At 74.2% G+C, this 114,377-nt stretch carries 100 protein-coding genes, 1 tRNA gene, 1 other RNA gene, 2 pseudogenes and 2 riboswitches; of the genes and pseudogenes, 54 read left to right on the top strand and 50 right to left on the bottom strand.

Annotated features, from left to right (window positions below; all coding sequences use genetic code 11):
• The first annotated feature begins 374 nt into the window (after positions 1-374).
• From AB0N63_RS06895 to AB0N63_RS06870, 6 genes are all read left to right on the top strand, one after another.
• Positions 375-812, top strand: a complete 438-nt coding sequence (locus tag AB0N63_RS06895; protein ID WP_019982191.1) for a DUF3052 domain-containing protein — start codon at positions 375-377, stop codon at positions 810-812.
• Positions 813-938: 126 nt separating this feature from the next.
• On the top strand, positions 939-1,397 hold the full coding sequence (locus AB0N63_RS06890) for a peroxiredoxin (RefSeq protein WP_009188388.1): 459 nt from the start codon (positions 939-941) through the stop codon (positions 1,395-1,397).
• 128 nt (positions 1,398-1,525) lie between these two features.
• Positions 1,526-2,101 carry a TerD family protein gene (locus AB0N63_RS06885; RefSeq protein WP_365525146.1) on the top strand — a complete coding sequence of 192 codons (576 nt, stop codon included), beginning with the start codon at positions 1,526-1,528 and terminating at the stop codon, positions 2,099-2,101.
• A gap of 141 nt (positions 2,102-2,242) precedes the next feature.
• On the top strand, positions 2,243-2,821 hold the full coding sequence (locus AB0N63_RS06880; protein ID WP_009188386.1) for a TerD family protein: 579 nt from the start codon (positions 2,243-2,245) through the stop codon (positions 2,819-2,821).
• Positions 2,822-2,897: 76 nt separating this feature from the next.
• A complete protein-coding gene (locus AB0N63_RS06875; RefSeq protein WP_365525142.1) occupies positions 2,898-4,043 on the top strand; it encodes a DUF475 domain-containing protein in 1,146 nt (381 codons plus the stop codon).
• 133 nt (positions 4,044-4,176) lie between these two features.
• Entirely contained in the window at positions 4,177-4,911 is a 735-nt protein-coding gene (locus AB0N63_RS06870; RefSeq protein ID WP_009188384.1) for a tellurium resistance protein TerA, read from the top strand.
• A 144-nt stretch (positions 4,912-5,055) separates the two neighbouring features.
• On the opposite strand, the gene AB0N63_RS06865 is transcribed toward AB0N63_RS06870, so the two are convergent.
• Positions 5,056-5,874, bottom strand: coding sequence for a TerD family protein (locus AB0N63_RS06865; RefSeq protein WP_365525139.1), 819 nt, complete (start codon positions 5,872-5,874; stop codon positions 5,056-5,058).
• Between the two features lie 171 nt (positions 5,875-6,045).
• On the opposite strand from AB0N63_RS06865, the gene AB0N63_RS06860 reads away from it, so the two are divergent.
• From AB0N63_RS06860 to AB0N63_RS06850, 3 genes are read left to right on the top strand one after another with little or no spacing between them, the layout of a single operon-like run.
• A complete protein-coding gene (locus AB0N63_RS06860; RefSeq protein ID WP_365525137.1) occupies positions 6,046-7,212 on the top strand; it encodes an HpcH/HpaI aldolase/citrate lyase family protein in 1,167 nt (388 codons plus the stop codon).
• A gap of 55 nt (positions 7,213-7,267) precedes the next feature.
• A complete protein-coding gene (locus AB0N63_RS06855) occupies positions 7,268-9,715 on the top strand; it encodes a phosphoribosyltransferase (protein ID WP_365525134.1) in 2,448 nt (815 codons plus the stop codon).
• Positions 9,715-10,527 (top strand): HAD family hydrolase, encoded by an 813-nt coding sequence (locus AB0N63_RS06850; protein ID WP_365525132.1) that lies wholly within the window; start codon positions 9,715-9,717, stop codon positions 10,525-10,527. The genes AB0N63_RS06855 and AB0N63_RS06850 overlap by 1 nt, the downstream gene beginning before the upstream one ends.
• 333 nt (positions 10,528-10,860) lie before the next feature.
• Here the strand turns inward: AB0N63_RS06850 and AB0N63_RS06845 are convergent, their stop codons facing one another.
• Complete coding sequence (locus AB0N63_RS06845; protein WP_009188379.1) at positions 10,861-11,079, bottom strand: zinc ribbon domain-containing protein; 219 nt, start codon at positions 11,077-11,079, stop codon at positions 10,861-10,863.
• A 331-nt stretch (positions 11,080-11,410) separates the two neighbouring features.
• Here AB0N63_RS06845 and AB0N63_RS06840 point away from each other — a divergent pair, with 331 nt between their 5' ends.
• From AB0N63_RS06840 to AB0N63_RS06830, 3 genes are all read left to right on the top strand, one after another.
• Entirely contained in the window at positions 11,411-13,804 is a 2,394-nt protein-coding gene (locus tag AB0N63_RS06840; RefSeq protein WP_365525661.1) for a transglycosylase domain-containing protein, read from the top strand.
• Positions 13,805-13,862: 58 nt separating this feature from the next.
• Complete coding sequence (locus AB0N63_RS06835; RefSeq protein ID WP_365525129.1) at positions 13,863-15,149, top strand: hypothetical protein; 1,287 nt, start codon at positions 13,863-13,865, stop codon at positions 15,147-15,149.
• Positions 15,150-15,323: 174 nt separating this feature from the next.
• Positions 15,324-16,451: an amidase domain-containing protein gene (locus AB0N63_RS06830; RefSeq protein ID WP_365525658.1), complete on the top strand. Its 1,128-nt coding sequence runs from the start codon at positions 15,324-15,326 to the stop codon at positions 16,449-16,451.
• A gap of 31 nt (positions 16,452-16,482) precedes the next feature.
• Here the strand turns inward: AB0N63_RS06830 and AB0N63_RS06825 are convergent, their stop codons facing one another.
• The 4 genes from AB0N63_RS06825 to AB0N63_RS06810 form a co-directional block, all read right to left on the bottom strand.
• Positions 16,483-17,808 carry a hypothetical protein gene (locus tag AB0N63_RS06825; protein WP_365525126.1) on the bottom strand — a complete coding sequence of 442 codons (1,326 nt, stop codon included), beginning with the start codon at positions 17,806-17,808 and terminating at the stop codon, positions 16,483-16,485.
• 362 nt (positions 17,809-18,170) lie between these two features.
• Positions 18,171-18,242: transfer RNA gene (locus AB0N63_RS06820), tRNA-Val, on the bottom strand.
• Positions 18,233-18,631 carry a DUF952 domain-containing protein gene (locus tag AB0N63_RS06815; RefSeq protein ID WP_365525124.1) on the bottom strand — a complete coding sequence of 133 codons (399 nt, stop codon included), beginning with the start codon at positions 18,629-18,631 and terminating at the stop codon, positions 18,233-18,235. Before AB0N63_RS06815 ends, AB0N63_RS06820 begins: the two co-directional genes overlap by 10 nt.
• Positions 18,628-18,990: a hypothetical protein gene (locus tag AB0N63_RS06810; RefSeq protein ID WP_365525121.1), complete on the bottom strand. Its 363-nt coding sequence runs from the start codon at positions 18,988-18,990 to the stop codon at positions 18,628-18,630. The genes AB0N63_RS06815 and AB0N63_RS06810 overlap by 4 nt, the downstream gene beginning before the upstream one ends.
• A gap of 141 nt (positions 18,991-19,131) precedes the next feature.
• Between AB0N63_RS06810 and AB0N63_RS06805 the strand changes: the two genes are divergently transcribed.
• Complete coding sequence (locus AB0N63_RS06805; RefSeq protein WP_365525119.1) at positions 19,132-19,362, top strand: DUF2277 domain-containing protein; 231 nt, start codon at positions 19,132-19,134, stop codon at positions 19,360-19,362.
• 98 nt (positions 19,363-19,460) lie between these two features.
• Here the strand turns inward: AB0N63_RS06805 and AB0N63_RS06800 are convergent, their stop codons facing one another.
• From AB0N63_RS06800 to AB0N63_RS06790, 3 genes are all read right to left on the bottom strand, one after another.
• Entirely contained in the window at positions 19,461-20,096 is a 636-nt protein-coding gene (locus AB0N63_RS06800; RefSeq protein WP_365525116.1) for a VTT domain-containing protein, read from the bottom strand.
• Between the two features lie 239 nt (positions 20,097-20,335).
• Positions 20,336-20,791 (bottom strand): DoxX family protein, encoded by a 456-nt coding sequence (locus AB0N63_RS06795; protein WP_365525655.1) that lies wholly within the window; start codon positions 20,789-20,791, stop codon positions 20,336-20,338.
• A 531-nt stretch (positions 20,792-21,322) separates the two neighbouring features.
• Positions 21,323-21,976, bottom strand: coding sequence for an HNH endonuclease family protein (locus AB0N63_RS06790; RefSeq protein ID WP_365525114.1), 654 nt, complete (start codon positions 21,974-21,976; stop codon positions 21,323-21,325).
• A gap of 383 nt (positions 21,977-22,359) precedes the next feature.
• On the opposite strand from AB0N63_RS06790, the gene AB0N63_RS06785 reads away from it, so the two are divergent.
• Both AB0N63_RS06785 and AB0N63_RS06780 read left to right on the top strand, forming a co-directional pair.
• The gene (locus AB0N63_RS06785; RefSeq protein ID WP_365525111.1) at positions 22,360-22,938 is read left to right on the top strand and encodes a TMEM165/GDT1 family protein; all 579 of its coding nucleotides are present in this window, start codon (positions 22,360-22,362) and stop codon (positions 22,936-22,938) included.
• Between the two features lie 359 nt (positions 22,939-23,297).
• Positions 23,298-23,957, top strand: coding sequence for an HAD-IA family hydrolase (locus tag AB0N63_RS06780; protein ID WP_365525108.1), 660 nt, complete (start codon positions 23,298-23,300; stop codon positions 23,955-23,957).
• Positions 23,958-23,986: 29 nt separating this feature from the next.
• Here the strand turns inward: AB0N63_RS06780 and AB0N63_RS06775 are convergent, their stop codons facing one another.
• Positions 23,987-24,850: a peptidoglycan-binding domain-containing protein gene (locus AB0N63_RS06775; protein ID WP_365525106.1), complete on the bottom strand. Its 864-nt coding sequence runs from the start codon at positions 24,848-24,850 to the stop codon at positions 23,987-23,989.
• 482 nt (positions 24,851-25,332) lie between these two features.
• On the opposite strand from AB0N63_RS06775, the gene AB0N63_RS06770 reads away from it, so the two are divergent.
• Complete coding sequence (locus tag AB0N63_RS06770) at positions 25,333-27,498, top strand: MDR family MFS transporter (protein WP_365525104.1); 2,166 nt, start codon at positions 25,333-25,335, stop codon at positions 27,496-27,498.
• Positions 27,499-27,520: 22 nt separating this feature from the next.
• On the opposite strand, the gene AB0N63_RS06765 is transcribed toward AB0N63_RS06770, so the two are convergent.
• Positions 27,521-28,027, bottom strand: coding sequence for a GNAT family N-acetyltransferase (locus AB0N63_RS06765; protein WP_365525101.1), 507 nt, complete (start codon positions 28,025-28,027; stop codon positions 27,521-27,523).
• A gap of 133 nt (positions 28,028-28,160) precedes the next feature.
• On the opposite strand from AB0N63_RS06765, the gene AB0N63_RS06760 reads away from it, so the two are divergent.
• Complete coding sequence (locus AB0N63_RS06760) at positions 28,161-28,814, top strand: hypothetical protein (RefSeq protein WP_365525099.1); 654 nt, start codon at positions 28,161-28,163, stop codon at positions 28,812-28,814.
• Positions 28,815-28,844: 30 nt separating this feature from the next.
• Here the strand turns inward: AB0N63_RS06760 and AB0N63_RS06755 are convergent, their stop codons facing one another.
• A complete protein-coding gene (locus AB0N63_RS06755; protein ID WP_365525097.1) occupies positions 28,845-29,261 on the bottom strand; it encodes a DUF1992 domain-containing protein in 417 nt (138 codons plus the stop codon).
• Between the two features lie 151 nt (positions 29,262-29,412).
• On the opposite strand from AB0N63_RS06755, the gene AB0N63_RS06750 reads away from it, so the two are divergent.
• Positions 29,413-29,808 carry a hypothetical protein gene (locus tag AB0N63_RS06750; protein WP_365525095.1) on the top strand — a complete coding sequence of 132 codons (396 nt, stop codon included), beginning with the start codon at positions 29,413-29,415 and terminating at the stop codon, positions 29,806-29,808.
• Positions 29,809-29,917: 109 nt separating this feature from the next.
• Here the strand turns inward: AB0N63_RS06750 and AB0N63_RS06745 are convergent, their stop codons facing one another.
• Both AB0N63_RS06745 and proP read right to left on the bottom strand, forming a co-directional pair.
• Entirely contained in the window at positions 29,918-30,589 is a 672-nt protein-coding gene (locus AB0N63_RS06745; RefSeq protein WP_365525092.1) for an O-methyltransferase, read from the bottom strand.
• A gap of 166 nt (positions 30,590-30,755) precedes the next feature.
• On the bottom strand, positions 30,756-32,123 hold the full coding sequence (proP, locus tag AB0N63_RS06740; RefSeq protein ID WP_365525090.1) for a glycine betaine/L-proline transporter ProP: 1,368 nt from the start codon (positions 32,121-32,123) through the stop codon (positions 30,756-30,758).
• A 472-nt stretch (positions 32,124-32,595) separates the two neighbouring features.
• Between proP and AB0N63_RS06735 the strand changes: the two genes are divergently transcribed.
• On the top strand, positions 32,596-34,662 hold the full coding sequence (locus AB0N63_RS06735; RefSeq protein ID WP_365525087.1) for a bifunctional glycosyltransferase 87/phosphatase PAP2 family protein: 2,067 nt from the start codon (positions 32,596-32,598) through the stop codon (positions 34,660-34,662).
• Positions 34,663-34,672: 10 nt separating this feature from the next.
• On the opposite strand, the gene AB0N63_RS06730 is transcribed toward AB0N63_RS06735, so the two are convergent.
• Positions 34,673-36,307 (bottom strand): hypothetical protein, encoded by a 1,635-nt coding sequence (locus AB0N63_RS06730; protein WP_365525652.1) that lies wholly within the window; start codon positions 36,305-36,307, stop codon positions 34,673-34,675.
• A 224-nt stretch (positions 36,308-36,531) separates the two neighbouring features.
• Entirely contained in the window at positions 36,532-36,963 is a 432-nt protein-coding gene (locus tag AB0N63_RS06725; RefSeq protein WP_365525084.1) for an ATP-binding protein, read from the bottom strand.
• A 91-nt stretch (positions 36,964-37,054) separates the two neighbouring features.
• On the opposite strand from AB0N63_RS06725, the gene AB0N63_RS06720 reads away from it, so the two are divergent.
• From AB0N63_RS06720 to AB0N63_RS06710, 3 genes are all read left to right on the top strand, one after another.
• Entirely contained in the window at positions 37,055-37,903 is an 849-nt protein-coding gene (locus tag AB0N63_RS06720) for a helix-turn-helix transcriptional regulator (protein WP_365525082.1), read from the top strand.
• The gene (locus tag AB0N63_RS06715) at positions 37,863-38,210 is read left to right on the top strand and encodes a DUF397 domain-containing protein (RefSeq protein ID WP_365525079.1); all 348 of its coding nucleotides are present in this window, start codon (positions 37,863-37,865) and stop codon (positions 38,208-38,210) included. Before AB0N63_RS06720 ends, AB0N63_RS06715 begins: the two co-directional genes overlap by 41 nt.
• Positions 38,211-38,274: 64 nt before the next feature.
• Positions 38,275-38,841 carry an isochorismatase family protein gene (locus AB0N63_RS06710; protein ID WP_365525076.1) on the top strand — a complete coding sequence of 189 codons (567 nt, stop codon included), beginning with the start codon at positions 38,275-38,277 and terminating at the stop codon, positions 38,839-38,841.
• Positions 38,842-38,907: 66 nt separating this feature from the next.
• On the opposite strand, the gene AB0N63_RS06705 is transcribed toward AB0N63_RS06710, so the two are convergent.
• From AB0N63_RS06705 to AB0N63_RS06670, 8 genes are all read right to left on the bottom strand, one after another.
• The gene (locus AB0N63_RS06705) at positions 38,908-39,621 is read right to left on the bottom strand and encodes a YoaK family protein (protein ID WP_365525073.1); all 714 of its coding nucleotides are present in this window, start codon (positions 39,619-39,621) and stop codon (positions 38,908-38,910) included.
• 246 nt (positions 39,622-39,867) lie between these two features.
• Positions 39,868-40,287: a transglycosylase SLT domain-containing protein gene (locus tag AB0N63_RS06700; RefSeq protein WP_365525070.1), complete on the bottom strand. Its 420-nt coding sequence runs from the start codon at positions 40,285-40,287 to the stop codon at positions 39,868-39,870.
• Between the two features lie 345 nt (positions 40,288-40,632).
• Entirely contained in the window at positions 40,633-41,463 is an 831-nt protein-coding gene (locus tag AB0N63_RS06695) for an ECF transporter S component (RefSeq protein ID WP_365525067.1), read from the bottom strand.
• The gene (locus AB0N63_RS06690; RefSeq protein WP_365525064.1) at positions 41,460-43,301 is read right to left on the bottom strand and encodes an ATP-binding cassette domain-containing protein; all 1,842 of its coding nucleotides are present in this window, start codon (positions 43,299-43,301) and stop codon (positions 41,460-41,462) included. Before AB0N63_RS06690 ends, AB0N63_RS06695 begins: the two co-directional genes overlap by 4 nt.
• On the bottom strand, positions 43,298-44,437 hold the full coding sequence (locus AB0N63_RS06685; protein ID WP_365525061.1) for a CbiQ family ECF transporter T component: 1,140 nt from the start codon (positions 44,435-44,437) through the stop codon (positions 43,298-43,300). The genes AB0N63_RS06690 and AB0N63_RS06685 overlap by 4 nt, the downstream gene beginning before the upstream one ends.
• 43 nt (positions 44,438-44,480) lie before the next feature.
• Positions 44,481-45,152, bottom strand: a complete 672-nt coding sequence (locus AB0N63_RS06680) for an SCO2322 family protein (RefSeq protein WP_365525650.1) — start codon at positions 45,150-45,152, stop codon at positions 44,481-44,483.
• A gap of 44 nt (positions 45,153-45,196) precedes the next feature.
• The gene (locus AB0N63_RS06675; RefSeq protein WP_365525058.1) at positions 45,197-46,438 is read right to left on the bottom strand and encodes a prenyltransferase/squalene oxidase repeat-containing protein; all 1,242 of its coding nucleotides are present in this window, start codon (positions 46,436-46,438) and stop codon (positions 45,197-45,199) included.
• A 131-nt stretch (positions 46,439-46,569) separates the two neighbouring features.
• Positions 46,570-46,636: riboswitch (cobalamin riboswitch) on the bottom strand.
• Between the two features lie 230 nt (positions 46,637-46,866).
• A riboswitch (TPP riboswitch) is annotated at positions 46,867-47,045 on the top strand.
• Positions 47,046-47,617: 572 nt separating this feature from the next.
• Positions 47,618-48,247 carry a TetR family transcriptional regulator gene (locus AB0N63_RS06670; RefSeq protein ID WP_365525056.1) on the bottom strand — a complete coding sequence of 210 codons (630 nt, stop codon included), beginning with the start codon at positions 48,245-48,247 and terminating at the stop codon, positions 47,618-47,620.
• A gap of 209 nt (positions 48,248-48,456) precedes the next feature.
• On the opposite strand from AB0N63_RS06670, the gene AB0N63_RS06665 reads away from it, so the two are divergent.
• Genes AB0N63_RS06665 through AB0N63_RS06655 form a run of 3 tightly spaced genes read left to right on the top strand, consistent with a single transcriptional unit; the run spans position 48,457 to position 51,685 of the window.
• Positions 48,457-49,872: a glycosyltransferase family 4 protein gene (locus tag AB0N63_RS06665; protein WP_365525053.1), complete on the top strand. Its 1,416-nt coding sequence runs from the start codon at positions 48,457-48,459 to the stop codon at positions 49,870-49,872.
• Positions 49,866-50,600 (top strand): class I SAM-dependent methyltransferase, encoded by a 735-nt coding sequence (locus AB0N63_RS06660; RefSeq protein WP_365525050.1) that lies wholly within the window; start codon positions 49,866-49,868, stop codon positions 50,598-50,600. The genes AB0N63_RS06665 and AB0N63_RS06660 overlap by 7 nt, the downstream gene beginning before the upstream one ends.
• Positions 50,597-51,685 carry a prenyltransferase/squalene oxidase repeat-containing protein gene (locus AB0N63_RS06655; protein WP_365525047.1) on the top strand — a complete coding sequence of 363 codons (1,089 nt, stop codon included), beginning with the start codon at positions 50,597-50,599 and terminating at the stop codon, positions 51,683-51,685. Before AB0N63_RS06660 ends, AB0N63_RS06655 begins: the two co-directional genes overlap by 4 nt.
• Positions 51,686-51,755: 70 nt before the next feature.
• Here AB0N63_RS06655 and AB0N63_RS06650 read toward each other — a convergent pair whose 3' ends face one another.
• The gene (locus AB0N63_RS06650; protein WP_365525044.1) at positions 51,756-52,049 is read right to left on the bottom strand and encodes a hypothetical protein; all 294 of its coding nucleotides are present in this window, start codon (positions 52,047-52,049) and stop codon (positions 51,756-51,758) included.
• Between the two features lie 149 nt (positions 52,050-52,198).
• Between AB0N63_RS06650 and AB0N63_RS06645 the strand changes: the two genes are divergently transcribed.
• Complete coding sequence (locus AB0N63_RS06645) at positions 52,199-52,780, top strand: hypothetical protein (RefSeq protein ID WP_365525041.1); 582 nt, start codon at positions 52,199-52,201, stop codon at positions 52,778-52,780.
• A gap of 87 nt (positions 52,781-52,867) precedes the next feature.
• Here AB0N63_RS06645 and AB0N63_RS06640 read toward each other — a convergent pair whose 3' ends face one another.
• The 6 genes from AB0N63_RS06640 to AB0N63_RS06615 form a co-directional block, all read right to left on the bottom strand.
• Positions 52,868-53,659 carry a hypothetical protein gene (locus tag AB0N63_RS06640; protein WP_365525039.1) on the bottom strand — a complete coding sequence of 264 codons (792 nt, stop codon included), beginning with the start codon at positions 53,657-53,659 and terminating at the stop codon, positions 52,868-52,870.
• Positions 53,660-53,813: 154 nt separating this feature from the next.
• On the bottom strand, positions 53,814-54,824 hold the full coding sequence (locus AB0N63_RS06635; protein WP_365525036.1) for an N-acetylmuramoyl-L-alanine amidase: 1,011 nt from the start codon (positions 54,822-54,824) through the stop codon (positions 53,814-53,816).
• A gap of 10 nt (positions 54,825-54,834) precedes the next feature.
• Complete coding sequence (locus AB0N63_RS06630) at positions 54,835-55,587, bottom strand: class I SAM-dependent methyltransferase (protein ID WP_365525033.1); 753 nt, start codon at positions 55,585-55,587, stop codon at positions 54,835-54,837.
• A 177-nt stretch (positions 55,588-55,764) separates the two neighbouring features.
• On the bottom strand, positions 55,765-57,504 hold the full coding sequence (locus AB0N63_RS06625) for an MFS transporter (protein ID WP_365525030.1): 1,740 nt from the start codon (positions 57,502-57,504) through the stop codon (positions 55,765-55,767).
• Between the two features lie 674 nt (positions 57,505-58,178).
• Positions 58,179-58,820 carry a response regulator transcription factor gene (locus AB0N63_RS06620; RefSeq protein ID WP_365525027.1) on the bottom strand — a complete coding sequence of 214 codons (642 nt, stop codon included), beginning with the start codon at positions 58,818-58,820 and terminating at the stop codon, positions 58,179-58,181.
• Positions 58,821-58,896: 76 nt separating this feature from the next.
• Complete coding sequence (locus tag AB0N63_RS06615; RefSeq protein WP_365525025.1) at positions 58,897-60,228, bottom strand: sensor histidine kinase; 1,332 nt, start codon at positions 60,226-60,228, stop codon at positions 58,897-58,899.
• Positions 60,229-60,689: 461 nt separating this feature from the next.
• Here AB0N63_RS06615 and AB0N63_RS06610 point away from each other — a divergent pair, with 461 nt between their 5' ends.
• The gene (locus AB0N63_RS06610) at positions 60,690-61,571 is read left to right on the top strand and encodes a MaoC/PaaZ C-terminal domain-containing protein (RefSeq protein WP_365525022.1); all 882 of its coding nucleotides are present in this window, start codon (positions 60,690-60,692) and stop codon (positions 61,569-61,571) included.
• 179 nt (positions 61,572-61,750) lie between these two features.
• Here AB0N63_RS06610 and AB0N63_RS06605 read toward each other — a convergent pair whose 3' ends face one another.
• Together AB0N63_RS06605 and AB0N63_RS06600 are read right to left on the bottom strand one after the other, a co-directional pair.
• Positions 61,751-61,909 (bottom strand): hypothetical protein, encoded by a 159-nt coding sequence (locus AB0N63_RS06605; RefSeq protein WP_019982131.1) that lies wholly within the window; start codon positions 61,907-61,909, stop codon positions 61,751-61,753.
• A gap of 103 nt (positions 61,910-62,012) precedes the next feature.
• Complete coding sequence (locus AB0N63_RS06600) at positions 62,013-64,085, bottom strand: hypothetical protein (protein WP_365525019.1); 2,073 nt, start codon at positions 64,083-64,085, stop codon at positions 62,013-62,015.
• 277 nt (positions 64,086-64,362) lie between these two features.
• On the opposite strand from AB0N63_RS06600, the gene AB0N63_RS06595 reads away from it, so the two are divergent.
• Genes AB0N63_RS06595 through AB0N63_RS06585 form a run of 3 tightly spaced genes read left to right on the top strand, consistent with a single transcriptional unit; the run spans position 64,363 to position 67,370 of the window.
• Positions 64,363-65,205: a Nif3-like dinuclear metal center hexameric protein gene (locus tag AB0N63_RS06595; RefSeq protein ID WP_365525016.1), complete on the top strand. Its 843-nt coding sequence runs from the start codon at positions 64,363-64,365 to the stop codon at positions 65,203-65,205.
• A 13-nt stretch (positions 65,206-65,218) separates the two neighbouring features.
• Positions 65,219-65,962: a C4-type zinc ribbon domain-containing protein gene (locus AB0N63_RS06590; RefSeq protein WP_365525648.1), complete on the top strand. Its 744-nt coding sequence runs from the start codon at positions 65,219-65,221 to the stop codon at positions 65,960-65,962.
• 13 nt (positions 65,963-65,975) lie between these two features.
• Positions 65,976-67,370, top strand: coding sequence for a bifunctional RNase H/acid phosphatase (locus AB0N63_RS06585; RefSeq protein WP_365525013.1), 1,395 nt, complete (start codon positions 65,976-65,978; stop codon positions 67,368-67,370).
• Positions 67,371-67,420: 50 nt separating this feature from the next.
• On the opposite strand, the gene eda is transcribed toward AB0N63_RS06585, so the two are convergent.
• The 3 genes from eda to AB0N63_RS06570 all read right to left on the bottom strand — a co-directional run bounded on the left by eda (position 67,421) and on the right by AB0N63_RS06570 (position 69,674).
• Positions 67,421-68,098, bottom strand: coding sequence for a bifunctional 4-hydroxy-2-oxoglutarate aldolase/2-dehydro-3-deoxy-phosphogluconate aldolase (gene eda, locus AB0N63_RS06580; protein WP_365525010.1), 678 nt, complete (start codon positions 68,096-68,098; stop codon positions 67,421-67,423).
• A gap of 336 nt (positions 68,099-68,434) precedes the next feature.
• Entirely contained in the window at positions 68,435-69,217 is a 783-nt protein-coding gene (gene yaaA, locus AB0N63_RS06575; protein ID WP_365525008.1) for a peroxide stress protein YaaA, read from the bottom strand.
• 46 nt (positions 69,218-69,263) lie between these two features.
• The gene (locus AB0N63_RS06570) at positions 69,264-69,674 is read right to left on the bottom strand and encodes a hypothetical protein (RefSeq protein WP_365525005.1); all 411 of its coding nucleotides are present in this window, start codon (positions 69,672-69,674) and stop codon (positions 69,264-69,266) included.
• 161 nt (positions 69,675-69,835) lie between these two features.
• Between AB0N63_RS06570 and rnpB the strand changes: the two genes are divergently transcribed.
• Positions 69,836-70,238, top strand: an RNA gene (rnpB, locus tag AB0N63_RS06565) — RNase P RNA component class A.
• A 59-nt stretch (positions 70,239-70,297) separates the two neighbouring features.
• On the opposite strand, the gene AB0N63_RS06560 is transcribed toward rnpB, so the two are convergent.
• The 5 genes from AB0N63_RS06560 to AB0N63_RS06540 all read right to left on the bottom strand — a co-directional run bounded on the left by AB0N63_RS06560 (position 70,298) and on the right by AB0N63_RS06540 (position 77,458).
• Positions 70,298-72,169: a DNA/RNA non-specific endonuclease gene (locus AB0N63_RS06560; RefSeq protein ID WP_365525002.1), complete on the bottom strand. Its 1,872-nt coding sequence runs from the start codon at positions 72,167-72,169 to the stop codon at positions 70,298-70,300.
• 1,235 nt (positions 72,170-73,404) lie between these two features.
• Complete coding sequence (locus AB0N63_RS06555; protein WP_365524999.1) at positions 73,405-75,426, bottom strand: hypothetical protein; 2,022 nt, start codon at positions 75,424-75,426, stop codon at positions 73,405-73,407.
• On the bottom strand, positions 75,423-76,418 hold the full coding sequence (locus AB0N63_RS06550) for a protein phosphatase 2C domain-containing protein (RefSeq protein WP_365524997.1): 996 nt from the start codon (positions 76,416-76,418) through the stop codon (positions 75,423-75,425). The genes AB0N63_RS06555 and AB0N63_RS06550 overlap by 4 nt, the downstream gene beginning before the upstream one ends.
• The gene (locus tag AB0N63_RS06545) at positions 76,415-77,098 is read right to left on the bottom strand and encodes a hypothetical protein (protein ID WP_365524994.1); all 684 of its coding nucleotides are present in this window, start codon (positions 77,096-77,098) and stop codon (positions 76,415-76,417) included. The genes AB0N63_RS06550 and AB0N63_RS06545 overlap by 4 nt, the downstream gene beginning before the upstream one ends.
• A gap of 93 nt (positions 77,099-77,191) precedes the next feature.
• Positions 77,192-77,458 carry a hypothetical protein gene (locus AB0N63_RS06540; protein WP_365524991.1) on the bottom strand — a complete coding sequence of 89 codons (267 nt, stop codon included), beginning with the start codon at positions 77,456-77,458 and terminating at the stop codon, positions 77,192-77,194.
• 89 nt (positions 77,459-77,547) lie between these two features.
• Between AB0N63_RS06540 and AB0N63_RS06535 the strand changes: the two genes are divergently transcribed.
• From AB0N63_RS06535 to AB0N63_RS06525, 3 genes are all read left to right on the top strand, one after another.
• Positions 77,548-77,886, top strand: a complete 339-nt coding sequence (locus AB0N63_RS06535) for a hypothetical protein (RefSeq protein WP_365524988.1) — start codon at positions 77,548-77,550, stop codon at positions 77,884-77,886.
• A gap of 126 nt (positions 77,887-78,012) precedes the next feature.
• On the top strand, positions 78,013-78,636 hold the full coding sequence (locus AB0N63_RS06530; RefSeq protein ID WP_365524985.1) for a TetR family transcriptional regulator: 624 nt from the start codon (positions 78,013-78,015) through the stop codon (positions 78,634-78,636).
• A gap of 394 nt (positions 78,637-79,030) precedes the next feature.
• Positions 79,031-79,420 (top strand): hypothetical protein, encoded by a 390-nt coding sequence (locus AB0N63_RS06525; protein ID WP_365524983.1) that lies wholly within the window; start codon positions 79,031-79,033, stop codon positions 79,418-79,420.
• Here AB0N63_RS06525 and AB0N63_RS06520 read toward each other — a convergent pair.
• A complete protein-coding gene (locus AB0N63_RS06520; protein ID WP_365524980.1) occupies positions 79,409-81,094 on the bottom strand; it encodes a hypothetical protein in 1,686 nt (561 codons plus the stop codon). The two genes, AB0N63_RS06525 and AB0N63_RS06520, sit on opposite strands and share 12 nt — an antisense overlap.
• 378 nt (positions 81,095-81,472) lie before the next feature.
• On the opposite strand from AB0N63_RS06520, the gene AB0N63_RS06515 reads away from it, so the two are divergent.
• From AB0N63_RS06515 to AB0N63_RS06500, 4 genes are read left to right on the top strand one after another with little or no spacing between them, the layout of a single operon-like run.
• The gene (locus AB0N63_RS06515; protein WP_365524978.1) at positions 81,473-82,912 is read left to right on the top strand and encodes a hypothetical protein; all 1,440 of its coding nucleotides are present in this window, start codon (positions 81,473-81,475) and stop codon (positions 82,910-82,912) included.
• Positions 82,913-82,918: 6 nt separating this feature from the next.
• The gene (locus AB0N63_RS06510; protein WP_365524975.1) at positions 82,919-84,898 is read left to right on the top strand and encodes a hypothetical protein; all 1,980 of its coding nucleotides are present in this window, start codon (positions 82,919-82,921) and stop codon (positions 84,896-84,898) included.
• The gene (locus AB0N63_RS06505) at positions 84,895-86,202 is read left to right on the top strand and encodes a hypothetical protein (RefSeq protein ID WP_365524973.1); all 1,308 of its coding nucleotides are present in this window, start codon (positions 84,895-84,897) and stop codon (positions 86,200-86,202) included. The genes AB0N63_RS06510 and AB0N63_RS06505 overlap by 4 nt, the downstream gene beginning before the upstream one ends.
• Positions 86,199-88,190 (top strand): vWA domain-containing protein, encoded by a 1,992-nt coding sequence (locus tag AB0N63_RS06500; protein ID WP_365524970.1) that lies wholly within the window; start codon positions 86,199-86,201, stop codon positions 88,188-88,190. Before AB0N63_RS06505 ends, AB0N63_RS06500 begins: the two co-directional genes overlap by 4 nt.
• 26 nt (positions 88,191-88,216) lie before the next feature.
• Here AB0N63_RS06500 and AB0N63_RS06495 read toward each other — a convergent pair whose 3' ends face one another.
• The 4 genes and pseudogenes from AB0N63_RS06495 to AB0N63_RS06480 form a co-directional block, all read right to left on the bottom strand.
• Positions 88,217-89,191 carry a hypothetical protein gene (locus tag AB0N63_RS06495; RefSeq protein WP_365524967.1) on the bottom strand — a complete coding sequence of 325 codons (975 nt, stop codon included), beginning with the start codon at positions 89,189-89,191 and terminating at the stop codon, positions 88,217-88,219.
• Between the two features lie 65 nt (positions 89,192-89,256).
• Entirely contained in the window at positions 89,257-90,282 is a 1,026-nt protein-coding gene (locus AB0N63_RS06490) for an NB-ARC domain-containing protein (RefSeq protein ID WP_365525645.1), read from the bottom strand.
• A gap of 492 nt (positions 90,283-90,774) precedes the next feature.
• A pseudogene (locus tag AB0N63_RS06485) lies at positions 90,775-91,041 on the bottom strand (helix-turn-helix transcriptional regulator); the annotation flags it as partial.
• Positions 91,038-91,856, bottom strand: a complete 819-nt coding sequence (locus AB0N63_RS06480) for a GntR family transcriptional regulator (protein ID WP_365524964.1) — start codon at positions 91,854-91,856, stop codon at positions 91,038-91,040. The gene AB0N63_RS06480 and the pseudogene AB0N63_RS06485, both read right to left, overlap by 4 nt.
• A gap of 312 nt (positions 91,857-92,168) precedes the next feature.
• On the opposite strand from AB0N63_RS06480, the gene AB0N63_RS06475 reads away from it, so the two are divergent.
• From AB0N63_RS06475 to AB0N63_RS06435, 9 genes are all read left to right on the top strand, one after another.
• On the top strand, positions 92,169-93,449 hold the full coding sequence (locus AB0N63_RS06475) for an extracellular solute-binding protein (protein ID WP_365524962.1): 1,281 nt from the start codon (positions 92,169-92,171) through the stop codon (positions 93,447-93,449).
• Between the two features lie 105 nt (positions 93,450-93,554).
• Positions 93,555-94,556 carry a sugar ABC transporter permease gene (locus tag AB0N63_RS06470; RefSeq protein ID WP_365524960.1) on the top strand — a complete coding sequence of 334 codons (1,002 nt, stop codon included), beginning with the start codon at positions 93,555-93,557 and terminating at the stop codon, positions 94,554-94,556.
• Positions 94,553-95,383, top strand: coding sequence for a carbohydrate ABC transporter permease (locus AB0N63_RS06465; protein ID WP_365524958.1), 831 nt, complete (start codon positions 94,553-94,555; stop codon positions 95,381-95,383). Before AB0N63_RS06470 ends, AB0N63_RS06465 begins: the two co-directional genes overlap by 4 nt.
• 8 nt (positions 95,384-95,391) lie before the next feature.
• Positions 95,392-96,903: a glycoside hydrolase family 3 protein gene (locus AB0N63_RS06460; protein WP_365524955.1), complete on the top strand. Its 1,512-nt coding sequence runs from the start codon at positions 95,392-95,394 to the stop codon at positions 96,901-96,903.
• 272 nt (positions 96,904-97,175) lie between these two features.
• A complete protein-coding gene (locus tag AB0N63_RS06455) occupies positions 97,176-98,213 on the top strand; it encodes a phytanoyl-CoA dioxygenase family protein (RefSeq protein ID WP_365524952.1) in 1,038 nt (345 codons plus the stop codon).
• Positions 98,210-99,523, top strand: coding sequence for a DUF6271 family protein (locus AB0N63_RS06450; RefSeq protein ID WP_365524950.1), 1,314 nt, complete (start codon positions 98,210-98,212; stop codon positions 99,521-99,523). Before AB0N63_RS06455 ends, AB0N63_RS06450 begins: the two co-directional genes overlap by 4 nt.
• Entirely contained in the window at positions 99,520-100,749 is a 1,230-nt protein-coding gene (locus AB0N63_RS06445; RefSeq protein WP_365524948.1) for a type III PLP-dependent enzyme, read from the top strand. The genes AB0N63_RS06450 and AB0N63_RS06445 overlap by 4 nt, the downstream gene beginning before the upstream one ends.
• Position 100,750: 1 nt before the next feature.
• The gene (locus AB0N63_RS06440) at positions 100,751-101,281 is read left to right on the top strand and encodes a GNAT family N-acetyltransferase (protein ID WP_365524946.1); all 531 of its coding nucleotides are present in this window, start codon (positions 100,751-100,753) and stop codon (positions 101,279-101,281) included.
• On the top strand, positions 101,275-102,582 hold the full coding sequence (locus tag AB0N63_RS06435) for an MFS transporter (RefSeq protein ID WP_365524944.1): 1,308 nt from the start codon (positions 101,275-101,277) through the stop codon (positions 102,580-102,582). The genes AB0N63_RS06440 and AB0N63_RS06435 overlap by 7 nt, the downstream gene beginning before the upstream one ends.
• 97 nt (positions 102,583-102,679) lie before the next feature.
• Here the strand turns inward: AB0N63_RS06435 and AB0N63_RS06430 are convergent, their stop codons facing one another.
• Positions 102,680-103,225 (bottom strand): DoxX family membrane protein, encoded by a 546-nt coding sequence (locus AB0N63_RS06430; protein ID WP_365524942.1) that lies wholly within the window; start codon positions 103,223-103,225, stop codon positions 102,680-102,682.
• 151 nt (positions 103,226-103,376) lie between these two features.
• Between AB0N63_RS06430 and AB0N63_RS06425 the strand changes: the two are divergent.
• A pseudogene (locus AB0N63_RS06425) lies at positions 103,377-103,695 on the top strand (nuclear transport factor 2 family protein); the annotation flags it as partial.
• 250 nt (positions 103,696-103,945) lie between these two features.
• Positions 103,946-105,220 carry a D-alanyl-D-alanine carboxypeptidase gene (locus AB0N63_RS06420; RefSeq protein ID WP_365525642.1) on the top strand — a complete coding sequence of 425 codons (1,275 nt, stop codon included), beginning with the start codon at positions 103,946-103,948 and terminating at the stop codon, positions 105,218-105,220.
• Between the two features lie 81 nt (positions 105,221-105,301).
• On the opposite strand, the gene AB0N63_RS06415 is transcribed toward AB0N63_RS06420, so the two are convergent.
• Positions 105,302-106,099: an SDR family oxidoreductase gene (locus AB0N63_RS06415; RefSeq protein ID WP_365524939.1), complete on the bottom strand. Its 798-nt coding sequence runs from the start codon at positions 106,097-106,099 to the stop codon at positions 105,302-105,304.
• A 482-nt stretch (positions 106,100-106,581) separates the two neighbouring features.
• Complete coding sequence (locus AB0N63_RS06410; protein WP_365524937.1) at positions 106,582-107,706, bottom strand: Gfo/Idh/MocA family oxidoreductase; 1,125 nt, start codon at positions 107,704-107,706, stop codon at positions 106,582-106,584.
• Between the two features lie 98 nt (positions 107,707-107,804).
• Here AB0N63_RS06410 and AB0N63_RS06405 point away from each other — a divergent pair, with 98 nt between their 5' ends.
• The 3 genes from AB0N63_RS06405 to AB0N63_RS06395 all read left to right on the top strand — a co-directional run bounded on the left by AB0N63_RS06405 (position 107,805) and on the right by AB0N63_RS06395 (position 111,511).
• Positions 107,805-109,223: a multidrug effflux MFS transporter gene (locus AB0N63_RS06405; RefSeq protein ID WP_365524934.1), complete on the top strand. Its 1,419-nt coding sequence runs from the start codon at positions 107,805-107,807 to the stop codon at positions 109,221-109,223.
• Entirely contained in the window at positions 109,220-110,353 is a 1,134-nt protein-coding gene (locus AB0N63_RS06400; RefSeq protein WP_365525639.1) for a serine hydrolase domain-containing protein, read from the top strand. Before AB0N63_RS06405 ends, AB0N63_RS06400 begins: the two co-directional genes overlap by 4 nt.
• Before the next feature lie 132 nt (positions 110,354-110,485).
• Positions 110,486-111,511, top strand: coding sequence for a small ribosomal subunit Rsm22 family protein (locus tag AB0N63_RS06395; RefSeq protein ID WP_365524931.1), 1,026 nt, complete (start codon positions 110,486-110,488; stop codon positions 111,509-111,511).
• A gap of 88 nt (positions 111,512-111,599) precedes the next feature.
• Here the strand turns inward: AB0N63_RS06395 and ddaH are convergent, their stop codons facing one another.
• A complete protein-coding gene (ddaH, locus tag AB0N63_RS06390; protein WP_365524928.1) occupies positions 111,600-112,421 on the bottom strand; it encodes a dimethylargininase in 822 nt (273 codons plus the stop codon).
• Positions 112,422-112,719: 298 nt separating this feature from the next.
• Between ddaH and AB0N63_RS06385 the strand changes: the two genes are divergently transcribed.
• Positions 112,720-113,334 (top strand): TetR/AcrR family transcriptional regulator, encoded by a 615-nt coding sequence (locus tag AB0N63_RS06385; protein ID WP_365524925.1) that lies wholly within the window; start codon positions 112,720-112,722, stop codon positions 113,332-113,334.
• 133 nt (positions 113,335-113,467) lie between these two features.
• Positions 113,468-114,205: a bifunctional DNA primase/polymerase gene (locus AB0N63_RS06380; protein ID WP_365524922.1), complete on the top strand. Its 738-nt coding sequence runs from the start codon at positions 113,468-113,470 to the stop codon at positions 114,203-114,205.
• Positions 114,206-114,377 lie beyond the last annotated feature (172 nt).

The raw sequence follows: 114,377 nt of genomic DNA, 5'->3' as shown, positions 1-114,377 counted from the left end.
CTGTCAGAGGGCGACATTTCTCGGTTTGTGCTCGGGTTGTCGGGTTGTCATCCTGTGCCTGGACCATTCCCCATCGTGTACCTCGCGCAGGGCAAAGTCATCTCTACCGGGGGACAGAGCGACGCACTCGGGACCATCGGCTCTCCCCGGCGGGGTTGCCGACCGGGCGAATCGGACACAATGGTGTGGTGTGCGTCACCGAGGGCCGGGATACGGTGTCAGGAGTTGCGGCGACACAGTCGGGAACGTCACCGTTTCGGCGGTCCGAACCGCCGGGTACTTGCGCGATCCGGTCCGCCCGTGTGGACTACGGCCAACGCTTCGCGCACGCGCGAGGCCGAAGACCCAATCGCAACACCATCAGGAGGCAACCCGTGAGCGCGACCGCGGACCACGCGGAGGAGCGGACCAACCCGGCCGGCAGGCTGGGTTTCCAGCCCGGACAGGTGGTCCAGGAGATCGGCTACGACGACGACGTCGACCAGGAGCTCCGCGAGTCCATCGAGGAAGTCATCGGCAGTGAGCTCGTCGACGAGGACTACGACGACGTTGCCGACGCCGTGGTGCTGTGGTTCCGCGACGAGGACGGCGACCTGACGGACGCGCTGGTCGACACGCTGAGCTTCCTCGACGAGGGCGGAGTGATCCTGCTCCTGACGCCGAAGACCGGCCGGGACGGATACGTCGAGCCCAGCGACATCGGAGACGCGGCGACGACCGCCGGTCTGTCGCAGACCAAGAGCGTCAGTGTGGGCAAGGACTGGAACGGCACCAGGCTGCTCACGCCGAAGGCGGCCAAGTCCAAGAAGTAGTCACCGGGCGTCAGTGGCGTCCGAGCCCGGCGGGCGGGCCGATTCGTCGGCCCGCCCGCCGACCCCGTGGTGATCGCTGCGTAGGGTGGTCCCACCCGAACAGCCCCACCGGAGGGAAGCAGGACGATGGCGATCCAGGTCGGCGACAAGGCGCCCGATTTCGAGCTGAAGGACAACCACGGCCGCACCGTGCGGCTGTCCGACTTCCGCGGCGAGAAGAACGTCGTGCTGCTCTTCTACCCGTTCGCCTTCACCGGCGTGTGCACCGGCGAGCTGTGCGCCCTGCGCGACAACCTGCCGAAGTTCGTCAACGACGACACCCAGCTGCTCGCCGTCTCCAACGACTCCATCCACACCCTGCGCGTCTTCGCCGAGCAGGAGGGCCTGGAGTACCCGCTGCTCAGCGACTTCTGGCCGCACGGCGCCACCTCGCGCGACTACGGCGTCTTCGACGAGGACAAGGGCTGCGCGGTGCGCGGCACCTTCATCGTCGACAAGGACGGCGTGGTGCGCTGGACGGTCGTCAACGGCCTGCCCGACGCGCGTGACCTGAACGAGTACGTGAAGGCCCTCGACACCCTCTGACCGGCGCCCGCCGACGCGTTCGGCCGCACCGCCTGCCGGGGGCGGGAACCCGTCACTAGGATCGAGACGTTGATCCCATATCCGATGCACGACGGGGCTCCCCGCCCCCGGACACCAATGGAGGACTCGTGGGAGTCAGCCTCAGCAAGGGCGGCAACGTATCGCTGACGAAGGAGGCGCCGGGCCTGACCGCGGTCCTCGTCGGCCTGGGCTGGGACGCCCGCACGACCACCGGCACCGACTTCGACCTGGACGCCAGCGCGCTCCTGCTGAACGCGGCGGGCAAGGTCGGCAGCGACCAGAACTTCGTCTTCTTCAACAACCTCAAGAGTCCGGACGGCTCGGTCGAGCACACCGGCGACAACCTCACCGGTGAGGGCGAGGGCGACGACGAGGTCATCAAGGTCGACCTCGCCGCCGTCCCGGCCGACGTGGAGAAGATCGTCTTCCCGGTCTCGATCTACGACGCCGAGAACCGCCAGCAGTCCTTCGGCCAGGTGCGCAACGCCTACATCCGCGTCGTCAACCAGGCCGGCGGCGCGGAGATCGCCCGCTACGACCTGTCCGAGGACGCCTCCACCGAGACGGCGATGGTCTTCGGCGAGCTGTACCGGCACGGCGCGGAGTGGAAGTTCCGCGCCATCGGCCAGGGCTACGCCTCGGGCCTGCGCGGCATCGCGCAGGACTTCGGTGTGAACGTCTGAGCCACAGCCCCACCCCGCTCGGGAACGCCCGCGGGAACTCCTGAGCGGCTGAACGCCTGACCGTCCGGCGCCGCGCGTTTCCGCGCGGCGCCGGACGCGCAGGACAACCAGAGAAGCACCGTTCCGGGGAGGACCAGCATCATGGGCGTCACACTCGCCAAGGGGGGCAACGTCTCCCTGTCCAAGGCCGCACCCAATCTGACCAACGTGATGATCGGTCTGGGCTGGGACGCGCGCTCCACCACCGGAGCACCCTTCGACCTCGACGCCAGCGCGCTGCTGTGCTCCGCCGGCAACCGGGTCATGGGCGACGAGTGGTTCGTCTTCTACAACCAGCTCAAGAGTCCGGACGGCTCGGTCGAGCACACCGGCGACAACCTCACCGGTGAGGGCGAGGGCGACGACGAGTCGATCCTGGTCGACCTCGGCAAGGTGCCGCCGCAGTGCGAGAAGATCGTCTTCCCGGTCTCGATCCACATGGCCGACGAGCGCGGCCAGACCTTCGGCCAGGTCTCCAACGCCTTCATCCGTGTCGTCAACCAGGCCGACGGCCAGGAACTCGCCCGCTACGACCTCAGCGAGGACGCCTCCACCGAAACGGCCATGATCTTCGGCGAGCTCTACCGCTACCAGGGCGAATGGAAGTTCCGTGCCGTGGGACAGGGGTACGCGTCCGGACTCCGGGGCATCGCTCTAGACTTCGGAGTCAACGTTTCGTAAAAAGCCGGGTACGGCGACGGGGGAGACCCGTACGCAGGCGACGGGGGAACCCGTACACATACGGATTGGGTAGCCAGTGCTTCTGAAAACCTTCGGCTGGTCGTTCGCGATCACCGTGATCGGCTTGATCGCCGCGGTGTTCTACGGGGGATGGACCGCCTTCGGCGTGGTGGCGATCCTCGCCGTCCTGGAGATCTCGCTGTCGTTCGACAACGCGGTGGTCAACGCCGGGATCCTGAAGAAGATGAACGCCTTCTGGCAGAAGATCTTCCTCACGGTCGGCGTGCTCATCGCGGTCTTCGGCATGCGGCTGGTCTTCCCCGTCGTCATCGTCGCCATCACGGCGAAGATGGGTCCCATCGAGGCCGTCCACCTGGCCTTCAGCGACAAGGACCGCTACCAGCAGCTGGTGACCGACGCCCATCCGGCGATCGCCGCCTTCGGCGGCATGTTCCTGCTGATGATCTTCCTCGACTTCATCTTCGAGGACCGGGACATCCAGTGGCTGCGCTGGATCGAGCGGCCGCTGGCCAAGCTCGGCAAGGTCGACATGCTGTCGGTCTGCATCGCGCTGATCGTCCTGCTGATCACCTCCTTCACCTTCGCCACCCACGCCCACCAGCACGGCGGCGGCCACGTCGACAAGGCGCAGACGGTCCTGATCGCCGGCATCGCCGGTCTGATCACGTACATGGTCGTCGGCGGACTGTCCGGGTTCTTCGAGGACCGCCTCGAAGAGGAGGAGGAGCGCGAGCACGAGGAGGAGGAAGCCGCCGCCCGCGGCGGCAAGCAGAAGCCGGCGGTCGTCCTGGCCGGGCAGGCCGCGTTCTTCATGTTCCTCTACCTGGAGGTCCTGGACGCGTCGTTCTCCTTCGACGGCGTGATCGGCGCCTTCGCCATCACCAACGACATCGTGATGATGGCCCTCGGCCTCGGCATCGGCGCCATGTACGTGCGGTCGCTGACCGTCTACCTGGTCCGCCAGGGCACCCTCGACGACTACGTCTACCTGGAGCACGGCGCCCACTACGCGATCGGCGCGCTGGCCGTGATCCTCATGGTCACCATCCAGTACCAGATCAACGAGGTGATCACCGGCCTGGTCGGCGTGGTCCTCATCGCCTGGTCCTTCTGGTCCTCCGTGCGCCGCAACCGGGCGCTGGCGGCCGAGGAGGGCGCCGCGGGCGCGGGCGAGCACACCGAGGCCCATACGCGGGTGTGACAGCCCACCCCGCGGGGGAACGCTTCGAGCGGGGCGGCCGACGAGGACGACGGCGAGCGGTGCGGACCGCGTCCTCGGGCCGCCCCGCAGGCATGTGCGCGGGCGGCGAGCGTGATCAAGGTGGGGGAGGACGATGGGTTTCCTGGACGGTCTGCTGGGCGGACGCGCGGCCGAGTTCGACTCGGGCAACGCCGCGTCCAACGCGATCGAACTGACCAAACGGCACCACCAGGTGTCGCTGACCAAGCAGGGCGCGGCCACCGGCAACCTGCGCATCAACCTGACCTGGCGGATGCGCACCTCCGACTTCGGCGGCTCCACCCGCGAGAGCCTGCTGCGCCATCCGCTGCGGGCGCTCAAGCCGCCCGAGGTCATGGGGCACAGCCAGTCCATGGTCAACGTCGACCTCGACCTCGGCTGCATGTACGAGCTGGCCGACGGCACCAAGGGCGTGGTGCAGCCGCTGGGCGGCTTCCTCGGCGACGTGAACGCACCGCCGTACATCAAGCTGAGCGGCGACGACCGGTTCGGCTCGGGCTCGGGCGAGACGATCTACGTCAACCTCGACCACCGGGACGACTTCAAACGGCTGCTGGTCTTCGTCTACATCTACGACCAGACGCCGGCCTTCGACCGCACCCACGCGGTCGTCACGCTCTATCCGAGCAACGGCCCCCGCATCGAGATCGGCCTCGACGAACGCCAGCCGCAGGCCCGCTCCTGCGCGGTCGTCCTGATCGAGAACGTCAAGGGCGAGCTGGTGGTCCGCCGCGAGGTCAAGTTCGTCTACGGCTTCCAGTCGGAACTGGACCGCCTCTACGGCTGGGGCCTCCAATGGGGCAGAGGCTACAAACACGCGGACCGCTGAGCGCCCCGCCCCCCGGCAGTTGCGGACATGCGTGCCTCCTGCGGTGCCTTGGGGGCCGGGGAGGTGCCCCCGGGGCGGCACACGGGGCGGGCGCAGCGGCACCCCGCCCGGCGCGGCCACCCCGGCCGCACCGCAGGGCGCCGCTCACCGCCCGATGAACTGAGGCCCCTGCGGCGGCAGCCGGAAGTCAGGGTCGGGCGCCACCACAGGAGAGGCCGCGGCCGCCGCAGGCGGATAGCCGTACCCCGACTGCGGATAACCGTACGCGGGCCCGGCCCCCGCGGTGGCCGGCACCGCGGCCGTGGCCGCGGCCCCCGCCGTAGCCCCCACGGCCTGCGGATACCCGTACGGGGGCGCCTCCGGAGGCAGCGGCTGGGCGACGGCGGAAGCAGCCGCCCCCTCGCCCTCCCCGGCCTCCTCCGACTCGTCCACGGATATCCCGAAGTCCGTGGCCAGCCCCTTCAGCCCGTTGGAATACCCCTCGCCCAGCGCCCGGAACTTCCACCCCTCACCGCGCCGGTACAGCTCCCCGCAGATCAGCGCGGTCTCCCGCCCCGTCTCGGGCTTGATGTCGAAGACCGCCAGCGGCTCCCCGTCCGGTGCGCCGGCGTCGTACACCCGGACGCTCAGCCCCCGCACCTGGTCGAACGTGACCCCGTCCGCCGAGGCGACCAGCAGGATCCGCCCCACCGCGGCCTCGACCCCGGAGAGATCGGCCTGGACCGTGTCCGTCAGCCCGTCCGCACCCCGCCGCTTCCCCAGCCGCCACACCTTCCCGGAGGGATGCCGGGGCTGGTTGTAGAAGACGAAGTCCTCGTCGGAGCGCACACGACCGGCCGGCCCGAGGAGCAGTGCCGAGGCGTCGACGTCCGGCACCCCCTGCCCCGGAGTCCACCGCACCACCGCCCGTACCGTGGTGGCCTCCAGCGGGATGTTCGACCCTTTCGTCATCGCGTGCGTCATACGGTCATCCTGCCTGCTCGGTCGCGCTCACGACAATGCGGGTAGCGCAGCGGACATCTCGGTGTGCGCCCCCGTTACCAGAAATTCACGCCCGATGGGAACTGAACCGGGGATTTGTACGTACTATTACCGGCCACCTTTTTTCACTTTCGGTCATTACGGGGGAGCTATATGCGGCATTTCGGGCACCTCGCTCCTGAGGTGCGGCAGCGCCTCTTCCACCAGGAGCCCTGCGTGTTCACGGCCGACTCCGAGGCCCGGCTGCTCGCCGCGGCCCTGGGCGCCACGCTCTACAGCCCGGCCACCCGGCCGCGCCTCGCCGACGACATCCTCAAGCAGGCCGCCCATGGCGTGATCTCGATGGTGCTGTGCCTGGAGGACTCCATCGACGACGCCGACGTGGAGCACGGCGAGGAGAACCTCGTCCGCCACTTCGCCGATCTGGCCGCCCGCCCCGGCGCCGACCTGCCGCTGCTGTTCATCCGCGTCCGCGCCCCCGGTCAGATCCCCGATCTGGTGCGCCGCCTGGGACCCTCCGTGCGGCTGCTGTCCGGCTTCGTGCTGCCCAAGTTCACCGGCGAACGCGGCCTGCCGTTCCTGGAGGCCCTGGAGAGCGCCGAGAACGCCAGCGGCCGGCGCCTGTTCGCCATGCCGGTGCTGGAGTCGCCCGAGCTGCTGTACCGGGAGTCGCGGGTGGAGACGCTGGAGGGCATCTTCCGCGCGGTCGACAAGTACCGCGACCGGGTCCTCGCGCTGCGCCTCGGCGTCACCGACTTCTGCTCCTCCTACGGACTGCGCCGGGCCCCCGACATGACGGCCTACGACGTCCAGGTCGTCGCCTCCGTGATAGCCGACGTGGTGAACATGCTGGGCCGCGCCGACGGCACCGGGTTCACGGTCACCGGGCCGGTATGGGAGTACTTCCGGGCACCGGAGCGCATGTTCAAGCCGCAGTTGCGGCAGAGTCCCTTTCTTGAGGTGCAGGCGGTCGAGCTGCGCGAGAGACTCATCGAACACGCGATGGACGGGCTGCTGCGGGAGATCTCCCTGGACCAGGCGAACGGGCTGCTGGGCAAGACCTGCATCCACCCCTCCCACGTCCTCCCCGTGCACGCGCTGTCCGTGGTCAGCCACGAGGAGTACAGCGACGCGGCGGACATCCTGCGGCCCGAGCGCGGCGGCGGGGGCGTCATGAGGTCGGCGTACACGAACAAGATGAACGAGGTGAAGCCGCACCGCGCCTGGGCGGAGCGGACCCTGCTGCGCGCCGAGGTGTTCGGCGTCGCGAGGGAGGACGTCGGCTTCGTGGAGCTGCTCGCCGCCGGCATACCCGGCTGATCCCGCACGGTGCCCGGCTCCGCCGCGCACCGTGCCCACCGACCACAAGGAACGCATGAACAAGGCAGTGAACGACGGGGTCTGGTCCGGCGCCTGGGTCGCCGAGCGGCTCGGCGTCGAACTCGTGGGCGGCCCGGAGCTGACCGGCCTGCTAGGGCTGGCGCTGCGCCGCAACCCCAAGCGGGCCCACCTGCTCGTCTCCCACGTCCTCGGCAAGCACGTACCGCAGTCCCCGGCGGTGGTCCACGGCCACGGGCTCGACCTGGGCCGCCGGGTGCGGGAGCTGCTGGGCGAGCGGGAGGCCGCCCGGGCGGTCGTCCTCGGCTACGCGGAGACCGCGACGGGCCTCGGCCACTCGGTCGCCGACGGCCTGGGCACGGCCCCCTACCTGCACTCCACGCGCCGCCCGGTGCCCGGCGTCGCACCGGCGGGCGGCTTCGAGGAGTCCCACTCGCACGCCACCTCCCATCTGCTGCTGCCCGAGGACCCGGCACTGCTGGCGGGGGACGGCCCGCTGGTCCTCGTGGACGACGAGTTCTCCACCGGCAACACCGTCCTCAACACCATCCGCGACCTGCACGCCCGCCATCCGCGTGAGCGGTACGTCGTGGTCGCCCTGGTCGACATGCGCTCCCCGGCCGACACCGCCCGCCTCACCGCCTTCGCCGAACGGATCGGCGCCCGCGTCGACCTGGTCGCCACCGCCTCCGGCACGGTCCGCCTCCCCGAGGACGTGCTGCGCCGGGGCCGGGAACTGGTCGCCCGCCACGAACAGCCCTCCGCCCCCGCGCCGGGCGCGACAGGCCGGATCGCCCGCGTCGCCCTCGGCTGGCCCGCGGGCCTGCCCGACGGCGGCCGACACGGCTTCACGCCCGCCCACCGGCAGCGGCTGGAGCGCGCGCTGCCCGCCCTGGCCGGCCGCCTCGCCGAGGCGCTGCCCGCCGGCGCCCGGCGGGTCCTGGTGCTCGGCTGCGAGGAACTGATGTACGCGCCGCTCAGGCTGGCGCACGCGCTGGAGGCGGCCACCGACGCCGAGGTGCGCTACTCCACCACCACCCGCTCGCCCGTCCTCGCCGTGGACGACCCGGGCTACGCCATCCGCACCCGGCTGGTCTTCCCCGCGCACGACGACCCGGCCGACGGCCCCGGCGAGCGCTACGCCTACAACGTCGCCGGCGCCGGCTTCGACGCGGTCGTCGCCGTCGTCGACTCGGTCGCCGACACCCCCGCCCTGCACGCGCCCGAGGGCCTGCTCGCCCGCCTCGCCGCGCACACCCCGCACGTCCTGCTCGCGGTCGTGCCCTCCCACGTACCCGTACCCGCCCGCACCCTGGAGCGTGACGACATGCTGCCCGAGCCCCTGCGCGGCCCCGCCTTCTCCTCGTACGCGCCCGAGGAGGTCGGCTGGCTGCTCCAGGACCTCTCGGACGTGACGCTGGAGGCGCCCACGGAGGAGCGCGAGGAGGCGATCCAGAGCGGCGGCGCGCACTACGCCGAGTCGCTGCCGGTGGAGTACCAGCCGAGCGCGCGCTACCAGGAGTTGTTCCACGCCGCGCTGGAGACCTCCGCCGCGCGGATCGCCCGGGCCGTCGGCGCGGTCACCGAACTCGTCCTCGCCGAGCGGTCCCCGCGGCCGGTGCTGGTCTCGCTGGCCCGCGCCGGCACCCCCGTGGGCGTGCTGATGCGCCGCTGGGCCGCCTTCCGGCACGGCCTCGAACTGCCGCACTACGCCGTCTCCATCGTGCGCGGCCGGGGCATCGACGCCAACGCGCTGCGCTGGCTGGCCGCCCACCACGACCCCGCCGACGTGGTCTTCGTGGACGGCTGGACCGGCAAGGGCGCCATCACCCGCGAACTGGCCGAGGCCATCGAGGAGTTCGAGGCGAAGGGCGGCACCCGGGGCTTCGACGCGGAGATCGCGGTGCTGGCCGACCCGGGCGCGTGCGTGCGGACGTACGGCACCCGGGAGGACTTCCTCATACCCTCCGCCTGCCTCAACTCCACCGTCTCCGGCCTCGTCTCGCGCACCGTGCTGCGCGCCGACCTGGTCGGCCCGGACGACTACCACGGCGCGAAGTTCTACCGCGAGCTGGCCGGCGCCGACGTCTCGAACGCCTTCCTGGAGGCCGTCGCCGCCCGCTTCCCCGAGGTCACCGACGCCGTCGACACCGCTGCCAAGGAACTGCTGTCCGTCGACCGCGCCCCCACCTGGGCCGGCTGGGCGGCCGTGGAGCGGATCAGCGAGGAGTACGGCATCCACGACGTGAACCTGGTCAAGCCCGGCGTCGGCGAGACCACGCGGGTGCTGCTGCGCCGGGTGCCCTGGAAGATCCTCGCGCGCACCGGGGCGGGCGCCGACCTCGATCACGTACGCCTGCTCGCCGAGCAGAGAGGGGTGCCCGTGGAGGAGGTGGACGGCCTGCCGTACACCTGCGTGGGGCTCATCCACCCCCGCTACACGCGCGGGGCGACCGGCGCCGACGGCCGGGCGGTGGGCGCGTGATGCCGGTGCTGGTGGCCAGCGACCTCGACCGTACGCTCATCTACTCGGCCGCGGCCCTCGCGCTGACCATGCCGGACGCCCGGGCGCCGAGGCTGCTGTGCGTGGAGGTGCACGAGAGCCGTCCGCTGTCGTACATGACGGAGACGGCGGCGCAGTCGCTGTGCGACCTCGGCGACGAGGCGGTGTTCGTGCCCACCACCACCCGCACCCGCAAGCAGTACCTGCGCATCAACCTGCCGGGCCCGCCGCCCAAGTACGCCGTGTGCGCCAACGGCGGGCACCTGCTGGTGGACGGGGTGTCGGACGCCGACTGGCACCGGGGCGTGACCGAGCGGCTGGCGGGGGAGTGCGCGCCGCTGGCCGAGGTGCGCGAGCATCTGGTGCGCAGCGCCGACCCGGTGTGGGTGCGCAAGCAGCGGGTCGCCGACGACCTGTTCGCCTACCTCGTCGTGGAGCGCGAACTGCTGCCCGAGGAGTGGGTGAAGGAGCTGGCCGCCTGGGCGGAGGCCCGCGGCTGGACGGTGTCGCTCCAGGGCCGCAAGATCTACGCCGTCCCGGGGCCGCTCACCAAGAGCGCCGCCGTACGGGAAGTGGCCCGCCGCACCGGCGCGGACCTGGTGCTGGGCGCGGGGGACTCGCTGCTGGACGCGGACCTGCTGCTCGCCGTGGACCGCGGCTGGCGCCCGGGCCACGGCGAACTCGCCGAGACCGCCTGGACGGCCCCCGGTGTGACGGCCCTGCCCGAACGGGGCGTACTGGCCGGGGAGCGGATCGTCCGGGAGTTCCTCCGGACGGCCCGCGCCCCGCGCTAGTGCCGTGCCGGGCGCCGCGAGCCGGTGAACGTTCCCGGTCACAGCACTGGGCACCGACCCCACACCGGCATCGACGGCCGCACGCCGGTCAGCCGCGTCACCGACCTCTCCGGACGGCACAGCCAGGGCGGGGAGCCGGCCGCCCTCGGCGGGGGCGGGTGCGGCGCCGGGATCAGGTGATCGCCGTCGTGGGGAACCCCGGCGGGGCGGTCGTTCGTCCTCGGTGAGGGGGTGGTCGCCTCGCAGGGGCTCTCAAGGGGGCGGACGTGGGTGGCGGTGGTGCGGACGGGCCGGCAGGCACAGCCGGCCGGCCCGGTGCGGTCCGCCGGGCGGTCAGCCGCAGCAGCCGCCTCCGCAGCAGCCGCCTCCACCGCCGGAGGCGGGCCGGGCCGCGGGGGCGGAGGCCGTGCCGCCGACCGCGACCGTGGAGAGCAGTTTGACCGTGTCGTCGTGGCCCGCGGGGCAGGTCGCCGGGGCGGCGGACTGCGCCATCGGACGGTTCAGTTCGAAGGTGTCGCCGCAGCTCCGGCAGCGGTACTCGTAGCGAGGCATACGCCCAGATTAACGGGCCTGCCCCGGACCGATGGAGCTGTGCGTTTCTCGTGTGTTCGTTTCTGTCCCGTTCTCATGCGGAGAAATTGAAAAGACGGCTGATAATTTTGTATGGCCGCGAGAGCCGTGAGACGGCTGGGAGTGAGGGGGCAGGCGGCCGCGTTCGCGGCTGTGTCGACCCGCGCGAGCAACACGTAGTGCGGAGGGAGACGCAGTCGTGACCGAGGCAGGGCAGGGGGAGGACCTTCCGGAGGAGGGTCGCCGGCCCCGTGAGCGCCGCGCCGCGCCGAGGCGTTCGCCGGACGCGCGTCCGCCGCGCGCCGACGAGACGATGCAACTGAACGTGGACGCCCTGCGCAAGCGGGACGGATCGGGCGCCCCGCGCCCCGGCACCGCCCCGCCCCGCCCCGACGAGACCATGCAGCTGAAGGTCGACGCCCTGCGCGAGCAGCAGCGCCGCGCCCCGTCCCGCCCGGACGGCGAGCAGCCGGCGAGCGGGCGGCCGGAAGCGGAGCGGCCGGTCCCCGAGCAGCCGGGAGGGACACGGCCGGACGGGGAGCAGCCGGGCGGCGAGCGGCCGCAGCCGCACGAGACGATGCAACTGCGCGTCTTCCGCCCCAGGACGGCCGACCGCCCGCAGGGCCAGCGCGCCGACCGCCGCAAGGCGCAGAAGAAGCAGCGGCGCCGGACCCCGCCTCCCGCGCTCGCCGCCCTCACCGCCGCGGCCGGCCGCCGCCTCGCCCCGCTCACCCGCCGCCTCGCGCCCCTGCTCGCCGTGCTCGCGCCGTACGCGCGCAAGCTGAAACCGGTCTACCCGCGCCCCGGCCGCACCGGCTGGCGCCGCTGGATGCCGTCCTGGCGGCAGTGGGTGGGCGTCGTCCTGTCCTGCTTCGGCCTGACCAGCCTGCTCCTCGTCGTCGCCTACGCCGCCACCGACATACCGGACAACCTCAACAGCTACGCCACCCAGCAGGACAACGTCTACTTCTGGTCCGACGGCACCCCGATGGCCCGCACCGGCTGGGTGCAGCGCCAGGCGATGCCGCTCAAGGACATACCCGAGGACGTCCGCTGGGCGGTGCTCGCCGCCGAGAACGAGAGCTTCTACAGCGACCCCGGCATCTCCTTCAAGGGCATCACCCGCGCCCTGTGGCGCACCGTCGGCCAGGGCGACACCGAGGGCGGCTCGACCATCACCCAGCAGTACGTCAAGAACGTCTACCTCACCCAGAACCAGACCGTCAGCCGCAAGTTCACCGAGGCGATGATCGCCCTCAAGCTCGACAACCGGATGAGCAAGGACAAGATCCTCGAGGGCTATCTGAACACCAGTTGGTTCGGCCGCGGCACCTACGGCATCCAGCGCGCCGCGCAGGCCTACTACGGCAAGGACGTCAGCCAGCTCAACGTCAGCGAGGCCGCCTTCCTCGCCTCCCTGCTCAAGGGCGCCGGCCTGTACGACCCGACGCTGAACCCGAAGAACCACGCCCGCGCCGTGGAGCGCTGGAACTGGATCCTGGACCGCATGGTCAAGATCGGCAAGCTGTCGCCGGACGAGCGCGCCAAGTACCGGACCTTCCCCGAGCCGCTCAGGAGCAACCCGCTCGCCGACACCGGCCAGCAGAGCGACTACCTGGTCGAACTGGCCACCCAGTACGCCAAGAAGGCCGCGCACATCTCCGACAAGGACTTCGACCTCGGCGGCTACCAGATCTACACGACCTTCGACCGCAAGCGGGAGGCCACGCTCACCGACGTCGTCACCAAGGCCCGCAAGGAGGCCAAGGAGAAGGACCCGGCCGCGGCGAAGACCGCCCACTACGGCGCCGCCTCGGTGGCCACCGACGGCCGTATCGTCGCCGTCTACGGCGGCCCCGACCACCGTACGCAGGGCTACAACGAGTCCAACTCCTCCACCGTCCCGGCCGGTTCGGCCTTCCAGCCGTTCGTGTACGCGGCCGGGCTCCAGAACGGCGCCGTCAAGCGGCGTGACGAGCCGCGCGAGGCGGTCACCCCGGACAGCGTCTACGACGGCGACGACGCCGTGCCCGTGACCACGCCCGAGGGGCCGTACTGGGACCGCAGCGGACGCAAGGTCGCCGCCCACAACGACGGCGGCAAGTCCTACGGGCGCATCACCCTGCGCAAGGCGCTCGCCCAGTCCGTCAACACCCCGTTCATGCAGCTCGGCATGGACACCGGCCTGGACAAGGTCAAGCAGACCGCCGTGGCGGCCGGGCTGCTGCCCTCCAGCATGGGCCCGCAGGTGCCCGACCTGTCCCTCGGCAGCTCCACGCCGAGCGCGATCCGCATGGCGGGCGGCTACGCCACCTTCGCCGACGCCGGGGTGAGCACCGAGCCGTACTCGGTGGTCCGGATCACCCGCAACGGCGCCGGCGTGCCGCTGGACCGGCCGGCCGGCCGGCGCGCGGTCAGCCCCACCGTCGCCCGGCAGGTCAGCGACGCGCTCGGCGACGCCTTCCGCACCGCCCACGCCGCCGACGCGCCCGCGGGGGCCCAGGTGACGGGCAAGGCCGGGACCACCGACAAGGACACCGCCGCCTGGTACGTCGGCACCGCCAAGTCGGTCTCCACGGCGGTCGTCGTCTACCGCATGGATCTGGCCAAGAGTCTCGAACCCCTGCCGTTGAAGGGGCTCGCCGGAACATCGGCGGACAGTGTTCCGTACTCCATATGGGCCGGTGCCATGGCGCCGCTCGGCTGACCCCGGCGGCCCGCCCGCACCGCACCCGCCAGCAGACCCCTCGCGAAACGAGCCGCCCATGAAGTCCTCACCCGGCCGCCGCCGCAAGGCGCCCGCGCGCCGCCGCCCCACCCGCCCGCAGTTCCTGACCCTGGCGGCCCTGCTGGTCGTGGCCTCCGTGGTGGCGGGCTTCCTGGCGCTGACCCGGCCCGACTCCACGACGCCGACCGCGTCCGCCGGCAACAAGGGCGGCGACGCGGCCCCCTCGCCCACGGAGACGAAGGAACCGGAGTGGGACGGCAGGACGAAGGTGCTCGGCGACGGCTCCACCTCCTACACCGGCCCGCAGAAGGGCGAGTTGAAGCCGGTGCCGCTCAAGCCGGGCGAGAAGCCCCCGCAGTTCGTGGTGTTCTCCTGGGACGGCGCCCTGGAGGGCAGCGACCACCTGTTCTCGCACTACCGGGAGCTGGCCAAGGAGTACAACGCCCACATGACCTTCTTCCTCACGGGCATCTACCTGCTGCCCAAGGACAAGAAGTCCCAGTACCACCCGCCGATGCACAACCCGGGCGACGCGGCCATCGACTACGCCACCGACGAGCACATCCGCGACACCCTCGAACAGCTCCGCCTCGCCTACGACCAGGGCAACGAGATCGGCACCCACTTCAACGGCCACTTCTGCGGCACCAAGGGCGGCGGCGACTGGAGCGTCGAGGAGTGGAAGAGCGAGATCGACCAGTTCTTCTCGTTCGTGGAGAACTGGAAGACCAACACCGGCTTCAAGGACATCGCGCCGCTGCCCTTCGACTTCAGGAAGGAGGTCACCGGCGGCCGCGCGCCCTGCCTGGAGGGCCAGCCCAACCTGCTGAAGGCCATCAAGAGCTACGGCTGGCGCTACGACGCCTCCTCGCCCGGCGACTTCCAGATCTGGCCCACCAAGAAGAACGGCGTCTGGGACTTCCCACTGGAGATGCTGCCGTACGAGAGCGGCAAGTACCAGGGCCTGTCCATGGACTTCAACTTCCTCTACAACCAGTCCGACGGCGAGACCAAGGGCGACCCCGCCAAGTACCCGCTGTGGCAGCAGCAGACGGTCGACTCCTACATGGCCGGCTTCAACCGCGCCTACTACGGCAGCCGCGCCCCGCTGTTCGTCGGCAACCACTTCGAGGACTGGAACGGCGGCATCTACATGAAGGCCATCGACCAGGTCATCAAGAACGTCTGCACCAAGAAGGGCGTCAAGTGCGTGTCGTTCAAGGAGCTGGCGGACTGGATGGACGTGCAGAAACCGGAGACGCTGCAGGCCTTGCGGGGGCTGGACCCGGCGCAGTCCCCGGACTGGTCCTCGGTGGTCAAGTGACCCCCGTAACCGCTTGGTTCCACTTGTGCAACCCTCTTCACAACCGCCTCCAAAGTCGTGCGAAGATGCGACTTCCCGGTAGCAGTACCGGCGTAGAGGGGAACATCATTGAAGTCGAGAAAACTGAGCCGTAAGCGGCGGCGCACCGCCATAGTCACGGCCGCCGCGGCCTCGGTGGTCGCCGGCGTGGCCCTGGTGCCCAACTGGAGCGCGGGCGCGGCGGTCACCGACGACCCGACGGTGGACGCCGCCACCAAGGCCACCTTCCAGAAGCTGGCCGACGCGGTCTTCACCGACCGCACCCAGGCCCTGGTGGACGACAAGGGCGGCAAGCAGGGGAAGAAGGGGCAGCACGAGCGGCTGTCCGGCCGCTTCTCCGGCAAGGTCCGCGTCTCCGGGACGCAGTCCCGCTACGAGGACTCCGCGCTGACCCAGCTGCGCGGCCGCAAGGACCGCCTGGAGCAGCTGGGCGAGAAGTACAGCGCCGGCGCCACGAGCGTCACGCTGGACGCCACCCAGGTCAAGGGCCGCAACGCCAAGGTCGCCGTCACCGAGAACACGACGCTGACCTACGAGAAGGTCAAGGGCACCGAGCCGAAGACCACCGGCTTCCAGGCCCACCACGAGCTGACGTTCCAGGCCGACAAGCACGGCAACTGGCAGCTCACCGGCATCCGCGACACCGACGACGGCGTCGCCGTCAACCAGGTCGCCGCGCCGGCCCCGGCCGTCAAGGCCGCCGCCGACGACGACAACCCGCCGGACGCGCCCCGCGCCTCCACCGCGAAGAGCGCGCCGGCCAACAAGAAGAACCTCACTTCCGGCACGTACGACTACAAGGCCATGGCCGCGTACGCGCAGAAGTACTGGAGCAAGTACAACCCCGACTACCCCGACTACAACGGTCAGGGGGCCGGCGGCGACTGCACCAACTTCGTCAGCCAGGCGCTGAAGGCGGGCGGCTGGAAGCACGTCCCGGGCTACACGTACGACTTCCACAAGTGGTTCGGCACCGCGGACATCCAGTCGGACTCGTTCGTCGGCGTCAACGAGTTCTCCTGGTTCGCGCTGTCCTCCAAGCGCGTCACCAGCCTGCCCTACGTCTACCAGCTGGACGTCGGCGACGTGCTGCAGATGGACTTCAACCGGGACGGGTCCAAGGACCACTCGATGATCGTCACCTACCGCAGCCCGCAGGGCGTGCCGTACGTGTCGTACCACTCCACCAACACCTACAACCGGTCGGTGGCGAGCCTCATCGCGTCGTACCCGACCGCGTACTACTACGCCTACCGCACCTGATCAGGCGTCCCCTCGGGGCGGGGGCCGGGCCTCAGTGACCGGCTCCCCGTTCCTCGCGGATCTGCGCCACCACCCGGGCCACGGCCGAGCGGACCGCCTCGGTCTCCGTCAGGAAGTGCCAGTAGTCCGGGTGGCGGCCCGTGAGCGACTCCACGGCCCGCTCCAGCCGGGCCACCGCCTCGTCCAGCGGGCGGGCGTGCCGCGGGTCCGGCGTCGTACGGCCCGTCATGGCCAGCCGCTGCGCGTCCCGGATCGCGAACCGGGTCTTCTCGATCTCCCCCTGCGGGTCCTTCTGCACCGCGTTCAGCCGGGCCAGCCGGTCACCGGCGGCCGACACCGCCTCGTCAGTGGCGTTCAGCAGCGCCCGCACGGTCGCAAGCAGCGCCGTCGCGTCCGGCCAGCGCTGCGCGTCGCGCGCCGCCTGCGCGTCCTTCAGCTTCAGCTCGGCCTGGCGCACGTTCTCCCCGGCCTGCCGCGGCACCGGCTGGAGGTCCTGCCAGCAGGCGGCCGTGAAGCGGCGGCGCAACTCGCTGAGCACCGGCTCCACCTGTCCGGCCCGGGTGGTCAGCGCCTGTGCACGGGTGCGCAGCGACACCAGCCGGCGGTCGATCTCGGCGGCCCGCTCCGGCAGCCGCCCGGCCTCGGTCGCGATCGCCGACGCCTCCCGCGCCACCCGCTCGGCCCGCTCCAGCGTCGGCTGCACGCCGTGCTGTCCCGCGCCCTGGTTCAGTTTCGTCAGTTCCGGGGAGAGCGCGGCGAGCCGGGCGGCCAGATCGTCGGCCCGCAGGCCCGAGGCGCGTACGGCGTCCAGGGCGTTGCTCGCGGCCAGCAGGGCCTGCCGGGCCCGCTCCACGGCCGGCGCGAGCCGGGCCAGCTGGGTCTCCGCCTTGCCGAGCAGCGGCCCGAGTCCCGTGGCGAAACGATCCAGCTCCCGTCTGACGTTCAGCAGTTCGTCCTTGGCGGCGACCAGGTCGGTGCGCGCCCGGGCGGCGGCGGCCGCCTCCAGGTCGTCCCGGTCCAGGTCCTGCGCGTCGACGGCCGTGATGTAGCGCCCGCTCGCCTCGTCCACCCGCCGGCCCAGCGCCTCGAAGTCGGCGACCGCGCGCCGCGCCGCGGGCGAGTCGTCCACGGCGGTGATGGTCTCCATCGAGATCCGCAGATCGCGCTGGGCGGTGTCCAGTTCGTAGAACGCGGCGGCGGCCGCGTCCTTCGCCGCCTGCGCCTCGGCCCGCTGGCTCTCGGCCCGCCCGCCGAACCAGCGGCGGGTGCCGCCCCCGGCGAAGGCGGCGGGCAGCGCGAGCGCGGCCAGCAGCGGCAGCGCGGCCAGGGTGAGGACGTCCCGCGCGGCGGCGGGCAACGCGGGGGCGGTACGGGGCCGTCCGGGGTCCGCGGCCGGCCGGGGCCGCCGATCCGGCGCGTGCGGCCGCCGAGGTGTCGCCGGTGTCGCCCGTGCCGCCGGTGTGGCCCTCACATCACTCTCCCGTGGTCCGCCCTGCGTGGTGTTCATTCTCCCACCTGTACAGGACGAACACACGGGCCGATCAGTTCGCCGTACGCCCGTGCGGGACGCGACCGGGGTGCGCGCGCCCACCGTGTCCCGCGCGGCGCGGAGTTGGCGGCTGCCGGGAAGGGCGCCGGACACGACGAAGGCCCAGGTCTCCGGGCGGTGCCGGTGACCTGGGCCTGATCGTGCGCCGCGGCGCGTGGGCCGCCGATCGGTGGGCGCGGACGGTTTCGAACCGCCGACATCCTGCTTGTAAGGCAGGCGCTCTACCCCTGAGCTACGCACCCGGGACGAGTGGACAGCCTACCTTGCCGGGGGGAGTGTCCCGCAAACCCGTCGCCCGCCCCTCCGCGTCGAAGGCCACCTCCTTGACCTGGACGACGGCGGACCGGTCGATCGGCCCGTGGACGTGCGGGAACAGCGCGTCCGCGGGCGCGCCCGGCGGCGGGGCCGGATGCGCCGTCTCCCACTCCAGCCGGGCGGTGAGCCGGGCCTCGTCGATCACCAGCGCCAGCAGCGGCCGGGGCGCGCCGCGGTAGAAGGCGTTCACGACGGCGAGCGTGGTCGCCTCGTCGGGTGAACAGTGCACGAAACCCTCCTCGGCGAGGGAGGCGGGCGCGTACGGTCGCTCGGGTCCGGCCTGCCACTCGGCCGACGGCACCACGTGGTAGATCATGTGTCCGCTTCCTCTCCCGAGGGGGCCGCCGGGGCCTGGTCGCAGGCGAGTTTGAGCCGGCTGCGGGCCTCGACGCGGTCCGGGCCGGTGAACTCCGCCCAGTACCGGTGGGTGGTGACGAACACCGCGAGTTCGTGCTCGCGGCGACGGAGCTTCTCGACCTCGGCCTGCTCGTCGGCGGTCCACCCGGGGGAGGCCGGGCGCTCCACCTTGCGCCAGCCGCCGTCGTCGCTGAAGCCGTCCAGCGGCTCCACCGACCAGGGCAGACGTTTGAGCAGGGCCGACAGCTCGGCCCGGACCTGATGCAGTTCCTCCTGGCCGGCCAGGAGGTCACTCGGGAAGTCATAGGGCTTAGCCACGCCGCAATGCTACGCCTGTTCGATTTTGGGTCGCGAGTCGATGCGATGGGTTCGTGTGTTCGAGATCGCTGAGCGGTGCGGAGCGGGACGGCGGGCCGGGCGGGGCTGGTCCTGGCGGCCTCCGGTGGGGACACTTGGGGCATGTGCCGGAGCATCAGGACACTGCGCCCGCCCGCGTTGCCCGAGGAGGCGACCGAGGAGGAGATCAGGGCCGCCGCGTTGCAGTACGTCCGCAAGGTCTCGGGCTTCCGGGCCCCCGCCGCGCACAACCGCGAGGTCTTCGACCGCGCGGTCGAGGCGATCGCGGCGGCGACCGAGGACCTGCTCGCGGACCTGGAGGTACGGGGACAGGCGGCGCGCGGCGCGGGGTAGGGGGCGTACGGGGTGCGAGGCCGGGGCGACCACGCGAAGCCGGGCGTCTCACGACGCCGCGTGGCGCACCGCGCACGCGACGCGACCAGCCCGCGCCGCTACGACGCCTCGGAGCGGCGCGGCGTGCGTCGCATCAGGTACGCCGCCCCCGCGCCCGCCGCGAACAGGGCCGCCACCGACACTCCCGTCGCCAGCCAGGCGGCGCCCAGCCAGCGGGTGCCGAAGTAGCCGAGGGCGACGCTGTAGGCGGCCCAGGACAGCCCGGCCAGCGCGGACCAGGGGAGGAACTCGCGCACCCGGCGGCGGGCGGCCCCGGCGCTGAAGGAGACGACCGAGCGGCCGGCCGGTGCGAACCGGGCGATGACCACCAGCGCGCCGCCGCCCCGGGCGAGGGCCACGCCGAGTCGTTCCTGCGCGGTGCTGAGCCGGCGGGAGCGGGCGATCGCGCGGTCCAGCCGTTCCCCGCCGCGCCAGGCCACCCGGTAGGCGACGAGGTCGCCGAGCACCGAGGCGGTGGCGGCGCACAGTGTCAGCGCCAGGATGTCCGGCACGTCGTGCGGGACGTGCCCCGTGGCGGCGCCGGAACCGGCCGCGGCGGCCGTGGCCGCCGTGACGATCAGCACTCCGCTCGGCAGCACGGGCAGGAAGACGTCGAGCAGTACCGACAGGGCCACCACGGCATAGATCCATGGAGTGCCGGTGAGCGCCCCCACCCTCGCCACACTCTCCAGCACCCGAACTCCCTGTCGACTCCCCCGTGGACCGGATCGTGCCGCGACGTCGCGGGGGAGCGGCAGGGGCGGCCTGTGAACAGCCATACAGCGTACGCCGCCGGTGTGACAGGGGATGCACCGGGTGCGGTCGCGCGGTTCCGTACCGCCGGACGCGGTCGTGCCCCGCGCCGGGCGACCGGGCGCGGGGCACGGGCCACCGCCGGGCGGCCGGGTGGGTCCGGCCGCCCGGCGGACGGGACTCAGGCGGCCACCGGCGTCTGCTCGGCGGCCGACCGCTCCCGCTGCGCCGAGCGCCGCGCGAACAGCGAGTCCAGGCCGAACGCGCCCGAGCCGGTGAAGACCAGCAGCAGGAACGCCCAGCAGTAGAGCGCCGACGGCTCGCCGCCGTTCTCGATCGGCCACAGCGCCGCCTTCTGGTGCACGTCGAAGTAGGCGTACGCCATGGAGCCCGAGGCGATGAGCGCCGCGCCCCGGGTGCCCAGGCCGAGCAGCACCAGGGCGCCGCCGACCAGCTGGATCAGGGCCGCGTACCAGCCCGGCCAGCTGCCGGCCGGGAGGGTGCCGCCGTCGGTTCCTGCGGCGCCGCCGAGCACGCCGAACAGCGAGGCCGCGCCATGGCAGGCGAACAGCAGTCCGACGACGATGCGGAACAGGCCGAGAGCGTATGGCTGGGTGGTGTGAAGACGTCCGGTCAGGCCGGTCATCAGGGTGCTCCTTCGGTCAGGCCGGCCCGGAGGGGAGAAGTGGGACAGGGGTGGCCGGCGTGGGGGACGGATCCGAATGGATGACCGAGGATAGGTGACCCTAAGTTCTGCTTGCAAGTTCAACATCTGGCCATAACCGAGGTTCCGCTTGCGGGTCCGTATGCGGGGGTACGACGCGTTTGAGCGGAAGTGTGTAGAGCGCTCACCACCTGGACGAACAGTGGGAAACCGGGCCGCACCACCGGCCGGTCCGACCGCCCCGCCGCCGCCCGGACCCCGCTTCCGCTACGGCTTCGGCCGCCCCCGGCACCCCGTGCCGCCTGCGCCCGGGCCGCAGCGAAGGACGGCTGCGCCGACCGGCTGTGCGGTGGGTGTGCCGTGCACCGGTCCGCGGACCACCGGCCGCCGGTTCCGGGCCCGGCGGGCGGTGGCTCAACGCAGCCTGCCCGCCGGCCGCGCGGGGCGGCCGACGGGCAGGGGGACGGTGCGTCGGGCGTTGTACGGGGTGCCCGCGAGGTGCGGTCAGCAGCTCGCGAGGTAGTTCTGGAGCGCGCTCTTCTCGGCGGAGTCCACCGAGAGGTCGTAGTAGTACTTCACCTGCACCCAGGCGCGGACGTACGTGCACCGGTACGCCGTCCGGGACGGCATCCAGGTCGCCGGGTCCTGGTCGCCCTTGGCCTGGTTGACGTTGTCGGTGACGGCGATGAGCTGCGGGCGGGTCAGGTCGTTGGCGAAGGCCTGGCGCTGCGCGGTGGTCCACTTGCTCGCCCCGGAGTCCCAGGCCTCGGCCAGCGGCACGAGGTGGTCGATGTCCAGGTCGGAGGCGGCGGTCCAGGTCGCGCCGTCGTAGGGCGAGTACCAGCTGCCGCTCGTGGCCGCACAGGAGGAGTCGGTGGTGACGTTGGAGCCGTCCCGCTTGAGGACCGTCTCGCGGGTGTTGCAGCTGCCGCTGATGGTGATCCAGTGCGGGAACAGGTCGCGGCTGTAGCCGGTGCGGTCCTCGGCGGCCACGGTGAGCGAGGCCAGGTAGGTCCGGGCGGTGGCGGCGCTGACCGGGGTGGGCAGCGCGGCGGAGGCGGTGGGGGACTGGAGCAGGGCTATGGAGGCGGTCAGTCCGAGGAGGGCGGCGAGGGTGGCCAGTCGTCGACGCGCGTAGAACCGGGACCTGCGGAACATGTGAACTCCCTTGTGGGGTCGGGATATCGGGCGCGGGCAGGGGGAATGCTCGCGGCACCGTGTTGCGTGGCGGTGTGCGCTCGGTGAGAAGTTAGTGACGCGTCCATGACAGGACAAGGTGTACGGCTGAACTTTCCGTCCCGTACGATGGGCGGCGCAGAAGGGGAGTAGCCCCTCGCCGGACCGTCGACATACTGCTCAGCTCACCTGAGCCGGCGCCCGGAGGCAGGCCCGGATCACTGACCGGGTCGGCCGGCGAGACCTTCGGCAAGCAGTGCACGCCCGTGCGTACGGCACGGGACTGACCGTGTGCTGCCTCGCCGAGGCGTCTTCGCGCAGAGCCGCAGCACTCTCGGTGGGGCAGCCCGACCGATTGAGGAACAGTGATCAGTCTCAGCGTCCTGGCGCTCGTCTTCGGCGTCGTCTTCCTCGCCGAGCTGCCGGACAAGACGGCCCTGGCCGGGCTCGTCCTCGGCACCCGCTACCGCGCCTCGTACGTCTTCGCCGGCGTCGCCGCCGCCTTCCTGCTGCACGTGGTACTGGCCGTGGCGGCGGGCAGCGCGCTCACCCTGCTGCCGCAGCGGCTCGTGCACGCCCTGACCGGTGTGCTGTTCCTCGGCGGAGCGGCGGTGCTGCTGTTCAGGAAGGACGACGGCGAGGAGGAGATCCGGCGGCCGGAGGACCAGTCCTTCTGGAAGGTCGCCGGGACCGGGTTCATGCTCATCCTGGTCGCCGAGTTCGGCGACCTCACCCAGATCATGACCGCCAACCTCGCCGCCCGCTACGACGACCCGATCTCCGTCGGCGTCGGCGCGGTGCTGGCCCTGTGGGCGGTCGCGGGGCTGGGCATCGTGGGCGGCAAGGCACTGATGCGGAAGGTTCCGCTGGGCCTGATCACCAAGATCGCCGCCGTCCTGATGCTGGCCCTCGGCGTGTGGAGCCTCTGGGAGGCGGTCGCCTGAGGCGGGGCGGGGCAGGAGGGTCCGGGCCGGGGCGGATGGGGGCGCACCGGATCGGGCCTGGTCGGGCCGGTCGGGGGGACGGATGGCGGGTCGTGGCCCTCTCGCCGGGTCGGTACCCTGCCGACCTGCGGTTTCGTGGTGGACCGGAGCGCGGCGCGGCGCGGGGTCCCCCTTCGTTTCCGCCCGGCCGAGCTGAACAGTCGGTGAAGTGCGGGTGGGGCGGTGGCGGGATGCCCGACTTGTTTTGTACCGTGGAGGAACAAAGTGGCCTCCGCCCGTTTCCCCTGACCGGCGGGCGGAGCCACCTTGTCCCCGCGGGCCGCACCCGTGCGCCCGTCCGCCCGTCCTGGAGTCTGCCGATGACGGCCACCGCCGTGTTCACCGCCCGCGCCCTTCTGCTGGACATGGACGGCACCCTCGTCGATTCGAACGCCGTCGTCGAGCGGATCTGGCGGCGCTGGGCCGACCGGCACGGCCTCGACGGCGACGAGGTGATGAAGGTCGTCCACGGCCGCCAGGGCCACGCCTCGATGGCGCTGCTGCTGCCGCACCGGCCGGCCGAGCAGAACCACGCCGAGAACGCGCGCATGCTCGCCGAGGAGACCTCCGACATGGACGGCGTGGTGCCGGTGCCCGGCGCGCCCGAGTTCCTGGCCGCGCTGCGCGGTGTGCCGCACGCGCTCGTGACCTCGGCGGACGTCGGCCTGTCCACGGCGCGTATGGCCGCGGCGGGGCTGCCCCTGCCGGACGTGCGGGTCACCGCGGAGTCCGTCGGCGCGAGCAAGCCCGACCCCGAGGGGTTCCTCAAGGGCGCCGCCGAACTCGGCGTCGCCCCCGCCGACTGCGTGGTCTTCGAGGACTCCGGCGCGGGGATCGCGGCGGGGCGCGCCGCGGGGATGCGGGTCGTCGGCATCGGGCCGCGCGCCGCGTACCACCGCCCCGACGCGGTGGTCCCCGACCTGACCCGGGTACGGGTCGAGCCGGCCGCGGACGGCACGGTCCGGCTGCACGTGGGCTGACCGCGACGGGCGCCCCGGGGCGCCCGGCCTCAGGTCTCCGATTCCAGGCTCGCCCGGGTGGCCGGGCCGTAGACGCCGAGGCCGTCCGAGGTGGTGCCCCGGGACCACTGGTAGACGCGCACGGAGTCCTCGACCCGGCGGTCGTAGTCGCCGTTCACGGGACCCGTGTACAGGTACAGCTTTGCCAGGCGCGACTGGAGTTCGGCGACCTCCGAGCCGTGGTCGCCGCGCTGGAGGACCGGGCCGAGCTGCGCCGGGGCGGAGGGCTTCCCGGTCGTCCCGCTCGGGGTGGGCGCGGTGGGCCGCGTTCCCGTGGGGCTCGTCGACGCGGACGGTGACGGGGAGGCCGTCGCCGAGGGCGAGGCGGACCGGGACGGGCTCGGGCTGGTGGACGGCGACGGACTCGCCGAGGGGGACGCCGACGGCGCGGAGGGTGCGACGGGGGCCGCCGGGGCGGAGGAGGGCGCCGTGGACGGCGGGACGTCCGGGATGCTCTCCCGGACCTCGTGCGCCGAGGCGTCGTCCCGTGCCGGGGACTCGTAGGAGAAGAGGCCGCTCGCGTATCCGGCCGCCGCGACGACCACGACCGCGGCCGCCGAGACGGCGAGCAGGGCGGCCGGTCGCCGCCGCCGTCGGCGCGGCGCGTCCTTCGGACCGCCGTCCGCGGGCCACGGCGTCGCCGCGGTGGGCGGGCCGTCGTGCGCGGAGTCGAAGAGGCTGAGGCCGACGGGTCCCGGTTCCCCCGCCCGCGGTGCGGAGGGGGCGGCGCCTCCGGGCGGCGGCGCGGCCTCCCGCAGCGGCATCGTCAGCTCGACGGCGGGCACGGGCCGCGTCTCGGCGGCGTCGGCGGCGACGCCCGGCCGCGCGGGCGCGGGCCCCGGTACTCCGGTCACGGCGGCCCCTCCGGCCCCGACGGGTCCAGCCGCCGTCCGGTCAGTCCCGGCGGCCCCGGCCACCCCGTCCGTCCCGGCCGCCGCACCGCTCTCAGCCGCCCCGCGGGAACCCCCCGTACCCGCCCCGCCCGCCTCGCCGCCCTCGAAGTCCACGTACGGGCGTATCCGCAGGGGGCCGAAGTCCTCCGCTGCCGCCGCCTCGGCTGTACGGGTGTCGCGGAGGGCGTCGGCCGTGCGGCGGGCGCAGGCGCACGAGGGGGAGTTGTCCGCGGCCCGGGGCGCACCGCACTGCGGGCAGACGTGCCCGTTCGGCTCTTCCACGCGTCCGTCCCCTCCCGTCCGAACTCCAAGGATTATGCAGATTCTCTCCACACCGTCTCCCCGAAGCCCCCGGAATGGCGGCTTCCGGGTGGACTCGACAGGCCATAACGGGACACACCGATGACGATGGAAGTCGTCACGAGAAGCGTCGGGAGGTCTCCATGGCCGGGGATGAGGACGGCAGGGCCGGCAGGACGGGCACGACGGGCGAGCCGTTCGGGGACGGGCCCGGCGATCCGCTGAGTCCCCCGGACGGCGACGCCGCGCCCGGCGCCGGCGGTGACTCGCCCGTGCCCGGCTCCCCGTACGGCCCCGGCACCCCGGAGTCCGAGCACGTGTCCGGCAACGTGCTCGTCTCCATCGGCGCCCTGCTCCTCGGCATGCTGCTGGCCGCCCTGGACCAGACGATCGTCTCCACCGCGCTGCCCACCATCGTCAGCGACCTCGGCGGTCTGGAGCACCTGTCCTGGGTGGTCACCGCCTACCTCCTGGCGTCCACCGCCGCGACCCCGCTGTGGGGCAAGCTCGGCGACCAGTACGGCCGCAAGAAGCTCTTCCAGACCGCGATCGTGATCTTCCTGATCGGCTCGGCACTGTGCGGGATGGCGCAGGACATGCCCCAGCTGATCGCGTTCCGGGCGTTGCAGGGCCTGGGCGGCGGCGGTCTGATGGTGCTGTCGATGGCGATCGTCGGCGATGTCGTCTCGCCCCGCGAACGCGGCCGCTACCAGGGTCTGTTCGGCGCGGTGTTCGGCGCGACCAGCGTCCTCGGCCCGCTGCTCGGCGGCCTGTTCACCGAGCACCTCAGCTGGCGCTGGGTCTTCTACGTCAACCTGCCCGTCGGTGTGGTCGCGCTCGCCGTGATCGCCGCCGCCCTGCACATCCCGCGCAAGGCGCAGCACCACGTCATCGACTACCTCGGCACTCTGCTGATCGCCTCCGTCGCCACCTGCCTGGTGCTGGTCGCCTCGCTCGGCGGCACCACCTGGGGCTGGGGATCGCCGCAGATCATCGGGCTCGCGGTGCTGGGCGTGGTGCTCGCGGTGGCGTTCGTCGCGGTGGAGCGCCGGGCGGTCGAACCGGTGCTGCCGCTCAAGCTGTTCCGCATCCGCACCTTCTCGCTCTCCGCGGTCATCAGCTTCATCGTCGGCTTCGCGATGTTCGGCGCCATGACCTACCTGCCGACCTTCCTCCAGGTCGTCCACGGCATCTCGCCGACCCTGTCCGGCGTGCACATGCTGCCGATGGTGGCCGGCATGCTGCTGGCCTCCACCGGCTCCGGGCAGATCGTCAGCCGCACCGGCCGCTGGAAGGTGTTCCCGGTCGCCGGCACCGCCGTCACCACCGTCGGCCTGCTCCTGCTGCACCGCCTGGACGAGCACAGCTCCACCGCCGAGATGAGCGGCTACTTCTTCGTCTTCGGCCTCGGTCTCGGCCTGGTCATGCAGGTGCTGGTCCTCATCGTGCAGAACGCCGTCGGCTACGAGGACCTGGGCGTGGCCACCTCCGGCGCTACCTTCTTCCGGTCCATCGGCGCCTCCTTCGGCGTGGCGATCTTCGGCACGGTCTTCGCCGGCCGCCTGGCCGACAAGCTGACCGCCGCCTTCAGGGGCGCCGCGCTGCCGCCGGGCGTCTCCACGGACGCCCTGAAGTCCGATCCGCGCGGCATCGGCGCCCTGCCGTCCGCGCTGCGGCCGGCCGCCCTGCACGCGTACGCCTCCGCCATCACCGACGTCTTCCTCTACGCCGCCCCGGTCGCCCTGCTCGCCTTCCTGCTGTCCTGGTTCCTGAAGGAGGACCGGCTGCGCGGCTCGGTCACCGCGCCCGATGTGACGGAGACCTACGTCACCAACCCCGTCGAGCGATCCTCGCACGACGAGGTCGCCCGCGCCCTGTCCCTGCTGGGCACCCGCGAGGGGCGGCGCGAGGTCTACCGGCGGATCACCGCCCGGGCGGGCTACGACCTGCTGCCCGCGGCGAGCTGGCTGGTGCTGCGGATCAACAAGTACGGCTGGGTGGAACCCGCCCTGCTGGCCGAGCGGGTGCCCGTCCCGCTGCACGTCATCCTGGAGGCCGCCCGCCAGGTCGAGGAACGGCGGCTGGCCGAGCGGCACGGACTCGATCTGATCCTCACCGACCAGGGCCGCGAGGTCGCCCGGCGGCTGTCGCAGGCCCGCGAGGAGTCGCTCGCCGAACTCCTCGGCGACTGGTGGGGCCGCGAGGGCACCTCCGACCTCGTACGGCTGGTGCACGAGCTGACCGGGGAGCTGTGCGGCTCGGCGGCGGAGCACCCGCACGACGAGCGGTCGGTGACCCGGCTGCCCTGAGCGCGGCCGTCGGACGGGGCGGTCACGCCAGGGACTTGGCGAACCAGTGCTCGGCGTACCGGCTGTCGTTGTGCGGCGCGGTCTCCGCGTAACCGAGCCGGGCGTACAGGGCGCGGGCCTCGACCAGGTCGCTGCGGGTGTCCAGGACGATCCGCCGGGCGCCGAGCGTGCGGGCGGCGTCCTCGGCCGCGCCGACGAGCAGCGCCGCGCCGCCCCTGCCGCGCGCCCGCTCGGCCACGTAGACCCGGGTCAGCTCGGCGGTGGCCGCGTCCAGCAGCCGTACGCCCGCCGTGCCGGCCGGCGTGCCCCCGTACCGGCCGACCAGCAACCGGCCGGTGGGCGGGGCGAGTTCGGCGCCGGTGGCGGCGGCGATCTCCCGCTCCAGCTCGGCGGGGTCGGTACGGCGCCCCTCGTGCAGCAGGTACCAGCGGTCGCTGACCTCGGTGTAGTACGCCCGCCACAGGGCGCGGGCGACGGGCGAGTCGTACGGCTCCGGGGTCACGGACCAGGACGTGGTGAGGGAGGGCATGCGCGCATTGTCGGCGGCGGGACGGCCCGGCCCGCAACCGAATAAGCGGCCGGGGGAGCCCGTTTGTCGGCCGTTTCGCGGGCAACCCGATGGAAGAACCGGCCGGTTGGGCCGACACATCCGGAAGGCAGCCATGTCCACAGGCCTGATCATTGCTCTGATCGTGATCGTCGCGGTCGTCGCCGTGGTGGCGGCCGTCCTCGCCGCACGGGCCCGCAACCGGCCCGGCGGGCAGAACCTGAAGCGGCGTTTCGGTCCCGAGTACGACCGGACCGTGGCCCGGCACGACGGCGACACCAAGGCCGCCGAACGCGAACTCGCCGCCCGGGTGGAACGCCACGGCGACCTGCGCGTGCGGCCGCTGGAGCCGGCCGAGCGGGAGCGGTTCGAGGCGCGCTGGGCGGCCGTGCAGGAGCACTTCGTCGACTCGCCGCGCGAGGCGGTGACCGAGGCGGACGCGCTGGTGGCCGACGTGGCCGGGGCGCTCGGCTTCCCGGACGGCGGGCAGTACGAGGAGCAGCTGGCCGCGCTGTCCGTGCACCACGGGCACCACGTCCACGGCTACCGGCGTATCCACCACGCCGCGCTGACCACCGGCCAGGACGGGACCGGTGGCGACACGGAGGAGCTGCGTGCCGCCCTGCTGGAGGCCCGTGAGCTGTTCGACGAGCTGCTGGGCGCCGGGCACGGCGACAAGAACCGGCAGCGCGCCGCGGTCGGCTCCGCCCCCACGCGCGCCGACGCCGCCGCCCACGCGGACGACGGCCGCACCCGCACCGACCACTGACCCGGCAGCTGTACACAGCGGGACGCAGCGCTACTCCGCCGCCGTCCGGCCCTCCCGCCGAGCACGCCACTCGCGGACGACCTCCTCGACGTCGTACCGCTTGAGGCCGAGCGGGGGGCCGGGCGGCGGTTTGAGCATCATGTCGAGGATCTTGGTGTTGATCTCCGCGATGATCCGGCGCACGACCGGTTCCGAGGGGGCCGCGTAGGCCGCCGCGAGGGCGTCCTCGGCCTCCTTGCGCAGGGCGAGGGTCGGCGGCAGCAGGGCGGACAGGCCCTCGCGGGCCATCTTCCGCTTGACCCACCACAGTTCGTCGTACGTCGTGTCGTCCGGCAGTGGCTTGCCCGCCCCCGGCAACCGGTCGAAGTCGCCCCGTCCCTGTGCGTCGCGGATCTCCTTCTCGACCCAGGACTCGAACGGAACACCGGGTGGCTTTCGCTCGGTCATGAGTCCATTGTGCCGGACAGGCCGTGGCCGGGCGATTTATCATGCCGCGCGGTGCGCCAATCAGGCGCGCCGCAGGCGGCGTTGACGCGGCCGGACGGCCGGGCACGCGGCGGCGGCGGTCCGGGCGCGCCCCGACACACGAGGAGCGCACGTGCTCGAACTCACGATGGCCTCCGTCTCCGGGACGGAGGCGGACGCGACGGCCGGCATGCTGATGGCCGACGCGCCCAGCGAGGCGGGCGCCGTGCTGCGGGTGGGCCGGGACCGGTCCGTGTGCCGGCTGGCGACGCCCGAGGACTGGCTGTTCGTCTCCCGGGTCCACCTGGAGTTCCGGTGCGGGCCGGACGGGACGTGGCAGGTGACCTGGCTGCGCGGCTCCCAGCCGGACCCGTCCTCCGAGGTCCGGCTGGTGCTGGCCGGCGAGCCCGGCCGGGCGCTGCCCTACGGCGGCGCGGCGCCCCTGCCGAGGGGCGGCGCGGGCGAGATCGTCGTCCAGGACCGCACCAGCCCGCGCAGTGTGAACGTGGGCTTCTACCACGAGGTCTAGGGCCTCTCGTTCGGATCGTGCCGGGCTCGCGGGCCCCGGCGCCTTATCCGGCCCGATCCGAACGGAAGACGCTGGGCCCGTCGGAAGGTCCAGGGGCCCGGCGGTCGGCTCAGTCCAGTACGCGGGCCAGCGCGAAGCCGTCGTAGCCCTTGCTGTCCACGGTCTGGAGGGCGGTGCCGTCCAGCCGGGGGTGCTCGGCGATCAGCTCCAGGGCGGCCCGGGTGCCGCGGACGCCGGGGTCGGTGCTGGTCGCGTCGGTGACCTCGCCGCCGCGTACGACGTTGTCCAGGACGATCAGGCTGCCGGTGCGGGTCAGGCGCAGCGCCCACTCGACGTAGTGCGGGTTGTTGACCTTGTCGGCGTCGATGAAGACGAGGTCGAAGGGCGGCGGGTTCTCGTCGGCGAGCTTCGGCAGCGTCTCCAGCGCGGGGCCGACCAGGACCTGGACGATCCGGTCGAGTCCGGCGTGCGCGAGGTTGCGGCGGGCGACGTCGGCGTGGTGCGCGTCGTACTCCAGGGTGATCAGGCGGCCGTCCTCGGGCAGCGCGCGGGCCAGCCAGATGGTGCTGTAGCCGCCGAGCGTGCCGATCTCCAGGATGCTGCGGGCGCCCTGGAGGCGGGCGAGGAGCTGGAGGAGCTTGCCCTGGGCGGCGGTGACGCTGATGGGGGGCAGGCCCTCCGCGTCGCTGTCGCGCCGGGCGGCCCGAAGGGCCTCGTCCTCCGGGGACAGCAGGGCGGAGAAGTAGGCGTCGACGTCGTTCCAGAGCCGCGGGTCGCTCATGCATCAAGCCTTTCGGATAGCTAGTTAGAGGCGCTAACTAGTTGCGCTAACGAATACTAGCCCGACACGCGAGCACGGGGAGTGGATTCCCGCCACCGTCCCCCCGCACGACAGAGCGCCCCGACCGTCACCAGGACGGCCGGGGCGCGCATGCGCTCAGCGGGTACTACCGCTCCACGGAGGGCGCCGAGCCCGGCAGCGGGCGGCCCGCCGACTCGCTCATGAACCACACCGCCGCGCCGCCGACCAGGGAGGCGGCCATCATGTAGTAGGCGGGCATCATCATGTTGCCGGTCGCGCCGATCAGCGCCGTGACCACCAGCGGGGTGGTGCCGCCGAACAGCGAGACGGAGACGTTGAAGCCGATCGACAGGGAGCCGTAGCGCACCCGGGTCGGGAACAGGGCCGGCAGCGCGGCCGGCATCGCCGCCGTGAAGCAGACCAGCAGCAGGCCCAGCGCGGCCATGCCGAGGCCCACCGCCGCCAGGCTGCCCTGGCGGATCAGCAGCAGCGCCGGGATGGACAGGAACAGGAAGCCCGCGCAGCCGGCCGCGATCACCGGACGGCGGCCCACCCGGTCGGTCAGCGCGCCCGCGAACGGCTGGACGATCATCATCAGGGCCATCACGCCGAGGACGACCAGCAGCCCGTGCGTCTCGTCGTACTTCAGCTGGCTGGTCAGATAGCTCGGCATGTAGGAGAGCAGCATGTAGTCGGTGACGTTGAAGACCAGCACCAGGCCGACGCAGAGCAGCAGCGCCTTCCACTGGCCCGCGACCATCTCGCGCAGCGGCACCTTGGTGCGCCCGGCCTCCGCCTTCTCCACCTCGGCCGCGAACGCCGGGGTCTCCTCGAGGCGCATCCGCAGGTACAGGCCGATGATGCCCATCGGGCCGGCGACCAGGAACGGGATGCGCCAGCCCCAGGACGTCAGGTCGTCCGAGGACAGCAGCGCCGTCATCAACGTCACCAGGCCCGCGCCGCCGATGTAGCCGGCGAGCGTGCCGAACTCCAGCCAGCTGCCGAGGAAGCCGCGCCGCTTGTCGGGCGCGTACTCGGCGATGAAGGTGGACGCGCCCGCGTACTCGCCGCCGGTGGAGAAGCCCTGCACCAGCCGCGCGGCCAGCAGCAGGATGGGCGCGCCGACGCCGATGGTGCCGTACGACGGGATCAGGCCGATCGCGAAGGTGCCCGCGGCCATCATGATCATCGTGACGGCCAGGACCTTCTGCCGGCCGACCCGGTCGCCGAGCGGGCCGAAGACCAGGCCGCCCAGCGGGCGCACCAGGAAGGCCGCGGCGAAGGCCCCGAAGGTCGACAGGAGCTGCGCCGTCGGGTTGCCGGAGGGGAAGAAGACCTTGCCCAGGGTCACCGCGATGTAGCTGTAGACGCCGAAGTCGAACCACTCCATCGCGTTGCCCAGCGCGGCGGCCTTCACGGCGCGCTTGACGAGCGCCGGGTCGGTGACGGTGGGGGCGGGGCGGTTCTTGGTGAGGGACACGGACCGGGGTGCGGTGACGGTGGCAACCGACAAGGCTTCGCTCGCCTGCCTTTCGACGGGGAGAGGGACAACGGCCCACGCGGCGACGCCGTCGGCGGACCAGAACGGCCCGCACGGGGCAGGCCGAAAATCGACCATACGACCGGTTGGCCCCGTAACGTACCGTACGCAGGTCGGTGCGTAGCGCACCTAAATGCGGGATACGCAGGCACATCTGCCCGGAACCGGCCGTTCCTCACCGGTCCCGGTTGTGATCCTTGTCGCCCCCCGCGGCGGGAACCGGACAGCCGACGGTCTATGGTCGTCCGGACAAAAGGTGACTTGCCGCCCGGCCGGACCCGGGCCCCGCCTCCCCCGGGAGCGCGGTGGCGTGCCGTCCGGCCGCAGACCGGGCAGACGAGACAGGTGGAGCCGGGGGTTCCCGCGTCTTCCCGGGGGACGGCGAGCTTCACAAGGGCGGAACAGTCCCGCGCGCGGGACGTACTGGGCGGGAGGCCGACGGGGCGTGGCGGACGCGGAGCGCAGCTCGGGACCGACGGGAGCGTTCGGAGGGGCGGCGGCCACCGCCTCGCCGAGACCCGGCCTGCACGCGGCCCGCCTGGGCCTGTGGCTGATCGCCGGCGTCCTCGCGACACGGCAGGTCGCCGCCGTCCTCACCACCCCGCGCGCCGACCGGCTCACCGCCCTGGAGACCTGGGTCGGCCCGGGCGGCGTCCTGCCCGTCAAGGGCTCGCTGTACGACTCCACCCGGTTCACCGGGACCCCGTTCAGCGGCCTGGTCCTCAAACCGCTCACCAAGGCCGCCGAGGACGCCCTCGGCTGGGGCTGGATCTTCGGCACCCTGCTGCTGGTGGCCGCCCTCGGCCTGATCGCGGCCCGCGCCCTGCCCCAGCCGGTCGGCAGACGCACCTCCCTGCTCGCCGCTCCCGTCGCGATCAGCCTGCTGATGCTGTCGCTGCCCGTACGCAACGCGTTCTGGCTCGGCCAGACCAGCATCCTGCCGGTCCTGCTCGTCCTGCTCGGCTGCTTCGTCGTCCGCGGACAGCGCACCGGCGGCGCGCTCGTCGGCCTCGCCGCCGCCCTCCAGCCCACGATGCTGCTGTTCGCGCCGCTGCTGTGGTGCACCCGGCGCAGACGCGCCGCCGCCTCCACGGCCGTGACGTCCGCCGCCTGCACCGCGCTCGCCTGGGCCGCCCTCCCGCACGACTCCCACACCTACTGGGTGCACCACATGGCGGGCGTCGGCCTCGGCGGCCGCGCCGACGCCCTCGGCAACCAGTCCCTGCACGGCGCGCTGCTGCGGGCCGGCCTGACCGGCCCGCTGGAGATCGGCCTCTACCTCGCGCTCGGCGCGGCTGTCGCGGCCCTCGCCCTGCGCCGGGCCGTGCTCCACGCCCGCGACGGACAGCTCCTGCTCGCCGTCGCGATCACCGGCTGCGCGGCGATCGCCGTCTCGCCCACCGCCTGGCAGCACCAGCTCCTGTGGGTGCTGGTCGCGGTCGTCGGCCGGGTCGGCCGCCGCGCCGCCGACCGCCTGCTGTGGCCGGTCGCCGTGGTCGCCGTGATGACCCTCCCGGCGAAGATGCTGCTGCCCGACGCACCGGTCCTGAACCCGCTGCGCGACAACGTCGTCCTGCTGGCCGCGCTCGCCGCCGCCACCTGCGTGCCCTTCCTGTCCCGCACCGACGAGCACTACCGGCGCCCGATCCCGACCCGGTACGCCGACCCGGCCCCGGCCCGCTGGAAGGCCGTCCCCCTGGTCCCGGCCCTGCGCAGGGCCCTCACCCGCCCCTCCCTCCTGCTCGAACTCCTCCTCATCCGCGTCACCTACGCCGCCTACTCCCAGGTCCGCCTGGTCGCGCGCGGCGACCGCGCCACCGCCGAACGGCACGGCCACCAGATCCACTCCGTCGAGCGCGCCCTGCACCTCGACATCGAGCACTGGACCAACCACGCGGTGGTGGGCGCCCCCTGGCTGAACCACTTCCTGAGCTTCTACTACGAGACGTTCCACTTCATCGTCCCGCTGGCCGTCCTCGGCGTCCTCTACGTCCGCCGCCCGGTCGACTACCGCTGGGCGCGCACCGCCCTCGGCTTCGCCACCCTCATCGGCCTGCTCGGCTTCTGGCTCTACCCGCTGGCCCCGCCCCGCCTGATGCCCGGCCTCGGCTTCATCGACACCGTGCACGGCGTCCAGGACCTCGCCCGCCCCGACTACGGCGCGATGACCGCGGTCACCAACCAGTACGCCGCGATGCCCTCGCTGCACTTCGGGTGGGCCCTGTTCTGCGGCGTCGTCATCGCCGTCGTCGCCCCCAGGCCGTGGCTGAAGGCACTCGGCATGCTGCACCCGCTGTTCACGGTCACCGCGATCATCGGCACCGCCAACCACTGGGTACTGGACGCGGTGGGCGGGGCGACGGTGGTGGGGCTGGGCTTCGCGCTCACGTACCTGCTCCAGGGGCCCCGGGCGGTGGGGGCGCCGCGGCCGGTGGCGGAACCGGTGCCGGAGGTGGCGGCGCGCGGCGAGGACGGGGACGCTCAGCGGCTCGTCCGGCCCCCGGGCCGGTAGCCGGGGACGCTCAGCAACTCGTCCGGCTGCCGGGCCGGTAGGAGCTGGTGATGCGGTAGTCGCCGGCTTCGGGTGCGGTCAGGCGGGGCCAGGTTCCGGTGCGGGACAGGCAGCCCGCGCTGGTGCGCAGCCAGGGGGAGGGGGCGACGCGGACGGTGACCGTGCCGGGGCGGGTGGTGCGTACGACGAGGTGGGCGGCGTCCGCGCGGACCACGGTCGCGCCCGCGCCCGACACCAGCGGGACGGCGCCCTCCACCCGGTAGACCCGCCAGTGCGCGTCCCGCCACACGGGGCTCAGCCACCCGGGCTCGGCGCGGACGAGCGCCGCCTCGTCCCGTGCGGCCCAGTCCGGCTCGCCGTCGGGCAGGACGACGTAACCGACGGCCCAGCGGTCGAGCCAGGCACGGTAGGCGGTGGGGGAGAAGGAGCCGTCGTAGAAGAGGGGGCCGCGGGCCACGTCGAACTGGCGGTTCCAGCCGCGCGCGAGGAGCAGGTCCGGGCCGAGGACGGTCGTCTCGCGGTGATCGACGGCGGGCACCACCTCGACGCGGGCGCGGTCGGCCCCGAGCCGGGCGAGCGCGGCACGCACCCCGTCCGCGTCGGCCGCCCACGCCGGGACGGGCGTGGACATCCGCAGCACATGGCCGGCGTGCTGCGCCACCCACGTCACGGACAGCGCGAGGGCCAGCCCGAGGGCGACCGTCCGCGCGGCCCGCGCCGCTCGGCGCCGCGCGGCCCGCCCCGCCTGCCGTACGGTCCGCGTCTCCCGCCCGGCTCGGGCTTCCCGCCGCGCCGTCCACGCCCCGCGCTCCAGCAGCGCGGCGAGCAGCACCGGCGGGGCGAACAGCTCGGCGAGGCGTACGACGTTGGAGCCGACCGGTGAGGAGACCAGCGCGGTGAGGACGACGCCGGCCGCGTAGACGGCCGCCGCGCCGCGCAGCGCCCGCCACTGGCGCGGGGCGAGCAGCGCGAGGAGCACCCCGAAGAGCACCGGCCGCCACACGTCGCCGCCCGACATCGGCATGGTGCCGCTGAACGGGAACAGCAGCGTGGTGAGGGCGACGACCAGGGCGGGCGGCGCGCACAGCACGGCCGCCTTCCCGACCCGCAGGCCGAGCAGCCACCCGGCGCCCGCCACCGCGAGGAACAGCCCGGCCACCGGACTCGCCAGGGTCGCCAGCGTGGCGAACACCCCGGCGACGAAGAGTCCTTGACCGGCTCCCGCGAGGACGAGACACGCCACCAGGCCGAACGCCACGCCCACCGCGAAGGTGGACCGCCCCGAGGCCACATCGCACCACAGCGTCAGCACGGCGAGCAGCGCGGGCGGCAGCGGCCTGCGCACCCCGCACCGCACGAACAGGTCCGCGGCGAGCCACGAGGAGACGACCCCGGCGGCGGCGGTCACCGCCCGCACCCCGCCGAAGGCCATCAACTGTGGTGCCAACAGGCTGTAGTTGCCGACATGCACCCCGCCGTACCAGGAGAGGCTGTACGGCGCCCCGGGATACGCCCCGACGAAGTCGGCCCATGCCACCTGTGCGGCGAGATCCCCGCCCCCGGTCGCCAGCCACACCCCCCACCCGACGTACAACGGCACGGCGAGGGCGGTGGCGAGGAGGGCGACCCGGTACCGCCGCACCACGCCCCGTGCTCGTGCCGGGGCGGGGGTGTGCGGAGGCGCGGCGTCCGACTCGGCGGACACAGCTGAGGGTTGCACTGGAAGGTTCCCGTTCGCCGACTGACCGGACCTACGAGACTAAGGGCGGGTGGACCCCGGCGGCCCCGCGAGGGGAGGGGGTGTGAGTGCTCCTCCTGGTTCGGGCTCCTCGTCGACGGCCACCAACTCGTAGACCGCCGGAGTCCGGTTCATGACGCCTTGCCGTGCTCCACACACTCGAACCACACCGTCTTGCCGTCCCCGCCGTGCGACTGCACGCCCCACTTGTCCACCACCGCGTCGAGCAGCAGCAGGCCCCGGCCGCCCTCCGCGTCCGGCGACAGGTCCCGCGGCGTCGCGGGCAGTCGCGGCGACGAGTCCGTCACCTCCACCCGGACCCCCGCCGCCCGGCTCAGCAGCAGCACCGTGCACCGGCGGTCCGGGACGTGCCGCACGACGTTCGCCACCAGCTCGGTCACGGCCAGTTCCACCGTGTCCGTCAGCTCCGCCATGTCCCACTCGGCCAGGTACGAGCGCACGATACGACGGATGTGCCGCGCCGAGTGCTCGCTCACGGTGAGGCTCATGCGGTACTGCGCGGGCCGGGGTCCCGCGAGGACGGAGGGAAAGTATTCGTTCACAGGACAAGCCTGACCTGCTGTCACTACGGTGGGCTATTGCCTGAACACAACCGGTCCGCAGGTGGGCCGTCGCGTGAAAAGGGGACCGTGCGTGACCAATATCAACGTCCTCGACCCGGGGGCCTCACCACTCGACTACTACGGCTTCGAACTGCGCCGCCTGCGCGAAGCCGCCGGTCTCACCCAACGGCAACTGGGTGACATCGTCAACTACACCGCCTCGCTGGTGGGACAGATCGAGACAGCGCGAAAGCTGCCGACGCCGGAGTTCAGCCAGCGGGTGGACGCCGCCCTGAACACGGGCGGTGTGCTCTCCCGGCTCGTCATCCTCGTGATGCGCAGTCAGTTGCCTGCCTGGTTCCAGCAGGTGGCGGAGCTGGAGGTGCGGGCCGTTGAGATCTGCACCTTCCAGACACACATGATCCATGGGCTGGCGCAGACACCCGAGTACGTCCGCGCCGTCCTGGGCGCGCTCGACGAAACCGACCTGGACGACCGCACCGCCGTGCGGCTGGCCCGGCAGCGCATCTTCGAGAAAGACGAGCCGCCGATCTTGTGGATGATCATCAGCGAGGCTTCGCTGCACCAGGAGATCGGCGGCCGACAGGTTATGAGGGAGCAACTGGCCTACCTGCTGTCGTTCGAGAACAACCCTCGGATCAACGTCCAGGTGTTGCCGTTCTCGTCCGGAGCGCATGCCGGACTCACGGGCTCATTCAACCTCTACCGCTTCCGCAGCGACCCGACCATTGTCTACACCGAGGGCTACGGCAGCGGGCATCCGACCGCCAACCCGGACACCGTCAAGGACTGTTCGCTCCGTTACGATCACCTCCAAGCCGCCGCCCTGCCCCTCAAGGAATCGGCGGACTTGATCCGGCGCGTAATGGAGGAACGCTATGGAGAACAAGGCGGAGCCGACGGCGATCCAGTGGCGTAAGTCCAGCTACAGCGGCGACCAGGGCGGTTCCTGCGTCGAGTGCGCCCCGCTCGGGTCGCTGGCATGGCGCAAGTCCTCGTACAGCAGTGACCAGGGCGGCGAATGCGTCGAGTGCGCCCCGCTCGGGTCGCTGGCATGGCGCAAGTCCTCGTACAGCAGCGACCAGGGCGGCGACTGCCTGGAGGTCGCCGCAGCGCCCTGCGCCACCGTCGCCCTGCGGGACTCGAAGGTGCCCTCCGGACCGGTCCTCAACGTCCGGCCCGGCGCCTTCAGCACCTTCGTGAGCTGGGCGTCTTCCGTCTGCTGAGGCCGTTGTCAGTGGTGCGGTCTAGGGTGCAGCCGGACGGTATCGGCACGCGCTTGGGGGAACCATGACCACACTTCAAAACCGGCCCCGTACGGCCCTCCTCGTCATCGACGTCCAGCAGGACGTGGTCGAGAAGGCGTACGACCGGGACACGGTCGTCGCGAACATCGCGGCGCTGGTGGAGCGGGCCCGGCGGGAGGGGACCCCCGTCGTCTGGGTCCAGCACGCCGACGAGGACATGCCGAAGGGCAGCGACGGCTGGCGGATCGTCTCCGAGCTGTCGCCGCGCGAGGGCGAACCGCTGGTCCACAAGAACTACGGCGACTCCTTCGAGGACACCACCCTGGAGACCGTGCTGTCGGGGCTCGGGGTCGGCCGGCTCGTCGTGACCGGCGCGTCCACCGACGTGTGCGTCCGCTCCACCCTGCACGGCGCGCTCGTGCGGGGCTACGACACGCTGCTGGTCTCCGACGCGCACACCACCACGGACACCTCGGCCTGGGGCTCCCCGCCCCCGGAGCAGGTCATGGCCCACACCAACCTGTACTGGAGTCACCAGCGGGCCCCGGGCCGCACGGCCGGGACCGTCGCGGCCAAGGATGTGGACTTCGGCGGCGGCGCGGACCGGTGAGGCACGGGCCGGTGGGGCCGCTTCGGGCCTGAGACCGCTCCCGGCCCGAGGCCGCTCACGGACCGGTCACTCCCGGCCCGACGTCACCGCCGCCAGGACCCCGGCGGCCACCGCCGAGATGAGCAGTGGGGTGCCGAGGTCGCGGTGGAGGACCAGCCACGCGCCGAGCGCCGCCCCGGCGAGCATCGCGACGACCGCCGCGACACGGCGCGGGGAGCGGTGCCCGGGGCCGCCCGCCGCGCGGGAGTCGGAGGCGAGGCCGGTGAGGGTCATCGTCAGGACGGTGGTGGTCAGACCGGCGACGCCGAGTTTGCGGACCGTGGCGTTGCGCAGGCCCATCGCGAAGGCGGTGAGGGCGATCAGCGCGTACGCCGTCGCGGCGGCGCCCGGCGCGGCGTAGGCGACGACCGCCGACGCGCCGACCAGGACCGCCTCGGCGGCCAGCGTCACCCGCGCCCAGGCGCGCCGCGACACACCGCCGTAGCGGGCGGCGACGCGGCCGCCGGCCAGCGCGCCGACCAGGAAGCAGGCCAGCGAGGTGGCGGTGTGCGGGATGGAGAAGCCGGGCGCGCCCACGGCGGCGAAGCCGAGGACGACCACGTTGCCGGTCATGTTGGCGGTGAAGACATGGCCGAGGCCGAGATAGCTGACCGCGTCGATCATCCCGCTGACCACGGTCAGCCCGAGGAGCACCGCCACCAGGCGCAGACCGCGGGACTCGGGGTCGACCGCCCGGCCGTCGTCGGGCCGTGCGTCGTCCGGCTGCGCGTCCGCTGTCATGGCACCTCCGCTGTCCTGGGCACCAGGGAAGCAGAACCGCGCCCGGCCGGCGGCCGGACACGACGGGTGACCGGGCGACGGGCGGACGCGGAGGAGGGGCCTGAGGCCGGGCTCCGTGGGCGGACGCGGCGAAGGCGGCGGCCCGGGGATCGTGGGCCGCCGCCTCCACGAGTGCCGTGAGGTGGCTCGAACCGGGGTCGCCGGCGCCGTGCTCCTGAAGCGGATGGCTCGGTGACTGAGGGGGGCTCAGTACCAGCCGTTGGCCTGCCAGAAGTTCCAGGCCTTGGCGGGGCTCCCGTAGCGGGAGTTCATGTAGTCCAGACCCCACTTGATCTGGGTCTTGGGGTTGCTCTTCCAGTCGGCGCCGGCCGAGGACATCTTCGAGGCCGGCAGCGCCTGGACCAGGCCGTAGGCGCCCGAGGAGGCGTTGGTGGCGTGGATGTTCCAGCCGCTCTCGTGCTCGACGATGTGGCTGAAGGCGTTGAACTGCGCGGCGTCCGGGATCATCTGGCGCGCGATCGTCTTCGCGTCGGCGGCCGAACCCGTGGAGGTGGCCGCGTGGGCGGGGGCCGAGGAGAGCGCCATGCCGACGGTGGCGGCGGCCACGGCGGCGGTGGAGAGGGCCTTCTTCGGGGTGGCGATGCGGCGGATGAAGGAGACGGACACGGAATACCTCTTGCGTCGGGGACGGGGAATCGCGAACAGCCGGAGCCCGCGTCAGCGGGGGAGGGACTGCCTGGCGCCGCGACCCCTGAGGACCGTCGGCTCCTTGCGACGTGCTCCAGAGAAGCAGCCGGGAAAACCGGACGCAAACACCCCTTTTACTAGTTGTCGTCGCATCCCGGACGTGGGCCGATCGTGTGAGCGGCGTCTCAAAGCGCAGGTCGGCGCGGGTAAAGCTGCGTACATGTCACCCGGATGGATCTACGGCCGCGGATCGTAGGTGACCCAGGTCATGTGGGGCGCTTCACCGGGGCCGTCACGCTCGGCGGGTGAACGGTGACCGTCGGATCAGCGTTCGGGCGTGTCGAAGGTGACCGGCGTCTCGAAGGCGGCCCGCCGGGTGGCCCGCCGCAGCGCCCGGAGGACCGCCGGACCGACGACCAGGGTCAGCACCACGGTGACGACCGCCCGCCCGAGGTCCCAGCCGAGGGAGGTGGCCAGGCAGTACGCGACGAACCGGGCCAGGTTCGCGGGGACGGCCGCGTGCGGGTCGAAGGCGATGGAGGAGGCGAGGGCGCCCATGAAGGGCCAGCCCGCCAGGTTCATGATCGTGCCGTAGGCGAAGGCGGCGAGGAAGCCGTAGAGGGCGAGCAGGAGCAGTTCGGCGCGGCCGCGCAGGCGGTCCGGGCCGGGCAGCAGGCCCGCGCCCATCGTGAACCAGCCCATCGCCAGCATCTGGAACGGCAGCCACGGCCCGACCCCGCCCGTCAGCAGCGCGGACGCGAACATCGTCACCGAGCCGAGCACATAGCCGAAGCCCGGGCCGAGGACCCGGCCGCTCAGCACCATCAGGAAGAACATCGGCTCCAGGCCCGCCGTCCCCGCACCGATCGGACGCAGCGCGGCGCCCGTCGCGGCCAGCACGCCGAGCATCGCCACGGCCTTCGGACCGAGCCCGGACTCGGCGATCGTCGCCGCGACCACCGCCACGAGCAGCACCAGCAGGCCCGCGAAGAGCCACGGCGCGTCCTGCGCGTGCGCGCTGAGCGCCGAGGTGGGCGGGGCGAGGAACGGCCACAGGAAACCGGCCGCCCCCACCGCGCTGACCAGCAGCAGCGCGGCGAGGGAGCGGGGGCCCAGATGTACCGCGCGGGCCTGGGCGTCGGTCCGGGCGGTCATGCCAGGGCCTCGCGGACCTGGGCGACGGTGAGCCAGCGCTGCGGGGCGAGGATCTTGGTGACCTGGGGGGCGTAGGAGGGGGAGGACACCACCACCTCGGCGGTGGGGCCGTCGGCGATGACCTCGCCCTCGGCGAGCAGCACCACCCGGTGGGCGAGCTCCGCGGCCAGCTCCACGTCGTGCGTGGCGAGCACGATCGCGTGCCCGGCGGCGGCGAGGGCGCGCAGCTCGGCGACCAGCCGGGCCTTCGCGCCGTAGTCGAGGCCACGGGTCGGCTCGTCCAGCAGGAGCAGCGGCGGACGGGCGGTGAGGACGACGGCCAGCGCGAGCGCCAGCCGCTGGCCCTCGGACAGGTCGCGCGGGTGGGTGGCGTCGCAGACGCCCGGCAGCAGTGCGGAGACCAGGGCGCGGCAGGCGCCGGGCGCGGCCTGCGCGTCCTGGTCGGCCGCCGCGCACTCGGCGGCGACGGTGTCGGCGTAGAGGAGGTCGCGCGGCTCCTGCGGGACCAGGCCGACGCGGCGCACCAGCTCGCGGGGCGAGGTCCGGTGCGGGACCGCGCCGCTGACGCGCACCTGCCCCGCCGAGGGCTGCACCAGCCCGACCAGCGAGCCGAGCAACGTGGACTTGCCGGCGCCGTTGCGCCCCATCAGCGCGACGGTCTCGCCCGGGGCGACGGTCAGGTCCACGCGTCGCAGCGCCCGCACCCCGTCCCGCCACACACCGAGGCCGCGCACCTCGGCGACGAGGGAGGTGTCCTCGGCGGGCACGGCGCCCTGACGCCGCCGGAGGCGCAGCCACGGGCGGGAGGCGGCGCGGGGCGCGGGCACGGCTCGTGGCGGTACCGGCGGGGAAGCGGGGGCGGCTGTGGCGGGGGTGCCCGCCGAGTGCGCGGACGCGGGGGTGGCCGCGTCGCTCGCCGCGTCCGTGCCGGTCGCCGCGCTCCCGTCGCTCGCCGAGCCCGCCATGCGCGCCGTATCTGCCGGGCGCGCCGTACCCGCGCCGTTCGCCGTGCCCGGCTCGTGGGCGGCCAGGCGGGCGCGCAGGGGTGCCGCGCGGCGGCGGGCGTCGCGGACCGTCAGGGGGAGCGGGGTCCAGTCGGCCAGGCGGCCCAGGGCCACCACCGGGGGGTACACCGGCGACTCGGCCATGATGTCCGCCGGAGTGCCCAGCACCGGGGCCGCGCCCGGGACGGGGAGCAGGACGACCTGATCGGCGTACTGGACGACGCGTTCGAGGCGGTGCTCGGCCATCAGGACGGTCGTCCCGAGGTCGTGCACCAGCCGCTGGAGGACGGCGAGGACCTCCTCGGCGGCGGCCGGGTCCAGCGCCGAGGTCGGCTCGTCCAGGACCAGCACCTTCGGGTGCGGGGTGAGGACCGAGCCGATCGCGACCCGCTGCTGCTGGCCGCCCGAGAGCGTGGCGATGGGCCGGTCCCGCAGCGCGGCCAGGCCCAGCAGGTCCAGCGTCTCCTCGACGCGCCGCCGCATCACCTCGGGGGCCAGGCCCAACGACTCCATGCCGTAGGCGAGTTCGTCCTCGACGGTGTCGGTGACGAAGTGCGACAACGGGTCCTGACCGACCGTGCCGACCACGTCCGCCAGCTCGCGCGGCTTGTGCGTGCGGGTGTCCCGCCCGGCCACGGTGACCCGGCCGCGCAGGGTGCCGCCGGTGAAGTGCGGCACGAGTCCGCTGACCGCGCCGAGGATCGTGGACTTGCCGACGCCCGACGGACCCACCAGCAGCACGAGTTCACCCTCAGGTACCTCGAAGTCCACTCCGGCGACGGTGGGTTCGGCCGCGCCGTCGTAGGTCACGGAGACGTCCTCGAAGCGGATCACGACGGCTCCTTGGGTGACGTGTTCCCGGACGACGTGCGTCCGGGCGACGTGGGTCCGGGGGCGGCGAAGGCGGGGACCAGACCGAGGAGCACGGCCGCGGCGGGCCACAGCGGCAGCGCGGGCGCGACCAGCGGCACGACCCCGGGGTGCAGGGCGTCCGGATCGCGGGTCGCGGCCAGGGTGAGCAGCGCGGCGACCGCCACACCGGAGGCGGCGACCAGACAGGAACGCGGGTTCCAGGCGTCGGGGCGGTAACGGGTGCGCAGTGAGCGGCGGCCGCCGAGCCGGAGTCCGGCGAGCGCGGCGGCGAGACCGGCGAGGAGGACGGGCAGCCCGTAGCTCCCGCCCTCCGCGGTGAGCAGCCCGTACGTCCCGGCGCACACCCCGAGCAGCCCGCCGAGGGTGAGGGCGGCGGTGGTACGGCGTACGGCGGGGGCGACCTCGGCGGTACGGCCGTAGCCGCGGGCGTCCATCGCGGCGGCGAGCGCGACCGAGCGCTCCAGCGCGCCCTCCAGCACGGGCAGCCCGACGTGCAGCAGACCGCGCAGACCGCGGTCGGGACGGCCGCGCAGCCTGCGCGCGGCCCGCAGCCGGCGGCCGTCGGCGACCAGGTGCGGGGCGAAGGTGAGGGCGACGACCACGGCGACGCCCATCTCGTACAGCGCGCCGGGCAGCGACTTCAGCAGCCGGGCGGGCGCGGCGAGCGCGTTGGCGGCGCCGACGCAGACCAGCAGTGTGGCCAGTTTCAGCCCGTCGTACAGGGCGAACAGCAGTGCCTCCGCCGTGACCCGGCCGCCCAGCCGGATGCCCTGCGCCCAGTGCGGCAGCGGCACTTCGGGCAGGGTGAGAAGGACGTGCGCGCCGGGGACGGGGGAGCCGAGGACGACCGCGAAGAACAGGCGGATGACGAGCACGGCCACCCCGAGCCGGACGAAGGCGGCGTAGGAGCGGGCCGAGGGGGTGTTCGCCCCGCACGTCACCACGACGTACGCGGACACCGCGAGCAGCAGCCCCAGCAGCAGCGGGTTGCTGGTCCGGGTGGCCCCCACCCCGAGCGCCAGCGCCCACACCCACCAGGCCCCGGCGTGCACGCGGGGCGCGCGGCGCACGCCGGAGGCGGGGGAAGTGGTGCGCACCCGCGCGGCGACGAGCGTGCCCCCGCCCCCGCCGTCCGGCGTCCTACGCATTCCGGCGCCGCCGGGCCTGCCACACGGCCGCACCGGCGAGGACGACCACGACCGCGCCGCCCGCGAAGAGCCCGACCGACGGACCGCCGTCCTTCTTCCGCGACGAACCGGTCCCGGCGCCCGGGGATTCCGCGCCCGCGTCCGGCCCCTTGCCCGGCACCGTGCCCGAGACCTGCTCGCCGCAGCCCTTCGCCGGGTAGCCGGCGATGGCGCACAGCAGGGCGTTGGTGTCGTAGCGCAGGGGCTTCGCGACCGCCGCCAGCGCCTCCGCCGTCGTCGCGCCGGACGGCACCCGCGCGCAGGCGGTACGCGCGGCGGGCGGGGTCTCCCCGGCCGGGGCGTCGGCCTCCGTACCGAAGTCCAGGACGAGCGCCACCCGCTTCTGGCCGCCCCGGGCCGGCGTACTCCCGCAGATCGCGGCGAAGTCCGCCGTACCGCGCGGCCGCGCCGCGTTCCGGGAGTCCTCGCTCACCGCGAACCGCATCCCCTGCACGTCGCCGTCGGCCGGACGCGCCGTCGAGGGGCCCTCGGTGGCGTACGTCCACCGGCCGCCGTCACGGTCCCAGAAGGACCAGTAGCGGTAGCCCACCGCCTGCGCCGTGCCCGCGCCCGCCGTCACCAGCAGCAGCGCGGCGGCCACCAGCAGGACGGGCAGGGCGGACAGGGCGGGCGGAGCGGGCCGGGCGGACGGCGTGCGCGGGCGGCCGGTCACGGCTGCTGTCCCCGCTTGCCGCCGCGCCTGCTCAGCATGAAGCCGACAGCGACCACGACGACGAGGAAGACGCCCCCGGCCCACCACACCGCCGTGTGGTCGGCGCCGTCGCTCTTCGCCGGCTTCGCGGCGCCGTCGCCCGCCGTGGGCGCGTCGGTGGCCTCGGGCGCGGGTCCGGTGGCGTCGAGCGCCTTCACGAGGTCGAGGCCGCCGAAGTCGCGCGGGTCGGTGCCGGTGGCGTGGGCGGCGAAGACCAGCTGGGCGTAGGCGGCCGGGCCGCTCTGCTCGGCCCACGCCTCGGCGTGCCTCTCCAGCCACTCCAGCGGCTTCTTCGCCTGCGCGGCCCCGCCCTGCGCGGCGAGCGCGACGACCGTGTCGGCGGTGTTGCCGTAGTCGGGCTGGGCGGTGGCGCCGGGCAGTACGGAGGTCAGGTACCCGTCCTCGGCGACCTGGTGCGCGAGGTAGGCGGCGCCGTTCGCGGCGGCCTGCCGGGCGGTCGGCTTCCCGGAACCGGCGCACTTCGCCGCAGTGCCGTCCTCGCCCGCGCCCGTGGCCGCCAGACCCTGGCCGAGGGCGGCGACGACGCCCGCGGCGGTCGCGTCCGCGTTGGCGACCAGCTCGCCCTTCTTGTCCGGCTGGTAGGCGAAGGCGCCCGCGCCGTCGCCCGAGCACGGCAGGGCGAGGCCGAGCAGCGCGTCGTAGGGGGACTTGCCGTCCTTCACGACGGCGGCGGGCTTCTCGCCTACGGCGGCGAGCGCGCCCACGACGACCGCGGTGGAGTTGGTGTCGCTGGGACCGCCGGCCGTGTAACCCCAGCCGCCGTCCTTGTTCTGCACGGACTTCAGCCAGGCGACGGCCTTGCCGGTGGCGGCGTCGTGGCCGCCGAGCGCGGCGAGGGCCTGGACGGCGGCGGCCGTGCTGTTGGTGTCCACCATGACCTTGGCGTCACAGGCGCGGGCCGGGTCGGCGCGGAAGGCCGCGTACGAGCCGTCGGCGCACTGCTGCCCGGTCAGCCAGTCCACGGCCCGCGCCGCGGGCCGCACCCCGGCGGTGTGCTGCGCGAGCAGGGCGAGGGACTGGCGCCACACGCCGTCGTACTTGGGGTCGGTGCTGCCGTAGAGCCCGTCCGGCAGGGCGGGCTTCCCGCTGGGGGAGGGCGACGCGGCGAAGGCGGGGGACCCCGGTATGCCGATCACGGCGACGGCGGCCAGGGCCGCGGCGCAGCGGCGGATGTTCATGATCGGCGGATGCCTCTCCCTGTGGGGAGCCGGACAGCACGGGGCATCCCCGCGGCTCGGCTCCGTATACCTCGACGGCGCTGTGCGGCGGCGGGCGCCGGCGCACGTGAGCCGGTCACGCCGTACGGGGCGGTCCGGCTCGCCGCCTCCAGGGCGGCTCACGGTTGCGGGTCAGCGCCGGATTCGCACCGGCTTCCCCTCGTACGGCCGTGATGACGACGGCGCTACTTTACCGGCCCGTGAACGGCCCTCCGGGGCCGGTGGGGGCCGGGTACGCGGGGACGGCGGGGGACGAGTGGCGGATTCGGGCCAACCTCCGGGTCCGGGGACGGGGTTGGGGTGCCCGTCCGTGGCCCGGATCTGCTGTCCATTCCTCCCGGACAGGGGGTTGCGTCCTGGTTCGTGGGGGTTCATGCTGGAAGTGCCTACGGGACGAGTGAGGGAGTTCGACCGGAGTAGCCGACTTGGGCGTGACGCCTACGCATCCGCCGAGGCCGACGTCGACGGTCGGGCTGAGAGGCCGGAAAGCCGCAAGGACTGGGCTGATCGGCGACCCCCAGAACCTGATCCGGGCAATGCCGGCGAAGGGAACCCGTCTCGTAGGTCTTCCGTGTGCCCGGGCCGCGGGGCCCGGGCCTTGCGCTGTCCGCGCCCGCTGCTCCGGGTGCGGCCCCTGGGCCGCCGCCGCGCGCTCGGGCCGCCGCCCGCCCTCGCCCGCCCGCGTTGCTCCGCGTGCGGCCCCCGCTCCGCACCCGGCCCCTGGGCCGCGCGTCGCGCTCCCGCGTTGCTCCGCGCCCGGCCCCGGGCCTCGCGTCGCCCGGCGATTGGGCCTTTGCGCCCGGCCCCTGGGCCTCGCGCCGCGCGCTCGGGCCGGCCGCCCGCCCTCGCGGGCCCGCGTTGCTCCGCGTGCGGCTCCCGCTCCGCACCCGGCCCCTGGGCCTCGCGTCGCCCGGCGATTGGGCCTTTGCGCCCGGCCCCTGGGCCTCGCGCCGCGCGCTCGGGCCGGGCGCCCGCCCTCGCGGGCCCGCGTTGCTCCGCGTGCGGCTCCCGCTCCGCACCCGGCCCCTGGGCCGCGCGTCCGCGCTCGGGACCGGCCGCCCGGGGCCCCGGCCCCCGGCCTTCGCGCTGCGGGCGCGGGAACCGCCGGGCCGCGCGCCCAAGTCGTGCCCCGGCCCTCCGCTACCCCGTGTGCGGTCGCCGGTCCGGGGTCGTCAGGTCGATCAGGCGGCACGCCGTCGCCACGTCCGTCTCCACCTGTTCCGTGGAGGCGCGGCCCGCGAGCCAGGTGATCAGGGCCGAGTGCCAGGTGTGCTCGATGACGCGGATCGCGGAGAGCTGCTCGGCGGTGGGGTCGTCCTGGCCCATCGCCTCCAGGATGATCGCCGTCGTCTGGTGCAGGACCCGCTCCACCTCCGCCGAGACGCCGCTGTCCGCGAAGGTCAGGGCGCGCACCATCGCGTCCGCGAGCCGGGGCTCGCGCTGGAGGGCGCGGAAGGCGCGGATCAGGGTCTCCGTCACCCGCTCGGCGGCGCTCGCGCCGGCCGGCGGCTTGGCGCGCAGCGTGCCCCGCATCCGCACCAACTGGTCGTGCATGGTGGCGACCAGCAGGTGCACCTTGGACGGGAAGTACCGGTAGAGCGTGCCGAGGGCGACCTGCGAGGACTCGGCCACCTCGCGCATCTGCACCGCGTCGAAGCCGCCCCGGCAGGCCAACTGCGCGCTCGCGTGCAGGATGCGGCGCCGGCGGGCCTCCTGCCGCTCGGTCAGGGGCGGCGGGGGAGGGGGCGTGGGACGGGTCTGCGCAGGCATGGCTCCCGCTTCGTGACAGTCGGTGAGGGCGTGCGACCAGACAGCATGCCAGGGCGTCGGCCGTGGCGTGAATCACCCGTTCCACCGCCTTGCGGCGAGGCTACCTGCCGGTAGATTCGAAGCTTCCTGGACGATCAAGTCTGAAACTTGTTCTAGATCGACGACCCGGCGTAATCTCGCGGGACAGCGCAGTCAGAAGGGGGCCCAGAGTGTCCGCTGAGGCCAGTCAGGCGGGGTCCCCGACGGGCCTCGCAGCCGACGGCGAGCGACCGCTCAGGATCGCGCTCCTCACCTACAAGGGCAACCCGTTCTGCGGCGGCCAGGGCGTCTACGTCCGTCACCTCTCCCGCGAACTGGCCCGCCTCGGCCACCGGGTGGAGGTGATCGGCTCCCAGCCCTACCCCGTGCTCGACGCCCTCGACGGCCCCGCCGCCGCCCGGCTGAGCCTCACCGAGCTGCCGAGCCTCGACCTCTACCGCCAGCCGGACCCCTTCCGCACCCCGAAGCGCGACGAGTACCGCGACTGGATCGACGCGCTGGAGGTCGCCACCATGTGGACCGGCGGCTTCCCCGAGCCGCTGACCTTCTCGCTGCGCGCCCGCCGCCATCTGCGCGAGCGCCGCGGCGAGTTCGACGTCGTCCACGACAACCAGACCCTCGGCTACGGCCTCCTCGGGGACGTCGGCGCGCCCCTGGTCACCACCATCCACCACCCCATCACCGTGGACCGACGGCTGGAGCTGGAGGCGGCGAAGACCCGGCAGCGCCAGTGGTCGGTGCGCCGCTGGTACGCCTTCACCCGCATGCAGAAGCGGGTCGCGCGCCGGCTGCCGTCCGTGCTCACCGTCTCCGGCACCTCCCGCCAGGAGATCGTCGAGCACCTCGGGGTGCGCCCGGACCGCATCCACGTCGTCCACATCGGCGCCGACACCGACCTGTTCTCGCCCGACCCGTCGGTGGCGCGGGTGCCCGGCCGGATCGTCACCACCTCCAGCGCCGACGTGCCGCTCAAGGGCCTGGTCTTCCTGGTCGAGGCGCTGGCCAAGGTGCGCGCCGAACACCCCGCCGCGCACCTCGTCGTCGTCGGCAAGCGGCCCGAGGGCGGCCCCGTCGCCAAGGCGATCGAGCGGTACGGCCTGGAGGGCGCCGTCGAGTTCGTCAAGGGCATCTCCGACGCCGAGCTGGTCGACCTGGTCCGCTCCGCCGAGGCGGCCTGCGTGCCGTCGCTGTACGAGGGCTTCTCGCTGCCGGCCGCCGAGGCGATGGCCACCGGCACGCCGCTGGTCGCCACCACCGGCGGCGCCATCCCGGAGGTCGCCGGACGCGACGGCGAGACCTGCCTCGCGGTGCCGCCGGGCGAGTCCGGCGCGCTGGCCGCCGCGCTGACCCGGCTGCTCGGCGACCCCGAGCTGCGGACGCGCCTCGGCGCGGCCGGCCGTGAGCGGGTCCTCGCGCACTTCACCTGGGCGCGGGCCGCCGAGGGCACCGTCGCCCGCTACCGGGAGGCGATCTCCGCCCCGGCCGGCCCCCTCCGCCCCGTACCCCCGACCACCGGCCGCCCCGGGGCGGCCGTGACGACCACAGGCGACCACTCCGAGCACACCGAAAGCAGGGCCACGTGCTGACCGTCGACTTCTCCCGGTTCCCGCTCGCCCCGGGCGACCGCGTCCTGGACCTCGGCTGCGGCGCCGGCCGGCACGCGTTCGAGTGCTACCGGCGCGGCGCGCAGGTCGTGGCGCTGGACCAGAACGGCGAGGAGATCCGCGAGGTCGCCAAGTGGTTCGCCGCGATGAAGGAGGCCGGGGAGGCGCCCGCCGGGGCCACCGCCACCGCCATGGAGGGCGACGCCCTCGCGCTGCCGTTCCCCGACGAGTCCTTCGACGTCGTCATCATCTCCGAGGTGATGGAGCACATCCGCGACGACAAGGGCGTCCTCGCCGAGATGGTGCGTGTCCTCAAGCCCGGCGGACGTATCGCCGTCACCGTCCCGCGCTACGGCCCCGAGAAGGTCTGCTGGACCCTCTCCGACGCCTACCACGAGGTCGAGGGCGGCCACATCCGCATCTACAGGGCCGACGAACTCCTCGCCAAGATCCGCGAGGCCGGCCTGAAGCCGTACGGCACGCACCACGCGCACGCGCTGCACTCGCCCTACTGGTGGCTCAAGTGCGCCTTCGGCGTCGACAACGACAAGGCGCTGCCGGTGCGCGCTTACCACAAGCTGCTGGTCTGGGACATCATGAAGAAGCCGCTGGCCACCCGGGTCGCCGAGCAGGCGCTCAACCCGCTGATCGGCAAGAGCTTCGTGGCCTACGCGACCAAGCCCCACCTGCCCCGGGCGGCCGCGCGGTGACCACGCCCCGGACAGAACACCTCGTCCTGCCCGGGGTCCTCACCGCGGAGCAGGCCGCCGCCACCGTGCGCGGCATCCTCGCCGTCCAGCGGGAGGACGGGGCGATCCCGTGGTTCCGCGGCCACCACCTCGACCCGTGGGACCACGTCGAGGCCGCGATGGCCCTGGACGCCGCTGGCGAGCACGAGGCCGCCGAGCGGGCGTACGCCTGGCTGGCCCGGCACCAACTGCCGGACGGCTCCTGGTACGCCGCCTACACCGACGGCGCGCACGACGACGTCGCCGACCGCGGCCGGGAGACGAACTTCGTCGCCTACGTCGCCGTGGGCGTCTGGCACCACTATCTCTCCACCGGCGACGACACCTTCCTGGACCGCATGTGGCCGGTGGTGTACGCGGCGGTGGAGTTCGTGCTGCGCCTCCAGCAGCCCGGCGGGCAGATCGGCTGGAAGCGCGAGGACGACGGGGCCGCCACGGCGGACGCCCTGCTGACCGGCTCGTCCTCGGTCCACCACGCGCTGTGCTGCGCGCTCGCCATCGCCGAGCAGCGCGAAGAGCCGCAGCCGGACTGGGAGTTGGCGGTCGGCGCGCTGCGGCACGCGATCCGCCGGCACCCCGAGCGGTTCCTCGACAAGGACCGCTACTCCATGGACTGGTACTACCCGGTCCTCGGCGGGGCGCTGACCGGCGCGGACGCCAAGGCGCGCATCGACGCCGGCTGGGACCGCTTCGTGGTGCCCGGTCGCGGGGTGCGCTGCGTGGTGCCCAACCCGTGGGTGACCGGCGGCGAGTCGGCCGAACTCGCCCTGACCCTGTGGGCGGTGGGCGAGTCCGACCGCGCGCTCGACGTGCTCAAGTCCATCCAGCACCTGCGGGATCCGGAGACCGGCCTGTACTGGACGGGCTACGTCTTCGCCGACGACGCGATATGGCCGCGCGAGCTGACCACGTGGACGGCCGGTTCGCTGCTGCTCGCGGTGGCCGCGCTCGGCGGGCACGAGCCCACCTGCACGGTCTTCGCAGGCGACCGGCTGCCGCGCGGCCTGGACCCGGACTGCTGCGACGGGGACGCCCTGCGGCGGTGAGCCGCGGGCCGTCCGCGCCGCCCGGCCGGCTGCCGCGCGGCCACCGGCCGTGGGGGCAGCGGTCGTGCGGTCAGTGGCGGTGCATGCGGTTGGCGAGGGCGTGGCCGACGAACAGGTACACCACGGCCGCCAGGCCGTAGCCCGCGACCACCCGCGCCCACGCGCGGTCGAAGGTGAACAGGTCACGCGACCAGCCGGCGAGCCAGTTCGCCGCGCTGTGGACCCACTGGACCAGGTCGTTGGCCCGGTTGGCGTCCAGCAGATACATCAGTATCCACAGACCGAGGATGGCGGCCATCACGTCCGCTACCACCGCGATGACCGTACCGGCGGAGTTGGAACCCGTGCGATATCGAGGGGACATGCTCTGCGACTGCCCCGCGAGCCCGGTTGAAACCTGCACCGCGTACGGGGGGTGACGCCCGCGGCACACGCGGTGTCCTGTTTCGGGTGAGATGGGACGGTTCACACGGAGCGGCGGAGAACCCGAAGCGACTCGATTCGGAGGACACCGTGCCCGTCGTACCGATACGGCGCCTCGCCGTGGCGCTCACCCTGTGCTGCGCCCTGCTCGCCGGCTCCGCCGCGTGGGCCACGAACCAGAGCGGGGGGCAGCGCACCGGCCCCGTGGCCGCGGTGGCGGCCGCGACCCCCAGTCCGACCACGTCGGCGGAGCGGCAGAAGTTCGCCAAGACCCGCTTCGTGGCCAACGCGGGCCTCGCGGCCGGGGCGACCTACCAGTGGATCTGGAAACCTTACAAGGAGGGCCAGTTCAAGAAGGGCGCGCACGGGCGCAGGGTGACGCTCGTCAAGGCCGGCCTGGCCGGCGCGTTCGCGTACAACCGGCTCAAGGCGGCGGTGCGCAACGCGCAGGGCGACCCGACGCTCTCCAAGGCGCTCGCCCCGCTCAACAGCGCCATCGCCGGGCTCAAGGACCTGCCCGCCAAGCTCCGCAAGGGCGACGGCTCGGCCGCCCAGAGCTTCAACGACACCCTCAACAAGGTGAAGGAGGCGGGCAACGCCGCCGGGGCGCCGGTCAAGAACAAGGTGCCGTCCACCAGCGACCTCAGGCAGGGCGCCAACGCCAACCCCTGAGGCCGCGGCCCGCCGGCCGCACGGCGACGGCCCCCCGCCCGAAGGGCGAGGGGCCGCTGGGCCGTCGAGCCGGGAAGCGCAGCCCGATCAGGCGCCGCGCTGGATGTCCGAGGCGTCCTGGAGGACACCGCGGCGGCCGTCCTGCATCTCGGTCAGCAGGCCCTGGCCGCGCTGCTCCACCGCCAGGTACCAGACGCCCGGCGACAGTTCGGCGATCGGGGTGGGCGCACCGTCCTCCCCGAACAGCGGACGCGGCGCGGGCACCGCGTACCAGAACGGCGAGAAGGGCGCCGGCGACTGCGGGGCCGCCGCGTCCGTCGCCGCCTGCTGCGGCTGCGGGGCGCCGTAGGGCTGGCCCGGCTGTGCGGCCCCGTACGGCTGCTGCTGGGCGCCCGGGTAGCCGTAACCGCCGGGCGGCTGCGCACCGTAGGGCGACGGGGCGACGGGGCGCGGGGCCGGGACCAGGGCGGCCTGGAGGGCGGGGACCAGCGGGGTGGCGACGGCGCCGGCGGCCAGCACGAGCGCCGCGATGAAGCCGAGGATCAGGCCCGCGCCGGCGTCGATGCCGTCCGGGACGTCCACCAGCGACCAGAAGAAGATCCACGCGGAGAGGATCGTGAAGCCCACGCCGATCGTGCCGAGGTCGAGACCGGCCACCTTGCGCGGCTGCGGCAGGCAGCGGTTGAGGACGATCAGCGCGGCGCCGATGACGGCCCCCATGTAGATGCCGAGGCCGGTCCCGAGGGACTCCCACGCGTTCTGGCTGCTGGAGTAGCCGGACATGGAGTAGGAGTAGTAGTCCAGGAACGACGCGATGAACAGCAACACCGCTGCTCCGATCACCACGCCGTCGCCCCGAGTGAGGGAGCGGATATTCACGTCAGGTCCTTCGTAGGTCGTCTCGTCGTCGGTAGAGGCGTCGCTGTCACCATGTCGCCAACAGGCCTGGTGCGAAGCGTGGGGGTGGCCCCTCATCGTAGGAACGACACTATCGCCCGTACGGCGGGGCTGTCCGCAGAGATCGACGCGGCGGTCACGACGCGCGCAGGAAACTCACGATTCCCTCAGAGATCCCCTCCGCCGCCTTCTGCCGCCAGTCACCGCTGGTGAGACGGGCCGCGTCCGTGCCGTCGCGCATGTTGCCGCACTCGATGAAGACCTTGGGAACCGTTGACAGATTGAGACCACCCAGATCCTCGCGCGTGACGAGACCGGTGCCGCCGCCCAGGTAGTTGGAGGGCGGTTCGTCCGTGACGCGGACGAAGCTGCCCGCGATCATCGCGCCCAGTTCCTTCGACGCGGCGGCGATCGGGCGGGTGTCGGCGGAACCGGAGTGCACGGCCGCCGGGAGGATCACGTGGAAGCCGCGGTTGCCGGGCGCCGAGCCGTCGGCGTGGACGGAGATCGCGGCGTCCGCGTGCGCCTCGTTGCCGATCCGGGCGCGCTCGTCCACGCACGGGCCCCAGGCCGGCGCGCCGTTGTCGTGCGTCAACTTCACCGTCGCCCCCTGCTGTTCGAGCAGGGCGCGCAGCCGGTGCGCCACGTCCAGGGTGAACCGGGCCTCCGGGTAACCGGCGTTGGTGGACGTGCCGGTGGTGTCGCACTCCTTGCGGTCGGTGCCGATGTCCACCTGGCGGTTGATCTCGGCGGTGTGCTGGAAGTTGCCCGGGTTGTGGCCCGGGTCGATGACGACGACCTTGCCCTTGAGCGGCCCGGAGGCGGCGGGGCCGTCCGAGCCCGCGCCCTTGCCGTCACCGCCGGCCGGCCCGGAGGGCGAGGAGGCCGAGGCGGACGGGGCGGCGGACCGGGCGGAGTGCGGCGACCTCCCCGCGCCGGACGCGGACGGCGACCCGCTCGACGCGGACGCCACGGCCGCCCCGCCCGAGGGCGCGTCCGAGGAGGCCGTCGCCTCGTACACCAGCCAGCCCAGCAGCGCGCCGGACACCAGCGCGACACCGGCGACGGCCGGCCAGCGGCGCGGGCGGCCGGGGCGGCCGGAGTGCTCGGGCTGCGGAGGATCGAAGTCGGGGCCTGTGTACGACACGACAGCGACTCTAACGGCGGCCCGCGGCGGGCGCCTCGCCTGCCGGCGCGGACCCGGACGCCTCGACTGCGGGCGCGGGCGTGCGGGCTTCGGGTGCGGGGGACCCGCCGGTCGGGGCGGCGGGGGCCGTGCGGCGCAGGACGCGCAGCGAGCCCGTGACCGAGACCTCGGTGAACTCGCCGGACCGAAGGGCCCGCAGGTACACGCGGTACGGGGCCTGACCGGTGAACTCGTCCTCGGGGTCGGGGAACACGTCGTGGATGACCAGCAGGCCGCCCGGCGCCACGTGCGGGGCCCAGCCGGCGTAGTCCGCGCCGGCGTGCTCGTCGGTGTGGCCGCCGTCGACGAAGACCAGGGCGAGCGGGGTGTTCCACAGCGCGGCGATCTGCGGCGAGCGGCCGACGAGCGCCACCACGTGCTCCTCCAGGCCCGCCCGGTGCAGCGTGCGCCGGAAGGCGGGCAGCGTGTCCATCAGGCCGATCTCCGGGTCCACGGTCTGCGGGTCGTGGTACTCCCAGCCGGGCTGCTGCTCCTCGCTGCCGCGGTGGTGGTCGACGGTGAGCGCGGTGACGCCGGCCCGCCGTGCGGCGTCGGCGAGCAGGATCGTGGACCGCCCGCAGTACGTGCCGACCTCCAGCAGCGGCAGCCCGAGCCGCCCGGCCCCGACGGCCGCCGCGTACAGGGCCAGCCCCTCGTCCACGGGCATGAAGCCCTTCGCGGCCTCGAACGCGGCGAGGATCTCGGGCTGGGGCGCCGCGGTCATGCGGGGTCCTTCCGGTCGTACGTCCAATCCGGCCGCCCATGCTGCCGCACCCCCCGCCGGACGTGCGACGGGGGGTGCGGTGGTGTGCGTCTCAGCGGGCCGCGCGCCCGCTCGCGCGGCGCGCGGCACCAGCGGTGCCGGACCCGCGCGGCGCGCGGCCGACTGCGGAGCGCGCGCTCACGCGGTGACGGTCTCGCCCGGCAGGGACAGGTCCAGGTCGACCGGACGGTCGTCGCCGGCGTGGCTGGCGGACGAGGCGAGCGGGCCGTGCCCGGCGGCGCGGGCGGCCAGGACGTACGGGCCCCGGGCCGGGACCACGAGGACGTAGGAGCCGTCCTCGGCGGACAGGGTCGCGCCGGCCTGCCGGCCGCGGTGGTCGATCAGGGTGACCTTGGCGCGGGCGACCGGGGCGCCCTGGGCGTCCAGGACCCGGCCGCGGAAGCCCCGCAGCACCTCCTCGGCACGGGCCAGGTTGGCGTCCTCCTCGCTGCTGGCGCGCAGCTGCGGGACGGTCGAGCGGTTCGGCTTCGGCAGGCACAGCGCCAGCACCAGACCCACGGCGACGGCGGCCGTGGCGATCAGGAAGGAGACGCGGAAGCCGTGCATGGTCGGGATCGCCACCCCGTTCACATGGTCGGCGGTGTTGGCCAGCACCATGCCGATCACGGCGCTGGACACCGAGGTGCCGATGGACCGCATCAGGGTGTTGAGGCCGTTGGCCGCCCCGGTCTCGGAGGCCGGGACCGCGCCGACGATCAGCGCGGGCAGCGAGGAGTAGGCCAGGCCGATGCCGGCGCCGAGCATCAGGGAGGTGACCACGGTCTGCCAGGCGGCGTTCATCAGGCCGAGACCGCCGCCGTAGCCGATCGCGATGATCAGCAGGCCGGTGATCAGGGTGACCTTGGGGCCGTAGCGGGCGGACAGCCGGGCGTAGACCGGCGCGGTGAACATCATGGTGAGGCCGAGCGGGGCCACGCACAGGCCCGCGACGACCATCGACTGGCCGAGGCCGTAGCCGGTGGCGGTGGGCAGCTGGAGCAGCTGGGGCAGGACCAGGGAGACGACGTAGAAGGCGACGCCGACCATGATCGAGGCGAGGTTGGTGAGCAGCACCTCGCGGCGGGCGGTGGTGCGCAGGTCCACCAGCGGGGCGGCGACGCGCAGCTCCAGCAGGCCCCACAGCAGCAGCACGGCGGCCGCGGCGGCGAACAGGCCGAGTGTGGTGGCAGACGACCAGCCCCAGTCGCTGCCCTTGGTGATCGGCAGCAGGAACAGCACCAGGCCGGCCGACAGGCCGAGCGCGCCGAGCAGGTCGAAGGAGCCCTCGGCGCGCATCGGCGACTCGGGCACGGTCAGCAGGGTGAGGACGATGGACAGGACGCCGAGGCCGGCGGCGCCGTAGAAGAGGGCGTGCCAGTTCGTGTGCTGGGCGACCAGGGCCGCGGCGGGCAGCGCGAGTCCGCCGCCGACGCCGATCGAGGAGCTCATCAGGGCCATCGAGGAGCCGAGCTTCTCGCGCGGCAGCATGTCGCGCATCAGGCCGATGCCGAGGGGTATCGCGCCCATGGCGAAGCCCTGGAGGGTGCGGCCCGCGATCATCGGCAGCAGCGTGCTGGTGAACGCGCTGACGAGGGCGCCGACCACCATGACCGCGAGGCTGAGGATGAGCATGCGGCGCTTGCCGTAGAGGTCGCCGAGGCGGCCCATGATCGGCGTGGCCACGGCGCCCGAGAGGAGGGTGGAGGTCAGGACCCAGGTGGCGTTGCTGGGAGAGGTGTCCAGGAGCTGCGGCAGGTCCTTGATGACCGGCACGAGCAGGGTCTGCATCACCGCGACAACGATGCCCGCGAACGCGAGCACCGGGACGACGGCCCCGCTCGCGCTCCGCGAGGGCCGGTTGGTCGTCGTGAGCGTCATTGAGGGTGGCCTCCAGGCCGTTTTCGAAGGTGCGTTCGGGGAAGTGGGTCGCTGATCGTCCGGGTCGTCGCTGATCGTCCGGGACCAGTGCCGGGTGAAACCTCGTACGCCTGGGCGACTATTCCGATGCTTTGGCGTACTAACGAATTCTTGACCGTTCCGAGAGGAAGTGACAGGGCGTCAGGGGGCGGGCTGAGGCGAGCGGAGGCGGGCCGGCGGCGGACGGGCACGGCGCGGGCGCGGGGCGCGCGCCGGGGCGGAGTCCCGCGGTCCGCGATCAGGGGGAACTCGGCACTCCGTAACCGGTCCGCCGGAACGCCCGGGAACACGGCGAACCGGCGGCGGTGGTCGCGGTGCGTCAGGTGTGAGCCGTCCGCCGCCTCCCGACTCGGCTCAGGTGCGGTCCGGCTCCGGTGCGGTCCGGCCGGGGGTTCGGTTCGGCCGGCTCGGGTGCGGTCCGGCCGGGGGTTCGGTTCGGTCGGTCCGGGTGCGGTGCGGCCGGGGTTCTGGTCCGGTTCCGGCGAGTGCGGTCCGGTGGAGGCCCCCGCTCGGCTCGGGTGTGGCCGGGGCGCGACCTTGGTCCGGCTCGGGTGTGGCTGGAGCGGGACCTCGGTCCGGCTCGGGTGAGGTCCCGGTCCGGCTCGGGTGCGGGCCTGTGGTTCCCCCAGGGCCGGTCACAGCCACCCGCGCCGGCGGGCCTCCCGCAGGGCCTCCGTGCGGTTGCGGGTGCCGGTCTTGCCGATCGCGGCGGAGAGGTAGTTGCGGACGGTGGACTCCGACAGATGGAGCCGGGAGGCGATGTCGGCGACCGTCGCGCCGTCGGCCGAGGCGTTCAGCACATCGCACTCGCGGGCGGTGAGCGGGCTCGGCCCCGCGCTCAGGGCCGCTGCCGCGAGCGCCGGATCGACCACCGTCTCCCCGGCCAGCACCTTGCGGATCGCCGACGCCAGCTCCTCCACCGGACCGTCCTTGACCAGGAACCCGGCCGCGCCCGCCTCCATCGCCCGGCGCAGATAGCCGGGGCGGCCGAACGTGGTCAGGATGAGCACGCGGCACGCCGGCGCCCGCTCGCGCAGCTCGGCGGCGGCGTCCAGGCCGGTCATCCCCGGCAGCTCGATGTCCAGCAGCGCGACGTCCGGCCGGTGCGCCAGGACGGCGTCCACGATCGCGTCGCCCCGCGACACCTGGGCGACGACCTCCAAGTCCTCCTCCATGCCGAGCAGCAGCGCGAGCGCGCCCCGCATCATGCCCTGGTCCTCGGCGAGGAGGACGCGGACGGGCTCGGCGGGACGGTGGTCTCGGGACGTCTCGTTCACGGGCCAAGGGTAGTGAAAGCGGGCGGGTTGCGGGGCGGCTGCCCGCGGACGACCGTGGCCCCGGGGGAGCCGGCGGTCAGCTCTCGCGGGGCGGGGGAGCGAGCGTCGCCGTAGCGGCAGGGAGCGCCGTGGCCGGCACGCCCGGGCCGGAGGCCGTGGTGGCCAGGGCCGCCGCCGTCAGTTCCTGCGGGTCCCTCGGGAGTTCGGCCGTCACCGTGAAGCCGCCCCGGGCGGACGGACCGGCGCTCAGCGAGCCGCCCGCGGTGGCGAGGCGTTCGGTCAGGCCCTTCAGGCCGGTGCCGCCGACGCCCGGTGCCGCCGGCGCGGCCACCGTGCCGCGTCCGTCGTCGGACACCGTCAGCCGGACCCGCTCGGCCGCACCGGCCACGGTGATCTCGCAGCGGGCCGCGCCACTGTGCCGTACGGCGTTGGTCACCGTCTCGCGCACCACCCAGCCGAGCAGCGCCTCGGTCTGCGGGGTCAGCGGCGGACCCGAGCGGCGCACCACCGGCTCGATGCCCGCGGCGGTCAGCGCCGAGCGGGCCCGGTCCAGCTCCGTGCTCAGGCTGCCCTCGCGGTACCCGGTGACCGCCTCGCGGATCTCGGTGAGCGCCTGCCGCCCCACCGACTCGATGTCGGTGATCTGCGACAGCGCCGCGTCCATGTCGCGCGGCGCGAGCCGCCGGGCCGCCTCCGACTTCACCACGATCACCGACAGCGTGTGCCCGAGCAGATCGTGCAGGTCGCGGGAGAAGCGCAGCCGCTCCTCCTCCACCGCCCGCCGGGCCAGCTCCTCACGGGCGGCGCGCAGTTCCCGCACGGCCTCGCTCAGGCTCAGGATCGCGGCGGTCACCGCGGTGGACAGGAAGGTGGCGTAGGCGATGTTGATGCCGTTCCAGCCGTCGCGGTAGCCCGACACCGCCCCGGCGAAGGCGGCCAGCAGCAGACCGATCCGGCCCAGGGAGGGACCGCGCACGGTCGCGCCGGTCGCGAGACCCAGCAGCGGGAAGAACAGCAGCCAGTTGCCGCCGTAGCCGAGGGCGAGGGCGGTGGTGAGCACGCCCATCACCACGAGTGCCACCCGCGTGGAGCGGGCCTCGCGCTTCTTCCTGTCGAAGGCGCGGAAGACGACGTGGACGTACAGCGAGTTGAAGGCGAGCAGGCCCACGGCGCCGATCCACGGGTTCGGTGTCTCGCCCTTGAGGACGTTGGACAGGGAGCCCAGCCCCATCAGCAGCCAGGGCACGAGGGAGAAGCCGGTGGGCGGCGGACCGGGGGTCTCCGGCATGCGCCCCTCCCTGCGGGCCGCCCGCTGCTCGTCCTTGAAGCGGCGCATGTCCTCCTTCCAGGCCGCCCGGGCCAGCTTGAGGTGCCGCATCCGGCATCGCAGTCCTCGCCGCCATGACATGTCGGTGTCCTTCATGTTCCCCCGATCGAATGGTCCCGCGGTCGTACGTCCCGGCGGCCGGTGCTCCTCCGCTCGGGTGTTCCCGCGATCAGATGTTCCGCGCGTCACGGCGGTACGACAGGACAGCGTACGAACGGAACGCGGCAGCGACGCCGTCGGCACGATCACCGTCCCCGCCGTCGGCGCGTGCCGGTGGGCGACCGCCAGGAGCATCCCGACCGGCCCGGCGCGCACCGCCGGCTCGGGCGGGCCGCCGAACAGCCGGTTTCCGCGCGTGGTCCGGTCCCCGTCCGTGGTCCGGTCCGTCGTCCCGCCCGCCGGTGTGCCCGCGACGCTGTCTGCTGTCATGTCTACGACGCTACGGAGCCGCGCCGGGCGCGGGCAGATGCTGTTGTACGGACTCGGGCGGGACAAATGTCCCGGTGCACCGGGCCGGAGAGACCGGGAGGACCAGCAGAGGCATGCCGATCGACGAAGCCGCGGCCCGCGCGGCCGCACCCCGCACCCGCGAGATCTCCTGGACGCCCGGGGACGTGCAGCTCTACCACCTCGGCATCGGCGCGGGCGTTCCCGCCACCGACCCCCGCGAACTGCGCTACACCCTGGAGAAAGCCCTCCACGTCCTGCCGAGCTTCGCGACCGTCGCGGGCGGCGGCGAGCCGGGAGTGATCCGCGTCCTGTCGACGCCGGGCGTCGAGGTGGACCTCGCCCGCGTCCTGCACGGCGGCCAGACCCTCACCGTGCACCGGCCCCTGCCGGTTCGCGGCACGGCGACCGTGACCGACCGTGTCACCGGCGTGTACGACAAGGGCGAGGCGGCCCTCCTCGTCCTCGCCACCGAGGCCGCCGACGCCGACGGCCCGCTGTGGAGCGAGGAGGCGCGCGTCTTCGTCCGCGGGGCGGGCGGCTGGGGCGGCGAGCGCGGCCCCTCGGTCCGGTCCGCACCGCCCGCCGGCCCGCCGGCCCGCACGGTGGAGCGGCCGGTCCGCGAGGACCAGGCCCTGCTGTACCGCCTCACCGGCGACCTCAACCCGCTGCACGCCGACCCCGCCTTCGCCCGCGCCGCCGGCTTCGACCGGCCCGTCCTGCACGGCCTGTGCACCTACGGCATCACGCTCAAGGCGGTCGTGGACACGCTGCTGGACGGCGAGGTGAGCCGGGTGCGGTCCTACGGCGCGCGGTTCGCGTCGGTGGTGTACCCGGGCGAGACGCTGCGGGTGCGGATGTGGCGGGGCGGGGGTGCGGGCGCCGGTCGGGGCGCGGGTGCGGTTCAGGTGGCGGTGAGCGCCGTGGAGCGCGGCGACGCACCGGTGCTGGCGGACGTGGTGGTCGAGCACGTCTGAACGGCTGCCCCGGTGAACGGCGTCCCGGTGGCGCCCTGTCGGCCCAGGGACGCCGAACGGCCCCGCCCTCCGGGTCTTGGGTTCTAACGGTCCTCGCAACACCCGCGATCTGTGGGAGTTGCGAGGACCCCTGGAACTCAAGGGGTGGAAGGCGGGGCCGTCCGGTGTGCGCAGTGCCGTCAGGCGGCCACTTCGGTCCGCTCCTCGGCCGGCTTGCGGTGCCGGCCGCTGGGGGCCGTCTCGCCGTCCTGGGAGGAAACCGGTCCGCGGTGCTTGCCGTGGCCCTGGGCTTCCTGGGCGCCGGCGGTCAGCGGCTGGGTCGTACTGGCGTCGCTCATCGAAGAACTCACCCCGTCAACATGATCTTTCGTACAGCCGGGTGAGTCTAACCGGCACACCTCGGGGCGAATCCAGACGGCCACGCCAACCGGCACGACTTCGTTACGTTGCGGCCATACGTCCCGTCATGTGACCGGTCATCCGCCCTGTGCGGGCGGCGTGTTGAAGGGTGACGGGGCGCGGGGCGGGCGGTTCGGGACCCTCCGCTTCCGGCGGTTCGGACGTGTCGGGGGCGGCGGAGGAGGGGGCGTCCACCACGGCGGGCGCGTTAGCCCCGCCGGGGCCGTCAGTCAGGCCGGGCAGGACGGCCGCGCCGGGCGGCTCGGGCGCGGCTTCCGGCTGCGCCGTCTCCTGGGCCGCCCCGAGGGTGGCGCCCCGCGCACCGCCCCGCAGCGCGCCGTTCGAGCCGTTGGGCAGGCTGAGCGCCGACGCGAGCCCCCCACCGCGCCCCGCACCGTGCGCGGTGACGCCGGCGACGACCGGGCCAGGCCCGGAGTGCGGGGTCGGCCCCGGGGCCGGAGCGGACGCCGGGTCCGGACCAGGCATCGAGGCGGGCACCGTCCCGTGAGCGGGCACCGAGGCGGAGGCGGGCGCCGAGGCGGGAACAGTAGCCGGGCCCGGACCAGAGGGTGAGGCAGGGGCCGTGACCCCGGCACGCGCCGAGACGGAGTCCGCAGCCTGAACGGTCGCCGAGACCGGACCAGGCACCGAGGCGAGACCGCGCCCCGGGGCAGTTCCCGAGGCGGACCCCGAGGTGCGACCCGGTACCGCGCCGGGACCAGACCCCGGGGCGCGACCAGGCACCCGGGCGTCACCAAGCGGCGAGGCAGGGGCCGGGGCAGTTCCCGAGGTGCGACCCGGTACCGCGCCGGGACCAGACCCCGGGGCGCGACCGGGCGCCGGGGCGCCGCCAAGCGGCGAGGCAGGGGCCGGGGCAGGCGTGGCCGCCGCCCCCGCCCTCAGCGCCAACCGGGTCCCCCGCGCACCCGGCGTTCCCTGTGCCCCCGGCGCACGAGGCGCTTCCAGCGTGCCCGGCGCTCCTGGAGCACTCCGCGCGCCGCCCGGCGCAGCCTGCGCCCGCCCGAGCGCGCGCGGCGTCTCGTGCCCCGTCTCCCGCCCCGGCGCGGGCCACCGCGCCACCCCGCACGGCACCGCCCGGGTGGCGTACGGCAGCCGCAGCACGCCCTCCCCGGTCCACAGGCCCGCGCCCGGCAGCCAGCCCTCGGGCGCGGGCAGGTGCCGTACCCGGCGGTCGGCGGGGCGCCACACGCCCACCCAGCTGCCGTACGCGCCCTCGCAGCGCAGCGCCACCGCGCACTGCTCCGGCGTCAGCACCTGCCCGGGCTGGATCGCGAACGGCGTCACCGTGCAGTCCGGCAGCCGCAGGCACTGCGGGAACCGCACCGGCAGCGTGCTGCCGAGCACCCCCCAGCCGAGCCGGTACTGGCCGGGCGCGGGCGCGTCCGAGCGGATCAGCAGCAGCCCGCTGTCGAGGTCGGCCAGCAGCAGCCGGTCGTCGCTGTGCGGCGCGATCTGGAGCAGCGGCGAGACCGCGCCCCCGCGGCCGAGGTCCACCACGACCGTCTTGGTGCGTCCGGTGGTGCGCCGGTCCAGAGCCAGCAGCCGGCCGGCCCGGTCCAGCCAGACCCCGCCCGAGCAGTGGCCCTCCACCTCCGCCAGCAGCTCGGGCCCGAACGGGCCGCCCGCCACCAGCCACACCGCCGAGGAGCGCGAGCCCACGGCCAGCGCGTACGCCCGCTCGCCGCCGGGCGCCGGGGGCAGCAGCCGCAGCCGGGTGCCCTCCGGGGACTCCACGGCGCCGAGCGGCAGCTCGCCGGTGCCCGGGCCGGTCGGGTAGAGCAGTGAGAACGTGTTCCGGCCGGCCACCAGCCGCCGGATCAGGACCCGACCGTCGCCCATCGGCTGCACCTCGGTGCCGGGCTCCTCGCCCTGGTCGCCGGGGAGCGGCACCGCGTACGGCTCGGGGCCGTCCAGCGTCCAGCGCTCCGGGTACCAGGAACCGCCGCCGCGTGCGAGGCGGGCGGCGTAGGCTCCGTCCACCGTGATGGCGAAGCCGGCCGGTGGCGGGCCGCCGTCCCCGTCGGCCGACGGCGGCGGTGGGGCGCCCTCCTGTTCACGTGCGGCCGGGACCCCCGGAGAGGCACAGACTGTCATTGCTCGGTCACCTCCTGTGAGGACGCTAGTTTTCGTACGCACAGGCGGCGCCGCGGCGGGCGGAGGCTTCACACATACGGGTGTTCCAGGAACGATTCTCCTGAGAAAAGCGGAACGTTTGTGCTGGCTGTGAGCGGGTCCGGCCGGACCGGCGCCGCACGGGTGCCCCCGGCCCGGCCGGGTCGCCCCGCCGGCCGCGCGCGCAGCCTCCGTACCGGCTCCACCGCCCCGACGGCGCCGGTTCTGCCGGGGCGAACACCCAGGTAGCCTTGCACTCGTGCCCCGTCTGTCTGAAGTCATCGCCGCGCTGGAGAACCTGTGGCCCGCCGAGCGGGCCGAGTCCTGGGACGCGGTCGGCACCGTCGTGGGCGACCCCGGCCAGGAGGTCACCCGGGTCCTGTTCGCCGTCGACCCGGTCCAGGAGACCGTCGACGAGGCGGTGAAGCTGGGCGCCGACCTGCTCGTCACCCACCACCCGCTGTATCTGCGCGGCACGACGACGGTGGCGGCCTCCACCTTCAAGGGCCGCGTGGTGCACACCCTGATCAAGCACGACATCGCCCTGCACGTCGCCCACACCAACGCCGACACCGCCGACCCGGGCGTCAGCGACGCGCTGGCCGGCGCGCTGGACCTCAGGGTCGTACGCCCCCTGGTGCCCGACCCGACCGACCCGGAAGGCCGCCGGGGCCTGGGCCGGGTGTGCGAACTCGACCACCCGCTGACCGTCCGCGAGCTGGCCGCCCGCGCCGCCGAGCGGCTGCCCGCCACCGCGCAGGGCATCCGGGTGGCCGGCGACCCGGAGGCGCCGGTCCGCAGCGTCGCCGTCAGCGGCGGCTCCGGCGACAGCCTCTTCGACGCCGTACGGGCCGCGGGCGTCGACGCGTTCCTCACCGCGGACCTGCGCCACCACCCGGCCTCCGAGGCCCGCGCCCACAGTCCCCTCGCGCTGCTCGACGCGGCGCACTGGGCCACCGAGTGGCCCTGGTGCGAGCTGGCCGCCAGCCAGCTCGACGAGATCTCCGACCGGAACGGATGGGACCTCAGGGTCCATGTCTCCAAGACGGTCACCGACCCCTGGACCGCCCACGCGGCGTCCACCGCCACCACCGACAACTAATGGGAGCCCCCAACTGAACGCCGCGCCCGCCGACCAGATCCGACTCCTCGACGTCCAGGCCCTCGACGTCCGCCTCCAGCAGCTCGCGCACAAGCGGAAGTCGCTGCCCGAGCACGCCGAGATCGAGTCGTTGACCAAGGACCTCACCCAGCTGCGCGACCTGCTCGTCGCCGCGCAGACCGAGGAGAGCGACTGCGCCCGCGAGCAGACCAAGGCCGAGCAGGACGTGGACCAGGTGCGCAGCCGCGCCGCCCGCGACCAGAAGCGGCTGGACTCCGGCGCGGTCAGCTCCCCCAAGGACCTCGCCAACCTCCAGCACGAGATCGCCTCGCTCGCCAAGCGCCAGGGCGACCTGGAGGACGTCGTCCTGGAGGTCATGGAGCGCCGCGAGTCCGCGCAGGAGCGGGTCGCCGAGCTGACCGAGCGGGTGGCCTCCGTGCAGGCCAGGACCGACGACGCCGCCGCCCGCCGGGACGCCGCCTTCCAGGAGATCGACGGTGAGGCGGCGTCGGTGACCAAGGAGCGCGAGGTCGTCGCGGCCTCCGTCCCGGCGGACCTGCTCAAGCTGTACGACAAACTGCGCGAGCAGCAGGGCGGCATCGGCGCGGCCAAGCTGTACCAGCGCACCTGCCAGGGCTGCCGCCAGGAACTCGCCATCACCGAGCTGAACGAGATCCGCTCGGCCGCGCCCGACACGGTGGTGCGCTGCGAGAACTGCCGCCGCATCCTGGTGCGCACCGCCGAGTCCGGCCTGTAGGGGGCGGACGGGCGTGACGGGGTCGTCCGGCGTACCAGGTTCAGACGTACGGGGCTCGGGCGTACGGGGTTCAGACGTCCCGGGTCCGGGCGTACGGGAGTTCGTCGTCGAGGCCGACGGCGGGTCCCGGGGCAACCCGGGGCCCGCGGGCTACGGCGCGGTCGTGCTCGACCCGGTGTCGGGCGAGGCGCTGGCAGAGGCGGCAGAGTACCTCGGCACGGTCACCAACAACGTCGCCGAGTACCGTGGCCTGCTGGCCGGCCTGCGCGCCGCGCACGCGCTGGACCCCGAGGCGCGCGTCCACGTCCGGATGGACTCCAAGCTCGTGGTCGAGCAGATGTCGGGCCGCTGGAAGATCAAGCACCCCGACCTGAAGCCGCTCGCCACGATGGCGGCCCGCGTCTTCCCGCCCGACCGGGTCACCTACGAGTGGATCCCGCGCGAACGCAACAAGCACGCCGACCGCCTCGCCAACGAGGCGATGGACGCGGGGGCGCGCGGCGAGCAGTGGTCGCCGTCGGCGTCCACGGCGGCGCTGGACGCGGGGGCGAGGGACACCGCCGGTGCCCGCGCACCCGCTTCGACTGGGCCCGCCTCCGGTACGCCCGCCCCGGGTGCGGCCGCCCTCGGCGCGTCCGCAGAGGACACGGACGTCACCGCGCACGCGGACGCCGGGAGCGCGGTCCCCGACGCCACCGGGGACGCGGTCGCCGAGGCGAAGGCGGACACCGACGCGCGGGCCGCGCGGGCCGTGGCCACGCCCGGCTGGGCGCCCGCCGACCTCGGGGCGCCGGCCACCCTCGTACTGCTGCGGCACGGCGAGACGCCGTTGACTCCGCAGAAGCGGTTCTCCGGGAGCGGGGGCAGCGATCCGTCGCTGTCCGGCATCGGGCGCGAGCAGGCCGAGCGGGTCGCCGCGGCGCTCGCCCGGCGCGGCACGATCCAGGCCGTCGTAGCCTCCCCGCTCGCCCGCACCCGCGAGACCGCCGGGATCGTCGCGGCCCGTCTCGGGCTGGACGTGGCGGTCGAGGACGGGCTGCGCGAGACGGACTTCGGTGCGTGGGAGGGCCTCACCTTCGCCGAGGTGAGCGAGCGCCACCCGGACGACCTGAACGCCTGGCTCGCGTCTCCGGAGGCCCGGCCGACCGGGGGCGGCGAGAGCTTCGCGACGACCGCGACCCGGATCGCCGCCACCCGCGACAAGCTGGTCGCCGCGTACGCCGGCCGCACGGTCCTGCTGGTCACGCACGTCACGCCGATCAAGATGCTGGTCCGCCTGGCCCTCGGCGCCCCGCTGGAGTCGCTGTTCCGCATGGAGCTGTCGGCGGCCTCGCTGTCGGCGGTGGCGTACTACGCGGACGGCAACGCGAGCGTACGGCTGTTCAACGACACGTCGCACCTGCGCTGAGCGCGTACCGCCCGCCGTGCGGCCGGGGCGGTACGCGCTCGGCGCGGGGCTCAGCGCCCGGCCCGGCGCAGGGCCGCGGCCTCGCGTGCCAGCCGCTCGATCCGGGCCCAGTCGCGGGCGGCGAGCGCATCCGCCGGGACCATCCAACTCCCGCCGACGCAGCCGACGTTGGGCAGGGCGAGGTAGTCGGGCGCGGTGTCCGGGCCGATGCCCCCGGTGGGGCAGAAGCGGGCCTGCGGCAGCGGCGCGGCGAGCGACTTGAGATAGGCGGTGCCGCCGGCCGCCTGCGCCGGGAAGAACTTCATCTCCCGCACCCCGCGCTCCAGCAGCGCCACCACCTCCGAGGCGGTGGAGACCCCCGGCAGGAACGGCGCCCCGGACTCCGTCATGGCCGCCAGCAGGGTGTCCGTCCAGCCGGGGCTGACCAGGAACCGTGCTCCGGCGGACACGCACCGCGTCACCTGCGCCGGAGTGAGGACCGTACCGGCGCCCACCACGGCCTCCGGCACCTCGGCGGCGATCGCCCGGATGGCCTCCGGGGCGGCGGGCGTGCGCAGGGTCACCTCGATCGCGGGCAGCCCGCCGGCCACCAGCGCGCGCGCCAGCGGCACGGCGAGGGCGACGTCGTCGAGGACGACCACCGGCACGACGGGGGCGAGGTCCAGTACGGAGGCGGGCGGCGCGGAAGCGGGCAGGGGGGTGGAGTCAGGCAGGGGAGTGGACGGCATGGCCATATCTTCCCGAGGCGGCGCACCCTGCGCAAAGCGCGTTGCGCAGGGTGCAACACGCTGCGGTGTGTGGGTCCTCAGCGGCCAGGCCCTGCCCGTTCTGGCCGCTCTGGCCGTTCTGGCCGTTCTGCTGGCCCTGGCCGTTCTGGCCGGGCATGCCGCCGCCGGGGAACCCTCCGGTACCGCCCGGGAACCCGCCGCCGGGGAAGCCGTTGCCGTTCTGCCGGCCCTGGCCGTTGGCGCCGCCTGCGGGGAAGCCGCCGCGCATGCCGCGACCGCCGCCGCCGAAGCCCATCCGGCTCGCGCCCGCCGGGCCGGCGGCGGCCTGGCCGCCCCTCAGTGCACCTCCGTCACCAGCACGTCCAGCGTCCACGTCTGCCCCGCCCGCTTCGGCGGCCGCGCCTCCACGACGTACCCGAGGTCGCGCAGCGCCTCCACCAGCTCGGCGGGGCCCTTCGGCGCCACCCCCTCGGTGAGCAGGCTGCGCACCAGCCGCCCCTTCGTCGCCTTGTTGAAGTGGCTGACCACCTTGCGGGTGGGCGCGTGCAGCACCCGCACGCTCGCGGTCCGCCCGGCCGCCTCGCCCTTCGGCTTCCAGGCCGCCGCGTACGCCGCGGAGCGCAGGTCCAGCACCAGCCCGTCCCCGGCGGCCTCCGGCAGCACGGACGCCATCGGCGTACGCCAGTACGCGCCCAGCGCACCGAGCCCCGGCAGCTTGACGCCCATCGAGCACCGGTAGGACGGGATGCGGTCGTTCACCCGCACCGCGCCCCACAGCCCGGAGAAGACGAGCAGGGAACGGGTGGCGCGCCGCTTGGCCGCCGCGTCGAGGGAGGCGAGACCGAGGGCGTCGTAGAGCACGCCGGTGTAGACCTCCCCGGCGGGCCGCGTCCCGGCGGTGCGCAGCCCCGCGTTCTTGGCGACCTCGCCGCGCAGCCCCTCGCTCAGTCCGAGCACCTCGCGGGCCTTGTCCTCGTCTCCCCGGCACAGCTCGACCAGTTCACCGAGCACAACCTCGCGAGCGGCGGTCAGCCCCGGCAGCGACAGCGACTCCAGCTCCAGCGAGGCGCCACGGCCGGGCGCGGCCTTGCCTTCGGACGGGGGCAGCAGCACAAGCACGGGGTCTCTCCTTCATCGGCACTCCGCGCCAGGGTACTGACCCCGCTCACCGGCCTTGTCGGCCCGCTCTGCGCGGGCACCACCCCCGCGGCGCCCGGCCGCCTCGGCTCAGGCGCGGCGGTCCGGCGTCCCGAGCCGGCGTTCCAGGGCGGCGGGCAGGGGATCGGCGGCGGGGGGCGGCCGCTTCCGGGTCGGCGGCCCGGGCCACGAAGTTGTCCGGGCGGACCAGGAGTGCGGCGAGGTCCGGGCGGGCGCGGCAGCGGGCGCCGACGCCCCGGACGCGGTCGCCGTGTCCCGCGCACGCCCGGACGTCCGGGGCGTCGGCGAGGCCGAGCAGCAGGGCGCGGCCTCGTGGAGGTGGTCGCCGAGGAGGGTGCCGTCGGGTGGCCGCGGCGTTCGCGGAGAGCGCCCCGGAGGAGGACGGCGATCCGCGCCCGGCCGCCGCCGCGTGCCGCACGGTCTGCGCCGCCTCGGTGAGCCGGCCGCTGGCCGCGACGCCGGTCGACGAGGTCGCCGGGGACCACCGGCTCCGCCTGGACGCCGCGGTCGAGGCACTGGACCGGGCCTTACCCGGACAGGCGGACCGACGCCGGGCGGTATCATGTCCGGTACGGCAGACGAGCCGGGCGGACGGCCGCGTGAGGTCCCTTACGGGACTTCCCGAGGAACGTCCGGGCTCCACAGGGCAGGGTGGTGGCTAACGGCCACCCGGGGTGACCCGCGGGACAGTGCCACAGAAAGCAGACCGCCGGGGACCTCGGTCCTCGGTAAGGGTGAAACGGTGGTGTAAGAGACCACCAGTGCCCAGGGTGACCTGGGCAGCTAGGTAAACCCCACCTGGAGCAAGGTCAAAAGGAGCGCGGTGAAACGTGCTCTGCGCGGACGTTCGAGGGCTGCCCGCCCGAGTCCGCGGGTAGACCGCACGAGGCCGGCGGCAACGCCGGCCCTAGATGGATGGCCGTCACCGGAGGGCCCGCGAGGACCCCCGGAACAGAACCCGGCGTACAGCCCGACTCGTCTGCCGCTCCGGGCCTGCGGCCGGTGACTCGTGAAGAAGCCACCGAACGCGCCGACGCTGTTTCAGTTTCCGATGTTCGTCACGCCGCCCGGGCCGCCGTCCACCCAGTTGGGCACCGTGCGGGCGAGGACGTGCTCGGGGACGCCGGCCGGGGAGTAGAAGACAGCGACCATCGAGAACCAGCGGGGGATGCTGCTGTCGGGCGCCCTGAACACGGGCTCCACCAGGTAACGCACGCTGCCGTCGGGCTCCCTGGCGATGTCCGCGGCCACCTCGGTCTCGAAGTGCGACATGCCGAGGCCGCTGTTGTTGCCGAGGAGCTGCCCGCACGGGCTGAGGTTCGTCTTCAGCTTGTTGGAGCCCCCGAACCGCGCGGCGATGATGTGGCAGCGCGCCAGGTGGTACTCCGGGTCGAGCCCCAGCCGCCGCACCGCGGCCTTCGCCTCCGCGTAGCCGTACGGATCCGGTTTCCGCTTCGCGGCCCCGTTCTTCGCCGGCTTCTTCAGGCAGGCCTCCCCCGTCTCGGTGCGCCCGTTGGCGCCGGCCGTGTTCAGGATCCATCCCTCGCCGCTCCTGACGGCGCCCTTCGGCATCCGGCGCGCGCAGTCCAGCGGCCGGTCCGCGTCCCGGTCCCCGCTCGGCGCGGAGGCGGCCCGGGCGGCCGACTCCGCTGGAGACGGCGCCTGGGCCAGCTGCTCCTCGTCCCGCCGCTGGGCCTGCTCCAGGGCGCTGGTGTCCACCTCGGCCAGGACCCGGACCACGGTGTCGGCGGTGGCGCGGACGCTGTAGGGCTCCGGTGCGCCACTGATCCGCGCGCGGGCCTCGGCCTCCCGCCGCTTCGCGGCCTCCACCGACGCGAACAGGGGCCCGGCCGCGGCGTCCGTGCAGGCGACGTCCCCAGGGGCGTCCAACGGCAGCCGCCCGGTGGCGCTGCACGTGCCGGCGGCCCGGCCGTCGAGCCGCACCGTCGCGGTGAGCCGGACCGTGACCCGGCCGCCGCGGATACGCCGTCTGGCCTCCGCGCTCGGAGTGACGCCCGAGATGTGCGAGGTCACCACGCAGCCGGAGGCCGCGCAGCGCAGGGCCGGCTCGGTCCGCACCCGGGCGCTGACGCCCGCGTCCAGCGCGGTCCGCAGCTCCGGGACCCGCTCGCGGATGCGGCCCGCCAAGGCCGCGCTCTCGGTCCGGGACAGCGGGGCGAGGGTGAAGGCCGCCGCGCCCGCCGACGCGGCGTCCGCCCGGGTGCGGGCGGCGGCCGGCGCGGTCACGGCGAACGCCGTGCGCGGCCCGGTCCGGGCGACGGCGGCCCGGGTACGGCCGGTCGCCGGACCGCCGGATGCCGAGCCGCCGGCCGTCGAACCGTCGGACGCCCGCGGGACGAACGCCAGCACCCGGTGGGGGCGCGCCTTCGAGACGTACAGGTCGCCCTGCGGGGTGTGCGCGCTGAGCGCCGGCACTCCGCCGGCCGAGGCGGGCGCCGTGTCCTCGTCCGACAGCGTCGTCGCGCTGTCGGCGAGCGCCTTCAGCAGGAGGTTCGCGAACACCGAGGGGCTCTGCCCGGCCTCCGGGGCGTCCGGGGAGTCCGTGTCCCGCACCGCCCCGGCGACCCACTGGCCCGCGAGGCCCGAGCCGGCCCCGGTGCCGGTGCCGGTGCCGTCCAAGTCGTCCGGCCCGTCGGCGGAGTCCGGGGCGCTGCCGGGCAGGCGGACGTAGGTGGTGCCGCCGACCGCCATGGTCGTCACCGGGGCCCCGTCGTACACGGCGTCCCCGAGCGAGGCGCCGGAGGCGGTGGTCCGCCGCTCGGTCCAGGCGGAGCCGTCCGCGGCGGCCCGGTAGCGCACGCCGGGTTGCAGCGCCAGGTCCACCAGCGCGGACGCGATCGCGGCCCGCCGGTCGGGCGGCGGCGACCCGGGGGCGCGGTGCCAGGTCAGCAACCCCGCGGTGACGACGGCGGCGAGGCCCGCGGCGACGAACGCGGCCCACCGCCGGGGACCGCGGGACCTGCCCGTGGGGCCGGGCGGCCCCGGGGGCGTCTGCCGTGTGGGTCCGAGGTGCCGGGGCGGTAGGGGTGCCGTGGGCGGACCGGATCGCGCCACCGGCCCCGGCGTCCCGCCCGCGCCCGTCGCCGGGCGGGACACCGGCCGCGCCCACGTCGAGGCGGACCCGCCCGCCCCCTGCGCGCTGCCCGCGCTGCTCTGCCCACCGGGCGGCCTCCGGGCCCCCGGGTGGACGCCGGAACCCGGGACGGAGCGCCGCCTTGGGGACGAGGACCGCGGGGCTGTGGGCGCTTGGGGTGTGGACCCCGGGGATGCGGGCTGTGCGGCTGCGGGCACTGAAGGCACGGGCCGCGCCGCGTGCCCCTGGAAGGTGGGTGGTGCGGCTGCGGGCCCCGGAGATCCGGGCTGGAGGGCGGCGGGCCCGGGCGGCGTCCCTGGGCCCGCGGGCGCTGCGGCTGGAGGTCCCGAGTACGCGGACCGCGCGGCTGCGGACCGCCGGGACGTGGGCCCCGAGGATGCGGGCGGTACCGCTGCGGGCCTTGGGGATGCGGGCCGCGCGGCTGTCGGCCCCGGGGACGCCGGTGGCGTCGGCACGGGACCGGACACGGGCCGGCCCATGAGCGGCGGCACGGCCCGCGGGGTGCCGAGCCAGGTCGGCGGATCCGGCTCGTTCCGCGCGGCCCGGGCGCCGGGTTCGTTCCGCGCCGCCCGGATGCCCGGCTCACCCGCCGAGCCTTGCGTGCCGGGCACGTTCCGCACGGCCCGCGTGTCGGACCCGCCCCCCGCGCCTTGCGCGCCGGGTTCGGCCCGCGCAGCCTGGGCGCCGGACTCGTCCTCCGCGCCTTGCGCACCCGGTTCATTCCGTACGGCCCGGGTGCCGGGCACGTTCCTCGCGGCCGGGGGGCCGGACTCGTTACGGGGAGCCCGGCTGCCCGCCTCGTCCCCCGCGCCTTGCGCGCCCGCCTCGTTCCGCGCGGCCCGCGCGCCCGCCCCGTTGCGCGCCGCCCGCCCGCCGGGCGTGCCGGGCTCGGCGGGCTTGCCGGGGGTGCCCGGTGTGCTGGGGTCGTCGGCCCCGTCCGTCCAGTAATGGGTCCCCACCGGAACTCCCTTCACGTCCGTTGCTCGGGATACAGGCGGCCCCGTGCGGTCCTGGCCGTGCGGGGGCCGTGGGGTCAGCGCCAGCGGTAGCAGACGGTGTAGGCGAGTTCCGGGTACTCCCGGGACCGCCAGGTCGTCCAGCCGTCGTTCCCGCAGAACGACGCCGCCTCGTACCGTCCGGTCCGCCCCGAGACGACGACGTTGGAGCTGTCGCACGAGCCGGTGTTGGTGAACGTCGCGTCCGACCCGCTGCCGCTCTTGAGCAGGCACTGACGCACCTGGGCGTAGCCCATGGCGTCCGGGTAGTTCATCGACAGGCACAGGATGCGGTCCAGACCGGCGCCGGAGGGGCCGTTGAACGGCTTGAGCAGGTTGTAGTGCGGCCAGTCGCCGCACTTGGACTCGTCCCGCCCCCGATAGACCGCGAGCACCTTGAAGTTGCCCGTCTCGCAGGGCTCCGTGTGCCAGGTGCCGCTCCCGTTCGGGCCGTAGACGCAGTCGCCCTGCCCGGCGTGGTAGGCGTCGCCCCCGGGGTTGAGGTAGCTCAGGCACAGCACCAGGTCGTGGCGGTGGGAGGAGACGCTCTCGTCGCTGTCGTCGACGCCGTCGCAGCTGTCGAGGCCGGTGGTGCCGTGCCGGATGTCGACGACCTTGAACGCGCCGGGCGAGCAGGACGTCGGCACCAGGTCGGGCCGGGTCCGCGTGCCCTCGTCGTCGAAGCAGGAGCCGATCTCGGCGTCGCCGACCGGGTCGGGTGTGGGCGAGGGCGACCGGGTCCTGTCGCCGTCGGCGTCCGAGTCGTCGCCGGTGGCGCCGGCCGTCGTGTCGTCCCCGCTGCCTGCGGTCGTGGCGTCGTCGGTGTCGTCCGACGTGCCGGGGCCGCCGCCGGAATCGTCGCCCGGCGTGCCGCCCGTCCAGGAGCCGCCGGTGGAACTCTGCCCCGACGAGGTGGTGGACTGCGCGGTCGGGGAACCGTCGTCGCCCGAGGACCGCAGCCCGAACAGGACCGCGACGACGATGAGCGCGGCGACCACGGCGGCGGTCCGGCCGGCGGACTTCCGCAGCGCCGGCACCCGTGCGGCCGCCGGACCGCCCGTGCCCCGCGCCGTCGCCGGGCCGCCGGGGGGCCGTGCCGGCCCCGGGCCGCGGGGCGACGGCGGGGTGGGCGGCTTGCGCGCAGGGCTGGTGGACGCCGGACGCCGGGCGGCCTTGGCGGACGCGGTGGCCGCGACGACGGTGAGCCGTTCGGCCCAGGCCGCGGGGGCCGGGCGGCGGACCGGATCGGCGGAGAGCCCGGCGCGGGCCAAGTCGCCCAGGGTCGGGTCGAGCGCGGCCAGGGCGGCCGGGTCGGTGGTCGTCTGGTCGCGGGCGAATAGGCGGACGGCGAGCAGGGCCAGCTTGTAGCTGTCGCTGGACGGGGTCGCCCTCTCCTCGCCCGGCGGGACCTGCCAGTCGGGTGTCTCGGCCTGGGGCAGCGCGCTCGCACCGCGCAGCCGCATGGCGTCGCAGTCGACGAGGAAGCACTCGGGGCGGGCGGCGGTGGCGAAGAGCAGGTTCTTGGGCGAGAGGTCGCCGACCGCGATGCCGATCCGGTGCAGCCGGGTGAGGGTGGCCGCCAGGTCCGCGAGGAGCAGCACGCGGTCGCGTTCGCTGACGCGCAGGCCGACGCCGGCCACGTAGGCGTCGTCGTTGAGCAGGAACTCCAGGTTCGCCAGCCGCCGGTCGCCGCGGGAGGCGCCGCCCAGTGGCCGGTAGGCGAACCGGAAGCGGTCGGGCACCAGGCGCATGAGCAGCCCGCAGGGGCGGCCGGCGCGCTCCACCACGGCCGCGGGCCACGCGGTCTTCTCGCACAGCCACCGTCCCTCCGCGGTGCTCAGCGAGGCGGTCAGCGCGACCTGTGCCGTCAGGGCCGCGGCGTCGAGAGCGGGCAGGACGGCGGGGGCGTACTCCTTGTAGACGACGTCCCAGCCGCCGTTCACCGATGTGTTGATCCTCTTGTTGAGGACCTGGTGCACGCTGCCCTGGCCGCCCTGTCCGAGGAGGCGGCCCAGGGTGAGCGTGCCGTGCTCGACCACGGGTGTGCGGGAAGCGCTCACGTCGCCGGTGCCCCCGGGTGCGGCCAGACCGCCAGCAGGGTGCGGTCGTCGTCGAAGGTCTCCCGCGAGAAGTCGAGGAGATGGGCGAGCCACGGCGAGGGGACGGGCGTGGCGAGCTGACGGGCGAACAGGGCGCCCACCTGGCCGTCGCCGTCGCCCAGCGGGTCGCCGAAACCGTCGGTGCCGACCAGCAGGGTGTGCGGGGCCTCCAGCCGTACCACGGTCAGCTCCAGCGGGTCGGGCACGTGCGGGAGCGGGGTGACCACGTTGGAGACCAGCGGGGAGTCGGAGCCGGTCTCGGGGCCGAACAGCGCGTGGTACCGGCCGTCGGACCGGTCCAGCACCCAGGCGCCCGAGTCCCCGACCCGGCACAGCTCGGCGACCGGACCGGCCGGGTCCGGGCGCACCACGCCGGCCACGAGCGTCGTCGCGTAGAGGGCGGCCACCTCGCCCGGCTCGGGCTCCCGGCCGCCCTGCGACCACTGGGCCAGCTGCCGCAGCCGCTCGGCGGACCGGAGCAGCACGTCCCGGAAGTCCAGTGGGCCGCCGCCCGCCGACAGCAGGTGCAGCATCCGCTCCACGGAGGTCCGGCACGCCTCGATGGCGCCCCACTCCGATCTGGTGGCGCCGGAGACGCCGTCGGCCACGGCGAACACGACGCTTCCGCTCGCCTCGTGGCACGCCGCGCGCGCCGCGTCCTGGCGGGGCTTGCCGGAGTAGCGGTGCTGGGCCCCGCGCACCGAGGCGAAGCGCAGGCACAGGGACGGTGCGGACCAGCCGTCGCACTCGGTGTCCGGGAACTCGAACGCGTACCGGCCTGGAGGCCGGGCCTCGAACTCAGGACCCGGCGTCCCCACCGCGATCGGCAGCCACGGCACGGGCGGCACCGGGGGCGGAGCGGCCGGCGGCAGGGGCGGCACGGCCGGCGGCAGAGGCGGTACGGGGGGCCGGTCGAACGCCTCCGAACGCCCGCGGTCGGCAGCCGTGCTCACTGCCCGACCTCGTCGATCGCCATGCTGAACTGGTCCGGACGGTTCACGACCAGCTGCGGGGCGCCCGAGTTCAGCGCCTGTCCCGAGGCGACCAGACTCGCCGTCAGGGCGTGGAAGAACTCGGCGACCGCGCGCCCGATGTCGGTCCCGGGCTTGGCGATGAACGCGAACTCCGGCTGGGTCGCCACCTCCACCATGGTGCTCGCCTCGGCGTCGCCGATGCCGCAGGCCACGATGTTCGGCGCGGTGGGCGTCAGCGCCCGGTCGGTGAGTTCCCGGTGCGGCCGCCGCCAGGCCCCGCCGTCGGTCGGCTGCCCGTCGCTGAGGAAGAACACCACCGGCCGGTGCACCTTGTAGCCCTCGCCGCGCAGCCAGCGCACGTCGTTCGGGATCCTCGCCAGCAGGTCGTCGAAGACCGCCTCGTAGTTCGTCAGCCCCCGGATCTCGACCTTCGGCAGGCTCGTCTCGCGGCGCATGTCGGCCACCGCGAGCCGCACCTGGACGTCGTCGGAGAACCCGAGCACGGCCAGCCGCAGCTTGGCCGCGATCATCGGTTCGGCCCGCAGTCCCTCGCAGAGCGACACCAGACCGTGGGTCAGGTCCTGTTCGTGCGGGCTCATCGAGCCCGACTCGTCGGCCAGCACATAGGCCGGCAGCAGTACGCCTCTGGTCTCCGCCATGCTGATTCGTCCTCGTTCCGTGTCACCTGCCGTACGGCGGCCGCGTGCCGCCGTACCGGCCCTTCGCCGTGGCCGCCTTCGCCGTGGCCGCCCTCACCGTTCGCCGTGCAGCAGCACGGCCCTGATCGCGTCGTCGACGGTCGGGAACACCCCGAGTTCCTTCTTCGCCATGGACGCGCGCCGGGAGCCGAACGCCAGCCAGAGGCCCGCCGCCGTGGACACCGCGTGCCCCACCGGCGCGCCCCGCAGGACGCTCCCCTTGAAGACCTGGACCACCTCGTCCCGGTCGGTGGAACTCACGTCCAGGGAGAACCCGCCGCCCTCCGCGAGGCGTTGGGTGGATTTCTTGATCCGTGTCATCACCGTCTCCGTCGCCGTGTCCGGAACCGACAGGTCCGCCCTGGCTCCGGGCGGTCTCGCCAACCGTGCCGGCAGGCGGTGAAATTCGCATGAAATCCCGCGGGCGCCGCCCACGGGCTCGCGCCGCCTGCCTTGACGGCCGCCTCCACGTCGGTCCGCGCGCCCGCAGCCGCGCACCGTCCGGCCTGCCCCCGCACCGCGGGCCGCCGCGGCTGCTGCGCTCCCCGGGCGTCACCGACAGCGAGGTCCCGAGGCCGGCTGGAGACGGACATCCGCTGCCGGCTCGGCCGGACCTCGGCCAGGGCGCGGGCCTCCTGGCCGAGGTCCGTGAGCGGCACCGCACCGCACTGGCGGTGCCGGGCGCCCGCCGGCACCCCGGGGAGCACGCACCGGCCCGCGCGGGCCTGGGCGCCCGCGAGGCGGCCTGACCTGGCCGGGGCCGGGCCCGCGGCGGAGAGCGGGCGCGGTCGAGGGCCGCCGCGGTGCGAGAATGGTCCTCATCCCGTGTGGTCGCCTCCCCGGCGGACCCGCACGCGTCAGGAAGGTGCACGCCCATGACCCCCCGCCCCGGTCTGCGGGAGAGGAAGAAGCTCAGGACCCGCCGCCTCCTGCAACAGGAGGCCCTCCGCCTCTTCCTGGAGCAGGGGTACGACACCACCACCGTCGAGCAGATCTGCGCCGCCGCCGACATCTCGCCGAGCACGTTCTTCCGGTACTTCCCGACCAAGGAGGACGTGGTCTTCCCCGACGACCGCAGCCCGTGCGCGGGGGAGGACGCGTGCGCGGGGGAGTACCCGGGCACCGGGGACGCGATCAGCGGGCGCGGCCCGGTGGAGCCGGTCCCGGACGTGGTGCGGGCGACCCTCTTCGGCCTGCTCGAACAGGGTCTCACCGAGGACCGGGACACCACGCTCGCCCGGCTCAAGCTGGCCGCCCGGGTACAGCCCCTGCGCGCCCGCATGCGGCAGCAGCAGGAGAGCCGGGTGACGCACACGGCTGCGCTGCTCGCCGAGCGCGCCGGCCGCGACCGGAACGGCTACGAGGTCAGGATCACGGCGGCCGTGCTGGTCGCCGTGCTCACGGAGACACTGATGTTCTGGGCGGAACACGACGGCGAACCCGACCTCACGGCCCTCGTCACCCGCGCCCTGGACCACTTGGGCGGCCTGAACCTGTGACTGCCTGGCACCGAGGCCTGGCAGCGGGAATTGCGGGCGCTGGGCATCGAGGCGCCAAGGAGACCACGGCCCGCGCGCGGACGCCGGGGGAGCGGGCTGAGGCCGTGGCGGGCGAGGCCCGGCTGCGCAGCCTGCCGCTCGACCTGGGCCAGAGCGAGCCCGGGAGCGGTTGGAGAAGGCCGCCGTCCGCGCCGAGGCGAGCGGCCACCTCAAGCTGGACGCCTCCTGGGGTTCTTCGGCCGGTACCCGGACAGCGTCGATCCGCCTGGCGCGTCGGGTCGAACCGGTGCTCCCTCGGACTCGACGAGCGGGCTGAGGAGACCCGCGGTATCGCCCTCGTCACCTCCTGCCGAGGGTGCGCTCCCGACAGACAAGGCGATCACGGGGGAGAGCCGTGGTCTTGCTGCGCCGGGCTCTGGAGGAGCTGGAGAACCGCGTGCAGCCCGATCACAGGATGGCCGCCGCGGTCCGGATCGCCGTTGGCCTCGTCCACAGACATCTCGGCGAGACCGAGGACGCGATCCTTCAACCGTTCGCGGCATTCGCTGCGTTGAGCGCGGTGGCCGAGGGCATGTGGTACGAGGCGCAGGCGCGGGAGCAGCTCGCCGACATCGCTCGGCGGGCCGGTGGCCGGCCGGAGCTGGTGCGTGAGTGCCCGAGCCGGGCCGCCGACATCCACGGGGGCTGGGCGACCTGTCCCCGGCCTTGGAGTCGCGGGCGGCTGGCGGACGACGCCGAGGAGCGACACCGGGCGGCACCGGGGACGGGGCGGTCAGACGTTTAGGGGGAGGGGGCGCAGACGCAGTACGACGTCCTCGTCCCGCAGGCCGCCGATCCGCAGCGTCACCTGGGTGCCGTCCGGGTCGATCCCCTCGCTCAGACAGGCGTAGACGACGGCCGCCGGCAGCCCGGGGTCCGGTTCCGGGCCGGTGACGGCGGCCTCCACGACGCGGCCGTCCCTCAGCCCGACCAGACAGCCGCCCCCGCGGACCGCCGAGGCCGCGAGCAGGCTGCCGGCCCGCTGGGCGAGGGCGGCCTCGATCCAGCGCAGTGCCCCGACCGCGGTGGGCGCGGGGTGCCGCCTGACGAGCACCGAGGCACTCTCCGTCAGCCGGTGGTCGCGCTCGTCGTCCGAGCACGCCAGGTGCGTGTGGTGGGCGGGGGAGTCCGGGTGCGACCCGGCATACGCGGCGACGGCCGCCGGAACCCGGTGCACCGTGACGGCCGGAGCCGTGCCGTCCCCGGCGACCGCGGTGGTCACCTGCCACGAGGCGACGGGCGCGGCGGGCGGCTGCGGCACCGGCAGCACGGGGGAGACCGGCGGCGCGGAGGCCGGCTCCGGAAGCCTGAGCAGCTCGTACACAGCGGTGCGGAGCCGGGCCAGGGCGTGCCCCGGCTCGGCGAAGGCCCGCGCCGCGACCGCCGCGTACCGCTCGGGGGTGTGCTCGCGTACGGTGTCCTCCACCTGCCGGCGCAGATCCCCGTGCGGATCGAGCCGGGGTGCGACGGCCGCCAGCTCGTGGGCCGCCGTCCCGGGCACCGAGTCGCTGCCGAACGCCGCGAGCAGCAGCGGGAGTCCGGCCGCCGCCCCGTACAGCGTGACCGAACCGTGGTCGCCCACCAAGACGTCCGCTGCGACGAGCGCGGGCCGCCAGGCGTGCACCGCCGGTATCAGCAGCAGCCCCGCGTCGAGGGCGGCGGCCTGCAGGGTGCGCAGCTGCCAGGCCCCGTGGGCCGACCAGACGTTGGGGTGGACGATCGCGCCCACCCGGTACTCGTCGTAGGGGAGCCGGGCGAGCAGACGCGGCAGGAGGTCCGGCCGGCTGCCCAGGAGGGAGGTGTCCCGCCAGGTCGAACTGACCATGACCAGACGCTGGTCCTCCCCGACGCCCAGTGCCGCCCGGTACGCCGCCCGACGCGTCCGGCTGCCGACCAGTTCGTCGAAGCACGGGTCGCCGACCAGCAGGGTGCGGCCGGCCGCCTTCGGGTGGGCGGCGAGCAACTGCTCCTCCTGCGCCGGGTGCGAGACCGCCAGCCAGGCGCGGCCCGACTCCAGCAGGGAGTCCGGTACGACCCCGGAGAGCCGGTCGCGCGCACTGCGGGAATCCGGCACGCGCTTCTGGAAGCCGATGCCGTGTGGCAGGACCAGCACCGGACAGTCGCCCTCCGGCACCTCGATGTTCTCGCTGGCGGAGAGGATGAGGTCGGGGGCGATGTCGCCCAGCTGCGCCCAGGGGGCGACGCGGCACCCGGCGGAGCGGAGCAGGCCGAGGACGCCGTCGTTGAACGCGGACGTCGGGTCGTAGGCGAAGACGACGGTCACACGGCCGTCGTCGCGCAGGAGCGCGGGCAGCGTCTCCAGGACGCGTACGGTCGAGGTGACCGTGCGGGCCGCGACGACGAGCACGCGCTCACCGTGGAAGGTGCTCCAGCGGTGGGCGTCGGCCCCCACGGGCACCCGAAGAGGCTGCTCAAAGGACAAGGCGGCCACCTAGGACAGGCCCACGCCCCCGGCTGCTCACCGGCTCGTGGCTCGCGGCGATGATGCTGCTGTCGCGTTCCAGGCCGGCGGGCACCCCTTCGGGCGGTCTCATGGCGGGGATCGGTGTCTGGTCCCGTACACGGTAGCGAATCCCGGCGATCACACCGCAAGTGCCGGAGGTGGTCCACCTGTTGCGGGCCTCGTCGTGACGGACGCCGCCGGGCGTCGGCGGTGGCCCGGTGATGCGGCGGGCGTGCCGACGGGCGTCGGGCGATCTGCGTCGATCCCTGACGATTCATCAGCCCGGGCAGTAGCATTTGGCTTCCGCGGGACGACGACGGATGCGGGGGACGCATGGCAGTGCAGCGCGGCATGGCCTGTGTGGTGTTCGACGTCGAGACGCCTACGGAGGGCCCGCCGCCCGCCGACTGGACCGAGGGACCGCTGCCGCTGGCCATGGCCGGCGGTGTGACGGACCGGGAGCGGCGGATGACGTACTTCGAACCGCGTATCGCCACCACCCTCTTCGGCACCCCGGACCGCCCCGCCCGCTGGCACCGCCACCTGCCCCCGGCACCGTCGCCCGCACGGGCACCCGTACCGGCATCCGGTCCTGACCCGACGCTCGCACCGGCACCGGCACCGGTGTCCGCCCCGGACCCGGCACCCGCCCCGCACCCGGCACCCGCCCCGGACCCGGCACCCGCCCCGGACCCGGTGTCCGCTCCGGCACCCGCCCCGGACCCGATACCCGCACCCGCACCCGCACCCGCACCCGCACCCGCACCCCCCACCTCCCCCGTCGCCGAGGCCGTGGAGCTGTTGCGGCTGCCCCCGGTCATAGCCGACGGCCCCTCGCGGCGTGCCGTCGCCGTACTGCATCTGAGGCTGTCCGGCACCCCGCTCGAGGACATCCACCGGATCGGCGACCTGGCGGTGATCGAGCAGGAGTACGGCCACCTCCTGCCGCCCGGGACGCGGCCGGCCGGCGCCGGGCGGCGGGCCTGGACGCTGGCCCACGTCACCTTCGACGACGGCGTCCCGCCGGAGGCGATGCCCCCCGCCTACACCGGCTGGGGCGCCCGCGACCAGTGGCTGTGGCTGCTGGCCTCCGCCACCCCGGTCGGCCGTTTCCCGCCCGACCCCGAGGACGAGGCGCTCTTCGCCGGCCGGGTGCGGTTCTCCGCGGACTGGCAGGCCCTGGTCCTGCGCGACGGCGCGGCCTTCCTCGGCACCTCGCCCGACCCCGGCGGCGACACCGGCTTCCACGCCGTGGCCGCCGTCCTGGCGCGCACCGTCTACCTCGACGCGTTCCTCCTCGGCCGGCTCCAGGTGCTGGGCCTCAACTCCCTCGCCAACGACCTCGCCGAACTGCGTGCGCACGAGACGCACGCCCGGCGCCTGCTCGCCCTGGAGGGCCGGCAGATCGAGCTGAGGCGGGCCCTGTGGTCCCGGATCACCGCGCGGGGCAAGGCGGACGAACTGCTGGAGCGCTTCCAGGAGCAGCACCGGCTGCCCGATCTCCTCGCCCGGACCGGGAGCGCCCTGAGCGACGCCGCCCGCTATGTGGAGGCGTCCCGCGCCCGGCGCAGCGGTCTGGCGATCGGGCTGCTGTCCACCGTCGGCCTGCCGTTCGCCGTGGCGTACGCCGCCGGCGCCCTGTGGGGCGAACCCGGGCCGGCGACCCTGCTGGTGAGCACCGTGGTGGCGCTCGTGCTCACCATCGCCCTGTTCGCCGCGATCCCGCCGCTGCGCGGGCTCGCTTCCGTCGAACTGCGAAAGCCGGAGGACTGATCCCCAGTGCTGGTGGCGCTCTACCGTTCCGGCCCGCTCGGGCAGCGACTGGCCAAGGGCTACGCGGTGGCCGGCGACGGCGGCGATCGGCGCCGCGGCCGGCCGTCGGCCGCCGCCGCGATCACCGCCGACCTGCTGGCCCGCCCTCCCCGGCTGCCCGCCCTGCCCACCGGAACGCCCCTCACCCTGCGCGGCGGCCCGCGCAACCCGTCGGTGCTGTGGGTCGACACCGGCCGGGTCGTCCTGCACGACCCGGCCGCCCGGACCGCCGTCGCGGCCACGCTGGCCGAGGCGGTCGCGATCGTGGCCGAACGGGTGCGCAGGGCGGGCGGCGCGCTGGTCCCGGGCGGCTGGACCGCCGGCGGCGCCGATCCGGACCCGGGCCTGTGCGCGGACCTGCACTCCCTCGACGTGGTCAGCGACGTCCAGCGCGAACTGCTGTGCAACCTCCTGCGCGACTACTCCCCGGCGCTCATCGCGCTCACCGGCCGCCAGCTGCACGGCCCGGGCGGCGCCGCCGGCCGGGGTTCCGCCCGGCTGTCCCGGGCGACCGACCAGGTGGCCACCCGCTACATCGCCTCCTTCTCCGCCCAGCACCTGGACCGGGTGCGCGCCGGGCTGCGGCGCAGCGAACGGCTCGCCCGCCTGGAGTCCATGGACGTCAACCCGCTGGGGGACGCCGGGCTCGGGGCCGAGGGCGAGGTGACGCTGCGCCTCTTCGACGCGCAGGTGTCCGTCTCCTCCGCGATGGCCCACGCGCTCCTGGCCCAGGCCGTCGCCATGCGGGTGCGCGACCTGGAATGGGAGGGCCGCCGCATCCGCGCCCTTCCGCAGTCCCTGCTGGAGCGCAACCGCTCGCGCGCCGTCGCCCACGGCCTGGCCGCGGAGTTCGACGTCGACCAGCGGCCGCCGGGCGGCAGGCCGGGCGCGGGCGCACGGAACGCGGGCGCACGGGGCGGCAGGAACGCGGCGGCGAGGCCCGCCGCGCCCAAGCCCCTGACCGCAGTGCGCGCCGTGTCGGGGCTGCTGCGCGAACTGCTGCCGTACTTCCGTCAGCTCGACGCCACCCCCGACGAACTCGCCCAGCTCTTCCTCGGCCTGGAGCTGGCCGGCGGCCCGGGAGCAGCCGCCTTCGTGCGCAACGAGAACGACCTCCTGGCCCGGTGGCACGAGCAGGACCGCGCCCTGCTGTCCGCGGAGGGGTTCGCGCGCCGTCTGGCCTCCCCGCAGTGGCTGACGACGGACCACATCACCGCGGCCAACACGGCGCGGGCGGCGGGCAGCACCGCCGCCGCCCGGGTGTGGCTCGTCGGACAGCTCGAACCCCCGCGCCCCGAACGGGACCGGCAGGAACGGCCGGACCGGCAGGGCCCCAGCGGGCGCGGCGGCCGTCCGGACCGGTCCGCACAGCGGCCCCATCGCGGCAACGGCGGCGACCGGACGTCCGACCGCGCCCGCGGCAGAACGGCGTCCGACCGCGCCCGGACCGCCTCCGGTCCCGTGCTCTCCGACGAGCAGTTCCTGGACCGGGTGGAGGGGGCCACCGGCGGCGCCGACGACATCGTCGAGGCCCTGCGGGCGTACTGCCGGTCCACCGCCGCGCTCGATCTCACACCGTCCCTGCGCCGCCGGGGCCGGGAGCGGGCCAAGGCGCTGCGCCGGCTGCTCCGGCCGCGCCCCGCCGAGCGGATCAGCTGCGACGCCCCGCTGGCCTCCTGGGACGACCCGGCGGCCGGCCGGGCCGTGCGCGCGGCCGCCGACAAGGGCTGGGCGCTGCTGCACTGGGACCTGCCGGACGCCGAGCGCCCGCGGGTGCGCGCCGGACTGCGCGCGCTCGGCCGCCCGCCCGGCGACTGCCGCTACGTCCTGCTGACGGACACCGCGTACACCGGGAAGGCCGACGAACGCCGCGGCACGCTGGAGGTCCTGCTGGTCGCGCCGGCCCGGGAGGGCGACCCCAAGACAGCCGAGGAGGCCGCCTCATGACCACGGCGCCGTCGGGAGCCGTGCCCGTGCTGCTGGACCTGCGCGCCCACCGCCGGGTGCCCACGTCCGCCCAGGGCTACATCGACCTGTGGCAGAGGCTGGAGCCCGCCCTCACGACGGTCGACCCGCGTCGCGGGCCGAGGGTCAGCCTCGACCTGGGGGCGGAGGGCGAGGTCACCGTCCTGTTCCTCAGCCCCGCCACCGCGCCGGTCCCGCTCGACGCGGCCACCCCGTTCGCGGTGCGCGGCATCCTGGAACCGCCGCAGGTCCGCTACGCCTGCGACACCTGCCGAGGCGAGGGCGTCACCACCTACGCCCCCTTCACCTGCGCCGGCTGCGGCAGCGACGAGCGGCCCGGCCGGGTCTGCGACGCGCACGCCGTCTTCCTGGAGGGCGGCCTGCGCGCCTCCTGCGCCCGGCACGTGCCGGTCTGCCCGTGCGGCCGGACCGCCCACGCCTGGTGTGCCGGACCGCGCTGCCGGTCGGGCCGGGCCTGGTGCCCGCAGCACCTGGTGCCCCGCACGGCGGACACCGCCCTCGACTACTGCCTGGACTGCCACGCCGAACGCTTCCCGGCCTGCGAGCGGCCCGGCTGCACGGCCACCGGGCACGTCCGCTGCGAGCACCGCATGCCGGGCGACACCAAGGGCTGCGGGCAGCGGATGTGCGCCGAACACGCCATGCTCTGGCAGATCTACGGCTCGCGCAGCCGCGGGCTGGCCCTGTGCGGGCACCACCACCGGGGCCTCAGGGCATCGGACCCGGCGACCCTGGTCGCCCTCATGCTGGCCGGCACCGCCGCGCGCTCCCAGGCCCGCCGCTCCGCACGCTCCCCGTCCCAGGCCCGCCGGGCGGCGTTCCTGCCCCGGCTCGGCATCGTCCGCCACATCTTCATCAACACCTGCAACCAGGTCCTCGACATGAGCACCGTCGACTCGCTGTTCGTGCGACTCCAGCGCGAGCTGAGCCGGCGGGGCGCCTCGAACGACCGCCGCGACCTCACCGAGCGGGCGCTGCACCTGCTGGACCAGCACGCCGCCTCGCGCCGGGAGGACGTGCAGCGCTTCCGCGACAGCCACGAGGAGGGGCGGCGGCACCTCGACCGGCTCAGGACGCTGCTGCGGCAGTCCGGCAAGCAGCAACTGGCGGACGCCGTCGACTTCTCCGACTACCGGCCCCGCAGCAACATCCTGTTCGTCAAGGTGCCCAAGGAGCTGCAAGGGCGCTTCAAGGGGACCCGGGGCGCGGTCGTCAAGGAGCTCGAAGCGCGGCTCGGCATCACCATCAAATTGGAGCGGGAATGAGTCTCCTCGGTTTCACGCCGGACGACACGCGGCTGAGCACGGTGTCCGGGCCGGGACTCGTGGACGGAAACCGGCTGGGCGCCCCCGCCGGGCGGCTCCCCGCCGAGACGGCCGGCCTGCTGCTGCCCCGCGGTTCCGCCGCCGAGTCCGTGGCCGTACGGCTCGTCCCGGTGCCGGACCTGCCCGCCGACGTCCTGCTCGTGCCCGAGGCGCTGGCGTCGGAGCACCGGCTGGCGGACTCCCCGTGGCAGGTGCGGCCCGCCGACGCCGCGGTGCCGGCGGCGCTGGAGCTGGAGTCGCCCGCCGAACTCACCCTGGACGAGGCGACCCGGCACGTCCAGAACTCGACGCTGCTCATGGGGCACGTGTTCGCCCACGGCGACGACCACCGGGACGTCTGGATCGACCTGGACGGCCACCCCTTCCGGGTGCGCTCCGTCGCCGACCAGACCGGCCGGCTCCTGACGGGACTCCTGCGGGTCGGCGGGAACACCCGGGTCAGCGTGTTCGCGCCGGGCGTGCGCAGCGCCGTCGACGTCGTGGTGCTGGCGGACTGCAGCGGGTCCATGGGCGCGGACGACATCCCCGACGTGCGCGAAGGGCTCTGGAACCGTGGCGAACGCCGGGTGACCCGGATGGACGCGCTGAAGAAGGCCCTGCGCACCATGATCGACGCCCGGGCGGAGGTGGACGGCCTGGTCACCCGGTTCGCCCTGGTCCGCTTCGACCTCACCACCAAGGTGATCTTCCCGGACCGGGAGGGCATGGCGGAGGTGACGAACGCTCCCGGCGACCGCAGCCTCGAACTGCTGCGCGGCGCCGTCGCCCTGCTCAAACACGGCGACCAGGCCACGGACATCGGCAAGGCGCTGCACCGGGCGGGCGAGCTGCTCTACCGGCACGGCGTGCCCGACAACGACAAGCTCATCGTCCTCGTCAGCGACGGCGCGCACTGGGCGCCGATGAGCGAGGACCGCAGCGGCGAGTCGGTGGCCGGCACCGACGACCCGGTGTCGACGATGGAGGAACTCCACACCGAGCTGGGCATCCGGCTGCACGCGGTCGGCATCAGCGACCAGACGCTCTTCGGCCGCTGGTGGGAGGACTACTGCCGGCAGCAGCGGACCCGGGCCGAGCCGCCCGAGCACCTGGTACCCAACCACGAGCTGCTGAGCCGGCTGGTCGACGTCGCGGGCGGAGACCGGCACCGCATCGGCGGGGTGGACGTGCTGGAGGAGTACTTCACGGAGCTGGGCAGCGGCGTCGTGCGGTCGGTCGGCCGGCCCGCCGGCGCCCGCCTGCCCGCCCTCCAGATCGACCCCGCCGCCGTCACCCCGCCGCCGCGCCGCCCGGCGGCGGACCCCGGCCGACAGCAGGAGTGGGCGACCCTGCGGGAGACGGTGCTGGCCCGCTACTCCGACGTGTGCACGGCGTCGGTGCCCCGCCTCGGCTACGCCCTGTTCGACCCCGCCCCGCCGGGCGACCTCGGGCAACTGCGCGTCATCGCGGCGACGAACATGGAGTTCAACGCCTGGCTGGCGGCCGCCCACAAGGTCTTCCACGAGCGGCTGCACAGCTCCGTGCGGAACCCGCGCAGAAAGGGACGGGCGGAGTACGTCGCGACGCTCCCGCTGCCCGAACTGGCGGAGCTGCTGTGGGACGGCCGGCTGGGGGACGTGTTCGGGCTGCGCAACTACTTCCTGCACAACCCCGAGTTCGAGAAGCGCTCGGAGGAGCAGAACCGCGAGGTGGGCGAGGCCATCCTCAGGCACACCGGCAAGTACGCGCTCAGCGAGGAGGACGCCGAGGGCTGGTACCTGCTGCAGCGGGGGCTGATGACCAACCTGGCCGGGATGCTCGCCGACGTCCACCGGCTGCTGGTCTCCCCGCCGCCCGGCCACCGGCAGCCCGACGCGCCCGAGCCCGCCTCCGGCCCGCTGCCGCCCACGGCCGTGGGCACCGTGATCGTGAAGGGCCAGGGCCTGTGACGGGCCGGGGCCGGTGACGGCCCCGGCTACGGACGCCGCCCGAACAGCGGGGCGAGCAGGCGCAGCAGGGCGGTGAACCACGAGCCCCCGCTCCGCGCCGCCCGGACCCGCTCGGCCTCCTCCCGCCGCCTGCGCTCCCTCCGTCTGTGCCGGATGCGGTGCAGCGCCCGCTCCGCCTCGGCGCTGTGGGAGGTGTACTTCAGGATGTGGGCGCTCTTCTCGTAGGAAGGCGGCGGTTCCTCCCGGCGGGCCACGGCGGGCACCGTGCGCACCCCTTCGGCCTCGCGTCGCAGCCCCGCCGCGCCGAGTGCCTCGGCTAGGGCGACCCGGGTGCCGGCCGGAAGCCACTCGGCGGCGGACAGGAGGCGCCGGGCGTCCTTCTCCCTGCCCTCCCGGCGCAACTGCTCGACGATTCCCGGCAGTTCGGCGGGACGCCGTTCCACGGCACACAGCAGGACCGCGACGGAGCAGTCGTACATGCCCCTGGACCGCAGCTGCCCGGAGACCGCGAACGCCCGGTCGCGGTCCTCGGCGATCTGGGCGACGGTCCGCTCCACCAGCCGGCGGTCGCGCTGCTGCCACATGGTCCTGACGACCTTGGCGGTCCGGGCGGGCCCCTGGCGCAGCAGACTGGCGACCGCGCGCCGGAGGTCCTGTTCGGTCCCGGTGCGCAGGACGTGCCGGAGATGGGCCGCCTGGTCGGCCGCGGGGCCCGCGGTCCGCTTCTCGCGACGCGGTGGCCGAGGGACCGCCTCGCCGGGCGGTACGGCGGCTCGGACGGGGGCGGGCGGCGTCTGCTTCCCGGGGGAGGGGGCGCGCCGGGGCTTCTTCTCGGGTGCGGAGGGGGACCGTCGCCTTTTCCCGGGGGAGGCGGGTAAGCGTTCCTCCTTCCCGGAGGGGGAGACGGGCGGGGTGCTCGCCGGCGGGGTCCCGCCCTCGGTGGGCAGGACGATCCTCGGTGTGCCGGGCGACGTCCCGCGCTTCTGCGGATGCCGTGCCAAAAGACATTCCCCCTCGCGCCCGTACGTCCCCCGCGGGATCGGCCGACAGCGTGCCCGCGGACAGGCTACCGGCCCGGCGCGCGGCCGGGACGAAGTCGCCGCGACGGCGCCCGGCGGGCCGCTTCGGCCGCGTGCGGGCGTACCGCGTCCTCGGCCGCTTGCAGGCGCACCGCGTCGTACAGGCGGTAGCGCGTCGCGCCCTGCCGTGCCGTGGGGACGGGGTGGATCAACTGGTGGTGCAGCAGCTCCTCCAGCAGATCGGCGGCCGGACCGGGCGACGGCGGCACCCCGGCCGGTGTCTCCGGAATGCCGAAGTCGTCGGGGGAGCGGGCCAGCCGGCGCAGTGCCGTGCGCGACTGCGGGGACAGGAGGCGGAGGTACGCGGCCACGCTGGCGTGCAGGGACAGGTCGCCGATCCGCAGCACCGCCAGCCGGTCCCGCTCGTCCGCCAGCCGGTCCGCCAGGTCCCGCACGCGGCGGTGCGGGCGGGCCGTGAGCCACAGGCCGGCGATGTGCACCGCCAACGGCAGCCCCGCACAGGACCGCACGATGCTGAGCGCGGCCGGCCGTTCGGCGCCGACGCGTTCGGCGCCGACCAGGTCGGTGAGCGCCCGGAGGGCGTCATGCTCCTCCAGGGGGCCGATCCGGCGGCGGAACCGCTCCGGCAGGGCGGACAGTTCACGCCGCGCGGCCACCAGCACCGCGCTGCGTCCGTCGGCCACCAGCAGCGGTCTCACCTGCGCCTCGTCGTCGACGTTGTCGAGGACCACGAGGACCCGTCGGCTGCCGAGCGCGTTGCGCAACTGGGCGCGGGACTCCTCCGGATGTTCGGCTGCGGGGGCGCCGCCGAGGGAGCGCAGGACGCGGCGGACCAGGACGTCCGGGGGGACGGGGCGCGCGTTCGCGGGGTGCAGGTCGACGAAGACCTGCCCGTCCGGGAAGTGCTCCCGCACACCGTGGGCGGCCCGCAGGACCAGTGCGGTCTTGCCCGCGCCGGGCGGACCGACGACGACCGCGGCGGGCCTGCCGGGGCCGGGGTCGCGGCGCGCCAGGTGCGCCATCAGCTCCCCGGCGAGCACCTCCCGGCCCACCAGCCGATGCCGGGGCGCCGCCGGCAGTTCGGCGGGGACCGCCGGGGGAGGCGGGGCGGGGAGGGCTGGTGGGGTGGGCTGGATCGGTGGTACTGGCAGGGCTGGTGGTGCGGGCAGGGCCGGCGGTGCGGATTCGCTCCCCCGTGCGGGTGCGTACGGCTGTGCGGGCACACCTGGTGGCGCGGGTGTGCCCGGTGGGGTGGGCACACCTGGCCGTGCGGACATCTCCGGGGGTTCGGCCGCCGTACCCGGAGGCACGGCCACACACGGCGGCGTGGATACGGCCGGTGGCGCCTGCGCGCACGGCGGTGCCGGCGCGCCTGGTGGCGCGGACGCGCCCGTTGGTGTGGCTCCGCCCGAAGGCACCACCCCGCCTTGTGCCACGGCCCCGCCCTGCGCCGCGCCCCGTTGCTCGGTGCGCGGCAGCCGCAGCAGTCGCCCCACCTCGCCCGGCGGCAGTCCCAGCGCCTCGGCCAGGAGCAGCAGTGACTGCTTGCGGGGGCGGGCGGTCTGGCCGGTCTCCAGGTTGCGGATGGCCCTTACGCTCAGCCCGGACCGTTGCGCCAACTCCCCCTGGGTGAGGCAGGCCGCCTCCCGCGCCCGTACCAGCGCGGCCGACAACCCCCCGACCGCGCCGGCCGAACCGGCCGTCCCGGCCCCCGCCCCGGTCCCGTGCGCCGCCCCCGTCCCCGTCGCGGCGGCACCTCCCGCCGGGGCGCCGCCCCCTGTCGCGCCGTCCCCCGTCGCGGCACCCCTCACCCGCCCTCCCCGCCGCGCCGTACCGTCGCGGTCACGCCGCCGCGGTACGCCGGGTGGCCCGGACGGTGCAGGGCGGCCACGAACTTGTAGCGGGAGCCCCGGTACACCGACCGCACCCACTCCACCGGCCGCCCCTCCGCGTCCCGTGAGTGCCGGGACAGCAGGAGCATCGGCAGGCCCACGTCGGTGGCGAGGAGCTGCGCCTCGCGCGGGGTGGACAGCGAGGTCTCGATGGTCTCGTCGGCCTCGGCGAGGTGGACGCCGTAGACCTCGGCGAGCGCCGTGTAGAGGGAGGGGCGGGTGGCCAGGGTGCGCCGCAGCCCGGGGAAGCGCACGGCGGACAGGTGTGTCGTCTCGATCGCCATGGGGTCGCCGCTGGCCAGCCGGAGCCGCTCGATGCGCAGCACCCGCTCCCCGACAGCGATGTCAAGGAGCGCCGCGAGCTTCACGTCCGCCGGGATCTCGCCGATGTCCAGCATCTGCGAGGCGGGCTCCAGGCCCTGGGCCCGCATGTCCTCGGTGTGCGAGGTCAGCCGCAGCGAGCGGTACAGCTTGGGCTGGGCGACGAAGGTGCCCTTGCCCTGGATGCGGTCGAGCCGGCCCTCGCCGACCAGTTCCTGGAGGGCCTGCCGGATGGTGGTGCGCGATGCTCCTAACCGGACGGCGAGCAGCCGTTCGGCCGGCATGGCCGAGCCGGGCTGAAGCGCCTGCGTCATCTCCAGGACCTGCTGTTTGATCCGGTAGTACTTCGGCACGCGCGCGACGCGGCCGGGTGTCCCCCCGTGGTGCGGGGCGCTGCTGACGTCGGTGGCCATGCCTGCCTTCCCGGCTGTGTGGGTGGGCTCCCGTTATAGCGACCAACTCCCCTATGGTCTAGTCCAACTGTGGAGGCGGCGACTCCGGTTGAACCGGCCCGCAAACGGGCGCGAGCACGCTCAGGTGTCTTTCTCATAACGCCCGGGAACAGGCTCCCGAACCACCCTTGACACCTCAAAAGGTCTAGGCCAAGCTCCGTCGTACTGGTCTACACCATTAGTGACCGGGTCCCGAGCCCTACGTGAAACAGCGTCGTGCGCGCATCACCGCCGGGGGCGTGGGGGGTTAGTGGCATCCCTGAGGAGGGTGGCGTGAAGCGCAAGCTTGCGGCCGCGATCGTGATCGCGGGCATGATGGTCTCCGTCTCGGCGTGTGGCGGGGGCGACGACAAGGACAGCAGCAAGGACGCGGGACCGGACAGCTGGAAGGGTCAGACCCTCACCGTCTGGACGATGGACGGCTCCGTGCCGGAGCAGTGGACCAAGGACGTGCAGGCCGCCTTCGAGAAGAAGACCGGCGCCAAGGTCAAGTTCGAGATCCAGAAGTGGGACGGCATCCAGCAGAAGGTCACCACCGCCCTCTCCGAGTCCAACCCGCCGGACGTCCTGGAGGTCGGCAACACCCAGACCCCGGCGTACGCGGCCACCGGCGGCCTCGCCGAGCTGAGCGACCTGAAGAAGGAGATCGGCTCCGGCTGGACCGAGTCGGTCTCCAAGTCCTCCGTCTACGACGGCAAGCAGTACGGCGCCCCCTGGTACTTCGCCAACCGCGTCGTCGTCTACAACAAGGCGATCTGGGCGAAGGCCGGCATCACGGACACCCCGAAGACCCGTGACGAGTTCTTCAAGGACCTGGAGACCATCGGCAAGAAGACCGACGCCGAGCCGATCTACCTGCCCGGCCAGAACTGGTACTTCTTCGACGGCCTGATCATCGGCCAGGGCGCCGACCTGGTGAAGAAGGACGGCGACAAGTACGTCTCCAACCTGGCCGACCCGAAGGTCGCCGCCGCCATGGAGATCTACAAGAAGTACGCCTCCTACTCCAAGGCCCCCAAGGACAAGGACGAGGCCACCCCGCAGCAGGCCACGGTCTTCGCCAAGGGCAAGACCGGCGCGTTCATCGGCATGGGCTGGGAGGCCGCCACCGCCATCCAGGCCAACAAGAACATCGAGAAGGACCTCGGCTACTTCACCATCCCCGGCGCCACCGCGGACAAGCCCGAGGGCGTCTTCCTCGGCGGCTCCAACCTGGCCGTCGCGCAGAACAGCAAGAAGCAGTCGCTGGCCAAGGAGTTCCTGAAGGTCGCGCTGTCCGACCAGTTCGAGGGCGAGCTGTCCAAGCTCAACGGCGTCATCCCGAACAAGGAGTCGCTGGAGGGCAACCTCAAGGGCAACGGGGCCGCCGAGGCCGCCGCGCCCGGCGCCGCCGTCGGCGGCACCACCCCGCTGATCCCCGAGTGGGCCGCGGTGGAGAACACGCCGAACCCGATCAAGGCGTACATGACCGCCGTCCTCAACGGCAAGGCGCCGGCCGACGCCGCCAAGGACGTCGAGTCCGACATCAACAAGCGCCTGGCCCAGAAGAACTGATGACCGTGCCGGGGGCGCCCAAGGCGCCCCCGGCCCCTTGTGTCGTCCGTGCGGCCACGGAGTTCGTACCCGGAGTTCGTACGGCCACGGAAGAGATGGCAACTCATGTCAGTGCAGACCGAAGGCACGGACACGGCCGGGGAGCCCGCTGTCCGCAAGGCCGGGCCGCCGGCGCCCCCGCGGGGTGAGTCCCGCACCGCGAAGACCCCGGCCGGCCGCCGCGCCGCCGCCGCTCCCTACCTCCTGCTGCTGCCCGCGCTGGTGGCCACCGTGGTCCTGCTCGGCTGGCCACTGGTGAAGAACGGCATCCTGTCGTTCCAGAACCTCAACCCGCGGCAGCTCATCCAGCACCTCACCGAGTGGAACGGCGTCGACAACTACAAGGAGATCCTGAGCGGTTCGGATTTCTGGAGCGTCGTCGGGCGCTCGGTCGTCTTCACCGCGGTCAACGTCGTCCTCATCATGGTCGGCGGCACCCTGATCGGGCTGCTGCTCGCCCGCCTCGGCAAGAAGATGCGGCTGCTGCTCATGGTGGGCGTCGTGCTCGCGTGGGCCATGCCCGTCATCGCCGCCACCACCGTCTACCAGTGGCTGTTCGCCCAGCGCTTCGGCGTCGTCAACTGGGTCCTGGACAAGCTCGGCTGGCACTCGATGGCGGACTACAACTGGTTCAGCAGCCAGTTCTCCACCTTCTTCGTGATCATCTTGCTGATCGTCTGGCAGTCGGTGCCGTTCGTGGCGATCAACCTCTACGCCGCCACCACCACGATCCCCAGGGAGCTCTACGAGGCCGCCGCCCTGGACGGCGCCGGCGCCTGGAAGAGCTTCACCTCCGTGACCCTGCCCTTCCTGCGGCCGTTCCTGTACGCCACGACCTTCCTCGAGGTCATCTGGGTGTTCAAGTCGTTCGCGCAGATCTTCGCGCTCAACGAGGGCGGACCCGACCACCTCACCGAGACCCTGCCGATCTACGCCTACGTCGAGGGCGTCGGCAACCAGCACTTCGGCGTCGGCGCGGCGATCTCCTTCCTCACCATCCTGGTCCTGCTCGTCATCACCTCGTACTACCTGCGCATGGTGCTCAAGCAAGAGGAGGACGAGCTGTGAAGCGCTCGCTCTTCGGCCGTATCTGGCCCAACGCGACCGCCGTCGTCCTCTTCGTCGGCTTCGTGTTCCCCGTGTACTGGATGTTCGCCACCGCGTTCAAGCCGACCGGCGACATCATCACCGAGGACCCGGTGTGGTTCCCGTACCACGCCACCGTCTCGCACTTCGACAAGGCGGTGCACGCCGACCACTTCTGGACGCTGGTCGCCAACTCGGTGATCGTGACCGTCAGTTCGGTGCTGATCTCCCTCGTGATCGCGCTGTTCGCGGCCTTCGCCCTGGCCCGGATGCGGTTCAGGGGCCGGCGCGGGCTCATCGTGACCTTCATGCTGGCGCAGATGGCCCCCTGGGAGGTCATGATCATCGCCATCTACATGCTGGTCCGCGACAACGACATGCTCGACAGCCTGGTCCCGCTCACCGTCTTCTACACGATGATGGTGCTGCCCCTGACCATCCTGACGCTGCGCGGTTACGTCTCCGCGGTGCCCAAGGAGCTGGAGGAGTCGGCGATGGTCGACGGCTGCACCCGCCTCCAGGCCTTCATCAAGGTGATCTTCCCGCTGCTCGCGCCCGGCCTGATGGCCACCTCGCTGTTCGGCTTCATCACCGCCTGGAACGAGTTCCCGCTGGTCCTGATCCTCAACAAGGACATCGAGAAGCAGACGCTGCCGCTGTGGATCTCCCAGTTCCAGACCGCCTTCGGCGACGACTGGGGCGCCACCATGGCCGCCTCGTCCCTGTTCGCGCTGCCCATCCTGATCCTCTTCATCTTCCTGCAACGCAAGGCCGTCAGCGGCCTGACCGACGGCGCCGTGAAGGGATGACACCGCCGATGACCACACTCGCCACCACGGGGTCCGACAGCGGCTCCGCCCCGGGCGGCGCCCTCGCCCGCGACGCGCTAGCGGTGCTCCAGCCGGGGTTCGACGGCACCACCGCCCCGGACTGGGTGCGCCGCCTCCTGGGCGAGGGACTCGCCTCCGTGGCCCTGTTCGGCCGCAACGTCGTCACCGAGGAGCAGGTCACCGCCCTCACGGGACAGCTGCGCGCCGAACGGGACGACCTGCTGGTCGCCATCGACGAGGAGAGCGGCGACGTCACCCGCCTCGACGTGCGCACCGGCTCCTCCTTCCCCGGCAACCACGCCCTCGGCGCCGTCGACGACCCTGACCTGACGCGGGGCGTCGCCCGCGAGCTGGGCCGGCGCCTGGCCGCCTGCGGCGTCAACTTCGACTGGGCGCCGTCCGCCGACGTCAACGCCAACCCCGACAACCCGGTCATCGGCGTGCGTTCCTTCGGCGCCGCCACCGACCTGGTGGCCCGGCACACCGCCGCCTGGGTCGAGGGCCTGCAGTCCACCGGCGTCGCCGCCTGCACCAAGCACTTCCCCGGCCACGGCGACACCAACGTCGACTCCCACCACGCCGTCCCGCGCATCGACGTGGACGCCGACACCCTCTACGAGCGCGAGCTGCCCCCCTTCCGGGCCGCGATCGCCGCCGGCACCCGGGCCGTGATGAGCGCGCACATCCTCGTGCCCGCCCTCGACGCCGAACGCCCCGGCACGCTCTCCCGCCGCATCCTCACCGGTCTGCTGCGCGAGGAACTGGGCTACCAGGGCCTGATCGTCACCGACGGCATGGAGATGCGCGCCATCTCCGGCACCTACGGCCTGGAGCACGGCGTGGTCCTCGCCATCGCGGCCGGCGCGGACGCGATCTGCGTCGGCGGCGGACTGTGCGACGAGGCCACCGTGCTCAGCCTGCGCGACGCGCTGGTGGCCGCCGTGCGCTCCGGCGAACTGCCGGAGGAGCGGCTGAGCGACGCCGCCGCCCGGGTGCGCGAGCTGGCCCGGTGGACCGCCGAGGCCCGCGGCGGCGCGGCGGACGTCGCGCCCGAACCGGAGATCGGCCTGGTCGCGGCCCGCCGCGCCCTGCGGGTCACCCGCAGGCAGACCGTCGCGCCGGTCGACGGACCGGTCTTCGTGGCCCAGTTCAGCCCCGAGGCCAACATCGCGGTCGGCGACGAGACCCCGTGGGGCGTGGCCGCCGAGCTGCGCCGGCTGCTGCCCGGCAGCGCCTCGGGCTCCTTCGCGGGCGCCGACGCGGGGGCCGCCGCCCTGGCCGCCGCCGAGGGCCGCCGGATCGTGGCCGCGGTCCGCGACGAGCACCGGCACGCCTGGATGGGCGCGGCGCTGGACGCGCTGCTCGCCGCCCGCCCGGACACCGTGGTGGTCGAGATGGGCGTCCCGCAGGCACCGCCGCGCGGCGCGCTGCACATCGCCACGCACGGCGCCGCCCGGGTGTGCGGGGTGGCGGCGGCGGAGGCGGTCGTCGCGGGCTGAGCCGCACGGCCCGGGAACGCGACCGGGGCGCACGCCCCGGGAACGCGCGGCTGGAGCGCACGGCCCGACGACGCGGCTGAGCGCACGGCCCGAGAACCGGCCGGTGCGGGGCTTCCGGACCCCCGCACCGGCCTTTCTCATGCCCGGCGACCGGCAGTAAACCGGCAGTTGGGCGGCACTTGCGCCGGTACCGGCCGGTAGCCGTTGACACCCGAAATTGGTCTAGTCCAGCGTGGGAGTGCACCTCGGTTCGATCACCACGGAGTGATTGCATGCACCAGCCCGCCCCCACCCCCTACCTCCACCGCGCGGCCTCCGGGCGCCCCTACTTCAGCGCCGACGGCGAGACCTACCTCGCCCCCACCCCGCTGCGGGACCTGGACAAGACCCGCCCGCTCAGGGTGCTCTCCGAAGAGGACTTCGCCCACTGGCAGACCTACGGCTACGTCGTCGTCCGCGAGGCCATCACCCCCGGCGAGGCCAAGGAACTGCTGGAGTTCACCTGGGACTTCCAGGGCCTGGACCCCGACCGCCCCGAAACCTGGTACCAGGAGCCCGAGTTCCGCTCGGAACTCGACCAGCACCTGTTCATCTACGGCTTCGTCGAGGCGTACCACCACCAACTGCTGTGGAACAGCCGCCAGTCCCAGCGCGTGTACGACGCCTTCGCCGACGTGTGGGACTGCGCCGAGCTGTGGGTCACCCTGGACCGGCTCAACCTCAACCCGCCCAACGTACGGACCCGCTCGCGCTCCCTGATCGAACCCACCGACGAGGGCTTCGACATCGAGCTGCACTGGGACGTCGACAGCACCCTCGCCGTACTCCCGCAGCGCGTCCAGGGCATCATCGCGCTCAACGACACCCGGCCCGAACTCGGCGGCTTCCAGTGCAACCCGGAGCTGTTCCGGCGCTTCGACGAGTGGCGCCTGGCCCAGCCGCCCGGCCGCGACCCGATCCGGCCCGCCGTGGACCGCGCCGAGTTCCCCGTCGTCCGGCCCGACCTCCAGGCCGGCGACCTGCTGATCTTCAACGGCCTGCTGGCGCACGGAGTCGCGCCCAACCGCTCCGAGAACGAGGTGCGCGCCGTCCAGTACCTGTCGATGATGCCCGCCCTTGAGGAGCACACCGCGCTGCGCACCTCCCGCGTCGAGTCCTGGCGCACCCTGTCCACCCCCGACTGGAACGCCACCCTGCTCGGCGACGCCCGCCGCCCCGAGGCCCTGCGCTACGGCCCCGCCGAACTGAACGACCTCGGGCGCAAACTGCTCGGCCTGGACTCCTGGAGCGCCGGGGAAGAGGCGCGGTGAACCGGATCTGCCTCTGCCTGCCCACCAACCGCGCCTGCTCCGCCACCCTCGCCGCGCTGCACCGAGAGGCCGCCTACGCCACCGAACACCACGACGTGGAAGTCGAGATGCTCGTCCTCGACTCCTGCGACGAGACCACCCGCGCCGAGCACGCCCGGGTCCTGGCCGCGCTGCCGCCCGTGCCGCGGGTGACCGTGCACCACCTCGGGGAGGAACCGCAACGCGCCTTCCTGCGCCGGGTGATCGAGCGGGCCGGCCTGCCCGACGCGGACGGCTTCCTCGACCTGATGCTCCCGGCCGGCGTCTCCTACGGCGCCTGCACCAACCGCGCCTTCCTGCTGGCCGCCGCCCTCGGCTGCCGCTCGGTGCACCGCCGGGACTCCGACAGCGCCTACCAACTCCACGACGGCCGGCCGGTCTTCCCCGTCCACCACGAGCTGCCCTGGCTCGGCCGCCCCGCCGCCGAGGCGTCGGCCGCCGTCACCCGCACCGACCTCGACCCGGCCCTCGCCGGGCGGCCCGTCTCCCTGGCCGGCGCCTCCTTCATCGGCGAACTCTCCGTGGACATAGCGGAGATACGCCGACTGGACGAGACCGTCTACCACGACGTGGTCGGCCTGTGGGCACCCGCCGACTGGCCCGACGAACGCCGCCGCGACCTGGTCGAGGAGTCCTTCACCGGCGCGGGCACGGCCCCCTTCACCGGCGACGACTCCACCCTCGCCCTGGTCGACCCGATGCGCGTGGACATGTGCAACGTCGCCTTCGACCGCGACGTCTACGAACGCTTCCCGCTCTCCCCGGCCACCGACACCATCGGCAGCGACTACTTCCTGCTCCACCTCGTCCACGACGCCACCCTCCCCGGCATCCTGCACAACCGGCACATCGAGAACTTCCACACCCCCGAACGCCGCACCGACACCGGCTTCCACGCCTACCAGCTGCGGTTCGTGAAGTTCCTGCTGTCGATGCTCCACCTCCACCGCGTCTACGACCGCCTCGCCGCCGAAGGCCCCGCGCTCCTCGACGAGCACCAGCACATCCGCACCGAGCGGGTCGCCGGGTTCCTGCGCGAGAGCGCCCGTCCGGACCGCGCCGACAACCTCTGGCGCCTGGATCGCTGCGACACCGCCTACCGCAAACTCGGCGGCCGCTACGAGGAGTTCGCCGAGCGCCTCGCCCCCCGGCGGGAGCGGCTGCTGGCGGAGGCCGAACGCGACATCGAGGACTACGCCCGCCTCGCCGACGCCTGGCCGGCCCTCGTGGCCGCCGCCCGGCACACCGCACCCGGCCGGGGGAGCGGATGACCGTGCAGCTCAGCCCCCGCCTGGCCGCCGCCCTCACCGCGGCCCCCGCCGACCGCGTCGTCTACGACCTGCCCGGCATCGAGGCGCAGTACGACCGACTGATCGCCGAACTGCCCGGCGTCCGGGTCCGCTTCGCCCTGAAGGCCTGCCCCGTTGACGAGGTGCTGGACCGCCTCGCCGCCCGGGGCGCCGGCTTCGACGCCGCGAGCCCCGCCGAGATCGCCCAGGCGTTGGCCACCGGCGTGGGGGCCGACCGTATCCACTACGGCAACACCGTCAAGTCCGACGACGACATCGCCGAGGCCCACCGGCTCGGCATCACCACCTTCGCCACCGACAGCGTCCAGGACGTCACCGCCGTCGCCGAACACGCCCCTGGCGCTAAGGTGTTCTGCCGCCTGGCCACCAGCGGCGAGGGCGCCCTGTGGGGCCTGAACCGCAAGTTCGGCTGCTCGGCCGACGACGCCGTACGCGTCCTGACCGCCGCCCGCGCCGCCGGACTGACCCCGGCCGGACTGTCCGTGCACGTCGGCTCCCAGCAGATGACCGGCGAGGCGTGGCAGCAGGCCGTCGACCTGCTCGCCGACGTGCTGGTACGGCTCGACCGGATCGGCATCGCACCCGACCACGTCAACCTCGGCGGCGGCCTGCCCGCGCTCGGCTACCTCGACCGGCACGGCAACCCCCTCGACCCGCCCCTGGACAAGATCTACACCCTCCTCCGCGAGGGCATGGACCACCTGCGCGCCCTCACCGGCCGGCCGCTCGGTTTCGTCATGGAACCGGGCCGCCACCTGGTCGCCGACCACGGGGCCGTCCGCGCCCACGTCTACCGGCTGACCCGTCGCCGGCAGCCGGACGGCGAGGACGCGCACTGGCTCTACCTGAGCTGCGGCAAGTTCAACGGCCTCTACGAGATGGACCAGGTCATCCACCGCCTGGTCTTCCCCACCCACCTCGCGCCGACCGGACCGGACGACCCGGCGTACCTGCCCGCCGTCGTGGCCGGGCCCACCTGCGACAGCGACGACGCCTACGGCGGCGGCACCCACCCCGTGCGCGTCCCGCGCGCCCTCGCCTCCGGCGACCCCGTCTGGGTCCTGTCCGCCGGCGCCTACGCCGCCAGCTACACCACCCTGGGTTTCAACGGCATCCGCCCCCTGCCCCAGACGTGCCTCACCGGCCCGGTCAGCACCCCGGACCCGGCCCCCGAAGGGCGGCACTGACATGGCGGAACACACGCGCGTCCGGGCCATCGGGGAGGCCGACTGGCCGGCGGTCGCCGCCCTGGAGGCCGAGGCGTACGACGGCCTCGGCCTCGCCGAGGGCGAGCCGATGCTGCGCACCCGCGCCCGCGCCTGCCCCGGCACCTGCTTCGTCCTCGACCTCGACGGCCGGATCGCCGGCTACGTCCTCGCCCTGCCCTACCCCGAGTTCCGCTGCCCCGACCTGACCCGCCCCGAACAGGTCGTCCACCACGCGCCCAACCTGCATCTGCACGACCTCGTCATCGCCCGCCCGCTGCGCCGCAGGGGACTGGGCGGACGGCTGGCCGGGCACGTGGCCGACACCGCCCGGCAGCGCGGCTTCACCACCATGTCGCTGGTCGCGGTCGGCGACAAGGAGCCCTTCTGGCGCGCCCGCGGCTACCGCGCCCACCACGGCACCCCGCTGCCCGCCGGATACGGCGCCGACGCGGTCTACATGACGGCCGAGCTGGCCGCCCACCCCACCCACGGAAGGCGCCCGGCATGCTGACCGAGACCCCGGACACCCCGGAGATCCCTGGTGATTCCGGCCCCGCCGAGCCCCCCGGCGCACCGGAGGCCCCCGACCCGGCCGGGTTCGGCCGCGCCAAATGGGCCATCGCGGCCCTGTTCTGCTTCCTCGGCTTCCAGTACGCCACCTGGATCGCCCGGCTGCCCGCGCTCAAGACCCGGCTGGACCTCGGCACGGGCGAGGTGGGCCTGCTGCTGATGGCCTGCGGCGCGGGCGCGGCGGCCTCCTTCCCGCTGGTCGCCGTCCTGATGCGCCGCCTCGGCTCCCGGCGCCTCGCCCTCCTCTCCGGGCTGTGCCTGGTGGCGGTGCTCGCGGCCCTGTCGGTGGTGCCGAACTATCCCCTCGCCCTGCTCGCCGTCTGCTGCGACGGTGTCGCCGTGGGCTGCCTGAACGTCGCCATGAACGCCCAGGGCGCCGCCCTGGAGACGGCGTACGGGCGCACCGCCATGTCCCAGCTGCACGCCACCTTCAGCGCCGGACTGCTCGCCGCCGCGCTTCTGGCCTCCGCCGGCACCGCCGTCACGCAGTCCGTCCCGGCCCACTTCGCCGTGGCCGCCGTGCTGCTGCTCCTGCTCCTCGGGTACGCGCGCGCCGGCCTGCTCACCCGTCGGGAGCCCGTACCCGCCGAACCGGACACGCCGAAGAAGCGGACCCGGCCGGTGCTGCCGTCCGCCGCCACCCTGCTCATGGGGTGCGCGATGGCGTTCGGCACCATCACCGAGGGCGCCATGAACGACTGGTCCACCCTCTACATGAAGGACGTCGTCAAGACCTCCGCCACCGTCGCCCCGCTCGGCATCGCCGTCGTCTCCGTGATGATGCTGCTGGCCCGGCTGCGGGCGGACCGCTGGCGGGACCGGTGGGGCGACGGACGGGTGGTGCGGGTCGGCAGCGCGGTGGCCGGCGTCGGCCTCGCCCTGGCCCTGGCGGCGGGCCATCTCGTGCCCACCCTGCTCGGCTTCGCCTGCGTCGGGCTCGGAGCGGCGGCCGTGACCCCGTGCGTGTACGTCGCCGCCGCCGAACACGGCCCGAACGCGCTCGCGCTGGTCGCCGCGATGGGGACGACGGGGCTGCTCGGCGGCCCCGCCCTGATCGGCTTCGTCGCGGGCGCGGGCAGCCTGACCCTCGGCATGGCCACGGTCGCCGCCTCGGCCCTCGTCGTCACCCTCACGGCCCTGTGGATCCCGTGGCCGAGCAGGCAGACCTCCCCCGCCGTCGAAGGGGCGCCGGAGAAGGGGGCGCCCACGACGGGTGAGGCAGTGGTGGAGGGCGCCCACTGAGAGGCGGGGGCATCCGCCGAGGGGCGCGCGAGCGGTGCGGGCGGACCAGGGGGGGCTGTCCGCACGCTCGGCGCGGCGGGCTGCTCCTCGCGGCGGGCTACTCCTCGAACAGGGGTTCCTGCGTGCCCTCCTTCTGCCGCCGCAGGTGCCGTGCCCGCGCCCCGAGGACGACCGCCGTGGCCGCGGCCGTCGTCGCGAACGCCGCCGGGACCATCCAGCCCCGGTTCACCGCGTGTCCGAGGGCGTGGTCCAGGGAGAGGCGGCCGGGGCCGGTGACGGACAGCCCGGCGGCCGTCAGGCCCAGGGAGGCGGCGTACTCGTAACCGCCGCTCTGCGCGAAGAAACCGTTCGGCGCGTGCACCGCGGCGGCGCCCGCCATCGCACCGGCCGCCGCCGCGCCCGCCGCCGGCGTCGCGAGGCCGAGCGCCAGCAGCAGCCCGCCGCCCGCCTCCGCCAGCCCGGCCGCCATCGCGCTCGCCTTGCCCGGCCGGTAGCCGACGGACTCCATGAACTGACCGGTCCCTTCGAGGCCGGCCCCGCCGAACCAGCCCAGCAGCTTCTGCGCGCCGTGCGCGGCCAGCACCCCGCCGGTGCCCAGCCGGAGCAGCAGCAGGCCCAGATCGCGTCGGTCGTAACAGGTCACGGTGAACTCCCAGCACATCGGTACGGTCTCCGACCCGGAACACCCCCTCGCGTCCCCACCGTCGCACCGCTCACACCCGCCCGGCCCGCCCGGGACGCCGTTCGGGTGGCGGGGCGCCGGGTCCGGTATGACGCTGCGGGCATGACCGTCCGTGCAGACCGCCGGACCCAGCGACCCGGCCGTCCGCGCCTTCGTCACCGCCGTCGGCACTCATGACCGGGACGCCCTCCTGCGGCTCCTCGGGCCCGGCTCGACCATGTCGGACGACGGCGCCGACCGCGAACCTGGCCGAGTGGGCCGTGGCGGAGATCTCCGCCACGCACGGCCCTGGGGAGGCGGACGACGAGTCCCAGGGCGGCCGCGCCCTGGTCGCCCGCCACCGCGACGACACCTGGGGCGAGATGCGCACCCGCCGGCTGTTCACCGTCGCCGGGGACGGCCGCATCACCCGCTTCGAGACCGGCCAGGCGCAGCGCGGGCGGGGGTGGAGGGTGGACCGGCCGGGCGACGAGCGGTCAGGCGCGCGCCGGCCGCGGGAACCCCTCCGGGGGACGGTGCGGACACAGCGGGGGCACAGCGGACAACCCCCGCGAACGCACCCCGTACACGGGGAGGTTCCCTCCTTTTGATGATCTTTTGATCGGCCTTTGGAGACCCGTCGTGCATCGGCGGGGGCTCGCTCTGTACGGTCCCGGAGTGCGCGATTCCACTCGGTCTGCGATGTCCCCCCACCTGTCCAGGCGCTCCCTGCTCGCCCTGACCGCCGCCGCCCCGATGGCGGCCGCCGCCCCACCGGCCGCGGCCGACACCAGAACCGTGATCGGCGGCGACCGGCTCGCCCGCCCCGGCGCGCAGACGCTCGGCGCCACCGCCCTGCCGGCCAGGCTCACCGCCCGCGCCTGGCTCCTCGCCGACTGGGAGAGCGGGGAGGTGCTCGCCGCCTACCGCGCGCACGACCGCCTGGCCCCCGCCTCCACGCTGAAAATGCTGTTCGCGGACACGGTCCTGGCCAAGTTCCCCCGCACCGACCGGCACACGGTCACCGCCGCCGACCTGGCCGACGTCCCCGAGGGCTCCAGCCTGGTCGGCATCCAGCCCGGCACCACCTACACCGTCGAGCAGTTGTGGCAGGGCGTGTTCCTGCGCTCGGGCAACGACGCGGTGCACGTGCTGGCCGCCATGAACGGCGGCATCGCGAAGACGGTCGCCGAGATGCAGGCCCGGGCGGCCGACCTCCAGGCCCTGGACACCCATGTGGTCAGCCCCGACGGCTACGACCACCCGGGCCAGGTCTCCTCGGCCTACGACCTCACCCTGTTCGCCCGGCACGGGCTGAAGAACGCCGACTTCCGCGGCTACTGCGGCACTCGCACCGCCGACTTCCCGGCCGGCCGGAAGAAGACGTTCCAGATCCAGAACACCGACCGCCTGCTGACCGGGTCCTGGGGCCTGAGGACGTACGACGGCATGATCGGCGTGAAGAACGGCTACACCTCGCAGGCCGGAAACACCTTCACCGGGGCGGCCGTTCGCGGCGGCCGTACCCTGCTCGTCACCGTGATGCACCCGGCGGCCGGCGCGAACGCCGTCTACGAGGAGAGCGCGGCCCTGCTCGACTGGGGCTTCGCGCAGGGCGGTGCGGCACGGGCGGTGGGCGCTCTCGTGGACCCGCTGAGCGAGGGCGGCGCCCGCGCGGCCGGCCCCGTCGGGCAGCGGGCCGCCGGCTCGGGCGGTCGGACCGGTGCGTCCGTCGCGGCGGACGCCGGCCCCTCGACCGGGCGGCTGCTGGAGGGCGCCGGACTCACGGCGGCGCTGCTGGCCGGCGGGGTGTGGGCGCTGCGCCGCCGTGCGCGCACCCGGAGGGCGGCGACGGCGGCGGCCGGGACCGCCCGCGGCGGCCCCGCGGGCTCCGGCGCCCTCGGCCGCCCCGTCGGCCCGGAAGGCCGCGCCCCCGCCGCTCAGGAGCATGACACCCGGGGCCGCCACCGCCGTTGACCGCGCCGGCGTCCCTGCCCGCCCCGGCTCACCCGCGTCGCACGCGCCCGTGCGGCACGCACCCGCGAGGCGCCGCCCGCGTCACCCGCGCCCCACGTACGGCATCGTCGTCGCCAGGACCGTCGCGAACTGGACGTTGGCCTCCAGGGGCAGTTCGGCCATGTGCCGCACGGTGCGGGCCACGTCGGCCACGTCCATCACCGGCTCCGGGACCACTTCGCCGTCGGCCTGGAGCGCGCCCTTCTCCATCCGGGCGGTCATGTCGGTGGCGGCGTTGCCGATGTCGATCTGCCCGACGGCGATCCGGTACGGCCGCCCGTCCAGCGACAGCGCCTTGGTCAGCCCGGTCAGCGCGTGCTTGGTGGCGGTGTAGGGCGCGGAGTGCGGGCGGGGCGTGTGCGCCGAGACGGAACCGTTGTTGATGATCCGGCCGCCCTGCGGGTCCTGCTCCTTCATCTGCCGGTAGGCCGCCCGGGCGCACAGGAACGCCCCGTTGAGGTTGGTGTCCACCACGTGCTTCCACGCGTCGTAGGGCAGCTCCTCGACCGGCACCCCGCCGGGCCCGAACGTGCCCGCGTTGTTGAACAGCAGGTCCACCCGCCCGAACCGGTCCACCACGGCGGCGAACAGCGCGGTCACGTCCTCCTCCCGCGCCACGTCGGCGCGCACCGCGAGCGAGGGCGCCCCGGGGACGAGCGCCGCGGTCTCCCGAAGGGGCTCGGTGCGCCGGCCCGCCAGCGCCACCGACCAGCCGCCGCGCAGCAGTTCGGCGGCGACCGCCCGCCCGATCCCCGAACCGGCGCCCGTCACCACGGCCACCCGCCCGGCCCCGCTCCCGCCACCGGTTCGTACGTCTCCTGCGTTGTTCACGGTGTTCATGGCCCGCAGCGTACGGCGTGGCGCCGTGCGGCATCATGCGGAACTCATCCGTCCGCCATGCAGTGGTCATGCCGAGCGGTCATGTCCTTGCCGAGTCCGGGTCGCCCCGGACCGCTCCCATGCCCTTGCGCCACGCGCCGCCGCCAGGGAGGAGACCCGGACGACGCCCGCCCGCCGCCGCCCGCGCACACCCGAACTGCGCGCTGCCGCCGGCTCCTCGGGCCGTCGCCGCTTCCCGACCCCGACCAGCGCCGCCGCCGCGCTCGCCTTCTCCGCCAACCTGCCGGCCGCCGGCGCCGCGAGCGCCGACGCACACCGCCGACCCGCACCTGCGGCTCTTCGACGGCTGCGCGGCTACGCCACGGTGTCCCCGGGGCGCGAGCCGGCGCGCGCCGGCTTCAGGACGGTCGCCCAGGCGACCACGCAGGGCGCGCCGCTCACGACGGCCGCGTCCTTCGCGACGGGGGCGGGGGAGCCGGGGCTCAAGCCGGCGTGACCTCCGCCGCCCCGGAGCCCTCCCGGCGGCCGGTGCCGTCCGCACCCCCGTCGGCGGGACCGGCCGCACCCCGGGCCGCACTCTGGCCGCCTGCCGGTGCCGTGCCCCCGGCCTCCGTCTCGCCCGGGTAGCGCACGCCGATCCGCTCCCGGATCGCGTCCAGCGTCCGCATCACGGCGAGGGTGCCGTCCAGCGGCACCAGCGGCGACTCCGTCTCGCCCGCCCGCAGCGCCCGCATCACCTCCAGCGCCTCGTGCCGCATGCTGGTGCGCGGCCCGTCCGCCGGGTCGGCGGCGAACTCCTCCGGCTCACGGCCGTCGCGGTGCAGCACGAAACGGTCCGGGTGGAAGAAGCCCGACGGCACGTCGATGCGGCCCTTCGAGCCGGTGACGGAGGCGACGGTGGCCGTACCGCCGGTGATGGAGCAGTGCAGTTGGGCCAGGGCGCCGTCCTCCCAGGACAGCAGCGCGCCGGTCTGCAGGTCCACGCCCTCCGGCGAGAGCACCGCCCGCGCCGCGACGTCCGCCGGCTCGCCGAGCAGGAGCTGCGCGAACGACACCGGGTAGACGCCGAGATCGAGCAGCGCGCCGCCGCCGAGGCGCGGGTCACGCAGCCGGTGGGCGGGCGGGAACGGCCCGGCCAGCCCGAAGTCGGCCTGCACGGTGCGCACCTCGCCGATCGCGCCGCCGTCGACCAGCGCCTTGAGCCGCCGTACCAGCGGATTGCAGTACATCCACATGGCCTCCATCAGGAAGCGGCCGTGCTCGCGGGCGAGGGCGACCAGTTCGGCGGCCTCGCGCACGTTCAGCGTGAACGGCTTCTCGCACAGCACGTTCCGGCCGGCCGCCAGGCACAGCCCGGCGGCGGTGCGGTGGGCGACGTGCGGGGTGGCCACGTAGACGACGTCGACGTCCTCGTCGTGCGCCAGCTCGGCCCAGGAACCGTAGGCGCGCTCGATGCCGAACCGCTCCGCGAACGCCTTCGCCGGCTCGGCCCGCCGGGAGGCCACCGCCACCACCTCGGCATCCGGCAGGTCCACCAGGTCCGCAGTGAACGCGGCGGCGATACCACCGGTCGCGAGGATCCCCCAGCGCACCTTCTGCTCCGTCATACCGGACATCCCCGGACCCCACCCTCGCTCATGCGTTCCTCGGCACGGTGTACGAGCTGAGAGCATAGGTGGCGGACCAGTCGGAGAGGGAGGGACACATGTCGGAGGGCGGGACAGCGGAACCCCACGTACCGCGTACGGGGGCCGGGGCGGCGACGGGACAGGTGCCGGCGCAGGCCGCGGGAGCGGCGTCACCCGCGGCCACGGCACCGGCCCCGGCGGCCGCGGACGCGGCGCCGCCCGTCCCGGCGGGACCGGCCGGGAGCGGAGCCGGAGCGGCGTCCGCCCCTGACGCCGCCCGCCGTACGAGCCTGCTGGTCACCCTGATCCTCGGCGGCCTGACCGCCACGCCCCCGCTGGCGATGGACATGTACCTGCCCTCCCTGCCGGAGGTCACCCGGTCCCTGCACGCGCCCGCCGCGACCGTGCAGCTCACCCTCACCGCCTGCCTGGCCGGGATGGCGCTCGGGCAGCTCGTCGTCGGCCCGATGAGCGACCGCTGGGGCCGCCGCCGCCCGCTGCTGGCCGGCCTCGCCGTCTACGTCCTGGCCACCGCCCTGTGCGCCCTCGCCCCGAACGTCGAGGTGCTGGTCGCCTTCCGGCTGGCGCAGGGTCTGGCGGGCGCGGCCGGCATCGTGATCGCCCGCGCCGTCGTCCGCGACCTGTACGACGGCGTGGCCATGGCCCGCTTCTTCTCCACGCTGATGCTGATCTCCGGCGTCGCCCCGATCGTGGCCCCGCTCATCGGCGGCCAGATCCTGCGGATCACCGACTGGCGGGGCGTGTTCGTCGTGCTCACGGTGGTGGGCGCGCTGCTCGGCGCGGTGGTGTGGACGAAACTCCCCGAGACCCTGCCGCCCGCCGACCGCCACGACGGGGGAGTGGGGCAGGCCCTCGGCGGAATGCGGCGGCTGCTCGCCGACCGCGCGTTCACCGGCTACATGATCGCCGGCGGCTTCGCCTTCGCGTCCCTGTTCGCCTACATATCTGCGTCGCCGTTCGTCATCCAGGAGATCTACGGCGCCTCCCCGCAGACCTTCAGCCTGCTGTTCGGGCTGAACTCGGTCGGGCTGGTCGTCGTCGGCCAGATCAACGGCAAGGTGCTGGTCGGCCGGGTGCGGCTGGACCGGGTGCTGGCCGTCGGCCTGGTCGTGGTCATCCTCGCGGCGACCGCGCTGCTGCTGATGGCCACCGGCGTCTTCGGCACGGTCGGCCTCGCGCCGGTCGCCGCCGCCCTGTTCGTGCTGATGTCGGCGATGGGCGTCACCATGCCCAACACCCAGGCCCTCGCCCTGATGCGCACCAAGCACAGCGCCGGCGCCGCCTCCGCGCTGCTCGGCACCACGTCCTTCCTCGTCGGCGCTGTGGCCTCCCCGCTGGTCGGCGTCGCCGGCGAGCACACCGCCGTCCCCATGGCCCTCGTCCAGCTGGTGGCCGCGGTGGCGGCGCTGGCCTGCTTCGTGGGAATGTGCCGTCCCTGGAACGGAGCACCGGCCGGTAAGGGAGCGGAAAGCTGAGCGCACCGAGACTGCGCCGGGGCACACCGGAGCGAGCCGGCCTCGATCCCGCCGAACTGCGCCGCCTCGTCCGCGAGGTGCGCGTCCTCACCACCGGGGAACGCCCCTGGGCGCCGGGCGCCGTCGTGGTCGCCGGCCGGGGCCCGGTGATCGCCGTCGCCGAGGCGGCCGGCTGGGCCGTACGGTACGCGTCCTACGATCCCGACACCGGCGGCGGTGTCGAACTCCCGCCGGGCAAGCAGGTGCCGATGACCGTCGACACCCCCTTCGACCTGGCCTCCCTCACCAAACTGTTCACGGCGGTGGCCGTGGTGCAGCAGATCGAGCGGGGCACGCTGGGCATCGACGCGCGGATCGGGGCGTATCTGCCGGAGTTCCACGCCGCCGCCGAACACGACGTCACCGTGAGGCAGTTGCTCACCCACACCTCCGGCCTGCGGCCTGAACTCCCGCTGTACGACTGCCCGGACGCCGCCGCCCGCATCACGATGCTGCGCGCGGAGGCCCCGACGGCTCCGCCCGGCACGTACACCTACTCCGACCTGGGCCCGCTCCTCCTGCAACACCTCCTCGAACGCATCACGGGCCGCCCCCTGGACGTCCTGATCCGCGACGGCATCACCCGCCCGCTGGGCATGACCGCGACGCGGTTCGGCCCCTGCCCGGACGCGGCGGCCACCGAGGACCAGCGCCGTCCGTGGGCCAAGGCGGACCGGGGCATGCTGCGCGGCGAGGTGCACGACGAGAACGCGTGGGCGCTGGGCGGGGTGGCCGGCCACGCGGGCCTGTTCGCCACGGCGACCGACCTCGCGGTCTTCTGCCGCACCCTGCTGGCCGGCGGCTCCTACGGCCCCGCCCGCATCCTCGGCCCCGACTTCGTCGACCTCCTGCTCACCCCGCCGGGCCTCGGCTTCGCCGTGGACCAGCCCTGGTTCATGGGCGAACTCGCGGGTCACGGCGCGGCGGGCCACACCGGCTTCACCGGCACCTCCCTGGTCCTGGACCCCGCCACGGACACCTTCCTGATCCTCCTCACCAACAAGGTCCACCCCCACCGCCACCCCCCGGCCAACACCCCGAGGGCAAGAGCGGCGACCCGCTTGTACAGAGCGGTCCGCAGCGCCCCGTAGGGGGCGCGGGCCGCGGGCGCGCCCGGATACCCCGGCTCCGAAGGCAGGGGCGCGGGCTGTGCCGATCTGCGGCTCCGCCGCGCGGGTGCGCCCGTGACGCCCCGCCCTCCCCGGAGCTGAGAGAATCACGCGGTGAACGAGCACGCGCCCCCGTCGGAGACCCTCCGTACCGCCCTGACCGCCCTCCTCGACGGCCTCCCGCCGAAGCAGGCCGCGGGCGCCGTGGAGCGCCTGATCGAGAACTACCGCGGCACCACCCCCACCCACACCCCCGTCCTCCGCAACCAGGCCGACGCCACCGCCTACGCGGCCTACCGCATGCCCGCCACCTTCGAGGCCGTCCACACCGCCCTCACCGCCCTCGCCGACACCGCCCCCGACTGGAGCCCCGCCGGCCACACCGACGTGGGCGGCGGCACCGGCGCCGCCACCTGGGCCGTCACCGCCACCTGGCCGGGTCCCCGCCCGGTCACCGTCCTCGACTGGGCCGACCCCGCCCTCGCCCTCGGCCGGGAGATCGCCACCGCGAACCGGGCCCTTGCCGACGCCCGCTGGGAGCGCGCCCGCATCGGCACGGCGCTCACCCTCGACCCCACCGACCTCGTCACCGTCTCCTACGTCCTCGGCGAGCTGACGGCGGCCGACCGCACCGCGGTCGTGGACGCCGCCGCTGCCGCCGCGCAGGCGGTCGTGGTCGTGGAGCCGGGCACGCCCGACGGCTACGCCCGGGTCATCGAGGCCCGCGACCGCCTGATCCGGGCGGGCTTCCGGATCGCCGCGCCCTGCCCGCACAGCGCGGCCTGCCCGATCGTGCCGGGCACCGACTGGTGCCACTTCTCGGCCCGGGTCAGCCGCTCCTCCCTGCACCGGCAGGTCAAGGGCGGCTCCCTCGCCTACGAGGACGAGAAGTTCTCGTACGTCGCCGCGGTCCGCTTCCCGGTCACCCCGGCCGCCGCCCGCGTCGTACGGCGGCCGCAGATCCGCAAGGGCCAGGTCCTGCTGGACCTGTGCGAGCCCGCCGAGGCTCCGGACGCGGAGGGGCGCCCGGGACAGCCGGAGCAGTTGCGCCGCCGTACCGTCACCAAGCGCCACGGCGACGTGTACAAGGAGGCCCGCGACGCCGACTGGGGCGACGCCTGGCCCCCGCAAGCCCTGTAGCGCCGCCGCGAGGCGCCACCCGACACCTCAGCCGGCCCCCCGACCGCACCCCGGCCCGAGCCCCCGGAGACCCGCGGGGGCCGGCGGCTCACCCCCGCAGCTCCAGCGAGCAGCACTTCACGCTGCCCCCGCCCCGGTGCAGCTCGCTCACGTCCACGCCGACCGGTTCGAAGCCCCGTTCGCGCAGCGGGCCGAACAGCCCGGCCGCCGCCTGCGGCAGTACCACGTGCAGCCCGTCGGAGACGGCGTTCAGACCGAAGGCGAGCGCGTCCTCCTCGGTCGCGACCAGCGCGTCCGGGAACAGCCGCCGCAGTACCTCCCGGCTGCCGGGGGAGAAGGCGGGCGGGTAGTACGCCACCTCGCCGGCCGCGTCGTCCAGCACGGCCAGCGCCAGGTCCAGGTGGTGGAAGCGGGGGTCGACCAGCTCCAGGCCGATCACCGGGCGGCCGAAGAACTCCTGCGCCTCCCCGTGCGCCAGCGGATTGGTCCGAAAGCCCCGGCCGGCCAGCAGGAACGGGGCGGTGACCGCGAGGTCGCCCTCGCCCTCGTTGATGTGGACGGGCAGGTGCAGGTGCCCGTAGCCGTGCGCGGCGAACCACGCCAGGTGCGCCTCCGCCTCCGGCTCCCGCTCCGGGTGGGCGAACCGGGCGCCGAACACCCGGCCGTCGGCCACCGTAGCGCCGTCCGCCGTGAACACCATGTCCGGCAGTCCCGGCACGGGGGCCAGTTCCTCCACGGTGTGCCCGAGGGAGCGGTACACCTCGCGCAGCTGTTCCCACTGGGCCTGTGCCAGCGGGGTGTCGACCGGCTTGGCCGGGTCCATCCACGGGTTGAGGGAGTAGCGCACGGTGAAGTGCGCCGGCGGGCACATCAGATAGCGCCGGGGCGTGGCGCTGCGGGGTCGGGCCAAGGCGGGCTCCTCGGGTGCCGCAGGGCTGCTGGGGCTGCTCGGTGTTGCCTGGTGACCATGGTGCGCCGCCCGCGCCCGTCGCGCGCGGGCCGGACGGCCCCTTTCGCCCGCGTGAGTGGCGTACGGGCGTGCGCCCCGGGACGCGCCCACGCGCGCCCCGGCACGAGGAGCGCCGTCCAGGAAGGCGCCCCCTGTGGAGGTCCCTCACGGCGGTGCTCCCTGCGGAGGCGTCCCCCACGGAGGCGTCCCGCGCCCACGACGAGACGTCCCGTCTCACCCGCCTGCTACCGTCGCCCTCATGGTCGACAAGCCCGCCCCCGACGCCACCCGCCGCAGCGAACGATCCCGCCGCGCCATCTACGACGCGGCCCTCGCGCTCGTCGCCGAGGTCGGCTACCCGAGGACCACCGTCGAGGGCATCGCGGCCCGCGCCGGAGTCGGCAAGCAGACGATCTACCGCTGGTGGCCGTCGAAGGCGGACGTCCTGCTGGAGGCGTTCCTCGACCTCGGCGAGGAGGCCGCCCGGGAGGCCGGGCAGCAGCCCTATGAGATCCCCGACACCGGGGACCTCGCCGCCGACCTCAAGACGGTCCTGCGCCTCACCGTGGACCAGCTGTTCGACCCGCGCTTCGAGGCGCCCTCCCGCGCGCTGGCCGCCGAGGGCCTGGTGAACGAGGAGCTCGGCCGCCGGTTCGTCGCCCAGCTGCTCGAACCGCAGCTCCAGCTCTACGTGAAGCGGCTGCGCGCCGCCCAGGACAAGGGCGCGGTGCGGCCCGACGTGGACCCGCGCATCGCCCTGGAACTCTTCGTCTCCCCGCTCGCCCAGCGCTGGCTCCAGTACACCGGACCGATCACCTACGACTACACGGACACCCTGGTCGACTACGCGCTGTACGGAATCGCCCCCCGCTGAGCCCCGCCGTGCGCCCTTTGCCTCCCCTCCTGCTCCCCGCCGCCCCCACCCCGCGGGCGGGCACCGTCCACCGGGGGCGCAGGATGGTGGGACCATGGAGCATGCTGTCCACACCAGCGAGGCGAGGGGATAGATGAGCGCGCAGTTCGGCGGCCGCACCGGCCGGCAGGGCAAACTCTCCCAGTGGCTGCACGGACGCCGCCCGAAGGAGGCCGCCGGGGACGACGGCCGTCAGGCCCTGCTGCTCGCCGCCGCCGCCGCGGGACTGCCGCTGGCGCCCGCCGCGCACCCGGGGTCCGGCTACGGCTGTTCCTGCGACCGTGTCGGCTGTCCCACGCCCGCCCGGCACCCGGTGTCCTTCGCCTGGCAGACCCAGTCCACGACCGACCGGGCGCAGATCGAGCGGTGGGCCCGGCACCAGCCGCAGGCGAACTTCATCACCGCCACCGGCATGGTGCACGACGTGCTCGACGTGCCCCTCGAGGCCGGGCGGGAAGCGATGGACCGGCTGCTCGCCGCCGGGATCGAGGTCGGCCCGGTCGCCGAGAGCGACGACGGCCGGCTGCTGTTCTTCACCTCCACCCGCGGCACCCCCGAGGACGAGGACGAGTGGTGGCCGTGCGAGCTGGACTGCCACCCGGAGACCATGGACGAGCATCCGGGCCTGCGCTGGCACTGCCGCGGCTCCTACGTCCTCGTGCCGCCGGCCCGGCTGCCCGGCGACGACGGCCGCGCGGTGCGGTGGGTACGCGGCCCGGAGCATCCGCTGCCCGACCCGCTCAGCCTCCTGGAAGCCCTCACCGACGCCTGCGCCCGCCACGTGGGCGAGGAGCCCGGCCACGTGGGCTCGGCCTGGCCCATGCGCCACTGACCACCTGCCCCGGCACCCGGGAGCGCACCGAAGCCCCGCAGCACCGCTCCCGCCCCGCCGCAGAACCGACCCGCCCCGCGTCGACCTGAACCGTCTCGCGCGCGGACCGCTCACCCGCCCGGCGCGGACCTCCAGGACCTCCCGCCGCCTGGCGCGGGTCTCGCCCGCCTGG

Origin of the sequence: Streptomyces sp. NPDC093260 (assembly GCF_040683715.1) — a bacterium.
Lineage (GTDB): Bacteria > Actinomycetota > Actinomycetes > Streptomycetales > Streptomycetaceae > Streptomyces > Streptomyces sennicomposti.
Note: the sequence above shows the minus strand (reverse complement) of the source record. Positions and strands in the feature narration are given on the sequence as shown.

Bases quoted from the DNA above. Each gene is read 5' to 3' on its own strand.
- AB0N63_RS06890 (WP_009188388.1), top strand. From the start codon at position 939: ATGGCGATCCAGGTCGGCGACAAGGCGCCCGATTTCGAGCTGAAGGAC.
- AB0N63_RS06880 (WP_009188386.1), top strand. From the start codon at position 2,243: ATGGGCGTCACACTCGCCAAGGGGGGCAACGTCTCCCTGTCCAAGGCC.
- AB0N63_RS06870 (WP_009188384.1), top strand. From the start codon at position 4,177: ATGGGTTTCCTGGACGGTCTGCTGGGCGGACGCGCGGCCGAGTTCGAC.
- AB0N63_RS06865 (WP_365525139.1), bottom strand. From the start codon at position 5,874: ATGACGCACGCGATGACGAAAGGGTCGAACATCCCGCTGGAGGCCACC.
- AB0N63_RS06860 (WP_365525137.1), top strand. From the start codon at position 6,046: ATGCGGCATTTCGGGCACCTCGCTCCTGAGGTGCGGCAGCGCCTCTTC.
- AB0N63_RS06855 (WP_365525134.1), top strand. From the start codon at position 7,268: ATGAACAAGGCAGTGAACGACGGGGTCTGGTCCGGCGCCTGGGTCGCC.
- AB0N63_RS06850 (WP_365525132.1), top strand. From the start codon at position 9,715: ATGCCGGTGCTGGTGGCCAGCGACCTCGACCGTACGCTCATCTACTCG.
- AB0N63_RS06845 (WP_009188379.1), bottom strand. From the start codon at position 11,079: ATGCCTCGCTACGAGTACCGCTGCCGGAGCTGCGGCGACACCTTCGAA.
- AB0N63_RS06840 (WP_365525661.1), top strand. From the start codon at position 11,411: ATGCAACTGAACGTGGACGCCCTGCGCAAGCGGGACGGATCGGGCGCC.
- AB0N63_RS06835 (WP_365525129.1), top strand. From the start codon at position 13,863: ATGAAGTCCTCACCCGGCCGCCGCCGCAAGGCGCCCGCGCGCCGCCGC.
- AB0N63_RS06815 (WP_365525124.1), bottom strand. From the start codon at position 18,631: ATGATCTACCACGTGGTGCCGTCGGCCGAGTGGCAGGCCGGACCCGAG.
- AB0N63_RS06805 (WP_365525119.1), top strand. From the start codon at position 19,132: ATGTGCCGGAGCATCAGGACACTGCGCCCGCCCGCGTTGCCCGAGGAG.
- AB0N63_RS06790 (WP_365525114.1), bottom strand. From the start codon at position 21,976: ATGTTCCGCAGGTCCCGGTTCTACGCGCGTCGACGACTGGCCACCCTC.
- AB0N63_RS06780 (WP_365525108.1), top strand. From the start codon at position 23,298: ATGACGGCCACCGCCGTGTTCACCGCCCGCGCCCTTCTGCTGGACATG.
- AB0N63_RS06770 (WP_365525104.1), top strand. From the start codon at position 25,333: ATGGCCGGGGATGAGGACGGCAGGGCCGGCAGGACGGGCACGACGGGC.
- AB0N63_RS06765 (WP_365525101.1), bottom strand. From the start codon at position 28,027: ATGCCCTCCCTCACCACGTCCTGGTCCGTGACCCCGGAGCCGTACGAC.
- AB0N63_RS06760 (WP_365525099.1), top strand. From the start codon at position 28,161: ATGTCCACAGGCCTGATCATTGCTCTGATCGTGATCGTCGCGGTCGTC.
- AB0N63_RS06755 (WP_365525097.1), bottom strand. From the start codon at position 29,261: ATGACCGAGCGAAAGCCACCCGGTGTTCCGTTCGAGTCCTGGGTCGAG.
- AB0N63_RS06745 (WP_365525092.1), bottom strand. From the start codon at position 30,589: ATGAGCGACCCGCGGCTCTGGAACGACGTCGACGCCTACTTCTCCGCC.
- AB0N63_RS06715 (WP_365525079.1), top strand. From the start codon at position 37,863: ATGGAGAACAAGGCGGAGCCGACGGCGATCCAGTGGCGTAAGTCCAGC.
- AB0N63_RS06710 (WP_365525076.1), top strand. From the start codon at position 38,275: ATGACCACACTTCAAAACCGGCCCCGTACGGCCCTCCTCGTCATCGAC.
- AB0N63_RS06705 (WP_365525073.1), bottom strand. From the start codon at position 39,621: ATGACAGCGGACGCGCAGCCGGACGACGCACGGCCCGACGACGGCCGG.
- AB0N63_RS06695 (WP_365525067.1), bottom strand. From the start codon at position 41,463: ATGACCGCCCGGACCGACGCCCAGGCCCGCGCGGTACATCTGGGCCCC.
- AB0N63_RS06675 (WP_365525058.1), bottom strand. From the start codon at position 46,438: ATGAACATCCGCCGCTGCGCCGCGGCCCTGGCCGCCGTCGCCGTGATC.
- AB0N63_RS06670 (WP_365525056.1), bottom strand. From the start codon at position 48,247: ATGCCTGCGCAGACCCGTCCCACGCCCCCTCCCCCGCCGCCCCTGACC.
- AB0N63_RS06650 (WP_365525044.1), bottom strand. From the start codon at position 52,049: ATGTCCCCTCGATATCGCACGGGTTCCAACTCCGCCGGTACGGTCATC.
- AB0N63_RS06630 (WP_365525033.1), bottom strand. From the start codon at position 55,587: ATGACCGCGGCGCCCCAGCCCGAGATCCTCGCCGCGTTCGAGGCCGCG.
- AB0N63_RS06625 (WP_365525030.1), bottom strand. From the start codon at position 57,504: ATGACGCTCACGACGACCAACCGGCCCTCGCGGAGCGCGAGCGGGGCC.
- AB0N63_RS06615 (WP_365525025.1), bottom strand. From the start codon at position 60,228: ATGTCATGGCGGCGAGGACTGCGATGCCGGATGCGGCACCTCAAGCTG.
- AB0N63_RS06610 (WP_365525022.1), top strand. From the start codon at position 60,690: ATGCCGATCGACGAAGCCGCGGCCCGCGCGGCCGCACCCCGCACCCGC.
- AB0N63_RS06605 (WP_019982131.1), bottom strand. From the start codon at position 61,909: ATGAGCGACGCCAGTACGACCCAGCCGCTGACCGCCGGCGCCCAGGAA.
- AB0N63_RS06600 (WP_365525019.1), bottom strand. From the start codon at position 64,085: ATGACAGTCTGTGCCTCTCCGGGGGTCCCGGCCGCACGTGAACAGGAG.
- eda (WP_365525010.1), bottom strand. From the start codon at position 68,098: ATGCCGTCCACTCCCCTGCCTGACTCCACCCCCCTGCCCGCTTCCGCG.
- AB0N63_RS06545 (WP_365524994.1), bottom strand. From the start codon at position 77,098: ATGGCGGAGACCAGAGGCGTACTGCTGCCGGCCTATGTGCTGGCCGAC.
- AB0N63_RS06540 (WP_365524991.1), bottom strand. From the start codon at position 77,458: ATGACACGGATCAAGAAATCCACCCAACGCCTCGCGGAGGGCGGCGGG.
- AB0N63_RS06535 (WP_365524988.1), top strand. From the start codon at position 77,548: ATGAAATCCCGCGGGCGCCGCCCACGGGCTCGCGCCGCCTGCCTTGAC.
- AB0N63_RS06530 (WP_365524985.1), top strand. From the start codon at position 78,013: ATGACCCCCCGCCCCGGTCTGCGGGAGAGGAAGAAGCTCAGGACCCGC.
- AB0N63_RS06515 (WP_365524978.1), top strand. From the start codon at position 81,473: ATGGCAGTGCAGCGCGGCATGGCCTGTGTGGTGTTCGACGTCGAGACG.
- AB0N63_RS06505 (WP_365524973.1), top strand. From the start codon at position 84,895: ATGACCACGGCGCCGTCGGGAGCCGTGCCCGTGCTGCTGGACCTGCGC.
- AB0N63_RS06500 (WP_365524970.1), top strand. From the start codon at position 86,199: ATGAGTCTCCTCGGTTTCACGCCGGACGACACGCGGCTGAGCACGGTG.
- AB0N63_RS06480 (WP_365524964.1), bottom strand. From the start codon at position 91,856: ATGGCCACCGACGTCAGCAGCGCCCCGCACCACGGGGGGACACCCGGC.
- AB0N63_RS06470 (WP_365524960.1), top strand. From the start codon at position 93,555: ATGTCAGTGCAGACCGAAGGCACGGACACGGCCGGGGAGCCCGCTGTC.
- AB0N63_RS06460 (WP_365524955.1), top strand. From the start codon at position 95,392: ATGACCACACTCGCCACCACGGGGTCCGACAGCGGCTCCGCCCCGGGC.
- AB0N63_RS06455 (WP_365524952.1), top strand. From the start codon at position 97,176: ATGCACCAGCCCGCCCCCACCCCCTACCTCCACCGCGCGGCCTCCGGG.
- AB0N63_RS06445 (WP_365524948.1), top strand. From the start codon at position 99,520: ATGACCGTGCAGCTCAGCCCCCGCCTGGCCGCCGCCCTCACCGCGGCC.
- AB0N63_RS06440 (WP_365524946.1), top strand. From the start codon at position 100,751: ATGGCGGAACACACGCGCGTCCGGGCCATCGGGGAGGCCGACTGGCCG.
- AB0N63_RS06435 (WP_365524944.1), top strand. From the start codon at position 101,275: ATGCTGACCGAGACCCCGGACACCCCGGAGATCCCTGGTGATTCCGGC.
- AB0N63_RS06420 (WP_365525642.1), top strand. From the start codon at position 103,946: ATGTCCCCCCACCTGTCCAGGCGCTCCCTGCTCGCCCTGACCGCCGCC.
- AB0N63_RS06415 (WP_365524939.1), bottom strand. From the start codon at position 106,099: ATGAACACCGTGAACAACGCAGGAGACGTACGAACCGGTGGCGGGAGC.
- AB0N63_RS06410 (WP_365524937.1), bottom strand. From the start codon at position 107,706: ATGACGGAGCAGAAGGTGCGCTGGGGGATCCTCGCGACCGGTGGTATC.
- AB0N63_RS06405 (WP_365524934.1), top strand. From the start codon at position 107,805: ATGTCGGAGGGCGGGACAGCGGAACCCCACGTACCGCGTACGGGGGCC.
- AB0N63_RS06385 (WP_365524925.1), top strand. From the start codon at position 112,720: ATGGTCGACAAGCCCGCCCCCGACGCCACCCGCCGCAGCGAACGATCC.
- AB0N63_RS06380 (WP_365524922.1), top strand. From the start codon at position 113,468: ATGAGCGCGCAGTTCGGCGGCCGCACCGGCCGGCAGGGCAAACTCTCC.